This window comes from Streptomyces sp. NBC_00258, from assembly GCF_036182465.1.
In the GTDB taxonomy this organism is placed as follows: domain Bacteria; phylum Actinomycetota; class Actinomycetes; order Streptomycetales; family Streptomycetaceae; genus Streptomyces.
The window spans coordinates 10500070-10615412 of sequence record NZ_CP108081.1 but is presented as its reverse complement, the minus strand read 5'-3'; the positions used below and the strand labels follow the sequence as shown (position 1 = coordinate 10615412).

Annotated in this window: 100 protein-coding genes and 2 pseudogenes (2 of these 102 only partly in view); 54 read left to right on the top strand and 48 right to left on the bottom strand. The window is 70.7% G+C overall.

Annotation, left to right across the window (positions count from 1 at the left end):
* Window positions 1–758, top strand: the 3' portion of a protein-coding gene (locus OG718_RS47155) for a DUF2254 domain-containing protein (protein WP_328847069.1). The gene continues 475 nt to the left of window position 1, outside the view; the window shows 758 of its 1233 coding nt (coding positions 476–1233); its start codon lies off the left edge, out of view; its stop codon occupies window positions 756–758.
* A 35-nt stretch (window positions 759–793) separates the two neighbouring features.
* On the opposite strand, the gene OG718_RS47150 is transcribed toward OG718_RS47155, so the two are convergent.
* Together OG718_RS47150 and OG718_RS47145 are read right to left on the bottom strand one after the other, a co-directional pair.
* The gene (locus OG718_RS47150; protein ID WP_143633693.1) at window positions 794–2197 is read right to left on the bottom strand and encodes a chloride channel protein; all 1404 of its coding nucleotides are present in this window, start codon (window positions 2195–2197) and stop codon (window positions 794–796) included.
* 1226 nt (window positions 2198–3423) lie between these two features.
* On the bottom strand, window positions 3424–3837 hold the full coding sequence (locus OG718_RS47145) for a hypothetical protein (RefSeq protein ID WP_328847068.1): 414 nt from the start codon (window positions 3835–3837) through the stop codon (window positions 3424–3426).
* Between the two features lie 224 nt (window positions 3838–4061).
* Here OG718_RS47145 and OG718_RS47140 point away from each other — a divergent pair, with 224 nt between their 5' ends.
* Together OG718_RS47140 and OG718_RS47135 are read left to right on the top strand one after the other, a co-directional pair.
* A complete protein-coding gene (locus OG718_RS47140) occupies window positions 4062–4754 on the top strand; it encodes a response regulator transcription factor (RefSeq protein WP_143633690.1) in 693 nt (230 codons plus the stop codon).
* Window positions 4751–6202: a HAMP domain-containing sensor histidine kinase gene (locus OG718_RS47135; protein ID WP_143633688.1), complete on the top strand. Its 1452-nt coding sequence runs from the start codon at window positions 4751–4753 to the stop codon at window positions 6200–6202. The genes OG718_RS47140 and OG718_RS47135 overlap by 4 nt, the downstream gene beginning before the upstream one ends.
* 211 nt (window positions 6203–6413) lie before the next feature.
* On the opposite strand, the gene OG718_RS47130 is transcribed toward OG718_RS47135, so the two are convergent.
* Together OG718_RS47130 and OG718_RS47125 are read right to left on the bottom strand one after the other, a co-directional pair.
* Window positions 6414–8564 carry an MMPL family transporter gene (locus OG718_RS47130; protein WP_328847067.1) on the bottom strand — a complete coding sequence of 717 codons (2151 nt, stop codon included), beginning with the start codon at window positions 8562–8564 and terminating at the stop codon, window positions 6414–6416.
* Between the two features lie 86 nt (window positions 8565–8650).
* A complete protein-coding gene (locus tag OG718_RS47125; protein ID WP_328847066.1) occupies window positions 8651–8884 on the bottom strand; it encodes an aromatic-ring hydroxylase C-terminal domain-containing protein in 234 nt (77 codons plus the stop codon).
* Between the two features lie 429 nt (window positions 8885–9313).
* Between OG718_RS47125 and OG718_RS47120 the strand changes: the two genes are divergently transcribed.
* Both OG718_RS47120 and OG718_RS47115 read left to right on the top strand, forming a co-directional pair.
* Entirely contained in the window at window positions 9314–9700 is a 387-nt protein-coding gene (locus OG718_RS47120) for a YrdB family protein (protein ID WP_186001045.1), read from the top strand.
* 34 nt (window positions 9701–9734) lie between these two features.
* Window positions 9735–10121 (top strand): hypothetical protein, encoded by a 387-nt coding sequence (locus tag OG718_RS47115; RefSeq protein ID WP_328847065.1) that lies wholly within the window; start codon window positions 9735–9737, stop codon window positions 10119–10121.
* Between the two features lie 72 nt (window positions 10122–10193).
* On the opposite strand, the gene OG718_RS47110 is transcribed toward OG718_RS47115, so the two are convergent.
* Together OG718_RS47110 and OG718_RS47105 are read right to left on the bottom strand one after the other, a co-directional pair.
* On the bottom strand, window positions 10194–10475 hold the full coding sequence (locus OG718_RS47110) for a KUP/HAK/KT family potassium transporter (RefSeq protein ID WP_328847064.1): 282 nt from the start codon (window positions 10473–10475) through the stop codon (window positions 10194–10196).
* Window positions 10476–10502: 27 nt separating this feature from the next.
* Window positions 10503–11141, bottom strand: a complete 639-nt coding sequence (locus OG718_RS47105; protein WP_223064902.1) for a TetR/AcrR family transcriptional regulator — start codon at window positions 11139–11141, stop codon at window positions 10503–10505.
* Window positions 11142–11287: 146 nt separating this feature from the next.
* Here OG718_RS47105 and OG718_RS47100 point away from each other — a divergent pair, with 146 nt between their 5' ends.
* From OG718_RS47100 to OG718_RS47085, 4 genes and pseudogenes are all read left to right on the top strand, one after another.
* A complete protein-coding gene (locus tag OG718_RS47100; protein WP_328847063.1) occupies window positions 11288–12217 on the top strand; it encodes an MBL fold metallo-hydrolase in 930 nt (309 codons plus the stop codon).
* 129 nt (window positions 12218–12346) lie between these two features.
* Window positions 12347–13951, top strand: coding sequence for an MFS transporter (locus OG718_RS47095; protein ID WP_328847062.1), 1605 nt, complete (start codon window positions 12347–12349; stop codon window positions 13949–13951).
* A complete protein-coding gene (locus OG718_RS47090) occupies window positions 13948–14892 on the top strand; it encodes a fumarylacetoacetate hydrolase family protein (protein WP_328847061.1) in 945 nt (314 codons plus the stop codon). Before OG718_RS47095 ends, OG718_RS47090 begins: the two co-directional genes overlap by 4 nt.
* 134 nt (window positions 14893–15026) lie before the next feature.
* A pseudogene (locus OG718_RS47085) lies at window positions 15027–15140 on the top strand (CoA-transferase); the annotation flags it as partial.
* 358 nt (window positions 15141–15498) lie between these two features.
* Here the strand turns inward: OG718_RS47085 and OG718_RS47080 are convergent.
* A complete protein-coding gene (locus OG718_RS47080; RefSeq protein WP_143633675.1) occupies window positions 15499–16077 on the bottom strand; it encodes a TetR/AcrR family transcriptional regulator in 579 nt (192 codons plus the stop codon).
* 619 nt (window positions 16078–16696) lie between these two features.
* Here OG718_RS47080 and OG718_RS47075 point away from each other — a divergent pair.
* The 6 genes from OG718_RS47075 to OG718_RS47050 all read left to right on the top strand — a co-directional run bounded on the left by OG718_RS47075 (window position 16697) and on the right by OG718_RS47050 (window position 23685).
* A complete protein-coding gene (locus OG718_RS47075; RefSeq protein WP_143633673.1) occupies window positions 16697–17950 on the top strand; it encodes an MFS transporter in 1254 nt (417 codons plus the stop codon).
* Window positions 17947–18915 carry an LLM class flavin-dependent oxidoreductase gene (locus OG718_RS47070; protein ID WP_328847059.1) on the top strand — a complete coding sequence of 323 codons (969 nt, stop codon included), beginning with the start codon at window positions 17947–17949 and terminating at the stop codon, window positions 18913–18915. The genes OG718_RS47075 and OG718_RS47070 overlap by 4 nt, the downstream gene beginning before the upstream one ends.
* Window positions 18916–19702: 787 nt before the next feature.
* Complete coding sequence (locus tag OG718_RS47065) at window positions 19703–20521, top strand: oxidoreductase (RefSeq protein WP_143633669.1); 819 nt, start codon at window positions 19703–19705, stop codon at window positions 20519–20521.
* Between the two features lie 49 nt (window positions 20522–20570).
* Window positions 20571–21422 (top strand): alpha/beta fold hydrolase, encoded by an 852-nt coding sequence (locus OG718_RS47060; RefSeq protein WP_328847058.1) that lies wholly within the window; start codon window positions 20571–20573, stop codon window positions 21420–21422.
* A gap of 202 nt (window positions 21423–21624) precedes the next feature.
* Window positions 21625–21816 carry a hypothetical protein gene (locus OG718_RS47055; protein WP_328847057.1) on the top strand — a complete coding sequence of 64 codons (192 nt, stop codon included), beginning with the start codon at window positions 21625–21627 and terminating at the stop codon, window positions 21814–21816.
* A 105-nt stretch (window positions 21817–21921) separates the two neighbouring features.
* Entirely contained in the window at window positions 21922–23685 is a 1764-nt protein-coding gene (locus OG718_RS47050; RefSeq protein ID WP_143633666.1) for a hydroxysqualene dehydroxylase, read from the top strand.
* Between the two features lie 123 nt (window positions 23686–23808).
* On the opposite strand, the gene OG718_RS47045 is transcribed toward OG718_RS47050, so the two are convergent.
* Window positions 23809–24735, bottom strand: a complete 927-nt coding sequence (locus OG718_RS47045) for a LacI family DNA-binding transcriptional regulator (protein ID WP_306941525.1) — start codon at window positions 24733–24735, stop codon at window positions 23809–23811.
* 165 nt (window positions 24736–24900) lie between these two features.
* Here OG718_RS47045 and OG718_RS47040 point away from each other — a divergent pair, with 165 nt between their 5' ends.
* Both OG718_RS47040 and OG718_RS47035 read left to right on the top strand, forming a co-directional pair.
* A complete protein-coding gene (locus OG718_RS47040; protein WP_143633663.1) occupies window positions 24901–25857 on the top strand; it encodes an alpha/beta hydrolase in 957 nt (318 codons plus the stop codon).
* A 61-nt stretch (window positions 25858–25918) separates the two neighbouring features.
* Window positions 25919–28411, top strand: a complete 2493-nt coding sequence (locus OG718_RS47035; protein ID WP_328847056.1) for a glycoside hydrolase family 2 TIM barrel-domain containing protein — start codon at window positions 25919–25921, stop codon at window positions 28409–28411.
* 264 nt (window positions 28412–28675) lie between these two features.
* Here the strand turns inward: OG718_RS47035 and OG718_RS47030 are convergent, their stop codons facing one another.
* Complete coding sequence (locus OG718_RS47030) at window positions 28676–29701, bottom strand: LacI family DNA-binding transcriptional regulator (RefSeq protein WP_328847055.1); 1026 nt, start codon at window positions 29699–29701, stop codon at window positions 28676–28678.
* A 216-nt stretch (window positions 29702–29917) separates the two neighbouring features.
* Between OG718_RS47030 and OG718_RS47025 the strand changes: the two genes are divergently transcribed.
* Window positions 29918–30937: a Gfo/Idh/MocA family oxidoreductase gene (locus OG718_RS47025; protein WP_328847054.1), complete on the top strand. Its 1020-nt coding sequence runs from the start codon at window positions 29918–29920 to the stop codon at window positions 30935–30937.
* On the top strand, window positions 30934–31803 hold the full coding sequence (locus OG718_RS47020; protein WP_328847053.1) for a sugar phosphate isomerase/epimerase family protein: 870 nt from the start codon (window positions 30934–30936) through the stop codon (window positions 31801–31803). The genes OG718_RS47025 and OG718_RS47020 overlap by 4 nt, the downstream gene beginning before the upstream one ends.
* A gap of 140 nt (window positions 31804–31943) precedes the next feature.
* Here the strand turns inward: OG718_RS47020 and OG718_RS47015 are convergent, their stop codons facing one another.
* From OG718_RS47015 to OG718_RS46990, 6 genes are all read right to left on the bottom strand, one after another.
* Window positions 31944–32726, bottom strand: a complete 783-nt coding sequence (locus OG718_RS47015) for a pectate lyase (RefSeq protein ID WP_328847052.1) — start codon at window positions 32724–32726, stop codon at window positions 31944–31946.
* A 33-nt stretch (window positions 32727–32759) separates the two neighbouring features.
* Window positions 32760–33740: a pectate lyase family protein gene (locus tag OG718_RS47010; RefSeq protein ID WP_143633654.1), complete on the bottom strand. Its 981-nt coding sequence runs from the start codon at window positions 33738–33740 to the stop codon at window positions 32760–32762.
* 555 nt (window positions 33741–34295) lie between these two features.
* Window positions 34296–34817, bottom strand: coding sequence for a hypothetical protein (locus tag OG718_RS47005; protein ID WP_373466301.1), 522 nt, complete (start codon window positions 34815–34817; stop codon window positions 34296–34298).
* Between the two features lie 217 nt (window positions 34818–35034).
* The gene (locus tag OG718_RS47000) at window positions 35035–35676 is read right to left on the bottom strand and encodes a DUF305 domain-containing protein (protein WP_328847051.1); all 642 of its coding nucleotides are present in this window, start codon (window positions 35674–35676) and stop codon (window positions 35035–35037) included.
* A gap of 86 nt (window positions 35677–35762) precedes the next feature.
* Window positions 35763–36191, bottom strand: coding sequence for a DUF6153 family protein (locus OG718_RS46995; RefSeq protein WP_328847050.1), 429 nt, complete (start codon window positions 36189–36191; stop codon window positions 35763–35765).
* 206 nt (window positions 36192–36397) lie between these two features.
* Window positions 36398–37609: a DUF418 domain-containing protein gene (locus OG718_RS46990; RefSeq protein ID WP_260694906.1), complete on the bottom strand. Its 1212-nt coding sequence runs from the start codon at window positions 37607–37609 to the stop codon at window positions 36398–36400.
* A 207-nt stretch (window positions 37610–37816) separates the two neighbouring features.
* Here OG718_RS46990 and OG718_RS46985 point away from each other — a divergent pair, with 207 nt between their 5' ends.
* Both OG718_RS46985 and OG718_RS46980 read left to right on the top strand, forming a co-directional pair.
* Window positions 37817–38482 carry a response regulator transcription factor gene (locus tag OG718_RS46985; RefSeq protein ID WP_328847049.1) on the top strand — a complete coding sequence of 222 codons (666 nt, stop codon included), beginning with the start codon at window positions 37817–37819 and terminating at the stop codon, window positions 38480–38482.
* 35 nt (window positions 38483–38517) lie between these two features.
* On the top strand, window positions 38518–39630 hold the full coding sequence (locus OG718_RS46980) for a sensor histidine kinase (protein WP_306941507.1): 1113 nt from the start codon (window positions 38518–38520) through the stop codon (window positions 39628–39630).
* 15 nt (window positions 39631–39645) lie between these two features.
* Here the strand turns inward: OG718_RS46980 and OG718_RS46975 are convergent, their stop codons facing one another.
* Window positions 39646–40365 carry a DUF5134 domain-containing protein gene (locus OG718_RS46975; protein ID WP_143633648.1) on the bottom strand — a complete coding sequence of 240 codons (720 nt, stop codon included), beginning with the start codon at window positions 40363–40365 and terminating at the stop codon, window positions 39646–39648.
* Window positions 40366–40478: 113 nt separating this feature from the next.
* Window positions 40479–41465, bottom strand: coding sequence for a hypothetical protein (locus OG718_RS46970; RefSeq protein WP_328847048.1), 987 nt, complete (start codon window positions 41463–41465; stop codon window positions 40479–40481).
* A 195-nt stretch (window positions 41466–41660) separates the two neighbouring features.
* Between OG718_RS46970 and OG718_RS46965 the strand changes: the two genes are divergently transcribed.
* The 10 genes from OG718_RS46965 (at window position 41661) to OG718_RS46920 (ending at window position 52592) form a co-directional block, all read left to right on the top strand.
* A complete protein-coding gene (locus OG718_RS46965) occupies window positions 41661–41951 on the top strand; it encodes a heavy-metal-associated domain-containing protein (RefSeq protein WP_143633645.1) in 291 nt (96 codons plus the stop codon).
* A 77-nt stretch (window positions 41952–42028) separates the two neighbouring features.
* Window positions 42029–44287 (top strand): heavy metal translocating P-type ATPase, encoded by a 2259-nt coding sequence (locus OG718_RS46960; RefSeq protein WP_143633644.1) that lies wholly within the window; start codon window positions 42029–42031, stop codon window positions 44285–44287.
* Window positions 44288–44383: 96 nt separating this feature from the next.
* Entirely contained in the window at window positions 44384–44740 is a 357-nt protein-coding gene (locus tag OG718_RS46955) for an NADH-quinone oxidoreductase subunit A (RefSeq protein ID WP_328847047.1), read from the top strand.
* Window positions 44731–45987: a hypothetical protein gene (locus tag OG718_RS46950; protein ID WP_328847046.1), complete on the top strand. Its 1257-nt coding sequence runs from the start codon at window positions 44731–44733 to the stop codon at window positions 45985–45987. Before OG718_RS46955 ends, OG718_RS46950 begins: the two co-directional genes overlap by 10 nt.
* Window positions 45980–46924 (top strand): NADH-quinone oxidoreductase subunit H, encoded by a 945-nt coding sequence (locus OG718_RS46945; protein WP_328847045.1) that lies wholly within the window; start codon window positions 45980–45982, stop codon window positions 46922–46924. Before OG718_RS46950 ends, OG718_RS46945 begins: the two co-directional genes overlap by 8 nt.
* Before the next feature lie 32 nt (window positions 46925–46956).
* Window positions 46957–47517 carry an NADH-quinone oxidoreductase subunit J gene (locus OG718_RS46940; RefSeq protein ID WP_306941494.1) on the top strand — a complete coding sequence of 187 codons (561 nt, stop codon included), beginning with the start codon at window positions 46957–46959 and terminating at the stop codon, window positions 47515–47517.
* On the top strand, window positions 47514–47819 hold the full coding sequence (locus OG718_RS46935; RefSeq protein ID WP_328847044.1) for an NADH-quinone oxidoreductase subunit K: 306 nt from the start codon (window positions 47514–47516) through the stop codon (window positions 47817–47819). Before OG718_RS46940 ends, OG718_RS46935 begins: the two co-directional genes overlap by 4 nt.
* Window positions 47816–49666 (top strand): NADH-quinone oxidoreductase subunit 5 family protein, encoded by a 1851-nt coding sequence (locus OG718_RS46930; protein ID WP_328847043.1) that lies wholly within the window; start codon window positions 47816–47818, stop codon window positions 49664–49666. Before OG718_RS46935 ends, OG718_RS46930 begins: the two co-directional genes overlap by 4 nt.
* A gap of 5 nt (window positions 49667–49671) precedes the next feature.
* Window positions 49672–51177 carry a complex I subunit 4 family protein gene (locus OG718_RS46925; protein ID WP_186001043.1) on the top strand — a complete coding sequence of 502 codons (1506 nt, stop codon included), beginning with the start codon at window positions 49672–49674 and terminating at the stop codon, window positions 51175–51177.
* On the top strand, window positions 51174–52592 hold the full coding sequence (locus tag OG718_RS46920; protein ID WP_143633629.1) for an NADH-quinone oxidoreductase subunit N: 1419 nt from the start codon (window positions 51174–51176) through the stop codon (window positions 52590–52592). The genes OG718_RS46925 and OG718_RS46920 overlap by 4 nt, the downstream gene beginning before the upstream one ends.
* A 180-nt stretch (window positions 52593–52772) precedes the next feature.
* Here OG718_RS46920 and OG718_RS46915 read toward each other — a convergent pair whose 3' ends face one another.
* The 4 genes from OG718_RS46915 to OG718_RS46900 form a co-directional block, all read right to left on the bottom strand.
* Entirely contained in the window at window positions 52773–55988 is a 3216-nt protein-coding gene (locus OG718_RS46915) for a glycosyl hydrolase family 95 catalytic domain-containing protein (protein ID WP_328847042.1), read from the bottom strand.
* 238 nt (window positions 55989–56226) lie between these two features.
* Entirely contained in the window at window positions 56227–57123 is an 897-nt protein-coding gene (locus OG718_RS46910) for a S1 family peptidase (RefSeq protein WP_143633625.1), read from the bottom strand.
* A gap of 373 nt (window positions 57124–57496) precedes the next feature.
* Window positions 57497–59725: a M4 family metallopeptidase gene (locus OG718_RS46905; RefSeq protein ID WP_328847041.1), complete on the bottom strand. Its 2229-nt coding sequence runs from the start codon at window positions 59723–59725 to the stop codon at window positions 57497–57499.
* Window positions 59726–60170: 445 nt separating this feature from the next.
* A complete protein-coding gene (locus tag OG718_RS46900; RefSeq protein ID WP_306941480.1) occupies window positions 60171–60707 on the bottom strand; it encodes an adenylate kinase in 537 nt (178 codons plus the stop codon).
* Between the two features lie 189 nt (window positions 60708–60896).
* Here OG718_RS46900 and OG718_RS46895 point away from each other — a divergent pair, with 189 nt between their 5' ends.
* Window positions 60897–61334 (top strand): ester cyclase, encoded by a 438-nt coding sequence (locus OG718_RS46895; protein ID WP_328847040.1) that lies wholly within the window; start codon window positions 60897–60899, stop codon window positions 61332–61334.
* An 18-nt stretch (window positions 61335–61352) separates the two neighbouring features.
* Here OG718_RS46895 and OG718_RS46890 read toward each other — a convergent pair whose 3' ends face one another.
* Window positions 61353–62933 carry an MFS transporter gene (locus tag OG718_RS46890; protein WP_328847957.1) on the bottom strand — a complete coding sequence of 527 codons (1581 nt, stop codon included), beginning with the start codon at window positions 62931–62933 and terminating at the stop codon, window positions 61353–61355.
* 640 nt (window positions 62934–63573) lie between these two features.
* On the opposite strand from OG718_RS46890, the gene OG718_RS46885 reads away from it, so the two are divergent.
* From OG718_RS46885 to OG718_RS46870, 4 genes are all read left to right on the top strand, one after another.
* Entirely contained in the window at window positions 63574–63765 is a 192-nt protein-coding gene (locus OG718_RS46885) for a hypothetical protein (RefSeq protein ID WP_143633617.1), read from the top strand.
* Between the two features lie 279 nt (window positions 63766–64044).
* Window positions 64045–65037, top strand: coding sequence for a dihydroxyacetone kinase subunit DhaK (gene dhaK, locus OG718_RS46880; RefSeq protein ID WP_143633615.1), 993 nt, complete (start codon window positions 64045–64047; stop codon window positions 65035–65037).
* 81 nt (window positions 65038–65118) lie between these two features.
* A complete protein-coding gene (gene dhaL / locus OG718_RS46875; RefSeq protein ID WP_143633614.1) occupies window positions 65119–65718 on the top strand; it encodes a dihydroxyacetone kinase subunit DhaL in 600 nt (199 codons plus the stop codon).
* A 1-nt stretch (window position 65719) separates the two neighbouring features.
* Window positions 65720–66145, top strand: coding sequence for a PTS-dependent dihydroxyacetone kinase phosphotransferase subunit DhaM (locus tag OG718_RS46870; RefSeq protein ID WP_328847956.1), 426 nt, complete (start codon window positions 65720–65722; stop codon window positions 66143–66145).
* 11 nt (window positions 66146–66156) lie between these two features.
* Here the strand turns inward: OG718_RS46870 and OG718_RS46865 are convergent, their stop codons facing one another.
* Window positions 66157–66891, bottom strand: coding sequence for a glycoside hydrolase family 75 protein (locus OG718_RS46865; RefSeq protein WP_143633612.1), 735 nt, complete (start codon window positions 66889–66891; stop codon window positions 66157–66159).
* A 360-nt stretch (window positions 66892–67251) separates the two neighbouring features.
* Between OG718_RS46865 and OG718_RS46860 the strand changes: the two genes are divergently transcribed.
* The 3 genes from OG718_RS46860 to OG718_RS46850 all read left to right on the top strand — a co-directional run bounded on the left by OG718_RS46860 (window position 67252) and on the right by OG718_RS46850 (window position 70080).
* Window positions 67252–68271, top strand: coding sequence for a fibronectin type III domain-containing protein (locus OG718_RS46860; RefSeq protein ID WP_443055280.1), 1020 nt, complete (start codon window positions 67252–67254; stop codon window positions 68269–68271).
* A gap of 105 nt (window positions 68272–68376) precedes the next feature.
* The gene (locus OG718_RS46855; RefSeq protein ID WP_306941475.1) at window positions 68377–69318 is read left to right on the top strand and encodes a LysR family transcriptional regulator; all 942 of its coding nucleotides are present in this window, start codon (window positions 68377–68379) and stop codon (window positions 69316–69318) included.
* 201 nt (window positions 69319–69519) lie between these two features.
* The gene (locus OG718_RS46850) at window positions 69520–70080 is read left to right on the top strand and encodes a hypothetical protein (RefSeq protein ID WP_306941474.1); all 561 of its coding nucleotides are present in this window, start codon (window positions 69520–69522) and stop codon (window positions 70078–70080) included.
* Between the two features lie 120 nt (window positions 70081–70200).
* Here the strand turns inward: OG718_RS46850 and OG718_RS46845 are convergent, their stop codons facing one another.
* The 3 genes from OG718_RS46845 to OG718_RS46835 all read right to left on the bottom strand — a co-directional run bounded on the left by OG718_RS46845 (window position 70201) and on the right by OG718_RS46835 (window position 73744).
* Window positions 70201–70755 (bottom strand): PadR family transcriptional regulator, encoded by a 555-nt coding sequence (locus tag OG718_RS46845; RefSeq protein WP_328847039.1) that lies wholly within the window; start codon window positions 70753–70755, stop codon window positions 70201–70203.
* A gap of 31 nt (window positions 70756–70786) precedes the next feature.
* On the bottom strand, window positions 70787–72802 hold the full coding sequence (locus OG718_RS46840) for an NADPH-dependent 2,4-dienoyl-CoA reductase (RefSeq protein WP_328847038.1): 2016 nt from the start codon (window positions 72800–72802) through the stop codon (window positions 70787–70789).
* Window positions 72803–72970: 168 nt separating this feature from the next.
* Window positions 72971–73744: a putative protein N(5)-glutamine methyltransferase gene (locus OG718_RS46835; protein ID WP_328847037.1), complete on the bottom strand. Its 774-nt coding sequence runs from the start codon at window positions 73742–73744 to the stop codon at window positions 72971–72973.
* A gap of 283 nt (window positions 73745–74027) precedes the next feature.
* On the opposite strand from OG718_RS46835, the gene OG718_RS46830 reads away from it, so the two are divergent.
* Entirely contained in the window at window positions 74028–74486 is a 459-nt protein-coding gene (locus OG718_RS46830) for a MarR family winged helix-turn-helix transcriptional regulator (RefSeq protein WP_328847036.1), read from the top strand.
* Between the two features lie 106 nt (window positions 74487–74592).
* Here the strand turns inward: OG718_RS46830 and OG718_RS46825 are convergent, their stop codons facing one another.
* Window positions 74593–75312, bottom strand: coding sequence for a GNAT family N-acetyltransferase (locus OG718_RS46825; RefSeq protein WP_328847035.1), 720 nt, complete (start codon window positions 75310–75312; stop codon window positions 74593–74595).
* A complete protein-coding gene (locus tag OG718_RS46820; protein ID WP_306941468.1) occupies window positions 75309–76229 on the bottom strand; it encodes an NADP-dependent oxidoreductase in 921 nt (306 codons plus the stop codon). The genes OG718_RS46825 and OG718_RS46820 overlap by 4 nt, the downstream gene beginning before the upstream one ends.
* 206 nt (window positions 76230–76435) lie before the next feature.
* Here OG718_RS46820 and OG718_RS46815 point away from each other — a divergent pair, with 206 nt between their 5' ends.
* Window positions 76436–77041: a sulfite oxidase-like oxidoreductase gene (locus OG718_RS46815; protein WP_328847034.1), complete on the top strand. Its 606-nt coding sequence runs from the start codon at window positions 76436–76438 to the stop codon at window positions 77039–77041.
* A 22-nt stretch (window positions 77042–77063) separates the two neighbouring features.
* Window positions 77064–77840, top strand: a complete 777-nt coding sequence (locus tag OG718_RS46810; RefSeq protein ID WP_143634150.1) for a ferredoxin reductase — start codon at window positions 77064–77066, stop codon at window positions 77838–77840.
* Window positions 77841–77889: 49 nt separating this feature from the next.
* Here OG718_RS46810 and OG718_RS46805 read toward each other — a convergent pair whose 3' ends face one another.
* Window positions 77890–78777, bottom strand: coding sequence for a universal stress protein (locus OG718_RS46805; protein WP_143633594.1), 888 nt, complete (start codon window positions 78775–78777; stop codon window positions 77890–77892).
* Window positions 78778–79091: 314 nt separating this feature from the next.
* Between OG718_RS46805 and OG718_RS46800 the strand changes: the two genes are divergently transcribed.
* Window positions 79092–79676 carry an Rv1733c family protein gene (locus OG718_RS46800; RefSeq protein WP_143633592.1) on the top strand — a complete coding sequence of 195 codons (585 nt, stop codon included), beginning with the start codon at window positions 79092–79094 and terminating at the stop codon, window positions 79674–79676.
* 80 nt (window positions 79677–79756) lie between these two features.
* Here the strand turns inward: OG718_RS46800 and OG718_RS46795 are convergent, their stop codons facing one another.
* Complete coding sequence (locus OG718_RS46795; protein ID WP_143633581.1) at window positions 79757–81115, bottom strand: 8-oxoguanine deaminase; 1359 nt, start codon at window positions 81113–81115, stop codon at window positions 79757–79759.
* Window positions 81116–81227: 112 nt separating this feature from the next.
* Between OG718_RS46795 and OG718_RS46790 the strand changes: the two genes are divergently transcribed.
* From OG718_RS46790 to OG718_RS46780, 3 genes are all read left to right on the top strand, one after another.
* Entirely contained in the window at window positions 81228–82196 is a 969-nt protein-coding gene (locus tag OG718_RS46790; RefSeq protein ID WP_143633579.1) for an acetylxylan esterase, read from the top strand.
* 10 nt (window positions 82197–82206) lie between these two features.
* On the top strand, window positions 82207–82611 hold the full coding sequence (locus tag OG718_RS46785) for a YybH family protein (RefSeq protein WP_143633577.1): 405 nt from the start codon (window positions 82207–82209) through the stop codon (window positions 82609–82611).
* Between the two features lie 231 nt (window positions 82612–82842).
* On the top strand, window positions 82843–83997 hold the full coding sequence (locus OG718_RS46780) for a serine hydrolase domain-containing protein (RefSeq protein WP_328847033.1): 1155 nt from the start codon (window positions 82843–82845) through the stop codon (window positions 83995–83997).
* 108 nt (window positions 83998–84105) lie between these two features.
* Here the strand turns inward: OG718_RS46780 and OG718_RS46775 are convergent, their stop codons facing one another.
* Entirely contained in the window at window positions 84106–86373 is a 2268-nt protein-coding gene (locus tag OG718_RS46775; RefSeq protein ID WP_328847032.1) for an MMPL family transporter, read from the bottom strand.
* Between the two features lie 115 nt (window positions 86374–86488).
* Between OG718_RS46775 and OG718_RS46770 the strand changes: the two genes are divergently transcribed.
* Complete coding sequence (locus tag OG718_RS46770; protein ID WP_143633571.1) at window positions 86489–87067, top strand: TetR/AcrR family transcriptional regulator; 579 nt, start codon at window positions 86489–86491, stop codon at window positions 87065–87067.
* A gap of 42 nt (window positions 87068–87109) precedes the next feature.
* On the opposite strand, the gene OG718_RS46765 is transcribed toward OG718_RS46770, so the two are convergent.
* Both OG718_RS46765 and OG718_RS46760 read right to left on the bottom strand, forming a co-directional pair.
* The gene (locus OG718_RS46765) at window positions 87110–88078 is read right to left on the bottom strand and encodes a sensor histidine kinase (RefSeq protein WP_328847031.1); all 969 of its coding nucleotides are present in this window, start codon (window positions 88076–88078) and stop codon (window positions 87110–87112) included.
* A 26-nt stretch (window positions 88079–88104) separates the two neighbouring features.
* Entirely contained in the window at window positions 88105–88992 is an 888-nt protein-coding gene (locus OG718_RS46760; protein ID WP_186001041.1) for an MEDS domain-containing protein, read from the bottom strand.
* A 168-nt stretch (window positions 88993–89160) separates the two neighbouring features.
* Between OG718_RS46760 and OG718_RS46755 the strand changes: the two genes are divergently transcribed.
* Window positions 89161–91233 (top strand): ATP-binding protein, encoded by a 2073-nt coding sequence (locus OG718_RS46755; protein ID WP_328847030.1) that lies wholly within the window; start codon window positions 89161–89163, stop codon window positions 91231–91233.
* Window positions 91234–91568: 335 nt separating this feature from the next.
* Window positions 91569–92390 carry an alpha/beta fold hydrolase gene (locus OG718_RS46750; protein WP_143633564.1) on the top strand — a complete coding sequence of 274 codons (822 nt, stop codon included), beginning with the start codon at window positions 91569–91571 and terminating at the stop codon, window positions 92388–92390.
* 51 nt (window positions 92391–92441) lie between these two features.
* Here OG718_RS46750 and OG718_RS46745 read toward each other — a convergent pair whose 3' ends face one another.
* The 4 genes from OG718_RS46745 to OG718_RS46730 all read right to left on the bottom strand — a co-directional run bounded on the left by OG718_RS46745 (window position 92442) and on the right by OG718_RS46730 (window position 96182).
* Window positions 92442–93524 carry a magnesium and cobalt transport protein CorA gene (locus OG718_RS46745; RefSeq protein WP_328847029.1) on the bottom strand — a complete coding sequence of 361 codons (1083 nt, stop codon included), beginning with the start codon at window positions 93522–93524 and terminating at the stop codon, window positions 92442–92444.
* Window positions 93525–93666: 142 nt separating this feature from the next.
* A complete protein-coding gene (lysA, locus tag OG718_RS46740; protein ID WP_328847028.1) occupies window positions 93667–95001 on the bottom strand; it encodes a diaminopimelate decarboxylase in 1335 nt (444 codons plus the stop codon).
* Window positions 95002–95021: 20 nt separating this feature from the next.
* Window positions 95022–95405 carry an SAV_915 family protein gene (locus OG718_RS46735; protein ID WP_143633558.1) on the bottom strand — a complete coding sequence of 128 codons (384 nt, stop codon included), beginning with the start codon at window positions 95403–95405 and terminating at the stop codon, window positions 95022–95024.
* Window positions 95406–95768: 363 nt separating this feature from the next.
* Window positions 95769–96182 carry a VOC family protein gene (locus tag OG718_RS46730; RefSeq protein WP_328847027.1) on the bottom strand — a complete coding sequence of 138 codons (414 nt, stop codon included), beginning with the start codon at window positions 96180–96182 and terminating at the stop codon, window positions 95769–95771.
* A 296-nt stretch (window positions 96183–96478) separates the two neighbouring features.
* Here OG718_RS46730 and OG718_RS46725 point away from each other — a divergent pair, with 296 nt between their 5' ends.
* Complete coding sequence (locus OG718_RS46725; protein ID WP_328847026.1) at window positions 96479–98518, top strand: amino acid permease; 2040 nt, start codon at window positions 96479–96481, stop codon at window positions 98516–98518.
* Window positions 98519–98677: 159 nt separating this feature from the next.
* Window positions 98678–99238 carry a hypothetical protein gene (locus OG718_RS46720; protein ID WP_143633554.1) on the top strand — a complete coding sequence of 187 codons (561 nt, stop codon included), beginning with the start codon at window positions 98678–98680 and terminating at the stop codon, window positions 99236–99238.
* Between the two features lie 23 nt (window positions 99239–99261).
* Here OG718_RS46720 and OG718_RS46715 read toward each other — a convergent pair whose 3' ends face one another.
* The gene (locus OG718_RS46715) at window positions 99262–99999 is read right to left on the bottom strand and encodes a class I SAM-dependent methyltransferase (protein ID WP_328847025.1); all 738 of its coding nucleotides are present in this window, start codon (window positions 99997–99999) and stop codon (window positions 99262–99264) included.
* Between the two features lie 137 nt (window positions 100000–100136).
* Here OG718_RS46715 and OG718_RS46710 point away from each other — a divergent pair, with 137 nt between their 5' ends.
* Window positions 100137–101720 (top strand): alpha-amylase family glycosyl hydrolase, encoded by a 1584-nt coding sequence (locus tag OG718_RS46710; protein ID WP_328847024.1) that lies wholly within the window; start codon window positions 100137–100139, stop codon window positions 101718–101720.
* A 32-nt stretch (window positions 101721–101752) separates the two neighbouring features.
* Here the strand turns inward: OG718_RS46710 and OG718_RS46705 are convergent, their stop codons facing one another.
* From OG718_RS46705 to OG718_RS46685, 5 genes are all read right to left on the bottom strand, one after another.
* Entirely contained in the window at window positions 101753–101941 is a 189-nt protein-coding gene (locus tag OG718_RS46705; RefSeq protein ID WP_328847023.1) for a hypothetical protein, read from the bottom strand.
* Window positions 101942–101990: 49 nt separating this feature from the next.
* Window positions 101991–103265 carry an RNA polymerase sigma factor gene (locus OG718_RS46700; RefSeq protein WP_328847022.1) on the bottom strand — a complete coding sequence of 425 codons (1275 nt, stop codon included), beginning with the start codon at window positions 103263–103265 and terminating at the stop codon, window positions 101991–101993.
* Window positions 103262–103603, bottom strand: coding sequence for a YciI family protein (locus OG718_RS46695; protein ID WP_055616712.1), 342 nt, complete (start codon window positions 103601–103603; stop codon window positions 103262–103264). Before OG718_RS46695 ends, OG718_RS46700 begins: the two co-directional genes overlap by 4 nt.
* A gap of 114 nt (window positions 103604–103717) precedes the next feature.
* Entirely contained in the window at window positions 103718–104968 is a 1251-nt protein-coding gene (locus OG718_RS46690; protein WP_328847021.1) for a cytochrome P450 family protein, read from the bottom strand.
* A gap of 83 nt (window positions 104969–105051) precedes the next feature.
* Window positions 105052–106239 (bottom strand): flavin-dependent monooxygenase, encoded by a 1188-nt coding sequence (locus tag OG718_RS46685; protein ID WP_328847020.1) that lies wholly within the window; start codon window positions 106237–106239, stop codon window positions 105052–105054.
* A 392-nt stretch (window positions 106240–106631) separates the two neighbouring features.
* Between OG718_RS46685 and rho the strand changes: the two genes are divergently transcribed.
* Window positions 106632–107774, top strand: coding sequence for a transcription termination factor Rho (rho, locus tag OG718_RS46680; RefSeq protein WP_143633543.1), 1143 nt, complete (start codon window positions 106632–106634; stop codon window positions 107772–107774).
* A gap of 125 nt (window positions 107775–107899) precedes the next feature.
* A pseudogene (locus OG718_RS46675) lies at window positions 107900–108742 on the top strand (D-alanyl-D-alanine carboxypeptidase family protein); the annotation flags it as partial.
* Between the two features lie 59 nt (window positions 108743–108801).
* On the opposite strand, the gene OG718_RS46670 reads toward OG718_RS46675, so the two are convergent.
* The 5 genes from OG718_RS46670 to OG718_RS46650 all read right to left on the bottom strand — a co-directional run.
* Entirely contained in the window at window positions 108802–110202 is a 1401-nt protein-coding gene (locus OG718_RS46670) for a glycosyltransferase 87 family protein (RefSeq protein WP_260694902.1), read from the bottom strand.
* Window positions 110199–111605 carry a polyprenol phosphomannose-dependent alpha 1,6 mannosyltransferase MptB gene (gene mptB / locus OG718_RS46665; RefSeq protein ID WP_328847019.1) on the bottom strand — a complete coding sequence of 469 codons (1407 nt, stop codon included), beginning with the start codon at window positions 111603–111605 and terminating at the stop codon, window positions 110199–110201. Before mptB ends, OG718_RS46670 begins: the two co-directional genes overlap by 4 nt.
* A 131-nt stretch (window positions 111606–111736) precedes the next feature.
* Complete coding sequence (locus tag OG718_RS46660; protein ID WP_328847018.1) at window positions 111737–112669, bottom strand: glutaminase; 933 nt, start codon at window positions 112667–112669, stop codon at window positions 111737–111739.
* A gap of 439 nt (window positions 112670–113108) precedes the next feature.
* The gene (gene aspA, locus OG718_RS46655) at window positions 113109–114506 is read right to left on the bottom strand and encodes an aspartate ammonia-lyase (protein WP_328847017.1); all 1398 of its coding nucleotides are present in this window, start codon (window positions 114504–114506) and stop codon (window positions 113109–113111) included.
* A gap of 70 nt (window positions 114507–114576) precedes the next feature.
* Window positions 114577–115343, bottom strand: the 3' portion of a protein-coding gene (locus tag OG718_RS46650) for an asparaginase (RefSeq protein WP_143633532.1). The gene runs 271 nt beyond the window's last position; 767 of the gene's 1038 nt are visible here — the last part of the coding sequence; its start codon lies off the right edge, out of view; it ends in the stop codon at window positions 114577–114579.

Here is a 115343-nt window from a genome sequence, read left to right as displayed (position 1 = left end):
TCGCCCGCGGGGCCATGGAAGTCAGCGCATCCGCACCCAATGACGGTGAGTCCGTGACGGGGCGCGACCCGGTGTCGTTCGTCCGCTCGCCCCGCGGCGGAGCCATCCAGGCATTCGACGTGGCCGGCCTGGTGGCCGCCGGGGTGCGCCACGACTGCACGTTCGTCGTGCCCCACCTCATCGGAGACTACGTCCCTCCCGGCGCCGTCCTCGTCGAGGTCCACGGCGGTACGTCCGCACCAGATCCCCGGCACATGACCGGTCTCATCGCCCTGGGTGCCGAACGCACCATCGAACAGGATCCCGCCTTCGCCCTTCGGATTCTCGTGGACATCGCCATCCGGGCCCTCTCCCCAGCTGTCAACGACCCCACGACAGCTATTCAGGTACTCAATCACATCGAGTCGTTCCTCACCGTGGTCGGCAACGCGCGACTTCGGGACCACTACGTGATGGCGGACGACCGTGGCCGGCCTCGTCTCGTCCTGCACGGACGTGACTGGGAGGACTACCTTCAGCTCGCCGTCTCCGAGATCCGTGACTACGGGGCAACGTCCATGCAGGTCTGCCGACGACTGCGCGCCCTGCTCGACGGCCTTCTCGAAAACCTTCCGGCAGCGCAACATCCGGCGGTAGAAACGCAGTTGGAGCTCCTGCGCCAGTCGGTGGACGGGGCGTTCCCTGACGCGGCCCGCCGAGCCGTCGCACAGTGGCCCGACCGTCAGGGTATCGGCGGCCGATCCCGGCCTCACCGGTAGAGGACCTCGTCATCCGCGCGGACGCCGCCGCGATCTCAACCGGCGTCGGAGTCGGCCTTGCCGACGGCCGGGGACTGCGCGGTCGACGGTTCCGCGGGCTTACCCACTGCCGGAACGGCACGGCCGGGCGGAAGCAGCTGGGTGGTCACGAAGGCCACTACGGACGCCAGAATGATCACGGGCACCATGGCGACGCTGTCGAGCAGCAGGACGACGAGCACCACACTGCTGACCGGCAGGCGAAGGGCACTGGTCACCGCCGCCGCCATGCCCACGGCCAGTCCCGGCACGACTCCCAGGCCCGGCAGAGGTGCGAGCAGTACGCCCACCGCACCCCCCAGGAACAGCGTGGGAAAGACCGGGCCTCCGCGCAGACTGCCCAGGCACAAGGTGTACGCGACGCCGGTGCAGAGCAGAACGGCGATCAGAGCGCCGACTCCCCAGGCATGGGGATCGGCGGCCAAGCGGCTCAGTGTGGCCTGGCCCGACGAGGCCACGTCCGCAGGTGACCGGCCGGTGGTGAGCGCATACACGGCGGCGCAGGCACCGGCGGCCAGCGCACACGCGGTTGTATGTGCCAGGGGACGTCTCGAGACGAACAGCGCGGTGAAGCGCCCGCCAGCCAGGATCAGGTGCACAGCAACAGCGATCGCCGCTGCCATGAGTACCGACCACACCACGTCCCCCGTGTCGAGACGCGGGAGGGGCACGCCCAGCTTCATGGACAGGCTGTCGCCTTTCAGGCCGGTCCAGCGGCCGAACCCAGTGAACACGAGGGCGCCGACCCCGCTCGACAACAGCGCGGGCAGCATGACGACGAAGAGCCGTGAGCCGCCCACTCCCGCCACTTCCATCACCATCACGGCCGCGATCAGCGGGCTTCCGAAGATCACCGAAACGGCCGCCGCGGCCCCGGCCGTGCCCAGCAGAACGGTGCTCTGCGCGGTAACGGGGACTCGGGCCAGTTCGCTGAGAAGCAGCGCCAGGCCACCGCCGAGAGCGATCAACGGGGCCTCGGGGCCGAGGGTCGCGCCAAGCGGAAGACTGGCCAGAGCGGCGAGCATCACACCGGGCAGGGCTCGCGCCGTGCCCCCGCCCGCGTGCAGTCCCCCCGCAGGGATGTGGCCCCCGCCGCCGGGCAGGTGGGTGACCACAAGACCGACGGCAATGCCTGCGGCGAGCAGCAGTGGCAGAGGCCACCACCACGGCGGCGCCTCCCAGCCCAGAGCCTCCGGCAGATCCGCCCACATGAGGTGGTTCAGCTGATGGAGCGCGACGAGGAAGAAAAAGGCCACCAGCGACACCGGAACACCGATGAGGGCACAGAACACGAGCGCCTTGAGGTAGCCGGGACTGCGCAACAACTCACGCAGCCGGTCCGCCTCCTCGGGTTGTGTCTTCCCGGCCGGCGCGTCGGGCTGCGAATCCGGGTCCCTCATAGGCTCCCTTTCCGGTCGTCACACAGGCCCGAAGCTGGAGATTCTGGCCTTCGACGCCGCGCTTGGGCTCAGCTCGCCCAGCTGTTTGAGCTGCTCGATCCTGCTGCCCATGTCGTCACGGAGGCGGAGGACGGTGAGAGTGTCGGCGCGGGCGCCATGGCTGACTTGCTGCTGGTGGGTCCGCTGTTCGTCCTGCCACGCTCAGCGGCCCGTCTGCTGCCACGGCACTCGATTGGATACCGCGGTGGCGGTTGTCGACGAGATCGACGAGCAGGGAGAGTCCATCGCTCGTGGTCCGAGTGGATCGCAGTCCCGGCCTCGCCATCCGCTCGCCGCGGCATACGGTTACAGGCTGCCGCTGAATCCATTGCAGCACTGGGCTGGGGGCTTCGCATGTCCGAACCGCGCGCTCGGGCCCGCCACGGCGGCCACCGAAAGCTACCGGGATCTTGGCGCCCTGGCATGTTGCACAGTGCCCCGATATCTGGGCCGCGCTCACCGACTACGTCAACGCCGGCCGCGAACTATTCGGCGACGACGGTGATGCCTACATGTTCTGCCCTAAGAACTGCGTCCAAGACGTTCGCAAGGGAGTCCAGACTCCAGCCGTCTGCCACCACGCCTCGCCGCCCCCTGCCTACCGCTGAGCAGCGCCGACAAGTGGACTACGAGGCAGCCATTCCGTTTCCCTGCGTCCTGCGAGCGTCCCGAATACGGTGTCCAGCCAGTCGCACAGGCCGCGCACACCAGGTTCAACGCCTGCGAACCGCTACATCTGTGCAGGTCAGAGGCATGCGCAGGTGAGGTGGGTGGGACTCGAACCCACGGCCGACGGATTACGAGTCCTTTGAGGAACTTGGGGACCTTGCCGATCAATGCTCATCTATGAAGTTTTTGCAGGTCCGATGGGTTATGCCGCGTCGGCATCCCTTCGCCTTTGTCGGTCTGTTCCTATCCTTGCGTCCCGAACGCGTCCCGGCTGGACAGGCTTGGCCGACGCAGGGCCGGTTGTGCCAGCCCAGAAAGGGGTCCCGAACCCGCGCGCAGCAACCCGCGCGCAGCGGATCCCCCTTCCAACGCACGATGGCTCCACCCCAGCAGTCGGGGCAGAGCCTTCTACGACCGATGTCGTTGGCCAAGATGCCTTCAGAGGGCGGTGTGAGACCTGATGCCCGACTCTTCGTTTCGTGCGGGACGAGCGGGCAGGTCGTGGCGACGTCGGTCGGCTACGGCCGAGGCTGGGTGAACAGGCCTGGCTCGGTCTCGATCATGATCCCGCAGCCGGCCGGCCGCTTGAGGTTGAGGCGGACGTTGTTGATGTTGTCGGGCGCGACCGCCAGGTCCACGGCCTCGCACATCTGCCGGGCCCGCAGCGGGTGGCCGGCCGCGGTGAACACCGCCATGATCTGCTGGTAGGCCGGAAGCTTCGGTGCCGGCGGCGCGGGCGGCCCGGGGTCGGGCAGCCCCAGCAGTGTCTTGCGTGTGAGCCGGACTTCCTCGGCGGCCCGGCCGGGTTCGTCGAGCTGTGCGGTCAGCTGCGCGACCTGTTCCCGCATCGTCTCGGCCTGTGCGGTGATCTCGCGTTCCCGCTCCTCCAGCCGCGCTGGCACCGCGCCGAGCGTCGGCTCCCCGCCGGTCATGCGGTGCGCCAGGCCGATGTGGTCGCCCCGGTCAGCCGACGCGGTATCACCGCGGTCATCGCCCAGTACACCCGCGACTCCGAACTGCGGGGCAGATGCTCGTAGTAGGTTCCATTTCTTAGGTGTCCGTAAGAGCGCGATCCCCAGCGACGCTCTAATCCTGTCCTCAGGTTGATCGGAGACAATGAGCGGCAAAAACATCGACTGGAAGGGGGCGGGCCGGCGTGCGGATCATGATCGCGGATGATGAAGCGGCCATCCGGGATTCGCTGGAGCGGGTGCTCCAGGTCGAGGGTTACGACACCAGCACCGTCGCCAACGGTCTCGCCGTGCTCGACGGGGTCGGTGGGGCCGGCGGTGACACGCTGGACCTGCTGATCCTCGACGTGATGATGCCCCGCCTCGGCGGGTTGGAGACCTGCCGGCGGTTGCGGGCCGCGGGTCGGGATCTGCCGGTGCTGATGCTGACCGCCCGTGACCAGGTCTCCGACCGGGTCGCGGGGCTGGACGCGGGCGCCGACGACTACCTGCCCAAGCCGTTCGCCACCGAGGAGTTACTGGCCCGGGTGCGGGCCCTGCTGCGCCGGCGCACGCCGACCGACGAGGAGTCGCACATCCTGTCGTTCGCCGACGTCCGGCTCGATCCCGACAGGTTCGAGGCGTGGCGGGGCGCGCGGCCGCTGCGCCTGACCCGGACCGAGTTCTCCCTCTTGCAGGTCCTCGTGCGCAACGCGACCCGGGTCGTGACGCGCAACGCGCTGTTCGAGGCGATCTGGGGCTTCGGCATGAGCTCCACCGCCAACAACCTCCAGGTATACGTGAGCTACCTGCGCCGCAAGATGGAGGCCGAGGGTGAGCCGCGATTGATCTACACGCTGCGCGGCCTGGGATACACGTTGCGGGAGACTCCTCCGTGAGCAGGCACGCCGGCCGGGAACCGCGCCGGCTGACCCGATGGTGGCGCCGGCGGTCCCTGCGGGCCAGGCTGACGGTGATCGCGGCGACGGCCATCGCGGTCAGCGTGTTCGCGGCCTTCCAGGTGGCCAGCGAGCTACTGGACTGGGAGCTGCGGGACACCGCCGATAACCAGCTACGCGCCGACTCCCGCGTCCTGGCGACGAACGCGGAGCGCGCAGGTCTGGCGCAGGTCCAGCTACCGCCGTATCCGGGATCCGGGCGGCTGGTGCGGGTCATCCTGCCCGACGGCTCGGTCCGGACGCCGGCCGGCCAACCCGCGCTGCCCCCGGTCAGCGAGCAGGCCGGGCGTGTGGCGCAGGGCGCGTCGGCCGACCTGCTGGAGTCGAACGGCAGCGACGAGGAGGGCTACGTCATCTACACGCTGCGGGCGGGCGACGGCGCGGTCCAGGTGGCCCGCGTCGTCGACGACAGCCCGATCAACCAGTTCGGGTTCGGCATGCTGCTGATCGGGCTGCTCTGCGTGGTCGGCGGTGCCCTTGTCGGGCGGACCGTGGCGCGGACCGGGCTGGCACCGATCGACCGGCTGACCGCCGCCGCGGTACGTGTCGCGCACACCCGGGATCTCGACGCCGACATCCCGGACGAGGGCGGTGGGGAGATCCGGCGGCTGATCCAGTCGATCAACGACATGCTCGCCGCGCTCCGGGACTCCCGGCGGGCCCAGCGGCTGCTCGCCGAGGACGCCGCCCACGAGCTCAAGACCCCGCTCACCAGCCTGCGCCTCAACGCCGAGCTGCTGATCCGGCTCGATCGGCGCGGCACCCTGGACAGCGCACTGCCGGCGGAGAGCCGGACCCGGCTGCTCAACGATCTCGGCGCCCAGGTGGCCGAGTTGAGCACCCTTGCCGCCGAGCTGACCGACCTGGCGCGCGGTGACGTCAGCGACGAGAACACCGAGGTGCTCGACCTCGCCGACGTGGTGGTGGCCGCCGCGACCCGGGCGCGTTCCCGCGTGCCCGACATCGAGGTCGCGCTCGACGTGACCTCTGTGTGGGTGAGCGGGCGTCCCGCTGCGCTCGAGCGGGCGGTGCTCAACCTCATCGACAACGCCGGCAAGTGGTCCCCCGCGGACCAGCCGGTCCAGGTCCGGCTCCGTGCCGAGGGCGCGTCGGCGGTGCTCGAGGTCGACGACGCCGGGCCGGGCATCGACGCCGCCGACGTACCGCGGGTGTTCGACCGGTTCTACCGTGCCGACAGCGCGCGGGCGTTGCCGGGATCCGGTCTGGGGCTGTCGATCGTGCAGCGGGTCGTCGACGCCCACGGCGGCCGGGCCACCGTCGCCCGCTCCGCACGCGGTGGCGCGCTGCTTCGGGTCGGCCTTCCGGCCGCGGCCCCGCCCGCCCCGATCGCGCGGCTCACCGCCGGGGAGGACACCGCGGCGCGCTGACCCGCCCCGGCGGCGCGGCGCAGGACAAGGGACGGCGGCCCTCGGGCATGGCCCCGCGCGGCTCACCGTCCGGGGCAGGACACCACGATGCGCCGACCCCAGCCCCGGCGGCGCGGCGCAGCACCAAAGGGCGGCGGCCGTCGGGCCCATGAAAAATCCGGGACGGGCCTGGGGCCCCGTCCCGGATCTCGTCCGTGCCGCCGCGCTCACCTCACCGTTGCAGCGCGGGCTCCTTGTCGTCGGCGAGCGGCTGTTGACCGTCCGGCAGCTCCGCCGCTGGATGGGACAGCCGGCTCGGCCACCACATCCGCCGGCCGATCAGCAAGGTGAGGGCGGGCACCAGGACCGACCGCACCAGCAGGGCATCGAGCAGCACGCCGAAGGCGACCAGGAACCCGACCTCGACCAGCATCACCAGCGGAAGTGTGGCGAGGACCGCGAACGTGGCCGCCAGGACCAGGCCTGCCGAGGTGATGACGCCACCGGTGGCCGAAAGGGCTTTGAGCATGCCCTCTCTGGTGCCGAGACGCAGGGTCTCCTCCCGGGCCCGGCTGGCCAGGAAGATGTTGTAGTCGACGCCGAGCGCCACCAGGAACAGGAATGCCAGCAGCGGCACCGAAGAGTCGATGCCCTTGAACCCGAGAACCGTGTCGAAGAAGAACACGCTGCCGCCGAAGGCCGCGGCGAATGAGATGACCACGGTGGTCATCATGACCAGCGGGGCCAGGATCGCGCGCAGCAGCAGCCCGAGGATGATCAGGACGACGATGAGCACCAGCGGGATCACCAGCTTCTCGTCGCGCACGGTGGTCACCTCGGTGTCGAGGTTCTCCGCACTCGGCCCGCCGACGATCGCCTCAGCCCCGCTCACCGCGTGCACGGCGGTGCGTACCCGCTTGATCGTGTCGTACTCCGCGGTGGTGTCCGGCGCGTCCTTCGGGGTCACGGAGATGGTGGCCCAGCCACCGCTGGTCTGCTCCGGGACGGCCTCGGCCACACCGCGAGTGTCCTTGACGACGTCGAGCACCCGCTCCTGGTGCGCCGGCCGCGTGAAGATCGTCATCGGCTGGCCGCCGAACTCCGGGAAGTGCTCGCGGAGAACGGTGAAGCCGTTGACCGACTCCGGCGTGTTCAGGAACTGGTCCTGCTCCCGCAGGGCGCCGGTGTTGCCCGCCAGCCCGAGGGCGAGCACGCCGAGGACTCCGAGCGAGCCGAGCGTCGCCATCCACCGGCGGCGGTTGATGGCGGTGCCGAGCCGTCCCCACAGCCCCGGCTTCTCCTGCACGGCCGTGCTGAACCGCGGGATGGCCGGCCAGAAGACCCGCCTGCCGAGCACCACGAGCACCGCCGGGAACAGCGTCAGCATGGCCACCAGCGCGCACAGGATGCCGGCCGCACCGATCGGGCCCAGCCCGCTGGTGCTGTTCAGGTCCGCGACGAGCAGGCAGAGCAGGCCGGCGACCACGGTGGCCGCGGACGCGATGATGGCCGGCGCCGCGCCGCGTAGCGCGTGGACCATCGCGACCCGGACGTTCTCATGGTGGTGCAGTGCCTCCCGGTATCGAGCGATGAGCAACAGCGCGTAGTCCGTGCCGACGCCGAACACCAGGATCGTCAGCAGCGCCGAGTTCTGGTCGTTGACCACGATGTTGAAGCCCTTGACGAGCAGGTAGACGGTGCCCATCGAGGTCAGTGCGGCCGCACCGACAGCCAGCAGCGGGATGATCCACAACACCGGGCTGCGGTAGGTGATGATGAGCAGGAGCGTGACGACGATCATGGTGGTGAGGAGGACCTGCGTGTCGATGCCGTCGAAGACGGCATCCATGTCGCCGTCGATCGCGCCCGGGCCGGTCACGTCGAGTTCCAGGCCGGAGGGGCGGTCCTTCGCGGCGTCACGTACCGGGCCGACGAGGTCCTCCGGTGGGCCGTAGGACATGTTCACATCGAGGGTGAACACCATCGCCTCGCGGTCGGCGGAGCGGCTCATCGGTGAGCCCTCGTCGTCCTCGCCGGCCGCCGCTGTCCCCTTCGGCGGGTACTTCTTGGTAAGGGTGTCGTAGTGGCGCTCGACCGTCGCGCGGTCGGCGTCGGTCATGCCGCCGGCGCGGTGGTACACGAAGACGAACGTGTTGTCCTCACCACCGGGGAGCTTGTCGTCCAGCGCCGCCACCTTGGTGGACTCGGCACTGGCCGGCAGGGTGTCCACGGCACTGTCGGTGGTGACCGAGCTCAACTTTCCGCTCAGCGGCACCATGCCCACCGCCAGCACCAGCCACAAGCCAATCACCAACCATGGCACCCACCGGCCTGCCAACCGACCGGCCGGCGCTTCCCCGGACGGCGCTGCGTTGACTGCCATCACTAGCCTCCTACATACGGGTTGCTATTGCTTATCTGGACGCCTACTTCCTACCGAGCGAACCTGAGACGACTGTTAGACGGTGCTCAGGCCGGTTGGCCGAACCATGTGCCCAGCGCACGCACCAGCGTGGCGGCGTCGAGGTCCTGCCCGGTGGGCAAGGCCCGGGCGACACAGCCGTCGGGCCGGATGAGCAACGCGTCGACGTCCACCCGGTCCGTGCGGGCGGTGACGGTGTCGACCCGTCCAATCCACGCGGCCACGGCGTCGCGGACCTCCGCGCGGTCGACGAGGTCGAGCAGGAGCCCAACGCCCCTCACGCAGCAGGTCCGCCGACCGGGTCACCGCGGTGACGACGTCCGGGTCGGACCGCTCCAGCGTCACCTTCATGTCCGGGCACAGGGTGCCGACGAACCGGTGGTCGTCGCCCCGGTCGTACCGGACGTCCATGCCGGCGAGCATGTCGGCGACGTACCGGCGGGCGTCGTCGAGGTCCATCAGGTCGGAGAACATGCACCAGCGCAGGAACCGTCCCCACGAGTCGCGGCAGTGGAGGCTCTGGTACGGCGGATCGCTGTGGCCGACCACAGTCCCCGCCTCGTTCAGGTCGTCGGCTCTTGTCGGGGCCTCCCGGTTGCGGAAGGATGCTTCAGCCCACCCGACGTGACCTGATCCACGGCTGTCAGCACGCGCGAGTCGGCACCAACGGGGGACGATGACATGCTGGTTGAGGCACATGCGGAGGCCTGGTGAACGTCACGCTGGCGCTCGCCAACAACGACGCCATGCTCGCGATCCGCTTCCTGCTCGAGTTGGTCTCGCTGCTCTGCCTGGCCGTCTGGTCCTGGCGCAAGGTCCCCTCTCCGTGGCGCTGGCTGCTGGTCGTCGCACTGCCCGTGGCTGTGGGCTGGGCGTGGGGTTCCTTCGCCGTGCCGGATGACCCGTCCCGTTCTGGCGAGAGTGATTTCCACACCCCCGGACCAGTGCGCCTGCTCCTCGAACTCACTGTGTTCTTCGGCGCGGTGGCCGCGCTGCACTTCGCCGGCCTGCGCCGCGCGGCCCGCCGGCTCCTTGTGATCATGGTCGGCTACCAGGTCCTCGCCTACGACCGAATCGGCTGGCTGCTCAGCCACTGATCCGCCTCCGATACGTTCGCGCCGTTGGCCGGATGTGCACCGGCGGAGCCATCCCTCCCACAGAGCCACACCCAACTTCGACTTCCTCAACCGCGCCCGGGAGGCTGACAAGCGGAGGGAGGTCATCGCCCGCACGATCACCGACCTGGCGACGGTCGGTGCCCCCACCACCTGGGCCCTCTCCCACCACGACGAAACCTGCCACGCCACCCACTACGGCCGCACCCACCCCGGCATCACGACCCCGCTGCGCGATCAGGGCCACCCCGCCGACCTCACCCTCGGCACCCGCCCAACCCGAGAAGCGGCCCTGATGATGCCGGCCCTGGAGGCCCGCCACGAGAACGCCTGCCCCGTAGCGGACCATCGCCTCGTAGTACCTCGCGGCCACGACTCGCAGCCTCGTGATGCGACTCCTTGAGAAGTTCGGCCGTCTTCGGTACGGGCCGTTGAGCCGACACCCAAAAAAGGAACGTATCCGAAGGTCAGAAGCCTACGTAGGTGGGGCGGGTGGGACTCGAACCGGCGCCGGACGGTCACCCCGGCCCGGAGAGGGGTCTCGAACTCGCGCGCAGCGGATTGACCTGCCGACGCTCAGCGCCACGAAGGCAACGGCACCTCCCCGGGAGCCGAAGTGCCTCATGTCGGTGTAGAGCGCCTCGGCGCCGGCCACCGCGAGACGATGGCGGCCAAGGGCGAAGAAGGCCGTGCCCCAGCGGCCCACCAGTAGGCCCAGGGCGTAGGACGGCTGAAGGGTGGGTTCACCTCTGTGCAAGCGGCTGGATGAAGGTGACGTGCCGCGTCAGGCCGCTTCGCCGACGAGGAGCCCCGGCAGGATGATGTCGAGCGCCCCTGTGAGTCGCTCGTGGAGGTCGAAGGGGGCCGGCTCTTCTCGGATCCAGCGCAGGATTGTCGTGAAGTAGCAGGCGGCCAGCAGTTGTCCGGCCTGGTCGCAGCCGACGTCCGCCCTGATCTCCCTGCGCTGCTGACCCTGTTCGACGATCCTGGCGAGTTCGATCTCCAGAGACGGATCCTGAAGGAGGCTGCCATACCGCGCGGAGGCGTCCATCAGGACGGTGGTCTCGGCGCGGGAGGCGACGTTGAGGTCGGCCATCTCCTTCAGGTAACGGCGCAGCCGGTCTCCGACCGGCAGGTCCTCGGCGCGCTGGGAGCCGAGGATCTCGTTGACGCGAGCGCGGCGACGGACTCCCCATTCCTCGAGGAACCCGACCTTCTGTGAGAAGTAGTTGAAGACGGTGGCCCGGGCGACGTCGGCGGTTTCGGCGATCTGGTCCATGGTCGTCGCCTCGTACCCCTGGGTGACGAACAAGTGCAGCGCCGCGGCGTAGAGCTGGTCGCGCGCCTGCTGTCGCTTGCGTTCCCGGCGTCCGACGGGCGGCGCTGCGGGCACGACTTCGACTCCTGCCTCCGGGATCTTCATGGCCTCCAGTACAGCACAGGGCTACACGGGTATTGACGCCGCCATACCGCCTTCTTAGATTGTCCTCCATTGATGGACTCCAGTCCAAAAATACACTGAGGTCTCGCTATCTGATGCGGGACGAGACAGGAGGCAACGTGGCTTCCGTGGCATCCCGAACAGGCTGTGTCGAACTCGGACACGGCTGTTACGCCTGGATCGCGGGCGATGCCGGATGGGGCATGAGCAACGCCGGACTGATCACCGGCCGGGGCGAGTCACTGCTCGTCGACACCCTCTACGACCTGCGGCTGACCGAGACCATGCTCGACGCGCTGACGCCGCTGACCGCCACCGCGCCGATCGCCACCGTGGTCAACACCCATGGCAACGGCGACCACTGGTTCGGCAACCAGCTCGTGGCCCACGCCGAGATCATCGCGGCCCGCGGGTCCGTGGCGGACATGCGCCAGGTGGGTCCGGCCGAGATGCTGGCGCTGACCGGCATGGACAGTCCCGCCGGACACTTCGCGCGACGGATCTTCGGCAGCTTCGACTACACGGGCATCGAACCCGCACTGCCGAACCGGATCTTCGACGGCGAGAGCGTCCTGGACATCGGCGGCGCCGAGGTCCGCCTCATCGACGTGGGCCCCGCGCACAGCGCCGGGGACACGATCGTGCACGTGCCGCAGGCCCGGACGGTCTACACCGGCGACATCGTCTTCGCCGGGGCGGCGCCGGTCGTCTGGCACGGCCCCTTCACCCGCTGGCTCGCCGCCTGCGACCTGTTGCTCGGCCTCGACGCGGACATCGTCGTACCCGGCCACGGCCCTGTCACCACCAAACAGACGGTCCGTGAGATCCGCGACTACCTCGAATACGTCCATGAGCAGGCCACCGCCCGGTTCACCACCGGCATGCCGGTCATGGACGCGGCACGCGACATCCGCCTCGGCCGCTTCGCCGACCTGCACGAGAGCGAACGCCTCGCCGTCAACGTGCATACCGTCTACCGGGAGCTCGACCCCGCGCTGCCCCCACTCGACGGCCCCGGGCTGTTCGGCTGCATGGCCGAGCTCTGCCCCCGCGTCTGACGACGCTCCCCCGCTCGCCCTGCCGAGGCCCCGCCCTCCGCAACCGGCGCACCGCCCCCTCCGGTGCGCCCAACTCCCCGCATTCCCCCTTCGGGCCGCACGTCCCGCCAACCCTGCCAAGGAGGAGACATGGTCTCCGTCCCCGCCTACGACCCATCCGCCGCCCCGTCGTCGTCCGACACCCCACCGGCCGCCACGGCACGCCACACCCGCACGATCATCGCCGGCTGTCTGGCCGTCTGCCTGGCCCAGATCGGACTGGTCCTGCCCGCCGCGATCAACGGCGTCATGCAGCGCACCCTCCATGCGTCCGGCGGAGAACTGACCTGGATCAGTGACGCCTTCCTGGTGCCCGCCGCCGTCCTCGCGCTGACCTTCGGCGTCGTGGGCGACCTGTACGGCCGTAAGAAACTGGTGGTGGGCGCGGCACTGGTGTCCGCCGTCGGCTACCTGGTGTCCGCCACCTCGGACTCGGCAGCCCAGCTGATCACCGGGCAGGCGATCTCCGGCATCGGAGCCGCCGCGCTCTTCCCCGCCTCCTTGTCCATGATCACCGCGGTCACGACCACCCCGGCCGCACGGGCCAAGGGGCTGGCCTCCTGGACCACGGCCCTGTCGCTCGGCGCCTTCCTCGCCCCGCTGATGTCCGGCGGGATCGTCGAACACGCCTCCTTCCAGTGGGCGTTCGGCGTGACCGGCGTGCTCGCCGTGATCACCGCAGTGGGTGCCTGGCTGCTGGCCACCGAGTCCAGCGCCCCCGAGGGCCGCTCGCTCGACTGGCCGGGCCAGATCGCCATCGCCGTGGCCATGCTCACCCTGCTGTACGGCATCATCCAGGGCCCCTCCGACGGCTGGAGCTCGACACCCGTCGTCGCGTCCTTCGTCGCCTTCGCCGTGTTCATCGTCGCGTTCGTGCTGGTGGAGAGCCGCAGCGCGGCCCCGATGCTGCGCCTGGAGCTGTTCCGTATCCCGGCCTTCGCCGCGTCGGCCGCGATGGCGGTGATCGGCATGTTCGGCTTCCTCGGCGGCGCGTACGACCTGAGCATCCGACTCGGCGTCATCCAACACCAGGGCCCCTTCCAGGCCGCAGTGCCCTTCCTGATCATCCAAGGCGTCACCCCGCTCATCTGGCCGCTGCTGGTCCGGATGCTGCACCGGGTGGGCCCAGGCCCCATGCTCGTCACCGGGTTCGTCTCGCTGGCCGGAGCCCAACTGTGGCTGCGGGCGGTGCCGATCCACGAAAGCGGCCTGATCCCCCTGCTCGGGCCGCTGGTGCTCAACGGTGTCGGCTTCGGTCTGGTCGTCGCCGCCCTCACCGCCGCCGCCGTGAACGTCGTACCGCCCAAGCTGACCGGCATGGCGGGCGCCACCACCAGCCTGGTCCGCGACCTCGGCCAGACCCTCGGCCCCGCCATCATCGGCGCCGTCGCCCTCGGCATGGCCGCACGTCAGATCACCGGCAGCCTCGCCGACGCGGGCCTGACCCCCAAGGAGCACGGCATCGCCTCCGCCGTCCTGCACGAGGGCGGCCCGCTCGCGCTGCACACCGCCGACCTCGGTCCGCTCAGCGCCAAGCTCGCCCCGTACACCACGGAGGCACTTGCCCGCGGCTACAACAACGGACTGATCCTCACCGCCGTCGCCTGTCTGGCCGCCGCTGCGATCGCCGCCGTCTTCGTCGGCTTCGGGCGCAGCGGCACGATGTCGGCCGAGACCGAGGGGAGCGCGGCATGAGGTTCGCGACCTTCGTGCACGACGGGAAACGGCAGCCGGGAGTTGTCGCCGGCGACCAGGTCCACCCGCTCGAACACCCCGTCGAACTACTGGATCTGGTCATGGAGGGCGAGCAGCCCCTGCGCGGGGCGGGCGAACGCGCCCTGACCGGCTCCCTGCCGCTGCCCCTGGCCGACGTACGGCTGCTGCCACCGCTGCCACCGCCGACCGTACGTGACTACATGACCTTCGAAGGCCATGTCGCGGGCATCGCCCAGGGATACGGCGACACCGTGCCCGACGAGTGGTACGAAGCCCCCGCGTTCTACTTCACCAACCCGTACTCGGTGATCGGCGCCCACGACGACGTGCCGGTGCCGCCGGGTTGCGCACGCTTCGACTTCGAACTCGAAGTGGCCGCCGTCATCGGCAAGCCCGGCCGGGACCTGACCCTCGACCAGGCACGCGAGCACATCCTCGGCTACACGATCCTCAACGACTGGTCCGCCCGCGACCTGCAAGGCCGCGAGATGAGGGTCAAACTCGGCCCGGCCAAGGCCAAGGACACGGCAACCACCCTCGGCCCCTGGCTCGTCACCGCCGACGAACTCGAACCCCACCGCAACCCGGAGGGGTTCCTCGACCTCGCCCTGACCGTCCAGGTCAACGGCGAGACCGTCGGCCAGGACCGACTGGCCAACATGGCCTGGACGTTCGAGGAGATGGCGGCGTACGCCTCCCGCGGCACCTGGATCCGCCCCGGCGACGTCCTGGGCTCCGGCACCTGCGGCAACGGCGGCTGCCTGGCCGAACTCTGGGGCCGCGGCGGCACCTTCGAACCCCCGCCGCTCGTCCCCGGCGACATCGTCACCATGACGGTCGAGGGCATCGGCACCATCAGCAACACCGTCGTCGAGGGCGTCGCCCCGGTGCCCGTGCCATCCGCCCGCCGCAGGCAGTGACCCCGCACCGGCTGGAATCGACCCGGAGCGACGGCTCTCCCGAGCCCGAAGGCTCCGCTCCCTGAACAACCCGCCTCCGGCAGACCCCGGTGCCCGATACAGCGTCCGGCACCGGGAGAAAGGCATGAAACAACGTGGACAAGGTCATGGCCTCGGCCGCCGATGCGGTCGCCGACATACCGGAAGGGGCCTCGCCGGCGGTGGGCGGCTTCGGGCTGTGCGGTATCCCCACCGTGCTCATCGGCGCCCGCAAGGTCGTCGTCCTCATGGTGCACACCGCCAAGGACGGCTCTCTCGGACGTCCGCGAGCGTACGCGACCACCGATACTGGTGCCCGCCTGGGCCTGAGTCCCTCGACCGCGTAAGCGGAGGCCGCCACCCCGTCAGGGGTCGGCTCCCAGGCAGCTGCGGGCGCCTGCGGCCGTTGCCGCAGGTGGCCCTGCCGTGCGCGGGGCCCACCCCCGAGTGCGGGGCGCAGCGACCGAGGTGCTCCCACAGTGCGTCCGCCCGGCTGTCAAGGCCGAGCACGCCACCAGGCGCGAGTGCCACTGTCATGCTTCGGCGTCGACGGCCACCCGGAGTCCGGCGCCCTGTCGAGCATTGCGCTCAGGCGCGTGGTCCCGCGCCGTGCAGGAGTGTGTCGATGATGAGTGTGGCCAGTGCGTCCGGGTCCTGTGCGGCAGGGTCCTGGCCCGCGCCGGGCCTGTTGAGGGCCTCGCTGAGGAGGGCGTAGTACACCTGCCGCGTCCACTCCAGGTCCGCGTCATGGGCGAGCAGTCCCTCATCCTGTGCCCGGTTCAGGAGTTCGACGGTGTGGGCGTTGATCTCCTCCCAGAGGGCGGCTGCTGCGCTGGTGTGGGCCGTGGCGTGGCTGAGGGTGTAGCGCCAGGTGCTCTTGACCCGCATCACGTTCGCGGTCACCCGGTACAGCGCCACGAGCGCGGGAGCGGAGTCGGGCCGGGCTTCCTCGATGGCGTCGATGAGCTGCTGCTTCGCGGAGACGGCGAGCGCCTCCAACAGCGCTTGCCGGTTCGCGAACCGACGGTGCACCGTGATCCTCGTCAGCCCCGCCGCCTCGGCGATCTGCTCCATGGAGGCGCCGGCGTCCTCGGCGAGGACCCGCTCAGCCGCCTCCAGAATCGCGCGCACACTGCGCTCGGCATCTGCCCGCAGTGCTCGGCCCATGTCTGTCTCCTGCCTCGTTCGCTACCCCGATCCCCCCATAGAGGATACGTGAACGCTACGGGTATCCCGATAACTGATGCTCAAGCGTTGCTCATAATGCTCTATCTGATACGTTAATGACACGGATCAAAGGTCGCGCCACGTCGGTGCGACGACTGGTGACGAGAGCTAGACGGCGTCGCCGGGCCCGGACACGCCTGCGTCGCTCACGCAGAGCACCCGGCGAGACGGAGCGCCGGCGTTTGACGCTCGACTCGACAGGTGCGCCCGAACGGTACCGGTAGTCAGGGCGGCATCGGCTCACACGGCCCCAGGACGGTCCGTTACAACGGCGTACGCCAGACTGCCGCCAGGGGCTCAGTAGCCCGATGGCTTCCGAGGGGGAACGACTTGCCGCCTCTTCCATGGCTACGGCGGTGCGCGGAATCCGGCTCTGCATCGCGGACAGCAGCCTGGGCCGGATGCCGCCTGACGTGGCTTCTGCGTCCTGTTCCATGACACGGCTCCCTGATCCGTCGCCGTCTGCCTTCTCTTGCCGACCGCTTGCCGAGTGTGCAGATACTCGGCAAACGATCCGACGTATCGCCCATCGAAGCATCCGAACCCAGCGGAGTTCCCCTTGATAGACCGCGCCGTGCGCCGACGCCGTCAATCTTTGTTCCTCCTGTTCCTTCTTCCAGGCATCGCCATGTCGTCCTGGGTCACACGCACCCCGGATGTCCGCGACCAACTGGGCTTGTCCACCGGGCAGATGGGCCTGACCCTGTTCGGTCTGTCCGTCGGTTCCATGATCGGCATTCTGTGTTCCGGCCGCTTCGTGTCCCGGTTCGGTACCCGGCCGGTCATCGCCCTCGGCACTGCCCTGATCATCGCGGGCACCGTCGTCATCGGTGCGGGCAGCGCCGTGCCGTCCGCGCCCCTGGTAACCGCGGGACTGTGCCTGTTCGGCGCGGGCATGGGCGGGGGCGAAGTGGCGATCAACGTGGACGGCGCCGACGTGGAGCGCATCACCGGCACCACAGTGCTGCCCACGCTGCACGGCTGCTTCAGCCTGGGCACGGTCGTCGGGGGTTCGGCCGGAATGGCGGCCACCGCCGCCGCGTTTCCCGTCCACTGGCATCTGGCCGTGGTCGCCCTGGTCGCCACAGGAATTCTGGTCTACGCCCTGCGTGCCGTTCCCGCCGGTGTCGGCATCAGCGCCGCGCAATCGACGCCGGGTCCGGCACAACAGTCCAAGCCTCAGGTGTGGAAGGACCGGAAGCTGCTGCTGATCGGCGCCATCGTGCTGGCCATGGCGCTGGCCGAGGGCGCCGCCAACGACTGGCTTCCGCTGCTCATGGTCGACGGCCACGGCCTTGACGCCGCGATGGGCTCGCTCGTCTTTGTGGGGTTCGCGGCGGCGATGACCCTGGGGCGCTTCAGCGGCAGCTTCTTCCTCAGTCGTTTCGGGCGGGCCACTGTCGTGCGCGCGAGCGCCGTCTCCGGTGCCGTCGGACTCATCCTGGTCATCTTCTCCGACAACGCCGTCGTAGCGGCAACAGCCGTACTTTTCTGGGGACTCGGGGCCTCCCTCGGTTTCCCTGTGGCCCTCTCGGCGGCGGGCGACTCGGGCCCCGACCAGACCGCCCGCGTCTCGCTGGTCGCCATCATCGGCTACGTGGCCTTCCTCGTGGGGCCGCCCGCCCTCGGGTTCCTGGGCGACCACTACGGGCTGCGCTCGGCAATGGTGGTTGTTCTGGTGTTCGTGGCCGCCGCCATCCTCATCGCTCCCGCCGCCGATACACGTGACCGCACCACCGTCGCGGTGGACCCGTCCCTGCGCACGCAACCCGGCACGCATCCCGCAGGACAACACCAAGGAGACCGCTCATGAGCCCGAAGGAAGCGTCCGGCACGATCGGCGTCCTCCTCCCCCGCGACATCCCCCAGGCCGACGTCATCGCCTTCGCGCAGGAAGCAGACGACTACGGCTTCGACGACCTGTGGGTCGTCGAAGACCTCGGTTATCGCGGCGGGCTCGTCCAGGCCGCCACTGTGCTGGCCCGCACCCGCCGGATCCGCGTCGGCGTCGGGCTTCTGCCCGCCGCGGCCCGCAATGTCGCCTTCGCGGCGATGGAAGTGGCCACTCTCGCCCAGCTCCATCCCGGCCGCGTCGACATCGCGGTCGGTCACGGCATGCCCGACTGGATGCGCAGCGTCGGAGCCTGGCCCGCCAGCCCTCTGACGCTGCTGGGCGAGTACATCCACACGCTCAAGACGCTGCTGGCAGGCCGGCCGACCGACACGGACGGCCGCTACATCCAGCTCGACGGACTGCGCCTGGACCCGTCGGTGCTGCCCGAGCGCGCCCCCGACATCTTCGCCGGAGTTCGCGGCCCCAAGTCGCTCGCCCTCTCCGGCGAAGTGGCCGACGGAACCCTGCTCGCCGAGCCGGTGTCACCCGAGTACGTCCGCCAAGCCCTCAGCAGCATCAACCCGCGGCGCCCGCACCGGCTCGCCGCCTACAACATCACCGTCGTCGACGACGACCCGCGCGCCGCCCTCTCCGCGGCACGGCCCGCCCTGCAACCCCTGGGCGATCCCGACTGGGCACCCCACATCGTCCCCCTCGGCTTCCATGACGAGCTCGCCGCGCTGCGCCGCACCAGCAAGAGCGCGCAGGAGTTCGCTCAGGCGATACCCGAGGAGTGGGCGCACCGGCTGGCCCTGACGGGCACCGCCGACCAGGTTCGTGCCCGCGTACAAGACCTCTTCGAGTCAGGTGTCACGACCGCCGTCCTCAGTCCGGTCGGCCCCGACTACCGGTCCGCGCTCGCCAACCTGGCCAAGGTCCTCTGACATCTGCGGGGGGGGTACGACACCAGCGGGCCCATTGAGCGCAGTGCACCATGAACGGGTGCCGGCGACGAGCTGGGTCTTCGGATGACGTGCGCTGCAACTGGAACCTCTGAGCGTGATGATGCCTAGCCAGCCGACCGGGCTGGCTGCACGAGCGACCCGACGGGCGGTTCACCGCGCACCCGTAGCGGCGGCGGAGACGGGCATCGGCACCGGGACTCCTCCGTGCGCCCAGAATTCCGGATCACCGACGGCAAACGTGCCCAATTCCTCCGGTTGACCCCGCGCAGCTTCTCGCAGTCCTGCTCGACCTCGACAAGCCCCGGTCTTCCGGCATCCCCTCCGAGCCGTCAACCGGCAGACCACTGCGCCCACTGCGGCTGAGCCACCGCGGAGCGTTCTGGGCCCAGTAGGCCGCTGAAGCGGCCCAATGCTCGGCGGTGCGGCCCGCCCCCTGGCAGCTCCGTCGCGTCGCCCTGGTAGCCACGACGACGGCCTGGATGTCCGCCCCCCACAGTCACGGCAGCTCATTCGTGCCGTCGACCCCGCTGTCGGGCGGTCTGCTTCATCGAGTCGTCAGTGCGTCGACGAGACCCCGCCCGGCTGCGTCCAGCCGCCTCTTGACCTCACCTAGAGGATACGTTGGCGATACAGATAGATGAGCATTAGATGCTCAGATGTTTCCACTATGCAGATACCTGATACATTGATGAAACCGATAGAGGGACACCGGTAGCGGTCCCCTCCGCGGAAAAGCACACGCGATCCCATGAGTCAGGAGTTCGAAATGGCGACGACAACACGACCGGTAGCCCTCGTTACGGGCGCGTCCTCCGGCATCGGAAAGGCAGCCGCGCTCGCGCTGGCCGCAGCGGGTTACGACGTGGTCGGCACCAGCCGCAACACCGCGCACATCACCCCTGTGAAGGGCGTGACCTTCCTCGACCTCGACGTGACCAGCGACGATTCGGTGACGGCTGCGGTCGCAGAGGTGATCGACAGGTTCGGGCGGATCGACGTCCTGGTCAACAACGCCGGCATCGGCTCGGCGGGCGCCGCCGAGGAGAGCTCGGCCGCGCAGGCGCAGGGCCTCTTCGACATCAACGTCTTCGGCGTCATCCGCATGACGAACGCCGTCCTGCCGCACATGCGCGCCCAGCGCAGCGGACGGATCATCAACATCTCGTCCATCGTCGGGTTCATGCCGCAGCCCTACATGGCGGTCTACGCCGCCTCCAAGCACGCCGTAGAGGGCTACTCGGAGTCCGTCGATCACGAGGTCCGCGAGTACGGCGTACGGTCCCTGCTCGTCGAACCCGCCTGGACCAACACCGCGTTCGACGCGGCCAGCGTGCGGCCAGACCGGCCCCTGGACGTCTACGCCAAGCAGCGTCTCGTCTTCGAGGAGTACATGGCCGGCGCGGTCAAGGACGGCGATGACCCCGCCGTCGTCGCCAAGGAGATCGTCGCGGCGGCGACCGACGCCAAGCCCAAGGTGCGCTACACCGCCGGCGCGATGACCGGGCGTGTCCGCACCATGCGCCGCATGGTTCCCTCCCGCGTGTTCGACCAGCAGCTGCGCAAGCTCAACCACCTGCCCGCCTGACCACTCCCACAAGCCCCCACGACACATCGACAGGAAAGCGAAGCCCGCCATGAGCACCTATCTGGCAGACGCGGCCGAGGACCTCACCGTGGACGGCCCCTCCGCGACGTTCACCTACCGGCGCATCGGCCCGCGCGGCGGTGTCCCACTGGTTCTGCTGGGCCGGGTCCGCGGAACCCTCGACTGGTGGGACCCGGAGTTCCTGGACCACCTCGCCGCCGGCCATGACGTGATCGTGTTCGACAACGTCGGCACCGGCTACACCACCGGCACCCCTCGCGACTCGGTCGAGGGACTCGCGGACGGCACCGTCGAGTTCATCGAGGCCCTCGGGCTGCCGCAGGTGGACCTGCTCGGCTGGACCCTGGGCGGCACCGTCGCGCAGGACATCACCCGTCGGCGGCCCGATCTCGTGCGCAGGCTGGTCGTGGCGGCCGCCAACCCGGGAGGCACGGTGCCCGGCGCTCCCGACCCGGACCCCAAGGTGCGGGCCACCATGACCAAGCCCGAAGTCACCGGGGACGACCTGGTGTTCCTGTTCTTCCCCGAGACGGACACCGGGCGTGCCGCTGGGTACGCGCACCTCGCCAGGGTGGCCACACGGCTGGCCACCGGGCTCGCCGACGTGTCCGAGGCGGCGGCCATGGGCCAGATCGCCGCGATAGCGAAGGACGCGGCGATTCCCTTCGAGCAGGTGCGAGCGGACCTGGAGAGCATCAAGCAGCCTGTCCTGTACGCGACCGGCATGCAGGACTCGATGATCCCCGCGCTGGCCTCGTACACCGCCGTCCAGCACCTCCCCGACGCCACGCTCGTCGCGTACAGCGACGCCGGCCATGCCTTCCTCTTCCAGCACGCCAAGGACTTCGCCGCCCAGGTGACAGCCTTCCTCGCCGGCTGAGCAACGCCGTGAAACCGTCCAACCAGGAGATACGTCGTGGAGTTGACCAGCGTTCCGGGGCGCCGGGAGGTCACCCCACTCGCGGCGCGCATCGCTTCCTTCGACAAGGCGTCAGTCCTGGGCGCCAAGGCGCAGATCAACCGGTCCACCCTGCCGCCGGTGGCCGGGCTGCCGGCCCACGACCGTCGGCACCACCGCCGTGGTGATCGCCGCACAGTTGGTCGCCGGCCTCGGCGGCGCGCTGATCCTGCCCAACAGCCTGGCCATCCTCGGTGCGGCCTTCACCTATCCACACCGGTCAGCCACCACAGCACGCCCCCGCCTTTCGCCATGCGGCCGGCCGTCGCTGGGCCGTGAATGCCTGCGCCGCACACCATCGGTGCCGCCGGCGTGATGCGGCATCAAGCCAAAGTGATCCAGGCTTCGTCGGTCGCCTTCCGAGATCGGTGTGGCGCTCGTATCCTCGTGCGCCAACAGTTACCGACGGTAAGGGGGAGCGATGGGCGGCACCACGCGCAGAGGGTTCCTGGGCACAGCCGCGGCCGCCGGCGGAGGGGTCGCTCTGGCGACTCCCCAGCGGGCCGCGGCCCAGAACAGCGCCGCCCCACAGAGCGTGGCCGTACTGGGCGGGGGCGTCGCCGGGCTCACGGCCGCGCACGAACTCGCCGAGCGTGGCTTCCGGGTGACGGTCTACGAGCGCAAGGCACTGGGCGGCAAGGCCCGCAGCATGGACGTACCGGACAGCGCCACGGGCGGCCGCGAACCCCTGCCCGGGGAGCACGGCTTCCGCTTCATCCCCGGCATTTACCACAACCTGCCCGACACCATGCGGCGCATCCCTTTCCCCGGCAACCCGGGCGGCGTCCACGACAACCTCGTCGCCCCCAAGGAGATGCTGTTCGCCCGGTCGGGCGGCCGCGAGGACATCCGGATCCCGCTTCCCTGGCCCGGCAACACCCCGGCCGAACTCACCCCCGACGAGATCCGCCGCGCCCTCACCTCGGTCCTGGACACCGCTTTCAACCTCCCCCTCCACGAGGCCCTCTACTTCGCCAACCGCTTCCTCGTCTTCCTCACCAGCTGCGATGAACGCCGCGACGACGTCTGGGAGCAGATGCCGTGGTGGGAGTTCGTACGGGCCGGACGGATGTCGTACGACTACCAGCGGATCCTCGCCATCGGCATCACCCGCAACATCGTGGCCACCAAGGCGGAGGAGGCCAGTACCCGTACGGTCGCCACCCTGCTGGAGGCCTTCGCCTTCAACATCCTCGGGCGGGGCGCGGACGGACCACTGGACCGGATCCTCAACGCGCCCACCAACGAGGCCTGGATCGACCCCTGGGTGACGTATCTGAAGTCGCTGGGGGTCGAGTTCCACGTCGGCTGGACCGTACGGGACCTGACCCTGGACGCGGGCCGGATAGCCGGGGCCGTCATGGAGGACCCGGGCGGTGTCCGCAGGACCGTCACCGCCGACCACTACATCTCGGCCATGCCGGTCGAGCACGCCCGCCGCACCTGGAACTCCGCCGTACGCGCCGCCGATCCCCAACTCGCCGAGTGCGACCGGCTGGAGACGGACTGGATGACCGGCATCCAGTTCTATCTGACCGAACGTACGCCGATCCTGCACGGCCACCTCGACCTCATCGACTCCCCCTGGTCGCTCACCGCGATCGCCCAGGCCCAGCACTGGCCGGGCCACGACTTTCCCAAGGACTTCGGTGACGGCACGGTCGCGGACTGTCTGTCCGTGGACGTCTCCGAGTGGGACCAGCCGGGCATCCTGTACGGCAAGACGGCCAAGCAGTGCACCCGCGCCGAAGTCGCCCGCGAGGTGTGGGCGCAGTTGAAGGCGGCGCTCAACGACACCGGCCGTACGGTCCTCAAGGACTCCGTGCTGCACTCCTGGTTCCTCGATCCGGCCGTGGACGGACTCGGCACCCCGAACCCGGTCAACGAGGAACAGCTGCTCATCCATCCGACGGGGACCTTCCACCACCGTCCGCAGTCGGCCACGAAGATCCCCAACCTCTTCCTGTCCGGCGACTATGTGGCCGTGCCCATCGATCTGGCCACCATGGAAGGCGCCAACACCTCGGCCCGGCAGGCCGTCAACGCCCTGCTGGACACGGTCGGTTCGGCCGCCGAACGATGCACCGTCACCCCGCTGTACCGGGCCCCGGAACTCGAGGCGCTCAAACGCCACGACCGCACGCGGTACCGTCTGCGACTGCCGAATCTCTTCGACGTCGGCTGACGGTCCCGTGAAGTCGCTGAACAGCCGGAACCCGGTCGCGGCCCGGCACCGGGCCCGGACCGGGCCCGGTGTTCGCCGGCAGTCACCACCCACGAGCCGCCCGAAGACACACGAAGTGGTCGGCTACGCCGACTGCCGAACGATCACTCGGGCCGGTTCCGGAGTGGTGTCCGGCGCCGGCAGACCAAGTGCGCTGCGTGCGGCGATTCGGCCGATGGCTTCCGCGTCGATGTGCACGGTGGTCAGAGCGGGTGAGAACAGCGCTCCGTGCGGGGTGTCGTCGAATCCGACGACGGCCAGGTCCTCCGGTGCCCGCAGGCCCAAGTTCCGCATCGCGGCGAGCGTCACGAGTGCGAGGTCGTCGTTGTAGGCGAGGACGGCGGTCACTTCCGGATGTTCGGCACGGAAGGCTCTTAGCCGGTCCTCGGCCGCGCCGAGGCTGGCGGGCAGGACCAGTGCCGGGCAGTCGGCCAGGCCCGCGGTGCGAGTGGCTTGCCGGATGAGGCGCTCGCGCAGACCGGCGAGAGCCTGGAGTTCCGGGGTGTCCGGCATGGCGTTCGCGATGTGTCGGTGGCCTCGGTCGACGAGGTACCGGACCGGGACATCGGCCTGCGCGGAAAAGACGTCGAGGGATGCGCCGGTGGCGATCACGTCCGCACGCCCGGCGTCGCCCAGGTCGATCACGGCCCGTGCGGAGACGGCCTGGGCCACGTCGGAGAGTGCCTGCGAGGAGAGGTGGCCGTGCAGCACCAGGAGCACGTGCTGGTGCGCCGCGAGCTCGGCGTCGAGGCCCCGGATGTAGCTGCCGAGGCTGCTGCCGGTGGGGATTCCCTCGATGTTGAGCAGGACGATGCGGGACGCCCCCTTGCGCAGCGCCTGCGCCGAGCCGTTGGGGACGTAGCCGAGTTCGCGAGCGGCCTGCCGCACCCGTTCCCGCGTCTCCTGGGAGACGTGCCCGGCCGCTCCGTTGAGGACGAAACTCACCGTGGTCTGTGAGACGCCACTGGCCCGGGCGACGTCCTTGGCCGTCGCGCGCGCGGGTCTGCTCACTCACTCGCTCCTCGGGACGGAGGCCGGCGGCGGGCCTCCTGCATGCGGTCTGGTCTGGGGCTTGTGCGGTGCGGGATGCGCTGGATACCGTACCGCAGGCGGCTGGTAATACGATTTACCATACGCGCGATGCGTGCCCCGGACCGGATTCGAGGAGATACGCCCATGAAGCTCGACCTGGTCGACCCGGAGCTGCGTCGCAGCGTGGCGCGGATGCCGCGGCTGCCCATCCGGTGGAGGTGGGGGCGTCACGTCGTGCGGGCCCTGGTCCGTCGGCGCGGGCTCGGCGAGCCGGTCGAGGGCGTCGACGTCAGAGACGTCAAAGACATCGGCCAGGGGCAGGACATACGCGTGTACTCGCCCGCCGGCGGTGGTTCGGGGGCGGCGCTGCTGTGGGTGCACGGTGGTGGGTACGTCATCGGCGACGTCGTCCAGGACGACGCGTTCTGTTCCGCGACGGCCCACGAACTCGGCATCGTCGTCGTCTCGACGAACTACCGCCTCGCCCCCGAGCACCCCTTCCCGGCCGCCCTCGACGACACCTTCGCCGCGTGGCAGTGGTTGCAGCAGGCCGCCGGGGACCTCGGGGTCGACCAGGAGCTCATCGTCGTCGGGGGTGCCAGCGCCGGCGCGGGGCTGGCGGCCTGCCTGGCGCAGCGGCTGCACGATGCAGGAGGGGCCCAGCCGGTCGGGCAGTGGCTGTTCTCCCCGATGCTCGACGACCGCACCGCCGCACGCCGCGAACTCGACCGCGTACGGCACCGGGTGTGGAACAACGCCGCCAACCGGACCGGTTGGGGCGCCTACCTCGGCGCCGGGCCAGGCGGCCCGCGCACCCCCGACTACGCGGTCGCGGCCCGACGCACCGACCTGAGCGGGCTGCCGCCGGCCTGGATCGGCGTGGGCGACATCGACCTGTTCACCGACGAATGCCGCACCTACGCGGAACGGCTGCGCGCCGCGGGCGTCGACTGCGCCTTCGACCTCGTTCCCGGCGCACCCCACGGCTTCGAGGTCTGGGCTCCCGGTACGCGCGTCGCCCGGGAGTTGCTGGAGCGCAGCCGCGCCTGGCTGGGTGCACGGCCGGCCGGAGCGGCCTCGACGGTCCTGGACGAGACGTAAGCCTTCGCGGGCAGGCATCGGCCCCGGAGCGCTGCCCGGCCCCACAACTCACGGAGAACACATGATTCGTACGTCCTTCAACGACGGCTGGCAGACCCGCGCCAAGGTCAATCCCTTCGCCGAACTGTCCGGCACGCGGGTTCCCTTCAGGCCTGTGACGCTGCCGCACGACGCGATGGTCGAGCGGGAGCGCGCGGCCCCCGGTGGCGAGGTCACGATGGAGGGCGGTGCCGGTGCGTACTTCCCCGGCGGGACGTACGAGTACCGCAAGACCTTCTCCGTTCCCGAGGAGCAGCGGGGCAAGCGGATCCTCTTCGAGTTCGAGGGCGTCTACCGCGATGCCGTCGTGTTCATCAACGGCGACTACGCCGGGCAACGGCCCTTCGGGTACTCGCACTTCTTCATCGACGCCGACCGATTCCTGCGCTTCGGCCAGGACAACGAGATCCGCGTCGAGGCCCGCGCCCATCGCGACTCGCGCTGGTACACCGGCGCGGGCATCTACCGCGACACGTGGATGCTCGTCGGCGAGGTGGTCCGGATCCCGCCCGACGGGGTCCGCGTCACCACCCCGGACATCGACGACGAGCGGGCGGTGGTCGAAGTCGCGACGCGGGTCGAGAACGACTCGATCGCGATCCGTACGGTCGACGTGGTCACGGAGATCCGCGATGCCGACGGGAACATCGTCGCGAGCGACGTCTCGAAGGCCACGGTCCTGCCGGGCGAGCCCGCTGTTGTACGCCAACGCCTCTACGTACGCGGCCCGTTGCTGTGGGGCCCGGACTCCCCCGCCCTGTACGCCGCCGATGTGGCCCTGCGGGACGGGGACGAAGACGTGGATGCCGAGGCTGTCACCTTCGGTATCCGTTCCCTGCGGCTCGACCCCGAGCGGGGGCTGCGGATCAACGGCGAGACGGTCAAGCTGCGCGGTGCCTGTATCCACCACGACAACGGGGTGCTGGGCGCGGCGACCTTCGCCCGCGCCGAGGAACGCCGGGTCCAGCTCCTCAAGGAGGCCGGGTTCAACGCGATCCGGATGTCCCACAACCCCATGAGCAAGGCGATGCTGGACGCGTGCGACCGCCTGGGCGTGCTGGTGGTGGACGAGGCCTTCGACGTGTGGACGTCCGGCAAGAGCGAGTTCGACTACAGCCTGAGTTTCCCCGAGTGGTGGGAGCGCGACATCGAGGCGATGGTCGCCAAGGACTTCAACCACCCCAGCGTCATCATGTACTCGATCGGCAACGAGATCCCCGAGACCGGCTCGCCCGTCGGAGCCACATGGGGGCGCAAACTCGCGGAGAAGGTCCGCGAGTCGGACCACTCCCGCTACGTCACCAACGCGGTGAACGGCATGCTGGCCGTCATGTCCGAACTGGGCGCGCTGGCCCGGCAGTCGCAGGAGAAGAAGGCGGAGGAGGCGGAGAAGACGGCCGACGCTGGTGCGGGCGAGGCCGAGGACAAGGGCATCAACACCCTCATGGCCGACGCGGGCGACATGATGAACGCGATCAGTGCCTCCGGCCTCGTGACGGAGAAGACGGCCGAGTCCTTCGCCGTACTCGACGTCGCCGGCATGAACTACGCAGAGGCCCGCTACGCCCTGGACCGCGACCTGTTCCCCCACCGCATCATCCTCGGCACCGAGACCTTCCCCACCCGCATCGACGGCAACTGGCGCCTGGTCGAGCGACACGGCCATGTCATAGGCGACTTCACCTGGACCGGCTGGGACTACCTCGGGGAGGTCGGCATCGGGCGCCCCCAGTACCTCACCCCCGGCACACCCCGCCCCTCCCACACCGCCCCCTATCCCTACCTGGTCGCGGGCTGCGGCGACCTCGACATCACCGGCCACCGACGCCCCGCGTCCTACTACCGCGAGATCGTCTTCGGCCTGCGCGCACAGCCGTACCTGGCCGTCCGGCGGCCGGAGCACCACGGCGAGACGTACGCGGGAACGCCCTGGGCATGGAGCGACACCGTCGCCACCTGGACCTGGCCCGGCTTCGAGGGCGAACCGGTCACGGTCGAGGTCTACGGCGACGCCGACGAGGTCGAACTCATCGTCAACGGAAGCTCGTTGGGGCGGCGAGCAGTGGGCGAGGACCACCGTTTCCGCACCGAGTTCGACACGACGTACGAGCCCGGTGAGCTACTCGCCGTCACCTACCGCGACGGTGCCGAAACAGGCCGCCACACCCTGCGGTCCACGACAGGCCCGGTGGGACTGCGCGCCGAGGCCGACCGCTCGGTCATCACCGCGAACGGCGGCGACCTCGCGTACATCACCCTCACCCTGACGGACGCCGACGGCACCCTCCACACCGCGGCGGACCGCCCGGTGCGCCTCGAAGTCTCCGGTGCGGGCGTCCTGTTGGGCTTCGGCAGTGCGGACCCGTCCACAGAGGAACGCTTCGACGCCGCCGAACGCCATACCTACGAAGGCCGCGCCCTGGCCGTCCTCCGTCCGACCGGCCCCGGCAAGATCCGCCTCCTCGCCTCCGCACCCGAGTGCGACCCGGTCGAGGTCGTGGTCACCGTCGATTGATTCGCTCCTCGGGCCGCCGAGGATTCAGGCCTTCGCTCACGTCGCTGGGCGGTCACGCGGTTCGGGCTTCGGGCTTCGGGCTTCGGGCTTCGGGGCGGACCCAGGCGTCCGGGGCGGTGAGTTCCCGGTAGGCGGTCTCCTCCGCGCCGCTCGAAGCCACACCGCCCACAAGGTCGATCGCCCCACGCAACAGGCTGTCGCGCCCCGGATCTTCAACCGTGAGAACGGCTGCCACTCCCTGACGCGTGGGTTCAAGTACGCGGGTCACCCGCCCGGCGGCTGCCCACCGGTCGTGCCCTTCTCCGGCGGAGGCCCGCTACTCCCCCGCACCACGAGTTTCGGGTCCAACACCGCTTCCCGCGGCTCCAGTTCCGGGTTCTCCAGGCGTTCCACGGCGAACCGCACCGCGTGTTCCGCCATGAGGACCGCGTCCTGGCGCACGGTGGTCAGGCCGATCGGCATCAGGTGGGAGAGGTGGCTGTCGTCGTATCCGACGACGGACAGGTCGTGGGGAACGTCGATGCCGGCCCGCGTCAGGGACATCAACAGGCCCATCGCACTGCGGTCGTTGCCCGCGAGTACGGCCGTCGGCAGGGGCAGTCCCCGGTCGCGCTCGGCCAGGAGCAGGCGGCCGGTGTCGATACCCGACTGTTCCGTGTGGTCGCCGGGGATCACCCGCACCTCGGATTCCAGCCCATGGCGGCGCATCGCGGCCCGGTAGGCACGCCGGCGTTCGACCGAACCGGGGCCACGGCCTCCGTCGATGTGCACGATCCGGCGATGGCCCAGCTCGACGAGGTGGTCCATGGCCTGTCGTGCACCCTTGGCCTCTGCCGAGTGCACGAAGTCCACTCGGGCGCGGGGGACGCGTCGGCTGACCGAGACGGTCACCGCATGCTGTCCGAGTGCGTCGAGGTAGGGGGCCTCCGCGTCGGGTCCCAGCAGGATCAGCGCCTCGCAGCGGTGGCTGAGCAGGGCCTCGACCGCCTTCGCCTCGCTGCGGCCCTGCGCTGACGCGGAGAGCAGGACGTCGTAGCCGAGGCGTTCGGCCTCGGGGTAAATCGCCTCGATGAGGTCCGTGTGGAAGGCCTGGTGCACGGTGAACATCACGCCGAGTGTGCGGCTGCGGCCGCGGGCCAGCAGTCGGGCCGCGCTGTCGGGGCGGTAGCCGATCTCGTCGGCGACGCGCAGGACCCGGTCGCGTGTCTCCTGGCTCGCCCCCGGCCGGCCGCGGAAGACGATCGAGACGAGCGCCCTGGACACGCCCGCCTTCGCGGCGACGTCCGCCATCGTGGGCCGCTGCCTGCCCGCCGCATCCACCTGTGAACCACCCTCCGGAGCCGCTCGCCTCGGCGGCGCTCGCGAAATCTCCCAGCAACAAGCCATTGACATGACATTTGGACAGCAGTCATCGTACTCGGACTAGAGCGCGCTAGTAGAGCGCGACAGTGGCTCTTCCCGCAAGACATCGCACCGCCCTCAGACGACCCCTCGAAGGAAACGACCATGACCGTACGCGTAGGTGTCATCGGCGCCGGAATGATCGGCCAGGACCACATACGACGACTCACCGAGGTCGTCACCGGGGCCGCCGTCACCGCCGTGACCGACATCGACGCGGAGCGCGCCGCCGAGGTGGCCGCCCGCGTCGGTGCCACCGCGCTCCCCACGGGTACCGACCTGATCGGCTCCCCCGAGGTGGACGCCGTCCTCGTCACCTCGTGGGGTCCCACCCACGCCGAGCACGTCCTGAACGCCGTCGCCGCCGGCAAGCCCGTCTTCTGCGAGAAGCCCCTGGCCACCACCGCCGAGGACTGCCTGCGCGTCGTCGAGGCCGAGCGCGCCCACGGCCGTCGCCTGGTCCAGGTCGGCTTCATGCGCCGCTTCGACGCGGGCTACCGCCAGATGAAGGAGGTGATCGCCGCCGGCGGCATCGGCACTCCGCTTATCGTGCACTGCGCCCACCGCAACCCCACTGTCCCGGAGGCGTACACCTCCCGCATGGCCGCGCAGGACACCGCCGTGCACGAGATCGACGTACTGCGCTGGCTCCTGAAGGACGAGATCGTCTCCGCCCAGGTCATCACCCCGCGCGCCACGAGCAAGCGGTTCGCGCACCTCAAGGATCCGCAGATCATGTACTTCGAGACCGCCGGCGGCGTCCGCGTCGACCTTGAGGTCTTCGTCAACTGCCAGTACGGCTACGACATCCAGTGCGAGACCGTCGGCGAGGACGGCCTCGTACGGCTGCCCGACCCGGCGGCCGTCGGGGTCCGTGCCGCCGGGCGCCACGGCACCGCCGTCCAGCAGGACTGGAAGGGCCGCTTCGTGGACGCCTTCGACACCGAGTTCCGCGAGTGGATCGCCTCAGTCGAGGCAGCCGTCGAGCCCACCGGGCCGTCCGCCTGGGACGGCTATGCCGCCACCGTCATCACCGACGCCGCCGTGAAATCCCTGGACTCCGGCGGCGCGGTCGTCACCGTCGACATGAAGCCCCGCCCGGCCCTTTACGGAGGCACCGCATGAAGATCGCCCTCGACCCGTACATGCTGCGCGCCCTGCCGATGGACGACATGGTACGTACGGTCGCCGAACTCGGCTATGAGCACATCGAGTTGTCACCCCGCGACGACTTCATGCCCTTCTTCCTGCACCCGCGGGCCGACGACGAACGCATCGCCTCGCTGAAGCACTCCCTGCGCACGCACGGCGTCAGGCTGTCCTCCGTGCTGCCGCTGTACAAGTGGTCGTCGCCGGACGAGGCCGAGCGACAGGCCGCCGTCCGCTACTGGAAGCGCATGATCGAGATCACCGCGGACCTCGGATGCTCCCTGATGAACTCGGAGTTCAACGGCCGCCCCGAGCAGGCCGCCGCGAGCGAGGCCGCCTTCTGGCACTCGATGGACGAACTGCTGCCCATCTTCGAGCGCGAGGGCATCGCCCTCAACCTGGAGGCCCACCCGGACGACTTCTGCGAGGAGAACACCCCCGCGGTCGACCTCGTACGGGCGATCAACAAGCCCTGGGTGAACTACCTCTACTGCGCCCCGCACTCCTTCCACCTCTCCGGGGCCACCGAAGTCGGGGCGGACATCGCGAAGATGATGCGCTACGCCGGGGACAAGCTGCAGCACGTGCACATCGCCGACTCCTTCAACCACAAGGGCTCCTCAGGTCTGCGCTACATCCTCAACCCGCCCGGCACGACCGCCCGTATCCACCAGCACCTCGACATCGGCCAGGGCGAGGTCGACTGGGACGCCTTCTTCCGCACCCTGCGCGAACTGGACTTCGACGGGGTGGCCACCGCCTGCGTCTTCGCCTGGGAGGAACGGGCCCACGAGTCCTCGGCGTTCATGCTGGACCGCATCACCAAGGAGTTCGCGGCGTAGTGGCAGTCCGCCGGTCGGTGACGTGCACGCGCCCGACGGCCGAGCGAACCTCCGTGGGGGGGGAAGGGAAGTTCGTCCGGCCGCCGGGCCCTGGTTCACCGGTGTCGGATCACCCGTTGTGTCGGCTCACCCGTGTCGGCCTACCTGTAGGTGATGTCCGAGGCGGCGTACAGGCAGTTGGTGCTGTCGGGGCCCGTGCCGACCGCGCTGTTGTTGTTGTACTTCTGGCAGGGGATGACCTTCCGGCTGGAGTCGTTCAGGATCGTGATGCCCCGCAGGGTCGCCACGTCGTTGCGGTTGACGTTGATGCCGACGAGCCGCGCGGTGGATCCCGTGCCGGTCACCTCGATGTTGCTGAGGTTCACCTTGCGCGTGTACTGCGTGGAGCAGTCGCCGCATGACCGGTACAGCGTCTTGAACTCGCTGACGGCGAAGTTGGAGATGTTCAGGGTGCCGGGCCCGTTGTGCTGGAAGACCTTGTCGGCCGCCTTCTTGGCGCCACCGCCGGTCACGGTGTACGTCGAGCCGCCGCGGAAGGTGGCGGCGTCCTCGCCGACGTCCTCCCACCACACGTTCTGCAGGGTGCAGTTGCCCTCGCAGTGGATGCCGTCGGCGCCGGGCGCGCCGATGATGACGTTCTTGAGGGTGGCGCCGGCCGCGAGCTTGAAGATCGGGTCCTGGCCCTCCTCCTGGCCGTCACCGGCCAGGTCGCCGCTGCCGTAGTACCGCACCATGCCGCCGTCCCTGACACCCGAGACGGAGATGGTCGAACTCACGGGCTGACTGCTGGACGGCGTCGGCCAGGTGGCGGCACTCGCCGGCGGCGCTCCGACTGTCGTGATCATGACAGACGAAAGGCCGAGTGCGGTCAGGGTGCCGGTCAGCGCGCGCCGACGGGCGCGCGGGGTCGCTGGAGAAGTCATGTCCCTGTGCCTTCTTCCGGTTGTGGGGGTCGGTCAGAGCTTTCCGGCGCCCGCGCCGCTCGTCACCGAGGCGACTACGGAGGAGGCGGGCTCGGCGCTGTAGCTGTACGGCGGACTGGTGAAGGTGCCTGTGCGGGAGATCTCGGTGGCGGCTCCCCCGAGGTCGTTGCCGCGCAGGTTGGCGTAGCCGTCCACGTCGCTGCTGCGGTTCGTCGTGACCGCGATCTTCGTCGTACGGAAGACGTTGTTCTCGACGAGCATCTGCGCGCCCATGCGCGAGTGCACGGCGGTGTCCGCACCCTCGACGTAGTTGTCGTAGAAGTGGCCGGTACCGAAGCGCAGGCTGGGGATGCGCGAGTAGACGTTACTGAAGTGGTTGTGGTGGTACGTGATCTTCAGGTGACCGGTGTCCTCGCTCGCGTTGTTGTCGCTGTGACCGGCGAGCGAACCCTTGAAGTGGTCCTTGAAGGTGTTCCAGGACACGGTGACGTTGTCGGAGCCGTGATTGATGTCGAGCAGCCCGTCGTAGTAGTCCTTGTCGTGGCTGCGGTCCGCCGAGAAGGAGTTGTGGTCGATCCAGACCTTCGTGGACTTCTGCACGGTGACGCCGTCGGAGGGCGCGAGCGGCTTGCTGATGTTGAGGTTGCGGATGACGACGTTCGTCACTTCTTTCAGCCGCAGCCCGCCGCCGGTGAAGCCGGACGACGAACCGACGCCCAGAACCGTGGTGTTGGACCCGATGTCGACCTGACCGGTGAGCGAGATCAGCCCACTGACTCGGACGACCTTGGCGGTGTTGCCGGTGACGGCCGTCTTGAACGCGGCGAGCGTGGAGACGGTGACGGCACTCGCACCGCCGCCGCCCGTGGTGCCGGCGCCGAAGCCGATGGGGGAGGTTTCGGCGGCACCAGCGGACTGCGGCAGAGCGACGGCGGCGGTGACGGCGAGAGTGGCTGCCGCGACCGTGGAGACGACGAGTCTCCTCGGGCGCGAACGTGGGGGGAGAGTACGCATGCGGGTGCGTCCCTTCGAGAGCGTCCATTTTTCAGATACGTGAACGACGTTCATCATTTGGATCGCCTTGCGAACGCAGCGTCCCCGCATGAGCCTCGCGGCAACGTCCTGGAGAGTGCACGTCCCCAGGCCATAACACCTCCGGCATCTGGCATCTCATATACGAGATGCCAGCGGCGGGTCACGCTACTGAACGGGAAACGTAAGGGGCAAGCGCTTTCTAGTCAACGCTTCGCGCAGAACGCATCCGGCCAACTCCCGTACCGGGCAAGGGTGAGGGCCGCAGCGTCAGCGGATTTCGCCGCGTACCCGTGCGCGGATCGTCCGGAACCACCAGGAGGAATGCCCGGCCCAGGGGCGGGCGGGTGGTGTGCTCATGGGGATGCATGGGCCTCACCTGGAGCGGGTCGGCGAGCTGGAACCCGACACGCCCGACACGCTGTTCGCGTTCTCTACCTGCCGGACACAGCCGTGAGCCCAGGCACCACCGAACGCCCCCTCACGGCCGCGGCCGTGAGGGGGCGTTCGGTGACGGGACCGGGTGCGGGACCGCCGCTATGACGAGCTCGGAGCCGGTCCGTACTTCGACGAACTCGGGGAGGGCTGCGTCGCGTGCATGGCCTCCAGGTCCTGGATGGTGCCGCCGACCTTCTTGCGCAGCGGTCCGAGCATCTTCGGCTTCGCGCTGATGGCCCAGCGCGGACCGACAAGGTACTTGCCTCCGTAGATGGCGGCGCTGTCCAGCCAGGTCAGCTTGTACTTCTCCTCGGGAAAGGTCGTGATGAGGTAGTCACCCTCGGGGGTGTGGCAGACCCCTTCGCGGAGTTCGTCCGCGTCGGTCCGGATCTTGACCTTGCAGCCGGTGAGGTTGGCTATCACCTCGACCTTCGCCGGTGCCACGACCGCGGCCATGGCAGCGGTCGACGGCTTGCCGTCCCCATCGGCCTTGTCGTCGCCACCGCCGCTGCAGGCCGTGGCCAGGGGAAGAAGGGCCAGGCTGCCGATCAGGGCGGCGCGGCGCACCCCGCGGGCGGTGAAAGTGCGGCCGGTCCGTCCTCGCTGTGGCTGCTGTGACACGTACCTCTCCGAATCCGGGCTGTTCCCGTCCGCACGAGCGGCCAGGCGTACGACAAGGGGTACGGGTGAACGCAGGCGGCCGTTCACCCGTACACGACCGAAGGTTGCGTTCCGAACGGCGAGATCACCAAAGGATCGGGCGGGGCGCGGGAGGCCTGCCGCCCGAGTGGGCCGGCGAGGCCCACGCCCCGTCGGCCCACCGCATTCTGACGAGGCGTCAGCTCTTGCCGAGCGTCTTGTTCATCTGCTTGATCTCGGCGGTCTGGGCCGTCACGACGTCGTCCGCGAGCTTCTTGGCGGGACCGTACTCGCCGTCGGCCTTCTCGGTCTCGGCCATCTCGACGGCGCCCTCGTGGTGCTCGACCATCATGGTCAGGAACATCGTGTCGAACTCGGCGCCGGACGCATTCTCCAGCTTGTCCATGTCCTTGCCGCTCATCATGCCGGGCATGGCGGACGACATGTCGTGGTCCATGTCTGCGGACATCTCCTCGGGAACGTCCTCGCCCCACGAGGTGAGCCAGCCGGACATGGTCTTGATCTCCGGGTCCTGGGCTTCCTTGACCTTCGTGGCCAGGTCCTTGACCTCCTGCGAGGAGGCGCGGTCCGCGGCCAGTTCGGCCATGTCGACGGCCTGACGGTGGTGCTGGATCATCTCCTTGGAGAAGTCGACGTCCGTGCCGTTGTGGCCGCCGGCCTTGGACGAGGCGGTCGCGGTGGGGCTGGAGTCGGACTCCATGGACCCCATGTCATGTCCTCCACTGCCGCTGTCGCTGCCACACGCGGCGAGGACGAGTGCGGCCGCTCCCGCGGTGACGGCGAGTGCGGTACGGCGGACGAGTGCGCGATGCGCTGTCATGGTGGAACTCCTGCGATGGGAGGGATGAAGGGCGTGCCGGAGCGCGGCGTCGCGCCGGGTGGCGTGCGACGCCCTCGCGGGCCGCTCTAGATCCGCAGGAGTTGGAGCTCGGAGAGTGAGGGCGGCGCCCGGCCGCCGTCGGGACCGCTGCCGGTCGGAGCGGAACCGGTCCGTGGCACTCCGGCGAAGGCCGCCACGTCGGGCAGCAGCACCGGCACCATCGCGGGCGAACCGGCGACCGCCGCGGACGCGCACGTCGGATCCGCGTGCTGGGCGTGGCCCGTGCAGCCGCCTTCACCGTGGTCGCAGGCGTCCGGCATCGACGCCACTACGCTCATGGGTGCGGCCATTGGCATCGGGTCGTGACCGGGGCCCGCGGGAACCGGCCCGAGACCGTGCATGCCGACCAGACCGAACAGCAGCGCGCACACGAGCAGCCCGACGAACCGCGACGTCGATCGCGGTCGGACGAGCCGTCCGAGGCGGTTCACCGCCTCGCCGCAGGCACTGGCCATGGGTCCCTTGCGTCTCAGGTGCCACCGGAGTGGATACGAGGGGATCATACCTACCCGGGGTATCACCCCGTGTCGAGGGGGCCCGATGTCCGGCCAACTCACCGGACAAGCGCCCTCCTCCGCTTCTGAACACCCATGCCTCTGCCGCCCGGACGGGCCGGGCGGCAGGGTGGCAGGGCGGCAGGGCGTCCCTGCTGATCTGCACGTCACTTGATGTGGCGGGTGACGCGCGTGGTGGAGTGGAGCAGGTATTCCAGAGGGCCGCGGCGGAACCGTCGTGTCCAGGCGGTCGCCAGCAGCATGGCGGTCGCGATGAAGACGAACAGTGCGGCCAGGGCCGGGACGGTCTCCTCCTCCATGCCGACCACGTGGATGGCGAGGATGTGCAGGACGTAGGCGGTCAGGGAGATCATGCCGACCGCGGCGACGGGCGTGGCCAGCCGCGTGAGTCGGGGCATCCGGGCCGTGACGGTGACGCACCCGGCCACCACGAGGAGCGCGACGCCCGTGTTGCCGAGAATGGAGAAGGTCGTCTGGCTGTGCGGCGCGGCCACCAACAGCCAGGCGGCCGGGGAGCCGTCCGTGAGGTAGCCGACGGTGTCGGACCACCAGGCCGAGGCGGCCGAGTCTCCGTCCGTGGCCGCGGCGATGGAGGCGTGCGCGTGCGGGACGAGGCGCAGGGCGAGCCAGGAGCCGCCGTAACCGAGCACGGCCAACCCGCCGCCGGCCAGGGCGAGTCGGGTACGGACCTCGGCCCGGCCCAGGTCGAGCCGGGCCACCACCATGCCGACGATCATGAACGGCATCCAGGTGAGCACCGGGTACTCGCCGGTGAACAGCAGCTCGACGAGACCGTCCGTGTCGCTGATCCGCGCCAGCGGATCCCAGCGGATGACGGAGTCGGCCCAGTCCCCGTTGTCGATCGACTGGCGGACCACGTACAGCACTTGGGGCATGACCAACGCGCACGCGGCGCCGATGACCGCGAGCGTCCGGACCCGCAGCCGGTACAGCGGGAGCACGGCGAGGAAGGTCAGCCCGTAGAACGCGAGGATCACGTCGACGTCGGTGTCCAGCGCGGTCAGGGCGAAGCCCAGCACGACCAGGACCACACAGCGGATGAGGATCCTGCCCACGGCCTGCCGTCCTGCCCGACCCGTCCGGGGGTGCGGGCGGCCGGTGATGAGGACGAGCGAGAAACCGGCGAGCAGGGCGAACAGCGCGGAGGAACGCCCGCGTGCCAGCTCCAGGACGAAGCCCAGCGGCCCGCCCACCGACGGGTCCGGGCCGACATGGGCCGCGTACATGCCGAAGACCGCGAGCCCGCGGGCCAGATCGATGCCTGTCAGCCGTCCCGTCGACGGCGCGGGAGCGGTGGTGGGAGTGCTGCCTTGTTCCGAGGCAGGCGCCGGGGACATAGCCGTTGAGACCGATGGCGCGTCGTGTGTCATGTGCTTCAGGATCGGGCGCGTGCGGGCTCCGACCCATCCGGCAGGTGGCCGGAGTTGCCCCGCCGACCGGCCGGAGCCGCCCCCGTCGCCCGGCGAGCGCCGACGCGAAGGAACCGCAGGAGGCTCCTGGGCGTCGTAGGAGTCCAGCGGCGGCCCCTGGGCGAGGGAGCGCAGGTGATCCGGGTACTGGTGGTCGACGACGAGGCTCTGATCCGTACGGGTTTCCGGCACATCCTCGACTCCGCTGACGGCATCGAGGTCGTGGCGGCGGTGCCCGGCGGCCAGGCGGTCCACTCGGCGCGGGAGTTGCGTCCCGACGTCGTGCTGCTGGACATCCGGATGCCGGACGTGGACGGGCTCACGGTACTGGCCGACCTGCGCCGGTTTCCGCAGCCGCCCACGGTGGCCATGCTCACGACGTTCGACATGGACGAGTACGTGGCGACGGCACTGCGCTCCGGGGCGGCCGGGTTCCTGCTCAAGGACACCGATCCCGTGCAACTGCCGCTGCTGGTACGCAGCTTGGCCGACGGCGGTGTCGTCCTGTCGTCCCGGGTCACCCGGACCGTGGTCGACGGGTATCTGGACAACGGCCCCCACGAGGCGGCCGCCCGTTGTGTGGCCCGGCTGACCGAACGCGAGCGTGCCGTTCTCGTCCTCATCGCCGAGGGACTGTCCAACACCGGTATCGGGACACGGATGCATCTGAGCATCGGCACGGTCAAGGACCATGTGAGCGCCGTCCTCGCCAAGTTGGAGGTGGGCAGCCGCGTCCAGGCGGCTCTGCTCGCCGAACGCGCTGGTCTGCTCAGGGCGCCGCGGGACCCGGAGGACGGATGAAGCCCCTCGCGGGACTCGCGGGACCGGAAACGCGGATGAGACGCCGCCGCGTGCCCGCCCCGCTCATGGACGCCATGCTCGTCGCGGTCTGCCTGCTGGACGTCTGGATCCACTACGCCGGCGAAGAGCCGCTGCGCATGGCCTGCGCGCTGCTCGCCGCCTTCTCGCTCCTGCTCCGTCGCCGTCTGCCGCTGTCGACCTTTCTGCTCGCCCTGCCGGCAGCCCTGGTCAGCGATGCCGTACTCGCCACCCTGATCGCGCTGTACACCCTCGCCTCCCTCAGCCGTCGTCGCGTGCCGCTGGCCCTCTGCGCGCTGGCGTGCGCGGCCTGCGACCTCACCTGGTGGTCGTGGCCGTCACCCGAGTTCTCCGACGTGTCGGACTCCTCCGACCTGGTCACCGTCACCTACAGCCTGGCGACGGCAGCCGCTCCCGTCTTCCTCGGCCAGCTCGTCCAGACCGGACGCGAACTGTCCCTGCGGCTGTCCGAGATATCCGAAGCACGGGAGCACGAACGCCGGTTGCTGGCCCAGAGCGTGCTGGCGAAGGAACGCGCGCAGCTCGCCCGGGAGATGCACGACGTGGTCTCCCATCAGGTCAGCCTGATCGCCGTACGGGCGGGAGCGCTCCAGGTGGGCACCCGGGACCCGGAGGCGAGGGAGGCGGCGGCCACGATCCGGCGGCTCAGCGTGCAGACACTGGACGAGCTGCGGCACATGGTCGGCGTATTGCGCGCCTCCGGAAGCCGTCCCACGGAGCTCACTCCCCAGCCTTCCCTGGCGGACCTCCAGCGGCTGGTCGACACCAGCGGCATCGAGGCCGCACTGCTCACGGACCTGCCCGACGACCTGCCGGCGACCGTTCAGCGCGCCGTCTACCGCACGGTCCAGGAAGCGCTGACCAACGTACGCAAGCACGCTCCCGGGGCGACCGCCGCCATCCACGTCCATCACGCGGACGACACCGTCCACGCCACCGTCACCAACGCCTCCCCCACCCGTCCCGCGCTTCCCCTGCCGGGCGCCCACCACGGCCTCGTCGGCCTGCGCCAGCGGGCCGAACTCCTCGGCGGCACCGTCACGTCCGGCCCCACTGCGGACGGCGGATACGAACTCCGGTTGCGCCTCCCGGTCCAGGAGACGCCATGACGTCAGGGGCCGTCCTCAGGCGGCCATCATCAGAAGCATCGTCGCCATCGATCCGCCCATACCGACATGACCGGCCAGGCGCGCGTTCGGCACGGAGAGCACCGAGGGATTCCGTCGGGCGTGACGGTGGCGGACCCGCGTGCCGTCGGCCACGGCCGGCAGCTCCCCGCCCCTGCCCCGCAGGCGGGCGCGCACGGCCAGAGCCATGAAGATCACGAAGTACGCGGCCAACGCCCAGAAGGCCACACGCCAGGCGAGCGCGCCTCCCGCGGAGCCGGCCAACTCGGCCACACCCCCGTGACCGTGGGCACCCACGCTCTCCATACCCGGCATACCTGCCATCCCTCCGTGCCCGGAGGAACCGGCCAGCGCGAGAGCGGGTGAGGACGTGGTGCCCGACATGGCCAGCGTCATGAGCACCATGGCGGCACTGCCGATCACGACGTGCCCACCGTGACGCAGGTACCGCAGACCGCCCCGGGCAGCATGCCGTACGGACAGTGCCACGCCTCCGAGACAGAAGGCGCCGAACACCGCGGCCCACCAGGTGCTGTGCGTGCCGTAGTGGCCCGCTGTCGGCGGCGCGGCCATCACGGCCATCCCGCCGCCCATCACGGCCTCGGCGGCCGCTTCGAACCGGGCCCAGCCTCTGACGAGAACCATACGAAGCAGGTTGCCGCCGGCCACGCCGACGCCAAGCACCACCAACGTCCAGCCCAGAAGCGGTCCCGTCATGACGCCACCCTTCAGGGGAGCCGGGCCCGTTCTCCGGCTCACCGATCGCCGAGCCCTACGTACCCGCTAAGTACGTAGGGCTCGGCGATCCGACTCAGAGCGGACGGTCCCCTTCAGTGCCCGTGGCCGTCCGAAGTCTCCTCGGCGGCCTCGCTGTGATCGCCGTCGCCACCCGACGCCTCACCCGCCTGAACAGTGAACGCGGCCGTCCTGACCACGCCTTGGTGCTTGAAGTCGAGGAACAGGCGGTACGAGCCCGGGCTCGGCGCGGTGGCCGTGAACGAGATGCCGGGGCCGGACTTGGTCTTTCCGTCGCCGGGTTCGCCGTTGGGGTGGACGTGGAGGTACGCGAGGTCGCCGGAGCGCAGGGCGACCAGGTGGCCGTAGGCGCCGAGATAGGGCTGGAGGTCGGTGACGGGCTTTCCGCCGCGGGAGACGTTCAGCTCCAGCTCGCCGGCCGCGCCCGGTCGCAGGCCGCCCGCCAGCTTGACCTCGTATCCGTCGACCTTGGCCGTCGTGCTCGCCGCCGGCAGCACCTTCGGCTCGTACGGGCCCGAGGCCGCGAGGTCGGCGCCGAGGGTGAGGTTCTCGGCCCCCTTCTTCGCCGGGGTGAAGTCGGCGAAGACCCGGTAGCCGCCCGCCCGGGGCAGCTCGACGGGGATGCTCCAGGTGCCGTCGGCGGCGCGCGCGGGGTGCAGGTGGCGATAGGTGACCAAGTCACGCGAGGCGACGATGAGATGGAGTTCCTTCTCGTGTTCGCGCTTGTACGAGGTCACCGCGCGGCCCTTCCCGTCCTGGATGGTGAAGCGCAGGTCGGCGCTCTGCCCGGCTTGGACTCGGGGGGTCTTCAGGTCGAGGGTGTAGCCGTTCTCGGAGATCTGCAGTCCGCCGGCCGGGAGCGACTGGCCCTCCTGCGCGGACTCGTGCTCCGAGTGGCCCCCGCCTCCTTCCGGCTCCGGTGACGCTTCGGCGTGGGTGTCGTGGCTCGCGGGCTCGCGGTCCGCGACGACGGGATCGATGCCCTGCCCCACGCCGTAGGCGGTGCCGAAGGTCGCGGCGAGTGCGGCGGCGAACGCGGTGATCTTCACTCCGGTATGCATGGCCATCTCCTGAGGGACTGGGGCCGATGACGGGGGCGAGGCCCCTCCATGCACTTCAACATACCCCCAGGGGGTATAAAGTCAAGGCGGCTTCGCGGCTTGCGTCAGATACCCTACAGGGGTATACAGGATTTCGACACGGATACCCCCACCCCGTATCTGTGACCGACCGACTGTACTCATCAGGAGGAACCCATGTCCTCGTCCTGCTGCTCCACCGACGGCTCCTGCTCGACCGCCACCACCGACCGCGCGACGGTCACCGAGGGCGTCGCCGTCACCACGACGTACGCCGTGTCCGGCATGACGTGCGGCCGCTGCAAGGCCACGCTCACCGAGGTCATCGGCGAGCTGGACGGCGTGACCGGGGTCGACGTCGACCTCGCCACCGGGCGGGTCACCGTCGTCGCCACCGCCGAGCCGGACGACACGCTGATCGCCGAGGTCGTCGACGACGCCGGCTATGAGCTGACCGGCCGGGCCTGAGCCCAGGCACTCCCCCGCACCGGCCCGGGCCCGCACACCGCAGGCTCCCGGCCACCCATCCCGTACGAGGAGCAGCCATGACCACCACGACGACCGGCGCCGAGGTCGAGCTCGCCATCGGCGGCATGACCTGCGCCTCGTGCGCGGCGCGTATCGAGAAGAAGCTCAACCGCATGGACGGGGTCACCGCCACCGTCAACTACGCCACCGAGAAGGCCAAGGTCGCCTACGACGGCGACGTCTCCGTCCAGGATCTGATAGCCACCGTCGAGAAGACCGGGTACACCGCGCACGAGCCTGCGCCCGTACGCACCCGGCCCGAGAGCGATGAAGAATCTGCGGGCACGGACGACGAACTGCGGCCGCTGCGCGAGCGGTTGATCACCGCGGTGGTGCTGGCCGTTCCCGTCGTCGCGATGGCCATGGTCCCGGCCCTGCAGTTCGAGTACTGGCAGTGGCTGTCCCTGACACTTGCGGCGCCGGTCGTGACGTACGCCGCCTGGCCGTTCCACAAGGCCGCGTTCACCAACGCGCGGCACGGCGCGGCCACCATGGACACGCTGATCTCCGTGGGCACCTCGGCCGCGTTCCTGTGGTCGCTGTGGGCCCTGTTCTTCGGCACCGCGGGCACGCCCGGCATGACGCATCCCTTCGAGCTGACGATCGCCCGGGGCGACGGCGCCGGGAACATCTATCTGGAGGCAGCCGCCGGCGTGACCGCTTTCATCCTGGCCGGCCGGTACTTCGAGGCCCGCTCCAAGCGGAAGGCGGGCGCTGCGCTCAAGGCGCTGCTGGAACTGGGCACGAAGGACGTCACCCTGCTGAGCCCCGACGGCCGCGAACAGACCGTCCCGACCGTCGAGTTGAAGGTCGGCGACCGCTTCCTCGTGCGCCCGGGCGAGAAGATCGCCACGGACGGGACGGTCGTCGAGGGCTCGTCGGCGGTGGACGCCTCGATGCTCACCGGTGAGTCCGTGCCGGTGGAGGTCTCCACGGGCGACTCCGTCACCGGCGCCACGATCAACGCCGGGGGCCGGCTGGTCGTCGAGGCCACCCGGGTCGGCGCCGACACCCAACTCGCCCGGATGGCCAGGCTGGTGGAGGACGCGCAGAACGGGAAGGCCGCCGCGCAGCGCCTCGCGGACCGCATCTCCGCCGTGTTCGTGCCGGTCGTGATCGCGCTGGCGCTGGGCACCCTCGGCTTCTGGCTGGGCAACGGGTCAGGCCTGACGGCCGCCTTCACCGCCGCGGTCGCCGTACTGATCATCGCCTGCCCGTGCGCCCTCGGTCTGGCCACCCCGACCGCGCTCATGGTCGGCACCGGCCGCGGCGCCCAGCTCGGCATCCTCATCAAGGGCCCCGAGGTCCTGGAGTCCACCCGCCAGGTGGACACCATCGTGCTCGACAAGACCGGCACCGTGACCACCGGCCGTATGACCCTGCTGGCCGTGCACACCGACGACACCACCGACGAGGCCGAAGTCCTGCTCCTGGCAGGCGCGTTGGAGCACTCCTCCGAGCACCCGATCGCCCGCGCCGTCGCCGACGGGGCCCTTGAGAAGCTGGGTTCGCTGCCCACCCCCGAGGACTTCGCGAACGTACCCGGTCTCGGTGTGCAGGGCGTCGTCGACGGTCACGCGGTTCTCGTGGGCCGTGAGCGGCTGCTCGCCGAGTGGGCCATGGAACTGCCCGAGGAACTGACCCGGGCGAAGGCCGAGGCCGAAGCAGCAGGACGCACCGCCGTCGCCGTCGCCTGGGACGGCGAGGCACGGGCCGTCCTCGAAATCGCCGACGCGGTGAAGGAGACCAGTGCGGAGGCGATCACGCGGCTGCGTGCGCTCGGCCTGACACCGATCCTGCTGACCGGCGACAACCGGGCCGTGGCCGAGTCGGTCGCCCGCGAGGTCGGCATCTCACCCGAGGACGTCATCGCCGAGGTGCTGCCGCAGGACAAGGTCGACGTCGTCAGGCGGCTCCAGGACGAAGGCCGTTCCGTCGCGATGGTCGGCGACGGCGTCAACGACGCGGCCGCCCTCGCCCAGGCCGATCTGGGCCTGGCCATGGGCACCGGTACGGACGCCGCGATCGAGGCCGGCGACCTGACGCTCGTACGGGGCGATCTGCGCGCCGCGGCCGACGCGATCCGCCTCGCCCGTCGCACCCTCGGCACCATCCGGTCCAACCTCTTCTGGGCCTTCGCCTACAACGTGGGCGCCCTGCCGCTCGCCGCAGCGGGTCTGCTCAACCCGATGATCGCCGGAGCGGCCATGGCCTTCTCCTCGGTGTTCGTCGTCGGCAACTCCCTGCGCCTGCGCTCGTTCCGCGCGGCGAACTGACCGGAGGCAGGTGTCGTGCGTTCCTTACACCCCGGGCTGCTGACATGCTGCCTGCCGTGGTGACCGTCCGAGAGCGATCGTCGGGAAGGGGCCCTTGTGTCGACAACGGGCTGGCAACCGGTACTCGTACTCCTCGTATTGATCGTCGCGGCCGTCGTACTCCTCCATGCCCTGTCCGTCGCCCTGCGGGCGGTCCGCGAGCCCGTGCACACCGGCCCGTTCAGCGGCGGTCTCGAACCTCGGGAACACCCGCTCTCCCGGTTCCACGTGCGCTGGTACCCCGTCACGATGGTCTTCCTCGCCTTCGACATGGAGATGCTCTTCATGTACCCGTGGACGAAGGTCGTCTCGGCCGTCGGCACCAGCGCGGTCGTCGAGATGTTCCTCTTCCTGGGCATCCTGCTCGCGGGCGTCGCGTACGCCTGGCGCGAGGGGGCGTTCCGGTGGAGCTGAGGCGCGCACTCGTGCGGGCGGCCGTGTCGCGGCCGGGCGTCCTTCTCGCGGTCTCCCCCGGCGCCACGCGGCAAAGGCTCGCGGTGGAAGCGGAGTTGGCGCGTCGCGGCTGGCCGTGTGTGAGCGGGCCGGTGGAGGCGGATCTATTGGTCATCGTCGGCGATCGTGACGGCGAGGGCGACGAGGGTGACGGGGTCGCGGGGCTGTGGCACGGCATTCCGGCGCCCAAGGCTCGCGTGCGGATCACGGATCCCGAGCGGGTCGCCGACGCTCTGGAGCGCGGGCTGGCGGACCTTTCGCGCGGGGAACACGAGGCCCATCACACCCACTGCGAGCAGCACGAGCAACACGAGCAGCAACAGGACAGTGGCACCGATCCGCATTCGGACCACAGCGGTCATGACATGCACGGTGGGCATCACGGTCATGCTGGGCACGACATGGGCCTCGTCGAGGGACTGCCCATGGCGGACCGGGCGGATGACCGCGACGGTTTGCGGCTCGACGTCCTGCACGTGCCGTTGGGTCCCGTACTCGCCGACTGGCCCGCGGGGCTCGTCCTGCATCTGGCTCTCCAGGGAGACATCGTTCAGGAAGCCACCGTCGGACCGGTGACCGCTTCCCGGGCCCCGCATCCACCCTTCTGGGACGAACCATGGCTGCGCGCCTCCCGTGGCGAGCACGTTTCGCAGGGCGACGCGGCCCGACGGCTGTGCGCGGCCCACCTCGACAGCCTGGGCAGGTTCTTCGCCGTGGCCGGCTGGGACGACATGGCCGCACGCACCCGATTCGTACGGGATCGCGCCCTCGCCGGAGCCGCTGCCGCCGAACTCACCTCCCTCGTACGCCCGTTGATCCGTCGGGCCCAGCGCTCGCGGACGCTGCGGTGGCTCACGACAAGGCTCGGGGTGCTGCCCGCCGAGGACGCGCGTCTCCGTGGGGTGACAGGACCGGCTCTGGTCGCCGACGGGGACGCGTACAGCCGCATGCTCGTGTGGCTCGACGCGGTGGGTCGGAGTGCGGCGGCCTGCGATGTCACCGAAACGCTGGACGCCGCCGAGGTCGTCGGGCCTCGCGGGAGACTCGACACACCGGTGCCTCCGTCGAGGGCGCTGCTGGACAGTCTGCCCCGGCTGCTCGACGGGACCGAGTTCGCCTGCGCGCGGATCATCGTCGCGAGCCTGGATCCGGATCTCGACGAGCCGACTCACGTACCCGCGCCCGGGACGGTCCACCGCCATGGGTGAGCGCACTCCGCTGTGGGCGGTCCTCGTGCTGCCCGCACTGCTGGTCGGGGCGGCCCTGGTGACGGCCGGGTTCGACGCCGTGCTCGCGGCCGGGGCCCGGCGCGGGCGGCCCGGATCGCTGCGGGAGACGATGGTCCGCGCGGCGGAACCCGGCCGCCAGGTCCTCCGGCATCTTGTCCAGCAGCCCCGGCGGACCCGGGCGTCGGACCTGCCGCTGGCCCGGATCGGAGCCGGTCTCCTTCCCGTCGCCGCCGTCCTTGCCGCGGTCGTAGTTCCGCTCGGCTTCCGGCCGGTGAGTGATCTGCCGGAAGGGATCGTCTGGTTCAACGCGATGGAGGCGTTGGCATGGGCGGCGGTCTGGCTGGCGGGCTGGGGGCCGAACTCGACGCTCTCGCTCATGGGCGGCTACCGCTTCCTCGCGCAGGGGCTGGCGTACGAGCTGCCCCACATGCTGGCCATCACCACGGCGGCGCTGGGTGCCGAGTCGCTTCGGGTCGGTGAAGTCGTGGGCGCCCAGGCCGGGTTGTGGTTCGTGGTGTGGATGCCGGTGGCCTTCGGGATCTATCTGCTGAGTGCCATGGCGATGGCGTTCTGGGGGCCGTTCGACCAGCCCGCCGGGCGTGACGTGGCGGGCGGTGCGGGCGGCGAGTTGTCGGGCGCGGACCGGGTGCTCTTCCTCGGTGGCCGGTGGCTGCTGCTGGTCGTGGCCGCCGCGTTCAGTGTGCCGCTCTTCCTGGGCGGCGGTCACGGGCCGCTGCTGCCGGGCTGGGCCTGGACGGTACTCAAGACGGCCGCTGTCCTGGGCTTCCTGGTAGGGGTCCGGCGCGCGATTCCGACCGTACGTATGGAGCGCTATCTGGAGCTGGCCTGGGTCGTGCTGACCCCGCTGGCGATCGTGCAGGCGCTGGTCGTGGCCGTGGTGGTGCTGAACCGGTGAGTTCCCTGACGGAAGCGAGGTGACGTACGGCGATGGATGTCGCGGTCTTCTGGGTGCCGGCCGTCCTTGCGGTGGTCGGCGCGGTGATGGTGTTCCGTTTCGACTCCATGGCACGGGCGACGTTCTCCCTGCTGGCCTCGCTGCTGTGCGTGGGCGGCCTGGTCGTCCTGCTGGGACTGGACTACCTGGGCATCGTCATCGTGCTGATGATGACGATCGAGATGGCCATCATGGCGGTCTTCATGGTGATGTACATGATGAACCCGGCCGGGCTCATGCCGATGACGATGATCCACAACAAGAAGGGCGCGGCCGTCGTCTGCGTCCTGGTGTTCGCGCTGCTGGCCGCCGGGATCCTGCTCGCGCCCTGGCCGGCCCGCCGGGGGAAGGCACCCGCCGATCCGACCATGGAACTCGGCATGTCACTCATGGGCCCGCAGATGCTCACCATGATGACCCTGGGCATGGCCCTGTTCGCGACGATCGTCGCCACCGTGGTGCTGGCCACCCGCCGGGGACGGTACGACCGGTTCGGCGACGACCTGCGGGCGGGGCACGCGGACGATCCCGTACGGGGTGGTGTCGGCCGGTGAGTCTGGAACTGTTTCTGCTGTTGGCCTCCGCGCTGTTCTGCGTCGGTCTGTTCGGCGCCCTGACCCAGCAGTCCATCGTGATGCTGATGATGGGCCTTGAACTGATGCTCGGCGGGGTCATCCTGGCCGCCGCGGCGGCGTGGCACTACATCGCTCCGGCGGCGGCCGAGGGGCAGGTCCTGATCGTGGTGGCGGTCACGGCGATGGCCCTGGAGATGGCCATCGGGTTCGCCGTCGTCACCGCCCTGTTCCGGTCGCGGGAGATCGACATGACCGACATGGCAGCGGAGTTGAAGGAGTGAGCGCTCTGCTGTGGGCGCTGGTCGCCCTGCCCCTCGGCGCCGGTGTGCTGCTCCTGGTGGTGGGGCGACGGGCCGATCGTTCGGCACCGGGCGTGGCCCTCGCCGTCGCGGCCGCCGCGCTGGGGCTCGCCGTCGCCACGGCGTTCCGGCACCCGAGTGCGCAGGCCCCGTTCCTCGACGGTCTGCCGATGCGACTCGCGGTGGACGGCCTGTCGGGGCTGCTGGCGGTCACGGTCACCGCGGTCACTCTCGTCGTACTCCTCTTCAGCGCGGCGGAGTTCGGCACGGGCGAGGCACGGGCTCGGTTCTTCGGGCTCATGCTGCTGTTCGCCGGGAGCATGCTCCTCACGGTCACCGCCGCCACTCTCCCCGTCCTGCTGATGGGCTGGGAGGTCATGGGTGCCTCCTCATGGGCGCTGATCGGCTACTGGTGGCGGGACCCGGAGCGTACGCGTGCGGCCGACACCGCGTTCCTCACGACCCGCACCGCGGACCTCGGTCTCTATCTGGCGGCGGGCGCGGCCCTGGCGAGCGGCGGTCGGGACGCGTCGCTCTCTCTCGACGGCCTCGCACGGGCGGAGGAGCCGTGGCTGTCGTTCATCACCGCGGGCGTGGTCGTCGCCGCACTCGGCAAGTCGGCCCAACTCCCCTTCAGTTTCTGGTTGTCGAAGGCGATGCGGGGTCCGAGTCCGGTCTCCGCCCTGCTGCACTCGGCGACCATGGTCGTCGCGGGCGCGTACCTGCTGCTGCGGACCGGACCTCTACTGGACGCCTCCGGCTGGGGCGACGACGCGGTTGCCTGGACGGGTGCGGCCACGGCCGTCCTCCTCGGGTTCGTCGCGGTCGCGCAGACCGACCTCAAACAGCTGCTGGCCGCGTCGAGTTGTGCGCAGATCGGCTTCATGGTCCTCGCAGCGGGGGCGGGTGCCACGACCGGCGGCACGCTGCAGCTCATCGCTCACGCGGCGGCGAAGAGTCTGCTGTTTCTCGCGGCGGGCGCCTGGCTGACCGCGCTGGGCACCCAGCAACTGCCCGCGCTGCTCGGCGCGGCGCGCCATGACCGTACGGTCGGCACGGCCTTCACCGTGGCCGCGCTCTCCCTGGCCGGGCTTCCGCCGCTCTCGCTCTGGGCCGCCAAGGACGTACTGCTGGCCGGTGCCTCGGAGCGCAGTCCGTGGCTGTACGCGGCCGGCCTCGCCGCTGCCGTCCTGTCCGCGGTCTACAGCGCCAAGGCGTTGTGGTTCGTGTGGCGTCCGGCGGTGGCACGCCCCGATGCCCGGCTCATCCCGGCCGGTGCCGTGTGGTCTCTCGTCCTGCCGGCCTTCGCATGCGTGGCGCTGGTGACGCTTGCCTTCCCTCCGGTGCGCGACAGCGTGAGCCGTGTCCTTGCCGCTTCGGGTCAACCCGCCCCACATGTCTGGGAGTTCGTTCTCTCCGCCGGTCTGGCTCTCGTGGCCGGCGCGGCCGCCTGGGGCTGGGGTGCGCGCCCACTGCCCTTGGCGGCGCGGGCGAAGTCGGGGTTCGCCGACTGGCTGGGCCTCGAACGCGCGGCTCATGTCCTGCTGGTCGCACCCACGATGCGGCTGGCGCACGCCGCTGCGGCGTTCGACGACCGGGTGCTGGACCGAGCCGTCGACGGGTCGGCCTCCGCCACCCTCCGGCTCGCCCGCTGGACGAACGACGTCGTGGAACGAGCCGTCGACGGGACGGTCGGCGCTGTCGCCGCCGGAACCCGCGCCCTCGGCCGCTGGGCCCGCCGCCCACAGAGCGGACAGCTTCACCAGTACCTCGCCCAGGCCGTCGCCGCCTTCACTGTCCTCGCCGTCGTCCTCGTCCTCGTGAGGTGATCCGCTTGCTGACCGCCCTCGTCTTCGCGCCCACGGCCGTCGCACTGTTGTTGTTCGCCCTGCCCCGCCGTACGGCACCGGCCGTGTTCCGCTCGGTCTGGGTGACGGCGTCGGCCGTCGAACTGGCCCTGGTCATCACGGTGTGGGCAGGCTACGAGCCGGGCGGGGGTATGCAGTTCGAGGAGCGCGCCCGCTGGATTCCGGGCGCGGGTGTCAGTTACCACGTCGGCGTCGACGGCCTGTCGCTTCCGCTGCTCGCCCTGACCTGTCTGCTGTTTCTCGCCTGCGCGCTCTACTCGCTGCGCGAGAAGCGCCGGATCCGCGAGTTCGCGGCGCTGTTCCTCTTCCTTCAGACCACCTGCCTCGGGCTCTTCGTCGCCCTCGACCTGATCCTCTTCTTCGTCTTCTTCGACCTGTCCATCGTGGCGATGTACTTCGTCATCGCCGGATGGGGCCACCGGCAGGCCGCCCGTGCCGCGCTGAAGTTCTTCCTCTACACGTTCATCGGTTCGCTCGCCCTGCTGCTCGGCTTCATCGGCCTGTACCTCGCCGCATCGCCGCACACCTTCGACATGGTCGAGCTGACCGAGCAGAACCCGCTCGCCGGGCGGTCCGTCCACGGGGCCCTGGTGCTGCTGGCCGTCGTGGTCGGTCTGGCGGTGAAGACCCCGACCGTGCCCTTCCACACATGGCTGCCGCCGGCCCATGTCGAGGCGCCCGCGGCCGGCTCGGCGATCCTGGCCGGGGTGCTGCTGAAGATGGGCACGTACGGATTCGTACGCATCGCCATGCCGATCCTCCCGGAGGCCTGGCGCGAGTACGCCCTCGTGCTGGTCGTCGTCGGCGTGGTCTCGGTCCTCCACGGGGCGCTGGTCGCGCTGGCGCAGACCGACTTCAAGCGGATGGTCGCGTACACGTCCGTGAACCACATGGGATACATCGTGCTGGCCCTCGGTGCGGCCGCCGCGACGGCGGACAGCTCCGAGCAGGCACGCTCCCTCGCCGTCACCGGAGCCGTGACCCAGATGGTGAGCCACGGGCTGCTGACCGGCGCGCTGTTCCTCCTCGCGGGGGTGCTCCACGAACGTGGGCGCACCTATGACATGGGCGCCTACTCCGGACTCGCCGCCGTGGCGCCCGCGTTCGCCGCCATGACGGGCGTCGCGGCCTTCGCCTCGCTCGGGCTTCCGGGCTTCTCCGGCTTCATCGCCGAGTTCCAGATCTTCACGGGCAGTCTCGGGCCACAGCCGCTGGCCACAGCTCTCTCCGTACTCGGCATCCTCCTCACGGCGGGGCTGTTCCTGCGGGCTCTGCGCCAGGTGTTCACGGGGCCGTTGCGGCTGCCCGACGCGCCGGGCACACCGCGGGCGTTCGCCGACATGCGGGGGCACGAGAGCCTCGCCGTCGTTCCGCTGCTCGCCCTGGCCGTCGTCCTCGGTGTGGCACCGCGCTTCCTGCTGGATGTCGTCGAACCGGCCTCCCGCTCGGTCCTGGAGTTGCTCGCCCGATGACCGAGATGAACGAGAACCCGCTCGACCTGCTGCCCGAAGTGCTGCTGGCGGCCTCGGCGGTACTCGGGCTGCTGCTCGGCTCCTGGCTGCCGCGCGCCCGGCAGTGGGCCGTCGGACTGCTGGCGGCCGTCGCGTGCGTGGCGGGGATCGTCGCGGCGTCGGTGGCGGCCGCCGAGCCCGGCACCACGGCCTTCGGCGAGGCCTTCGCCGTCGATCCCGTGACCGGCGCGTCCCGGATCGTCGTACTCGCCGGCACGCTCCTCGTCCTCGGTGTCTCCTTCCGCCCGCTGCGAGGCGATCCCCGGGAGAGCGAGTTCTACGTCCTGGTTCAACTGGCCGCCCTGGGCGCGCTGATGATGGCCGGAACCCAGGACCTGCTGCTTTTCGCCGCCGCGTATCTCCTGGCGAGCATCCCCGCGTACACGCTCGCCGGGTTCCGCAAGGACGGTCCGGGCACCGAGGCCGCCCTCAAGTACTACGTGGTCGGCGCCCTGCTCGGCGTACTCCTGCTGGCCGGTGTCACCGTCCTCTACGCCGCCGGGCGCGCAACCCTGTATCCGGTGCTGGGTGACGCGCTGCGCGACGCCCCGGAGCCGCTGGTCGCCGTCGGTGCGATCGGGCTGCTGGCGGGTGTGCTGTTCAAGGCGGGTGGCGTCCCTGCTCACTTCTGGGTGCCGGACGCCGTGCAGGGCAGCAGCGCGCCGGTCGCCGCGCTGCTCACCACGCTGCCCAAGATCGGGGCGCTCGCCGCGCTCTTCCGTGTCGGTGACGATGTCTTCGCGGGCAGCCCGTTGCCGTGGCCGGCGCTGATCGCCGTGCTCGCCGCCGCGTCGATGACGCTGGGCAACCTCGGCGCGTTCTTCCAGCAGGACGTGAAGCGTCTGCTCGCCTACTCGACGATCAGTCAGGTCGGATACCTGCTCATGCCGGTGGCCGTGGTGGACCGCTCGGACCTCGCGCAGCAGGCGTTCCTGTACTACCTCGCGGCCTACACGGTCACCAACCTCGGGGCGTTCGCGGTCGTCTGTGCCCTCCCCCGTGCCCACACGCTGGACGACTACCGGGGGCTCGCCAAGAACCGCCCGCTCCTCGCGGTGAGCCTGGTCATCTGTCTGCTGGGCCTCGTCGGCACCCCGCCCACCGCGGTCTTCCTCGGCAAACTGCAGGCGTTCAGCGCCGTGTTCGACGGTGGTTACGCATGGCTCGCCGTCCTCGCCGCCGTCAACACCGTGGCGTCCCTCTTCTATTACCTGCGCTGGATCGTGCCCGCGGTCTCGCGCGGCGCTTCCCCGGGCCTCGCCGAGGGGGACCGCACGGCACGCGTCGTCGCGTACGCGGCCACAGCGGTCTCCGTCGGACTCGGGCTGGCGGGAGGGCCGGTCCTCGACGCGCTGGCCGGACCTATGAGCCCCTGACCTGGCGGCGCGCGGCATACGACGCCGGGCACTCATTGGTGGCGGGGACGAGTCCGCGATAGCCGGCCGGCCACACCATCATGCGCTCGGAGAGCGGCCAGGCCGACGACCCGGGCCGCTCCTCCTAGGGCGGCGGACGGCCGTCGGCCTGGCTGCTGCGGCAACGATCCGGTGCAGTCGTCAGTGCTTGGCCGGCTTCACCTTCTTGTCGACGCCGTTCATCCGCACCGTGACATTCCCCCGGGTCCGCGCCCGGTCGGCCACGATGCTGTACGACGTGACCTTCCCGTTCCGCCACTCACAGCTGACCTCGTAGCCACCGCGCGCGCGGAGCCCGGTGAAGGACCCCTTGGCCTTCCAGCCGTCCGGCAGGGCGGGCAGCAGGTGGATCACGCCGTCGTGGCTCTGCAGGAGCATCTCCGCCACGGCGCCCGTGATGCCGAAGTTGCCGTCCATCTGGAAGGGCGGGTGGTTGCCGAACATGTTGGGCAACGTGTTGTACGTCAACAGTCCGCGCAGCATGATCTGGGCGCGGTGCCCGTCACCGAGACGCGCGAAGAGGGCCGCCCGCCAGGGCCAGGTCCACGAGCGGCGGCTGTCGCCCGACACCGTCCCGGCCGTGAACGGGACGCCTTCCTTCTCGCCGCACCGCGCCTTGAGCGAGACCAGGGCGGCTGCCGCGAAGTCCGGTGTCCTCGGGGTGATCTGGCGGCCCGGATAGACCGCGAAGAGGTGCGAGGTGTGGCGGTGGATGTCGGTGGGGCTGTCGATGTCCTCCTGCCACTCCTGCAGTTGACCCCACTTGCCGATCTTGTTCGGCGCGAGGCGTGCCTGCATGTCCGTGACCTTGGCCCGGTAGGCGGGATCCGCCTTGAGCACCGCCTCGCAGTCGAGGTAGTTCTGGAACAGGTCCCAGATGATCTGCTGGTCGTACATGACGCCGTCCTCGCGCGGCCCGTGCTCGGGGGACCAGCCGTTCGGCGCGACGAGGAGTCCGTCCTCGCGCTCCTTGAGGTGGTCCTCCCAGAACTCGCAGATCTCCTTGATCATGGGGTAGGCGACGGTGCGGAGGTGGTTCAGGTCCTGGGTGAACGCCCAGTGTTCGTACAGGTGTTGGGCGTACCAGGCACTCGCGACGGTGTTCCACTCCCACGAGTTGCCGCCGAAGATGCTCTGGCTGGTGCGGGCGGTCCAGCCGCGTGTGTCCTTGCCGAAGGCGTTGCGGGTCGCCACGCGGCTGGGTACCGCCACCTGCTCGATGAACCGGACGAGCGCCTCATGGCTCTCCGGAAGGTTCGTCGTCTCGGCTCCCCAGTAGTTCATCTGGATGTTGATGTTGGTGTGGTAGTCCGAGGCCCATGCCGGCTGGTTGCTGTCGTTCCAGAGGCCCTGGAGGTTGGCGGGCAGGCCGTTCGGGCGGGAGGAACTGATCAGCAGGTACCGGCCGTAGTCGAACATGGCCTGTTCGAGTGTCGGGTCCTCGCCGCCCGCCGCGTAGTGCGCGAGCCGGGCGTCGGTCGGCAGAGCCACGACGGCGGCGTCGGAGGTGCCCCAGGCGACCGAGACACGGTTCATGAGGGCGCGCGTCTCGGCGGTGTGCTCGTCGCGCAGCTTCTTGTAGGACCGGGCGGTCGCCTTGGCCAACGTCCTGGCGACGATCGGTGCCGGATCGGGTCCGCGCCAGCCGGCGGCGGCGTCGAGCTTGTAGTCGGTTCGGGCGTCGAGGAACAGGGTCAGGGTCGTGCAGCCGCTGAACCGGAGCACCGACCCGTCGGCGCGGAGGTCGCCGTCGGTGTGCACGGCCCGGACGGTGCACGTGTGCTTGAGTCCGTTGCCCATGACACCGCTGAAGGCGATCCGCCCGGCATCGGCGTCGACTGTCGTCGGGGCCTCGTCCTGTCCGGACGTCAGCGAGACCGCTCCGGAGAGCTGCCGGGCGCCGTCCGACGTGTACCGGAAGACCATGACGTCCGCGGACCGGCCGGCGAAGGCCTCTCGCAGAACGCGCTGTCCGGGCGCGCCGAAGCGGGTGACGTGGACGCCGTTCACGAAGTCGAGGCTGCGCTGGTAGTCGACGACCGACCGCTGCGTGCGCGTGTCGAAGCCCGCGCCTTCCAGCGCGATCTCCGCGATCTGGAAGCCGTTGGAGGACGCGCCGGGGGTCAGGGTGAGCCGGTAGGCGCGGTAGGCCGCGGTGTTGGTGATCCGGTAGGTCCGGGTCTTGCCGCGGTCGGCGAACGGCGCGCCGGGACTCTGCGTGTCGAGGGTCGTCCAGGCACGCCCGTCCTGCGACGCCTCCAGTACCCATCGCCGGGGGTCGTCCCGCGGCCGGTCCTGGGCGGCCGTCAGCGCGTACGAGGTGACGGCGGCCGCGCGGGGCAGGTCGGCCTGCCATACGACCGTCGGTGCGGTGGCGTCGGCCCGCCAGACCGTGGCCGGATCGCCGTCCACCGACCTGGAGATGTCCGTGGCCCGGGATCCCGCACTGGTACCGGCGCCGGATCCCTCGGAGTGCCCGCTCGGCGACGACAGGTAGATCGAACCGCCTCCGCCGAGGTCGACACCGGACAGGCCGATCTCGCTCAACTGGAAGTGGCTGACACCTGACTTGGGGACGAAGTCGAACCGGTGGAAGCGGTAGGCCCCGGTGTCGGCGCAGGTGAACTCCTTCGTCTGGAAACGGCTCTCGAAGGGCGCCTCCAGCGTGCGGCTGTCCAGCGTGGTCCAGGTGGTGCCGTCGGCCGAACCGGAGAACTTCCACTCCTGCGGATCACGCTCCGGCACGTCGTTGGCGCTCGTCAGACGGTAGGACGCGACCTCGACGGGTTCGGGGAGCTCGACCTGCCACTGCACCTTCGAACCAGGCCCATCGATGCACCACTTGGTGCTCGATTCACCGTCGTACGTCTTGTCGACGCCCTCCGACGAGGAGCTGTTGTACGGTCCGCCCGGAGCCGTGACCTTCGGTCTCGCGCGGGGAGCGAAGGTGACGACGACGTCGCCGAAGTTCCGGTACGAGCCGAAGCCGGTCATGCCGGTGTCGAAGTCACTGTCCGGCTTGCCGGCGAGAGCGTTGTCGTAGTTGTTGACCCCGCCCCACAGACTCTGCTCGTTGAACTGGATGCGCTCCTCGTAGGGATCGGCGAAGAGCATCGCGCCGAGTCGGCCGTTGCCGATCGGCAGGGCCTGCGACTGCCAGTCCGTGGCGGGTACGGAGTACTTCAGCGCCTTGCGCGACAGGGTCGGCCACTGGACGCCCGCCGGCGCGCCGGTCCCTGCGGCAACTGCCTGTCCCGCAGGGATTCCGCCGGCCAGCTGAGTGATCAGGGGTGCAAGGGCGAAGGCACCGCCGAACTTGAGGATGCTTCGTCGCTGCGGTTGGGATTCATTGATCACGGTGAGGTCTCCCGGCCCATTCATCGGCTCTATCGCAGAGGAGGTCGCAGCCACATCGACACCTGTCGAGGGCGCGATCATCGTCGCCGGGGAATAGATCGGATGTCTAGAGGTGTGCGGCAGTTGACGAAGCGGGTCGTGGAGAAACGGCCTCGGGCTGGTCTTCGCCCGCCCGAGGCCGCGTGACATACCTGGCACTCCACCTGCCACGGTGCCGCGGAGCCCGTCCGACGACTCGTCAGTAGACGGTCAGGCCGTAGGCGCTCAGCACTTCCTGGATCGGCTGGTAGAAGGTGGTCCCTCCCGAGGTGCAGTTGCCGGAGCCGCCGGAGAGGATGCCGATGACCTTGTCGCCTGCGTAGAGCGGGCCGCCGCTGTCGCCGGGCTCGGCGCAGATGTTGGTCTGGATCAGCCCGTAGACGATGTCTCCGCCTCCGTAGTTGACGGTCGCGTTGAGCGCGGTGACCCTGCCGCAGCGGACACCGGTGGTCGCTCCCCGACGGCAGACGCTCTGGCCGACGTAGGCGGTCGCGGTCCCGGTGACGTCGACGGTTCCGATGGTGCCCGGGTGCGGCACGGCCGGGTTGGTGTACCGGACGACGCCGAAGTCGTTGCCGGGGAAGCTCGTGCCGGTGGTGGGGCCGACCGCCGTGGTCAGGCCGGAACTGGTGTACCAGGTGGGCATGCCGTCGGTGCAGTGACCGGCGGTGACGAAGTAGTAGGTGGAGCCGCTCTGCACGTTGACCCCGGCAGAGCAGCGCCAGCTGGAGGCGTAGATGGCGTCGCCACCCGACAGGAGGGTGCGCAGCCGGCCGTCGACCCGTACGAGGGTCGTGGCACCGGCGAACTGCCCGGTGGCCCGGCGGAGCGTGGCCAGGTCCGCGTCCCCGACCGTGGAGTCGGCGAGAACCCGCAGCTTCCCGGTGCGCTCGTCCACGGCCCAGGTCGTCCCGGCGATCCCGAGCGATTCGACGGCCGAGGCCGCGCCGGACACCGAGGCGGCGGACGGTGCGGCGTCGGCCGTGGGCGCCGCGGTCGCGTTGGTGCCGGACACCGCCAGGGCGGCCACGACGAGCAGGCTCAACACCGAGGCGGCAAGCCTCGAACGTCTGATGGTGGTACCGCGTGCTCTCATCACCCGAATCTCCCCGAAGACGGTCGGTCAGGTTCAAGCGCGCCCGACCGGTCGCCGGGCGTGCCGTGCTTCCGTGCCGTGATGCTGGTGCGTGCGCGGTTACGAAGGGCGCGTCTGTCTCCCGACGTCCCGTCGGGGACACGTGATGGCTCGCGGCTGCGTCGGGACACGGCCACGGCGTGACCGACGAGGCCCGGTGGAAGCCGGCCAACGACTCATTGTCCCCGGCGGTGCCCGGCGGGGGTAGGCCGTCTCCGGCCGTAAAGCCCGCAACTGCCCGACCTGGTGGGCGGCTTCGCCCCAGGGGCCCCATCTCCGACGCCTGTTCCCGGGTCTGCGGTACCCGCCGGCACCACAGACCCGGGAGCGTGGATCAGAAGGTCAGCTTCCAGCTGTCGATGTAGCCGGTGTCGATCGAGTAGCGGTCCTGGACGCGGAGCTTCCATGTCCCGTCGGCCGGTTCGGCGGAGGCGTCGACGGTGTACGTCGTGCGCACGTCGTCGCCGTCGTCGTCGGAGACGTCCTTCAGCCGGTACGTGGTGCCGCCGGGGCCGACCAGATCGATCACCAGGTCGCCGCGGTAGGTGTGGACGATGTCCACCGAGACCTGGAGGGTGCTCGGGGCGTTGCCGGTGCGGCCGGTCACGATGAGCGGGGAATCGACCGGATCGCCGGCGTCGGGGATCCGCACATTGCCCGGGTTGACGAAGAAGTCGCCACCGGAAGCGATGACGCTCCAGGTGAAGCCTGCCTCGGCCCCGGATCCGTCCGCGGCGCTCACCGTCACGGTCGGGGTGAACTCCCCCGTCTCCGCCGGGATTCCGGAGATCAGACCGGTCTCGTGGTCGATGGCCAGGCCGTCGGGCAGGCCGGTGGCCTCGTAGGTGAGGCCACCCGGACGGCTGGTGTCCGCCGTGACCTTCAGCGTGGCAGGCTGGCCGACCGCGGATTCCTGGCCGGCGGGCGTCGTCAGCGCGACGTGGTTGACGAAGCGCGGGCCGACGTTCACCGCTGCCCAGGTGTTGCCGACGGCCTCGTATGCCTCGCTGGACCGGCCGAACAGGTCGGCGGCGGCCTGGAGGGTCGCGACTCGGGCTCCCGCGAAGTCGGTGGTGGACGTCATGTACGTGGTCAGCGCCCGGTACCAGACGTTCGTCGCGTTGTGCAGGCCGAGGCCGGGGACCGGCTCGCCGTCGTGGGTCGGGCTGTTGTAGCCGACGCCGTTGACGGTCTTCTCTCCGCTGCCCTCGGCGAGGAGGTAGAAGAAGTGGTTCGCCACGCCGGAGGAGAAGTGCGGGTCGAGCCCTTCGGTCTCGGTGGACCAGTAGTCCTGGGACAAACCGTCCTTGGAGGGCTGGTCCATGTAGCGCAGCGGGGTGCCGTCGCCGTTGATGTCGATCCGCTCGCCGACCTCGTAGTCGGGCACGTCGTTCGGGTTGTTCGTGAAGAACTCCACGGCGGCGGCCATGATGTCGCTGCTGCCCTCGTTCAGGCCGCCGGACTCGCCGTTGTAGTAGTACAGGTCCGCCGTGGCGCTGGTGACGCCGTGGGTCATCTCATGGGCGGCGACATCGAGCGCGGTCAGCGGGTTCTCGTTGTCCTTGCCGTCTCCGTAGAGCATGCAGAAGCAGTCGTCGTCCCAGTAGGCGTTGACAACGTTGTTCCCGTAGTGGACCCGGGAGGACGCGCCGACACCGTCGTTGGCTATGCCGTTGCGGCCGAACCGGTCGTGGTAGAAGTCCCAGGTCTTCTGGGCGCCGTACGCGGCGTCCGCGGCGGCGGTCTCACGGTTGGCCGGGTCGCCGTCGCCCCAGATGTCGTCGGCGCCGGTGAAGAGCGTGCCGGTGCCACTCGTGGCGCCGCCCAGGTCGTACGTCCTGTGGCCGCCGCGCTGTGTGTCGGTCAGTTCGAAGACGTCTCCGTCGCGTGTGCTGCCGAGGTTGACCTCGCCGTTGAACTGGCCCTTGCCCACGCCGGGGTGGACGGTCTCGAACTCCCGCAGCTTCTTGCCGCTCTTCGCGTCGGTGACGACATGCACCTTGCGCGGGGAGCCGTCGTCCTCGACGCCGGTGACCACGGACTCCCAGGCGAGGGCGGGCGCCCCGTCGGCCGCCCAGACGACCAGTCGCGGCGCACCGTCCGCCTGCACCTTCTCGGTGCCGTCGGCCTTGGTGGCGGCGAGCGCCGACTTCTTCGCCGTCGACGCCGCGACCGAGGCGTCGGTCGTCGGTACGGACACCGGAGCGTCGGTCGCCCGGGTGACTGTCCGGCCGGCCGCGCGCTGATGCACCACCAAGTCACCGCCGAGGACGGGGAGTCCGGCGAAGGTGCGCTCGTAACGGGTGTGGACGGTGCCGTCGGCGTCCTTGATGACGTCCTTCGGCAGCAGCTTCTCCTTGGCGCCCAGCTTCAGGGAACCGGCGGTGGCCTTGGCGGAGTTCGCGGCCGACTTCAGAAGGGCGGCACGCTGGGCGGGGGTGAGCTGGACGGGAGCCGCGCCCGCCCTGGGCTCCGCGGCGATCCGGGCCCGGTCCGGGGCCTGGTTCGGCTGGGCGGACGCTCCGGTCGCCGGAGCAACCGCGGCGGCGACAAGCGCGGTCACGACGACCAGCGCGCCTCCCGTGACGCGCCGGGAACTACGAGACAGCCTGGACCTGCGGGAACGTAAGGTTCTCGGCACTCCTGCTCCTTCCGGCCGCTCGATGGCAGCCGTGTGGGAAGACCGGATGGCGGTGTCGGCCGTCCGGGGAGAACATGCGATGAGTGCCGCGCGGCGTGAAGATCTTCACACCGAAAGGTCGCCAGTGTCATGGCCTGACCAAACAGTTGTCCGGAATGAGGTCTTGCCGTTCACGCCCCAACGGGCAGGGGACGAGGGCGACATGCGCCTTTACACGACGTAAACAATTGCCCCACAGGTACCTCCTCGGCCACATCAGTCACCGTGTCGGCCAGAGCGGAGGCAAATCGGCCACGCTCCGAGTCATCTCGCAGAGGGCTGTCCGGCCCGACTCCGGAGATGCGGGCGCATCACGAGGACCGCGAGGCTAACCAGAGGTGGGGTGAGGCCGACCGCGTAGCCACGCGGTCGCCTCTCGCGGGGAACGCAGGTGGATGACGTTCAGGGGCGCGAAGCGTGGGTCGGTCGTGCGGCGGTTGATCTCGGCGCGGCGGGCCGCGTGTTGGGTCCAGGACGACCACGCGGGGTGGTCACCGCCGAACCAGGAGGACAGGGTCTCCACATTGCCGCCGAAGACCCGCTCGCGCAGCAGGGTCCGTCGCAGGGATCTGCGCAGTACGCGCGGCATGACGACGGCTCTGGGGTAATCGAGCCAGATCACGGTGTCGGCGCTGGTCCACAACAGGTCGCGGACCTCGGGGTAACCGAAGGAGTCGAAAATCCAGGCGGGGGTGGCGGCGATCTTCGCGACCTGTTGGTGAAAGTCGGGGTCGACCGTCCAGTCGGGGCCGGTGAACATGAGCGAGTCCATCTCGTGGAACGGCAACTGGAGCCGGACGGAGAGGGCTTGCGCCATGGTGGTTTTTCCGGCCCCGGTGATGCCGGCGACGAGGATGCGTTGCACGCACGGATGCTACGGGCGTGGGTCGGCCTTCGGCGAAGCCGTTTTTCGTTTGCCGGATCGTGGGCCCTGCACGGGGGCCTCGGGGGCCTTTCTTGACCTTGACGCAGCGGCAGGGTTTCTACTCGGAGCCGTACGGACCGGAGCGATCGACGCGCTCGTCGGAGCGATCCCCTTGGAGAGGACACCGAGATGCCCGAGACGACCACCACCACCGAGAAGAACCTGGCCCTGCTGCACACGGCCTACGAGGCGCTGGAGCGCGGCGATCTGGACGCGTGTGCCGAGGTGCTGACGGAGAACTTCATCGCCAACGTCCCCGGGCTGCCCGACCCGTTGCACGGTTCGCAGATCTGGCGGCTGGGGGCTCAGGCCATGTGGGACGGCTTCCCGGACCTGCGGATCAAGGTCGAGGACATGTTCGGCGCCGACGACAAGGTGGCCGTACGGGTCCACTTCCGCGGAACGCACCGGGGCACCTTCCAAGGAATCCCGGCGACGGACCGGCCGGTCAGCTTCCGGAGCATCGAGCTCTACCGCGTCGAAGGCGACCGGATCGCCGAGGAGTGGGTCGCCCCGGACATGATCAGCCTCATGCAGCAGATCTCGCCCACGCCGACCGACCACTGAAGCCGACGGCAGTTGTGCTCAATGGCGTACGGGGGTCTGCGCGGGCGTCTCCTCCGCCGCGGCGGTCGCCTGGCCGCCCGGGTGGCGCAGTGCGCAGAGGAAGCCGATGCCGAGTGCGACGGCCATGCCGTAGAACACCCACTGGTTGGCCTCGGCGAAGTCCATGCGGATCGAGGACATCGCATCGCGCATGGTCGTCGCGGCCGCGCCGTCGCCGGTGGGGGTGCGGGCGTCCGCCTGGCCCGTGATCGACTGCGTCACGTCCCCGGCCACGGAGTCCACCTGGTCCGGCGGTATTCCGCGCTCCTGGAGGGTGTCCACGACGTTGTCGGTCATGGTGTGCGTCAGCATGGTGCCGAAGAGGGCAAGTCCGACGCTGGCCGCATAGTTGCGGACGGTCTGGGTGATGCCGGTGACTTCGCCGTAGGAGGCGTCGATCGCCCGGTTGACGGCGTCCGTCGAGGCAGGGGCGAGGATGAAACCGATGCCCGCGCCGGCGAGCGCGACGTACGGCCACTGGTCGTGCATGGACAGGTCGGTCAATTTGCCGGCCCACAGCGCGAACCCGACGGCGCCCACCACGCAGCCGGTCTTCAACGCGGGGCGGGCGCCCCGCTTGTCGAGGATGCGGCCGCCCCACTGGGAGGCGATGGCGAACCCCACGAAGAAGTACAGCAGGTACAGGGCGGCCTGGTTGGCCGAGGCGCTGAGAGAGACCTGGGCGTAGACCGAGGCGAAGAAGAACACGGGGACGAACGCCAGCATGGCGAAGAAGAGCACCAGCGAGTCCACTGTGAAGGCTCGGTCGCGGAAGACCGACAGGTTGATCAGGGGGTGGCGGGTGCGCAGTTCGTAGCGGCAGAAGGCGTACAGAACCGCGAGGCCCCCGACGATGCAGGCCCATGTGGCCACGCTGTCCCAGCCCCAGGCCGACGCCTGCTGGAAGCCGAGCACGCTCGTGCCCATGCCGACGGCGATCAGCAGAGCGCCCTTGACGTCCAGCGGTTCGTCGCGTCGCCGGTCGGAGATGTGGGCGAGCGCGGTGAGGATCAGGGCCACGACGGCGACGGGAACGTTGACCCAGAAGATGGCCCGCCACGTCCAGGTGGTCAGCCAGCCGCCGAGCAGCGGTCCCACTGCGGTGAGCGCACCGGTGAGGCCGAAGAACAGAGCCAGGGCGCGCCCCCGCCGCTCGATCGGGAACACCGCCACGACGACCGCGAGCGCGGCGGGGAAGAGCAGCGCCGCTCCGAGCCCCTGAGTTGCGCGGAAGGCGACAAGCCATGTCAGTGCGTAGTCTCCGTCGGGTACGCAGCCGCACAGCGCGGAGGAGATGACGAAGATCAGGGTGCCTGCCACGACGACTCGACGTGGTCCCCACAGGTCGGCGAGGCGCCCGCCGACGGCGAAGAACGCGGCCAGGGACAGCAGATAGGCGTTGACCACCCACTGCATTCCCGAGGCTGACAGGCCGAGTTCGGAGACGATGTCGGGCGCGGCGATAGACACGATCGTCTGGTCGATGAACGTCATCGCCACCGCGAACATCATCGCCGCGAGCGCCAGCGGCTGGGAGGCCGCGCGTCCGGCACCGGACATGCTCTCGTTGCGTTGTGCGTGCGTACGGCTCACCTGGCCAGTCTGCGTCCGAACCGGTGACGCCGCACCCGGAGCACATCGGAAACGGTGCGCATGCAAAGGACGCTTGTGGGGCAAGCGGGCAAGCGCCGGAAACGGGCGTCGATGCCATCCTTCGTCGGATCGAGCGAGTGGCCGGTGGCGTCGAAGCCCTTCTGGCCGGCACGGCGTGGTCGGCACGGCTGATCAGCAGGATGTGGCCGGGGACAGAGCACTGATTGTCCCGGCGCGGGAGCGGATCGGGGCCTGGCTTCGGCAGCGAGCGCCCGTCTCGCACGGGGCGCTACGGCCGGGCTTGCGGGAGAAGGACATCACCCAGCCCGACCCCTCCGACCAGGAACAGAACCCCTACCGCTACGCCGAAGGCGACCCCGTCAATCGCATCGACCCCACCGGGGGGTGGGCACGTTGGCCGACTTCGGCTGTGGGGCGATCATGACCAGCGCGGGCGTCACCGCTTCCGCGGCTCCCGCCGTGTGCGCGGGTGTCGGGTACTACGCGGGCGAACTGACCGCGGACACACTGGAATTGATGAGGCCGAACCATTGGGACCGGGGAGTTGCCACTCGGCTCCCCGGGCCTGCTTGAAGGGAATACGGGGATGAAGAGGTTCTCCGGCGACAACAACAGAATGCTGAGAATGTGGCTTGTCGCCTCTGTTCCGTTCGCGGTGTTCCTTGTCTTCCTCATGGTGTTCCAGGGGATGTACGGAGCATGGGTCGGGCTGGCGATCCTGGCGCTCTTCTGGGTCCTGGCCTTCTGGCTGACCTCTCCACCCTCGCGCCAGAAGTAGGACGACGGGGCAGCACGGGCGGCATCGTTTCAAGAACATCTTCCGAACCGGGGGTTCCCGCACAGCAGATCGCCAAGAGACACAGGCGTCCCCTTCCCTCGTTGTCGCTGGCCTCGCGGCGCAACCGGCGGAACAGTCCCAAGAACCCTGGCGCGCCCAGGAGCGTCCGCGCACGTGACCTTCGCTGCCACAAGGTCGATACTTCCGACAGAAGCGCTCACTCCGACCAGCAAGAACACAGGCAGTATGGTCGCCTGTTCGGCTCACCAGGAGGTACCCATGAAGATGCTCATCAACGTCGCGGAAACCGTTGTCGCGGACGCGCTGCGGGGCATGGCGGCCGCCCATCCCGAGCTGACCGTGGATGTCGAGAACCGGGTGATCGTACGGCGGGATGCTCCGGTGCCCGGGAAGGTGGGGCTTGTTTCGGGTGGTGGTTCGGGGCACGAGCCGCTGCACGGCGGGTTCGTGGGTCCCGGGATGCTTTCGGCGGCCTGTCCCGGCGAGGTGTTCACGAGTCCGGTGCCGGACCAGATGGTGCGGGCGGCGGCCGCCGTGGACAGCGGCGCCGGTGTGCTGTTCATCGTGAAGAACTACACGGGTGACGTGCTCAACTTCGACATGGCTGCGGAGCTGGCCGAGGACGAGGGCATCCAGATCGCCAAGGTCCTCGTCAACGACGACGTGGCGGTGACCGACAGCCTCTACACGGCCGGCCGCCGCGGCACCGGCGCGACGCTGTTCGTGGAGAAGATCGCGGGCGCGGCAGCCGAGGAGGGCCAGCCGCTGGAGCGGGTGGAGGCACTCGCCCGGCAGGTCAACGAGAACTCGCGCAGTTTCGGCGTCGCGCTCAGCGCCTGCACGACTCCGGCCAAGGGCAGCCCCACCTTCGATCTGCCGGCCGGGGAGCTGGAGTTGGGCGTCGGCATCCACGGCGAGCCCGGCCGGGAGCGGCGGGCCATGATGACCTCGCGGGAGATCGCCGACTTCTCGGTGAACGCGATCCTGGAGGACATGAGCCCCCGCAACCCCGTCCTGGTCCTGGTGAACGGCATGGGCGCCACACCGCTCCTGGAGCTGTACGGGTTCAACGCGGAGGTGCAGCGGGTGCTGACCGAGCGCGGGGTCCCGGTGGCGCGCACTCTCGTCGGCAACTACGTCACGTCGCTCGACATGGCCGGCGCCTCGGTGACCCTGTGCCAGGTCGACGAGGACCTGCTGCGGCTGTGGGACGCGCCGGTGCGTACGGCGGGCCTGCGCTGGGGCATGTGACGCTCCCCCGGCCAGTGCCGGTGCGATCCCCGGCCCGTGCCGGTGCGCCCGGTCAACACCTTTACCACGCAAGGAGATCCAGTGCTCGACGCCGACTTCTTCCGCCGTTGGATGACGGCGACCGCCGCGTCCGTGGACCGAGAGGCGGAACGGCTGACCGCCCTCGACTCGCCGATCGGCGACGCCGACCACGGCAGCAACCTTCAGCGCGGCTTCAGGGCCGTGTCGGCCACGTTGGAGAAGGAGGCGCCGGACACGCCCGGCGCCGTCCTGATGCTCGCCGGACGGCAGTTGATCTCGACGGTGGGCGGCGCGTCGGGGCCGCTGTACGGGACGCTGCTGCGCCGCACGGGCAAGGCGCTCGGTGACGCGTCCGAGGTCGACGAGCAGGAGCTCGCGCAGGCGCTGCGCACCGGTGTGGACGCGGTGATGCAGCTCGGCGGGGCCGCGCCCGGCGACAAGACCATGATCGACACACTGGTGCCCGCGGTCGACGCGCTCGGCGAGTCCTTCGCCGCGGCACGGGCGGCCGCCGAGGAGGGCGCCCTGTCGACCACGCCGTTGCAGGCCCGCAAGGGCCGGGCGAGTTACCTGGGCGAGCGCAGCATCGGACACCAGGATCCCGGTGCCACCTCCTCGGCCCTCCTGATCGCGGCGCTCGCGGAGGCGGCCGGTGAGTGACGTGCCGAGCGCGACGGGAAGCAACGGGAAACTGGTGGGCATCGTGCTCGTCTCGCACAGCGCGGCCGTGGCCGCCTCGGTCGCCGAACTGGCGACGGGGCTCGCCGGCGGCGGTACGACCGCTCCGGTGGCACCCGCGGGTGGCACCGAGGACGGCGGCTTCGGCACCAGCTCCGAGCTGATCTCGGCCGCCGCCGCAGCCGTGGACCGGGGCGCCGGTGTCGCCGTACTCACCGACCTCGGCAGCGCGGTCCTCACTGTGAAGGCACTGTTGGCCGAGGGCGACGAACTCCCGGCGGGCACCCGTCTGGTGGACGCCCCCTTCGTCGAGGGCGCGGTGGCGGCGGTCGTCACGGCGTCCACGGGAGCCGACCTGGCGGCGGTGGAGGCGGCCGCCGCGGACGCGTACAGCTATCGGAAGGTGTGAGACGGGCGCCCTCAGCGGTTCGCGTTCCGCCTGATGAACTCCCGGGCCAGTCGCTCGCCCTCGGCGACGGCCGCCCGGGGGTTCTCGATGGGAGACGCGCTCGAGCCCTCGAAGAAGATGTACGTGACCCCGGAAGCTGCCCCGCCGCCCTGCGGGTCGGGGCGGATGCCGAGGCCCCGGGCCGTGGCGTACGACGCCTCGCCGATGAGGCCCTCGGGGCCGAGGTCGCCGACGACCGCGTACTGCACACGGTCGCCGTGGATCACGGCGGCGACCGTACCGCTGCGGACTCCGTGCTCGTCGTGGTCCCAGATGTGGCTCGCGGCGGGCACGACGACGTACGGAAGGGTCGCGGCGTCGAGCTGGTTCCCGTCGGACTGCTGGAAGGCGGTGGTGTCGGCGAAGAGCGGGTCGGTGCTCTCGTTGCAGTACGGGCCGGGCCGGCCGTCGCAGTCGATGTCCAGGTCGGCCTTCCAGAAGACCGCGCCGCGCTTTCCGCAGACGGGGATGTCCGCGGGCGCACCGTTGTCGGTGCGGTAGAGGCCGCGGGAGACGGGCACACAGTCGCGCACCGCGGCCAGCAGGTCGGCGGCCCGGACACCCCCTGCGGATCCGGCATTCCCCGGAGGGCCCGCGTTCCCCGCGCGCTCGTGCACGGCATCGGGCAACGGGGCGACGTCGGAGATCGTGGTGGGGGCGAGCAGGGCAGCGCCGGCCGCGGCCAGCGTCAGCGACTGGGCACGCACGATAAGAGACCCTCTCCTGGGCGGGCACTGACGAACACTCAGCCCAATCTGGTGGGGGTTCGATCATGTGGCCACCGTTGGGGGGCCGTACGGAGCACGTCCGGTGACGTCTCGTCGGGGGCCGGGCGGCCGGAGCCGATGTCGGCTCCGGCCGCCCGGCCGCCCTCGCCGGCGCGGGATCAGCGACGACAGCGTTCCGCACCGTGGGCATGAACTTCCCTACGACAAGGGCGAGTTCAGCCGCGAAGAGCATCAGCATACGTAACGTCCGGTCGATATCGCGAACACGGCCCTCTTGATGTGGTCACGCCCACCAGGCCATATTGGTCCGGACCATTCCCGTCGAGGGAGGGCAGGGCTGTGCGACGCGTACTCCTGCGAGCCGCGGTGGTCTGCGGCGCGTTGCTCATGGTGGTGTCCTGCGGCTGGGGCGGCGAGGGCCCGGGCGGGGACGACCGGCCGCCCGCGGCCCCGGCGGGCGTCACCGCGGCGGCGGGCAGTTCCACCAGCGTGCACGTCATGTGGAACCGGGCCTCCGGGAAGCCCGAGGTCGCCCACTACGAGGTGTATCGCGGCACCACGATGGTGAAGGAAGTACCGGGTTCGGACCACATGGTCGACATCACCAGGCTCAAGCCGTCGACCATGTACGCCTTCTCCGTACGCGCGCGGGACGCCGACGGGCGGCTCGGACCGCCCAGCGAGCGGGTGCGGGCCACCACTCCGGCCGCGACCGCCGCCGACGGACGGGCCCCGAGCGCCCCGCAGCGTTCCCGCGGCAAGGCGGCCGGGAGCCGGGCCGCCCAGTTGTCCTGGGACAGGTCCACGGACAACCGGGGCGTGGCCTCGTACGACATCTATCAGGGAGACTCGAAGATCCACAGTGTGGGCGGCGCACAGACGGCGACCGTGGTCACGGGGCTGCGGCCGGGCACGCGGTACTCCTTCACGGTCCGGGCGCGGGACGCTGCGGACAACGTCTCGCCCGCGAGCTCGGCCGTACGGATCACGACGGCTGCCGGCTCCGACGACGGCAAGGGCACGGATGCGGACTCGGGCACCGGCCTGGCGCCGACCGGCTTCCGGGCCTCGACGCATCGCACCGACGGGGCGTACTACCTCGACCTCTCCTGGGTTCCGCCGAACGCCGAGACGATCGACGGGGTGATCACCGAGTACCAGATCCAGCTCGACCGGCAGCCCGCCACCTCGCTCGTCTGGGGCGGGACGGCGCCGCGCGACAAGGCGACGTACAGCTTCTACGTGGGGCGGGAGGCCGGGGTCACCCAGCGGGTGCGGATCAGGGCGAAGCTGCCCGACGGAACATGGAGCGGCTTCTCCGCGGAGCGGACGGTGACGACGGGAGCGGCACGGCCGTAGGGCGGGGCGGTGAGGTGGTACGGCGGGTGTGGCGGCGCCGTACCCGCGCAGGCGGCGGGTGCCCGAAGGCGGTTCCGGCCATAGACGGAGCCTAGGATTCTCCGTATGCCCCATAGGGAATCCAATGGCACCGCCGCGTCCGCCGCCCCGCTCGATCTCTCGCTGCTGCGGACCTTCCTGGCCGTGCACCGGGCGGGTTCGTTCACGGCGGCGGCGCGGCTGCTGGGGCTGTCGCAGCCGACAGTGACCACGCAGATCCGGTCCCTGGAGGACCAGCTGGGGCGTGAGCTGTTCGAGCGGCGGCCGCGCGGTGTGGTGTCGACCTCGGTCGCCGACGAGCTGGCCGCGCAGGTCGCGGCGCCACTGGACGCGCTCGCGACGGTCACGGACCGCGGCGGGTTCGGTGCGGACGTGGTGCCGGAGCCGGTCCATGTGGCGGGTCCCGCGGAACTGCTGTGCACACGGGTGCTGCCCGCGCTGGCCCCGCTGACCGGGCAGGGGGTGCGGCTGCGGGTCACCACCGGGCTGACCGACGGTCTGCTGGAGGGACTGCGCGGCGGCCGCTTCGACCTGGCGATCGCCACGTCACGGCCGCGCGGCCGCACACTGAGCGCGGTGCCGCTGGCCGACGAGGAGTTCGTCCTCGTGGCAGCGCCCGCCTGGGCCGAACGGATCGGCCAGGACCGGGTCGCCGCCGAGGGGCCCGCCGTGCTGCACGGGGCACCCCTGATCTCGTACGCCGAGGATCTGCCCATCGCGCGACGCTACTGGCGGCACGTCTTCGGCGTACGGCTGACAGGGCAGGCGGCGATCACGGTGCCGGATCTGCGCGGCGTCCTCGCGGCGGTGGTGGCGGGCGCCGGGATCTCGGTGCTCCCCCGCTATCTGTGCCTCGACGAGCTGGCCTCCGGCACGCTGATCACCCTGCTGGACCCGGAGGACCCGCCGATCAACACCGCGTATCTGGTGCGGCGCCCGGGGGTGTCGGACAACCCGCATGTCGCGCTCGTCGGGGAACGGATCCTGGCGGCCGGACGGACCTGGTGACGGCCCGCGGAAAGTAGCGGGCCGCTCCGGTGGTACGCCACCGGCGGTCGGCCGGACGAAGGAATTCGTCACCTGCCCGGTCCCGGCCCGCATGCGGAACCGGTGATCCTCGCATTGGCTCGGTCCGAAGGCGCACGGGCGTTCCCAATCCTCGGCGGCGCATGGGATGTACCGCCAACCGTGCTGTCGGAGGGCAGTTCTATGCGTATGACCCAGATGCTCGTCCGCTCCGGCCTGACCGTGGCGGCCGCCGCCGCGCTGCCGCTGACCCTCACCGCCACGGAGGCGGTCGCGGTGAACACGGCCATCAATGTGACCACCAGTGGCACGACGGTGCAGGTGACCACCACCGACTGTGCCACCAGGTCCAACGGCTCCATGGGGAATGCCTCACTGCTCTCCAGCGGTCAGGCCAACTTCGCGCAGGGGCGCCAGGCGACCTTGTCAGGGACCAGCACCAGCCAGGCCGCGGCCTGGTCCAACGTCACCACCGGCACCTACACCGTCATCGTGGTCTGCGCCGACGGCACGACGGCGGGCACCCAGTCCGTCACCGTCTCCCCCGTCTCCAGCCCCACAATCTCTGCGACTGCGACTGCGACATCGTCGGCATCACCGTCGCGCGGGGTCATGGGCGGGATGGGCGGCGGTACGAAGGACTACGGTGCCGCCACCTACGCGGCGGGCGGCGTCCTGGTGGCGGCGGGAGTCGGAGCCACGGTCTGGGTCCTGCGCCGGCGCGCCAAGCCGCACCGGCTGTGAGCACGGCGGCGGCCCGGTACCCCGGTCTCGACGGGCAGCCCGGGCCGCCGCCGACCACCTGAAGTGCCGACGACCTGAAGTGCCGATCACCCGAATCCGGACCATCCGAAATCCGGACCGTCAGGACGCCGGATCTTCCGCGGGCAGCCGTCCGAACTCCTCCAGCGCGTGCGTCAGCCAGCGCGTCCAGAAGGTCTCCAGGTCGATCCCGGCCCGCAGGACGAGGTGCTGAAGGCGGTCCTGCGGCGCGTCCCTGCCGGGCGGGAAGTCGCGCTCCTGGATCTCCTCGTACTCCGCCAACTGCCGCTGGTGCAGGTCGAGATGGCGCCGCAGGTCCGCCTCGATGCCCTCCGTGCCGACCACCGCCGCGGCCCGGAGCCGCAGCAGCATCGTGTCGCGCAGTGGCTTCGGGTCATGGGACGCGGCGGTCCACCTGGCCAGTTCGGCACGGCCCGCGGGCAGGACCTCGTACCGCTTCTTCTGTCCCCGGGCCGGCTGTTGCGTGGGGAGGGCCCTGATGTGTCCCTCGGCCTCCAGTTTTCCCAGCTCGCGATAGATCTGCTGATGCGTCGCCGACCAGAAGTAGCCGATCGACCTGTCGAAGCGACGGGTCAGCTCAAGCCCCGAGGACGGCTTCTCGAGCAGGGCGGTGAGGATCGCGTGCGGGAGTGACATGGAGTCATCCTAGGGACGGTCCGTACGGCCCCTACAGTGCCGCCGCCAGCTCCGTGCCCTGCTTGATGGCCCGCTTGGCGTCCAGCTCGGCCGCCACGTCGGCACCGCCGATGAGGTGCACGCTGCGGCCGTCGGCGCGCAGCGCCTCGTACAGGTCGCGGCGCGGTTCCTGCCCCGTGCAGAGCACGATCGTGTCGACCGGAAGGACTGAGGCCCGGCCGTCGACGGTGACATGCAGGCCGGCGTCGTCGATACGGTCGTACTGGACGCCCGGGACCATGGTGACTCCGCGGTGCTTGAGTTCGGTGCGGTGGATCCAGCCGGTGGTCTTGCCGAGACCCCCGCCGACCTTCGACGCCTTGCGCTGCAGGAGGTGGACGGTACGCGGCGGGGCGGGCCGATCCGGGGTGCCGAGGCCGCCGGGCGCCCGGTAGTCCATGTCGACGCCCCAGTGCCGGAAGTACGTGGCCGGGTCCTCGCTGGCCTTGTCACCGCCGTCGGTCAGGTACTCGGCGACGTCGAAGCCGATGCCGCCCGCGCCGAGGATCGCGACACGGTCGCCGACGGGCGCGCCGTCGCGCAGCACGTCGAGGTAGCCGACGACGCTGGGGTGGTCGACACCGGGAATCTCGGGGGTGCGCGGGCTGACCCCCGTGGCGACGACGACCTCGTCGTACCCGGAGACGTCCTCGGCAGTGACGGGGGTGTTCAACCGCACGTCCACGCCGTGCAGTTCGAGCTGCGTACGGAAGTAGCGGATCGTCTCGTCGAACTCCTGCTTGCCGGGGACCCGGCGGGCCACGTTGAGCTGGCCGCCGATTTCGTGCGCGGCGTCGTAGAGGGTGACGTCGTGGCCTCGCTCGGCGGCGCTGACCGCGCAGGCGAGTCCGGCCGGGCCCGCGCCGACCACGGCAACCTGCTTGCGCCGCCTGGTCGGTGAGAGGACGAGCTCGGTCTCGTGGCAGGCCCGCGGGTTCACCAGGCACGACGTGATCTTGCCGCTGAACGTGTGGTCGAGGCAGGCCTGGTTGCAGCCGATGCAGGTGTTGATGGCCTCGGGGCGCCCGGCTTCCGCCTTGGCCACGAAGTCCGGGTCGGCGAGCATCGGGCGGGCCAGCGACACCATGTCGGCGTACCCCTCGGCGAGCAACTGCTCTGCGAGATCAGGGGTGTTGATGCGGTTCGTCGTCACCAGCGGGATCGACACGGCACCCATGACTTTCTTGGTCACCCAGGCGTACGCGCCGCGCGGCACCGAGGTCGCGATGGTGGGGATCCGGGCCTCGTGCCAGCCGATACCGGTGTTGATGATGGTCGCCCCGGCCGCCTCGACGGCCTTGGCGAGCGTGATCACCTCGTCGAACGAGGATCCGCCCGGGACCAGATCCAGCATCGACAGCCGGTAGATGATGATGAAGTCCTCGCCGACCGCCTCCCGCACCCGGCGGACGATCTCGACGGGGAACCGCATGCGGTTCTCGTAGGAACCACCCCAGCGGTCTTCGCGTTTGTTGGTCTGGGCGGCGATGAACTCGTTGATGAGGTAGCCCTCGGAGCCCATGATCTCGACGCCGTCGTAGCCGGCCTGCCGCGCGAGACGGGCCGCCCTGGCGTAGTCGTCGATGGTCCGCTCGACCTCGTCGTCGGTGAGCGCGTGCGGCGGGTACGGGCTGATCGGCGCCTGGAGGGCGCTCGGGGCGACCAGGTCCTGATGGTAGGCGTACCGCCCGAAGTGGAGGATCTGCATCGCGATCTTCCCGCCCTCGCGGTGCACCGCGGTGGTGATCCCGGTGTGCTGCTCGGCCTCCGCCTCGGTGGTGAGCTTGGCCCCGCCCTCGTACGGGCGGCCCGCCTCGTTGGGGGCGATGCCGCCGGTGACGATGAGGCCGACGCCGCCGCGCGCCCGGGCGGCGTAGAACTCCGCCATGCGCTCGAAGCCGCGCTCGGCCTCTTCCAGGCCGACGTGCATGGAGCCCATGAGCACGCGGTTCGCCAACGTGGTGAAGCCCAGGTCGAGCGGGTTCAGCAGATGCGGGTAACGGCTCATGGGCCCCTCCGTACGCGGTGTCGTCATGTCTTTGTAGACGACGAGCCAATCCTTTTGCAACTAGTTGCAAAAGGATTGGGGGGTCAATGTGACGAGCACCTCGCCCGTCAGGGGCGCGGGGAACTGCGCGACCAGCCACGGACGACCCGCAGCCTCAGTCCCGCACCCTCAGCCACCCTTCACGCCGATCACGACGTTCGCGTAGAGCTCCTCCGAGACCTCCAGCCTCGGGATCAGTCCGGCACCGGCGAATATCTCGACGGCCAGGCCGGTCTGGCGCTCACTCGTCTCGACGAGGAGACTCCCGCCGGGCGCCAGCCACCGCGGCGCCTCCACGGCGACCCGACGCAGGACGTCGAGCCCGTCCCCACCCCCGTCGAGCGCCACGAGAGGTTCATGATCCCGGGCCTCCGGCGGCAGCAGCCCGACCTCACCGGTGGGAACGTACGGCACATTGGCAGCCAGAATGCCGATGCGGCCACGGAGGCCATGGGGCAACGCCTCGAAGAGATCACCCTCGTGGACATGAGCACCCCGGCCCACGTTCCGCCGAGCGCACCGCACCGCGGCGGGATCGACATCGGCGGCGTGCAGCTCAACGCCGGGAAGCGCGGCGGCGAGCGCCGCACCCACCGCACCGGAGCCACAGCACAGGTCCACGACGACGGGGGCCTCGGGGGCGAGCGCGACGGCCTGCTCGACCAGGAACTCCGTTCGGCGGCGGGGCACGAAGACGCCGGGTTCCACTGCTATGCGCAGACCTCTGAACTCGGCCCAGCCCAGGACGTGTTCGAGGGGCAGGCCCGCGACCCGGCCGTCCACCATCACGGTGAGTTCGGCGGGTGTGCGTGCGGTGGAGAGGATCAGTCGCGCCTCGTCCTCGGCGAAGACACAACCTGCGGAGCGGAGCGCGGTGACGACCTGTGCGTAAGAAGGTGGCATGGAAGCCGAGAGCCTTTCGGGAAGCCGAAGGGCGCCCTCCAGGTCACCTGATGCCGGTGAGGCCCTGAGGCGAGAGCACCCGAGCTGACACAGCGGTAATGGGGCTCACCTCCTCGGTCCGTTCGCGGCTGGGGCGGTCCGCAGCCGGACGGCAACATTACACGGCGCCACCCCCGGCCGGGACCCGGTCCCAGGCCCTCCGCGCATCACACCCGAGGCACCTCTAGTTGCATTAGGCAACCACTTAGTTGTATGGTGCAACCAGAAGAGAAAGGAAGAAACCGTGAACGCAGCCGACGTGTCCATCGAGACGATCCACCACGAGCTGACGGCCTTCGCCCGCCGCGCCCGGGCCTCGGCGGGACGTCTGCACCCCGAGCTGTCCCTGGTCTCGTACACGCTGCTCGGCCACCTGGAGGACGTCGGCGGCTGCCGGGCCACCGACCTGGCCGCGCACTACGCCCTGGACAAGTCCACGGTCAGCCGCCAGGTCTCCGCCCTCGAACGCGCAGGGCTGGTCGAACGCCGCGCCGATCCCCAGGACCAGCGCGTCCAGGTGCTCCACCTCACCCCCGCCGGCACGGAGATCCTCGCCCAGGTGACCGCGAGCCGCCGGGTGGCGTTCCGCGAGCGGCTCGCGGGCTGGCCGGAGGAGGACCTGGAGCGGTTCGCCGGGTATCTGCTGCGGTACAACGCGGCGGTGGGTGGCGTGACCTTCAAGGCCACGTCCGCGAGCGACTGAGGCACGGCGGAGGCGCGAGCGGGCAGGCGGCGCGACCCGTCACGTGTCAAGGCCCGCCGCACCACCATCCTTCAAGCCCGCCGCGGCCCCACGCCCTCCCCCGCCGCTAGGCGACCCCCAACGTCTGCCGGTCGCCGAGCGGTTCGGGCACCCGCGCCCCCACGAACCTCGTCCTGCGCCGCAGCCGGAAGCCCATCGCCTCATAGAGCCGGATGGCGGTGGTGTTGTCGGCGGCGGCGTGCAGGAACGGGGTCTCGCCCCGGGCGCGTATGCCGTGGGCGACCGCCAGGGTCAGCCGGGTCGCGAGGCCCTCACCGCGGAAGTCCGGATCGGTGCAGACCGCGCTGATCTCGGTCCAGCCCGGTGGATGCAGCCGCTCCCCCGCCATGGCGATCAGGGCCCCGTTCCGGCGAATCCCGAGATACGTGCCGAGTTCGACGGTCCGCGGCAGGAACGGGCCCGGTCTGGTGCGCTCGACCAGGTCCAGCATCTCCGGTACGTCGGCGGGACCGAGCCGTACGGCCTCCGGCTCCGGCGCGGTGGCCAGGCCGTCGTCCACGAGTTGTACGCCGTCCAGGCTGAACGTCACGTCCCAGCCGTCCGGGATGCCGCCGTCGAAGGCGGGGAGCCCTATCTCCTCGCCGGGGCCGACGAGTGCCGCGAGGTCGGCCCAGTCGTCGGCGTCCGGCTCGTCGGGCAGTGCCAGCCAGGGCGACACGTCGACGGGGTAGCGCAGCACGCGGCCGCGGTGCTCGGCGAAGTGGGCGTGCGGGCCGGTCAGCGAGCCCAGCGCCGGATTGTCCAGCGGGTGACGTGCCCCGCTCATATGGCGACCTCGATCACGACCTTGCCGCGCGTGTGGCCCTCCTCGACGGTACGCAGCGCCTCCCCGGCCCGTTCGAGCGGGAACGTCTGCGTCACGAAGGGGTCCAGTTTGCCGTCGGCCACGAGCTGAACCACCTGGTCGAGCACCGCGGCGGTACGGGCCCGCGCGACGGGCGAGCCGCCGAGCCGGGCCACGATGTCCTTGCCGCCCGCGGTGATCAGCTTCGTCCGGTCCGCGACCAGCTCGGACGCGGCTTCGAGGACCTCACCGCCGACCACGTCGTACACGGCGTCCACGCCGTCGGGCGCCACGGCCCGTACACCGCTGACGAAGTCCGGGCCCGAGGGCACATGGACGGCACCGAGCGACTCGACCAGGTCCTTCTTGCCCGCGCTCGCGACACCGATGACGTTCACGCCGTCGGCGCGGGCGATCTGGATCACCGAGACGCCCACACCGCCGCCCGCGCCCGTGACCAGCAGGGTCGAGCCGGCCGGCAGGTTCAGCTGGCGGACTCCGTCGTAGGCGGTCGCCGCCGCGACGGGCAGGGCCGCGGCGTCCGTGAACGAGACCCCGGCGGGCTTGTGCGCGGTGACCGCCACGGGGAGCAGCACGTACTCGGCGAACGCCCCGGCGACCGGGTTGCCGAAGACCTCGTCCCCGACCGCGAAGCCCGTGACGCCCTCGCCGACCTCCTCGACGACTCCGGCGGCCTCGTTGCCGAACACGGCGGGCACCGCGCGCGGCTGCTGGCCGGGGCGCTGGTAGCCGGTGCGCTGCTTGGAGTCGACGGGGTTCACGCCCGCCGCCCGGACGGCGACCAGCAGTTCGCCGGGTCCGGGGCTCGGGCGGTCCTGGTCGACGAGGGCTTCGGTCTCGGGGCCGCCGTACCGGGTGAAGACGTACGCCTTGGGCATTGCTCCGTCACTCTCCTTCGCGCAGGGGTGGGCAATAGCGGCAAGGAAGATCACGGGGCTGCTATTCCCCGGCCACCGGACTGTTCACGCGGCCGCAATGATCCGGGGGCGGTCCAGGGGCGGGGCTTCCCGGCGGGCCCGGTACCGTGGAGGGCGTACGCAACGATCAAGGGCCGCCGTTCGGCAGGCCTGGAGGCACCTCCCGTATGAACGTCACCCGAGGCTTCACCGGGCGCCCGCGCGTCCGCAACGACGGGCTGCCGCCCGGCCAGTACGACGCGGGCGACGACTGGCCCGTCCTGTCCGCGGAGGTCACGCCGGACCTGGCGCCCGAGGAGTGGACGTTCACCGTCGACGGTCTGGTCGCCGAACCGCGCACCTGGACCTGGGACGAGGCGCACGCGCTGCCGCCGTCCGCGTACGAGGGCGACATCCACTGCGTGACGAGCTGGTCGAAGTTCGGGGTGCGCTTCGGGGGCGTGTCACTCGACGCGTTTCTCGACGAGGTCCGTCCGGCGCCGGAGGCCACACACGTCGTCGCGTACTCGCACACCGGTTACACCACGAACCTCCCCCTCGCCGATCTCACCGGCGGGCGCGCCTGGATCGTGTGGGATTACGGGGACGGGCCGCTGCCCGCCGAGCACGGTGGTCCGGCGCGGCTGATCGTGCCGCATCTGTACTTCTGGAAGAGCGCCAAGTGGATCGCGGGCCTGCGGCTCCTGGACCACGACGAGCCGGGCTTCTGGGAGCAGAACGGCTACCACCACCGCGGCAACCCCTGGGAAGAGCAGCGCTACTCCGGTGACTGAGACCTCCATGTCCGCGACCTTCATGTCCGCCACGGGCTCCACGCCGTCGGCGGGCTTCACTCCGCCGACCCGCTTCGCCGTGCCGGGGCGGATCGCCGTGAGCAACCGCGCGGCGGCCACCTGGCAGCGCGCCACGCTCACCGAGGTCCGCCGGGAGACCCCGCACGCGGCGACCTTCCGGTTCGCCGTTCCCGACTGGGAGGGGCATCTGCCCGGCCAGCACCTGATGCTGCGGCTTCGGGCGGAGGACGGCTATCTCGCTCAGCGGCACTACTCGATCGCCTCGCCGCCCGACGACACCGGGCACATCGAACTCACCCTCGACCATGTCGACGGCGGTGAGGTGTCCGGCTGGTTCCACACGGTCGCCAAACCCGGTGACGAGGTGGAGGTGCGCGGCCCGCTCAGCGGCTTCTTCGCCTGGCCGGGCGACCGGCCCGCCCTGCTCGTCGGCGCGGGCTCAGGCGTCGTACCGCTGATGTCGATGGTCCGCCACCACCGCGCGCGGGGGCTGTCGGTGCCGCTGCGGCTGCTCGTGTCGGCTCGCAGCCCCGAGGAGCTGATCTACGCGTCGGAGTACGGCGCCGAGACCACCCCCGTGTTCACGCGCACCGGGCCGGAGGGTGTGCCCGTGGGACGTGTGTCGGCCGCACATGTGGCGGCGCTCCTGGCCGACCGACCCGAAGGTGGGTGGGAGGCCTATGTGTGCGGTTCGAACGGGTTCGCCGAACATGCCTCGCGGCTGCTGGTGGACGCCGGCCAGCCGGTGGACCGTATCCGGATCGAGCGCTTCGGCTGATCGCCCCCAGCCGCACGGTCGGCGTGATCTCTCTCAGGGATGATCCCTTTCAGGGATGGGGCACCACGGCGACCGGGCACGTGGAGTGGTGGACCAGGGAACGCGCCGCGCGGCCGAGGCCCGGGCCGGCCGAGGCCCGGCGGCCGATGACCAGCAGTCCCGCCCGGGCGGAAGCCTGCAGCAGATGGTGCCCGGCGTGCCCGTGGGCCACGCGCTCGGTGACCTCGGTCTCCGGGTACTTGTGGCGCCACGGCTGCAGAGTCACCGCCAGGGAACGGCACTTGGCGTCCTCCTGCTCGGCCGTGTCGCCGGGCGTCCGCCCGCCGTTGAGGTAGCCCCGCCGTGGGGACGGCGTCCAGGCGTGCACGACGTGCAGCGGCGCCGAGCGCACTGTGGCCGTGTCGAAGGCGTGGCCGATGAGGTCGTCCGCGGGGTGGGCGAGGTCGAGACCGAGGACCACCGGCAGATACGGGGCCCGGGCCGGCGGGGTGGTCCCTGCGACGGGCATCCGCTCGTCCTCGGGGAGTTCGCCCGCGCGCACCAGCACCACCGGGCGTTCGGCCCGCGCGGCCACGGCGAGCGCGACCGAGCCGACCAGGAATCCGGCGAAGCCACTGAAGCCCCGCGAGCCCAGGACCAGGGTCTCCGACTCCGCGGCGGCGGCGACCAGCGCCGGGACGGCAGGCGTCTCGGTGCGGCGGGCGATGATGTCCAACGCCGGGTGGCCGTAGGAGAGTTGGACGGCGGCCCGGTCGAGGGTGGTGCGGACGGGCGCACCACCCGGGGGCCGTGCGGGTGCGGCGGCTTCGACTCCGGCGTGCAGCAGCCGCAGGGCGACCCCGCGTCGCTCGGCCTCGCGGGCCGCCCAGTCGGCGGCGTCGAGACTCGCGCGGGAGCCGTCGATGCCGACGGTGACGGTCCGGGTGTCCTTGTTCATGGCTCGTACCTTTCGAAGCTCATGCCTCCTGCCTTTCGCCCGTGTGTTTCGCGGGTACCCCTCTCGCGCGCCTCGCGGATGCCCTCGCGGTGATCGCCGCCCGGTCGCACACACGACTTCCCGGCCACAGACACGACGCGGGTTCCACACCGGGCGCGGATCAGTCGTCGGCGGCTGGCGAAGACGCCCGACGGAGAGGACGGTGGAAAGGTGAGCGGCGTACGCCGGTGAGGGTGTGACGAGAGGCGGTAGCGGTCACGAGCAGTGCCGAGAGGCGAGAGGCGAGCGCGGTCGAGAGGTGAGGAGGCCGGGAGATGCGGACGCGGATGCGGGGCTGGCGGTGGCGGCGCAATCCGCTGCGGCGCCGCTCGGACGTGGTGGAGGCGTGGACCGCGCTGTGCGTCGCGGTCCTGCTGTGCGTCGGCGGCCCGCTGGCCGGGATCGCCGCGGGCTGGTGGGCGTACGACGGAGCGCGGGTCACGGCCGAGGAGCAGCGCGCCGAACGTCACCGGATCCCCGCCGAGGTCACCGAGCACGCGCCCGCCGCGGTGCCCACCTCCGAGGGCGAACGGCAGCCGACCTACCGGGTGACCGTCCGCTGGGCCGAGCCGGGCGAGCCGCCGCGTACGGACAAGGCCCGGGTGCCCGCCGGTACCCGGAGCGGCGACCGCGCGTACATCTGGCTGGACGACCGGGGCCGGGTAGTCCCCGCCCCCGCGGACGGCACCGCCGTGTGGCAGCACACGCTGTCGGTGGGCGCCTGCGCCGCGGGCCTGTTCGCGGGCGGCGTCGTGGCCGCTTACGCCGTCGTACGACGGGTCGCCACGCGCCATCGCCTCGCCGAGTGGGAACAGGAGTGGGCGTACACCGGGCCCGAGTGGCGGCGTCACTGCACCTGAGCGGATCCGCGCGCGCCGGTGCTCCGTGAGCCGTGGTCAGTGGCCGTGGTCAGTGGGTGGCGCCGGGTGGTCGGGAGGCGTCAGGCCAGTCGCTGCATGCTCCGCGCCATGCGCCCGTGCTCCCGCAGCGCGTCACGCAGCCCGGGCAGCACCGGCTCGCCCCGGTCGACGAGTACACGGCCGCCGACCACCGTGGTCCAGGCGCGGCCGGGCCCGCAGCGCAGCCAGGCCTCGACGGGGTCGCTCAGCGCGCCCGCGAGCGCGACCTCGTGCAGGTCCCAGACGACGAGGTCGGCGCAGGCGCCCGGCCTCAGATGCCCCAACTCGTCGGCTCGGCCCAGGCATTGGGCGGAGCCGCGGGTCGCGATGTCGAGGGCGTCACGGGCGGTCATCGCGCCGGGCCCGCCCCGATAGCGGCCGAGCAGGAGGGCGCCGCGGGTCTCCATCCACAGTGAGGCGTGGTCCGTGGAGGCGGAGCCGTCGCAGCCGATGCCGACCGGCAGACCCAGCTCGCGCATCTCCCGCACGCGGGCGGTGCCGCCGCCGATGAGCATGTTGGAGCTGGGGCAGTGCGCCACCCCGACCCCGGCCCCGGCGAGGCGCCGCAGTTCGGCGTCGTTCGGGTGGATGCAGTGCGCGACCCAGCTGCGGTCGCTCAGCCAGCCCGTGTCCTCGAAGTACTCGACGGGCCGGCAGCCGTACGTCTCCAGGCAGTACGTGTCCTCGTCGCGGTCCTCGGCGAGATGCGTGTGCAGTCGTACGTCGTACCGTTCGGCGAGTTCCGCGGTCGCAGTCATCAGTTCCTTGGTGACCGAGAACGGCGAGCAGGGGGCGAGCGCAACCCGGACGAGCGCGCCCGGTTGCGGATCGTGGTGGGCCTTGATCAGCCGCTCGCTGTCGGCGAGGACCTCGTCCTCGGTCTGTGTGACGCTCCTCGGCGGCAGTCCCCCGTCCTCCACGGACCGGGTCATCGAGCCGCGGGTGGCGTGGAAGCGGAACCCGATGTCCCGCGCGGCGCGGATCTCGGCGTCCACGAGGCGCGGGCGCGGATGGACGTAGAGGTGGTCGGACGAGGTCGTGCAGCCGCCCATCAGCAGTTCGGCCATGCCGACGTACGCCGACACGTAGACCGCCTCCTCGTCGAGCGCGGCCCACAGCGGGTACAGCGTGGTGAGCCAGTCGAAGAGGGAGCCGTTCACCGCGGGCGCGTAGGAGCGGGTGAGGTTCTGGTAGATGTGGTGGTGCGTGTTGATCAGTCCGGGGGTGACGATCCGGCCGGCCGCGGACAGCTCCGAGCGGGCCTCCGGTTCGGCCCCGGGACCGCCGACGGCGGCGACCCGGCCGTCCGCGACGGCCACCCAGCCGCCCGCGATCTCCCGTTCCCCGTCCACTACCAGCAGTTCGGCGTCCTTGACCAGCAGGTCCACGGCAGGCGGCATGGCGGCATCGTAGCCAGGACGGGCCGGCCCGCGGAGGAGGTCTGGCGGCCCTCCGGCCACCCCCGTACGGTGTGATCATCCGCACCCTTATTCGTAGCAAAGGCGGTCTTCCATGGCCTTGTTCGACCTTCCTCTCGATCAGCTCCGGAACTATCGCAGCGCGTCCGTCGAGCCCGAGGACTTCGACGCCTTCTGGGGCAAGACGCTGCAGGAGGCGCGCGAGCACGGTCTGGACGCCCGCTTCGAACCCGTCGAGGCCCATCTGAAGAACGTGAAGGTCTTCGACGTCACGTTCGCCGGGTTCGGCGGTCACCCGGTGAAGGGCTGGCTGACGCTTCCTGCCTGGGCGAACACGCCGTTGCCGACGGTCGTCGAGTACATCGGCTACGGCGGCGGACGCGGCCTTTCGCACACGCATCTGCTGTGGGCGTCGGCGGGCTTCGCGCACTTCGTGATGGACACGCGGGGGCAGGGCGGCGCGTGGGGCGGCGGCGGTGACACGCCGGACCCGGTGGGCAGCGCGCCCGCGTATCCCGGGTTCATGACGCGGGGCATCGACGCTCCCGAGAACTACTACTACCGACGGGTGTTCACCGACGGGGTACGGGCCGTGGAGGCCGCACGCTCGCACGAGTTCGTCGACTCCGAGCGCGTCGCGGTGGTCGGTTCGAGCCAGGGCGGCGGCATCTCCATCGCGGTGGGCGGACTGGTGCCGGACCTCTCGGCGGTCGCGCCGGACGTGCCGTTCCTGTGCGACTACCCGCGCGCGACGACGCTCACGGACCGCGACCCGTACCGGGAGGTCGGCAACTACCTCAAGACGCACCGCGGCCGCACCGAGCAGGTCCTGCGCACGCTCTCCTACTTCGACGGTGTCCACTTCGCCGCGCGCGGCCGGGCGCCCGCCCTGTTCTCGGCGGCGCTGGAGGACCAGACCTGCCCGCCGTCGACGGTCTTCGCGGCCTTCAACGCGTGGGGGCACGACGACAAGGCGATCGAGGTGTACGACTTCAACGACCACGAGGGCGGCGGCCCGTTCCAGGAGGCGGTCAAGCTGGCCTGGCTGCCCCAGCGCTTCTGAGGCGGGAGGAGTGGAGACGCGCGAGGCGGCCGAGCGGTTCGTCCGGGTGTGGGAGCGGGCCTGGGCGGAGCACGATGTGGACGCGCTGCTGGCCCTGTACGCCGAGGGGTGCGTCCACCGGTCGATGCCGTTCCGCGAGCCGCATCGCGGGCGGGACGAACTCGCCGCGTATCTTCGCTGGTCGTTCGCCGACGAGCGGGTTGTCGATGTGCGGTTCGGGGCGCCTGTGATCGGCGAACACGGTGTGGCTGTCGCCGAGTTCAGGGTCCTCGCCGAGGAGGGTGAGGGCGCCTCGACGCTGGCCGGGTGTGTCTTTGTGCGCTTCGACGCGGAGGGATTCGCCGTGGAGGCGCGGGACTACTGGCACTCCGTGCCGGGGCATCAGGAGCCGGCGGGGTCGCTGTTTCTCGGCTGAACGCCCCCGGCTCCCCTCGGGGAGGGGAAGAGGGGTGTCGGGCTGTTGGAGGGCTGCGGACCGGCTGTGGCTGGTCGCGCTCTCGCGGCGGAGCCGCACATCGAAACAGCCCCACGCTCCTGAAGGGCGCGAGTTGCCCAGACCCTTCCGGCCGGTCCGACCAGTCGGTATGTTCAGGTGGCCGGGGTGTACTCGTGCACCCCGGCGTTCCCGGCGGACGACGGAGGAGCCATGTCCCAGGTTCAGGGTCGGTGCGAGACGCGCTTCGAGGCGGTGCGGGCCGCGTTCGAGGAGAACTTCCGGGAGCGCGACGAACTGGGCGCGGCCGTGGCCGTCACGGTGGACGGCGAGACCATGGTCGACCTGTGGGGCGGCTGGGCGGACGCGGCCCGGACACGCGCGTGGGAGCGGGACACGCTGGTCAACGTGTGGTCGACCACGAAGGGACCGACAGCACTGTGCGCGCACATCCTGGCCGACCGCGGGCTGCTCGACCTGGACGCGCCTGTGGCCACGTACTGGCCGGAGTTCGCCGCGGCGGGCAAGGAGGCGGTGCTCGTACGGCATCTGCTGTCGCACCGGGCGGGGCTGGCCGGGCTGCGCGAACCGCACTCGCTGGAGCAGGCCTTCGACTGGGAGCTGACCACGAAGCGGCTCGCGGCGACGGAGCCCTGGTGGGAGCCGGGGACGGCCTCGGGCTACCACGCCTTCACGTATGGCTTCCTGGTCGGTGAAGTGGTGCGACGCGTCACGGGGTTGCTGCCGGGCGCCTTCCTGGAGCGGGAGGTGACCGGGCCGCTCGGCATCGACTTCACCATCGGGCTGCCGGAGAAGAAGGCCGGGCGCGCGGCCGAGCTGGTGCATCCTCCGGCCGCCTCCTCCAGTGAACAGGCCGCGATCTTCAGCCAGTTGACGCCGGTGGCACTGGCCGCCCTGGCCAATCCCCTGATGGGCGCCGCCGAGGCCAACACGGCGGCGTGGCGGGCTGCGGAGATCCCGGCCGCCAACGGACACGGCACGGCCCGCGCGGTTGCCGCGCTGTACGGGATCTTCGCCGGGCGGGGGTCGTACGGCTCACAGCACGTCCTCTCCGCGGAGGCCGCCGAGCGGGTCCGTGAGGGACAGGGCGCGTGCCGTGACCTGGTCCTCGGGGCCGGCTTCGAGAGCGAGACGGAGATCGGCCTGGGCCTCTGGCTCAGCGGCCCAGGCCGCTCGTACGGCCCGAATCCGAGGGCCTTCGGACATGACGGCTTCGGCGGTTCCTGCGGTCTCGCCGACCCGGAGACGGGCGTCTCGCTGGGCTATGTCATGAACCGCATGGGCCCGCACATCGCCGACGACCCACGGAAGATGGCACTCATCGACGCCCTCTACACCGCCCTTTGAAGGCAGGGCGAGACTGGGCTCTGCGGCGACGCGCCCGCCTCGGAGCCGGGCGTACATCACGCCTCGGCGCCTGGGCGGGCGCGGCCGATTGTCCCAACTGCCTTCGGCTCAGCGCACGGCGGCCTCGCGCTCCTCACGGTGTTCGCCGTCGGCCCCGCCCTCGCGGTCCTCGTGGCCTTCGCGATCCTGATGGGCTTCACCGTCCCGCGTCGGCGTAGCGCGCTGTGGGAGTTTGGCGCCCTCGATGTCGACGTCGGGGGTAATGCGGTCGAGCCAGCCGGGCAGGCCCCAGGCGCGGCGGCCGAGCAGGGCCATGGCGGCCGGGACGAGGGTCATACGGACCACGAAGGCGTCGATGAAGACACCGAACGCGAGCGCGAAGCCGATGGACTTGATGATCGGGTCGTGGTTGAAGACGAAGCCGCCGAACACCGCGACCATGATCAGCGCGGCGGCACTGACCACCCGGCCGCTGCGCGCCAATCCGTGGGTGATGGCCTCGGACGCACTGCCCGTGTGCTCGTAGTGCTCGCGCATGCGGCTGACGAGGAAGACCTCGTAGTCCATGGCCAGCCCGAAGAGGACACCGATCAGGAGCACGGGCAGGAAGCTGGTGACCGGTCCTGCCGACGGGATGTCGAGGACGCCGTTCAGATGGCCGTTCTGGAAGACCCACACGGTGGCGCCCAGGGCCGCGGCGACCGACAGCAGGAATCCGAGGGCGGCCTTGACCGGGACCAGCAGCGAACGGAAGGCGACGGTCAGCAGGATCAGCGCCAGGATCACGATGATGGCGATGAACAGGGGCAGGGCGTCGGAGAGTTTCCCCGCGACATCGATGGCCGCGGCGGTGGCGCCCGCTATGTAGAGGGTGCCGCCCGCCTGGGCGATGCCGGGCGCGTTGTCCCGCAGCCGGTGCACCAGATCGGTCGTCGCCTGGGCGTCCGGGCCGGTCCTGGGGACGACCGCGACGACGGCGAGGGTGGAGTCGGGGTTGGTCACGGGCGAGGCGACGGCGGCGACGCCGGGCTCGCGGGCCAGGGTCGTACGCAGGTCCGCCACCGTCGCCGTGCGCTCGGCGGCGGGTATGCCGCCGGTGTCGACAACGGCGGTGAGGGTGGCGTTGAAGCCGGGCCCGAAGCCCTCGCTCAGCAGGTCGTAGCTCTTGTGCTGGGTGCTGTCGGCCGGCTGTGAGGCGTAGCTGGGCAGCCCAAGGCGCAGATCGCGGGCGGGCAGGGCGAGTGCGAGCATCCCGATCACGCCCACGAGGAGCACGATCAGCGGCTTGCGGGTGACGACGCGGGCCCAGGCCAGACCCCAGGATCCGGGGGTCCGCTTGGTGCGCTCGGTGCGCTCCGTGCGGCGGGCACGCGGGCGCAGCCGCTCGCCGAACAGACCCAGTACGGCAGGGACCAGAGTGATGGCGATGAGCACGGCAAGCAGTACCGTCACGGCGGCGGCCAGCCCCATGATCGTGAGGAACGGGATGCCGGTGACCGCCAGCGCGGCCAGCGCGATGATCACGGTCGCTCCGGCGAAGACGACCGCGCTGCCCGCGGTGGCCACGGCCCGTGCGATCGAGTCCTCGACGTCCGTGTCCGGATCGGCGAGCTGCTCACGATGGCGGGAGAGGATGAACAGGGCGTAGTCGATGCCGACCGCGAGGCCGATCATGAGGGCGAGCACGGTGGCGGTGCTGGTCATCTCCACGAAGCTGGAGACGAACTGGACGCCGAGCACGCCGATCGCCACCCCCACGACGGCGGTCAGCAGCGGAAGTCCGGCCGCGACCAGTGAGCCGAGGGCGAGGGCCAGGACGGCGAAGGCGATCATCACGCCCACGATCTCCGCGGGCCCGCCGACCTCGGTCTTCGGCTGCATGGCCGATCCGCCGAACTCGACCTCGAGACCGGCGTCCCGGGCCTGGGCCATCGCCTCCGACAGGGCGTCCTTCGACGTCTCGGGCACTTCGTCGGCCGACTGACGGAACAGGACGTCCGCGTAGCCGATCCGCCGGTTCTCGGAGACGGTGCCGGACCCGGCCGGATCGGAGACGTTCACGACTCCCGGCACATCGGCGGCCTTCTTGAGGCTCGCGGCGACGGCCGACTCGGCCTTGGGCTCGGTGAGCTTGCCGTCCTCGGGAGCGGCGAACACCACGCGGGCCACCCCGCCCGCGGCTGTCGGGAACTTCTCCTCCAGCAGGTCCTGCGCCTTCTGGGACTCGATGCCCGGCACGGAGAACTCGTTGCTCACCTTGCCGTGCAGGGTGACCCCGAGGCCGCCGACCACGGCGAGCAGCAGCAGCCAGACGGCTATGACCCGGCCACGGCGGCGGACCGCCCATTGCCCCCAGGTGTACAGGCGTGACGCCATGCCGTGTTCCTTCCCTCGTCCGCGACGCAGGTCCCCGATCGGACCGCGGCATTGCTACACCCTAACGCATTTTTACAGTCAGCTGTAAATTAGCTATGGATGGTAAAGTGCGGTCATGATGAGTGAGGGTCTACGGGAACGCAGCAAGGCGCGGCGCAGGGAGGCGATCCTCCGGGCCGCCTACAAGCTGTTCGCCGACCGCGGGTTCGAGGCCACGACGATCGCCGACATCGCCGCGGCGGCGGAGGTGTCGCCCCGTACGGTCACGCTGTATTTCCCGTCCAAGCTGGAGCTGGCGCTGTCGGATTTCGACGCCTTCTCGGTCCGGCTCGGCAGCGCGCTGCGCAGGCGGGAGGAGGGCTGGACGATCCTGGACGCGCTGGAGCACTGGCTGCGCGAAGAGATCGCGAGCAGGGGCGAGCTGGACGATCTCGCCGACGACATGCTCGAACTCAATCCGCAGCTGCGCGCGGTCGCCGGGGCCCGTCTGGCGGAGGTCATCCAGGACGGCGCCCGAATCCTCGCCGAGGAACAGGGCACCGATCCCGACGACTTCGGCCCGCGCATGGCGGCGGCAGCGGCGGCAGCGGTGGTCGCCGAGGTGTGCCACCGGCCCCAGGAGACCGACATCAAGGCGGCGATGGCCTTCCTGCGCGCCGGCCTCGCGACACTGCCGGCGGCCCCACGACCCTGACGGCACCGACGAGCGTGCCCCAGGCCGGCGGTCCCGCGCCCGTCACAGGACGGCGCTCCTCCTGAAGTACAGGCGTACGACGGAGCCCGCGGGATCAAGCGTCTGAGTGGTCAGGTCGCTCAACTGCCTCACCACCCACATCCCGTGGCCGCTCGCGGCGCGCGGGTCGGGTGGCAGATGTCCCGGGAACTGCGGGGGCGGTGGCGCGGTCGGCGTGCCGGTGTCGGAGATCTCGCAGATCACGTAGGCGGAGTCGCTGCGCAGCCGCAGAACGCCCTGACCACCGCCGTGGCGCATGGAGTTGACGACCGCCTCGTGCACCGCGGTCACCATGTCGTGCGTCAGCTGCTCGGGCACCCCCAGACCACGGGCGTACGCGGAGAGTGCGCGCCGCACGTGCGCCGACCGGCCGCGCGCGAAGGGAACGTCCTCACTTCCCGCGGGGAGCGCCGGGAGCCGTGCCGTGTCGCACTCGGCGGAGAAGTCGACCGGGTCGACGTAGCGGCTGCAGTACGCCGACTCCCTTGGCCCGAGGGCGAGTTCGGGATGGGTGCGGACCGCCGAGCGGACGATAGCGGCAGGGAGGTCGCGGGTGTCGTACGGGCAGAGGATCCAGTGCCCGGTGCCCGCGAAGGCGGTGTTGAGCAGGGACTCGTAGCGCATCCACTCGCGGACCTCGAAGGCCGAACGGGCCGACCAGACGGGCTCGCCGATGACCCGGACCCTGCGCGGGCGGCCGGTCCCGTCCGTGTCGTGGGCGGCACAGTAGGCGTTGTAGCGGCCCAGGGTGGGGGACGGACTGCCGTACCAGTCGTCCGCGTCGACGAACTCGACCTCGTCGGAGCGATCGCCGAGCGCCTCGTCGAGGAGGGTGATGTTGTGGGACGCGACGACGGCGAGGACGGTGTCTCCGTCCGCCAGGCCGTCGCGGGCGAAGGTGAGCGTTCCTTCGAGGAACTCGTCGTCCGAGCCGTAACAAAGCGCCTGGTGGACGAATCCCGTACGACTCACGGCGCAGCTCCCTCCCCCGAGTCCGCTTACAAGTGCGCTTGCTCGACGAGCAGTCCGGGTACGCGGTCCCAGCCGGTGACCCGCATCAGCCGCTGGATGTGCGGGGCGACGCCGTACAGGACGAGGGTGCCGCCGGACGTGGACAGGGCGCCGCCCGCGAAGACCAGCAGGCGCAGCGCACCGACATCGATGAAGCGCAGGCCGCGCATGTCGAGGCGAGTGCGCAGCCCGTTCACCGGGCGGGCGCGGGCACGGGCCGTCTCGGCGTGCAGAGCGCGGGCCAGGGCGGTCACGTTCGTGTCGTCGACCTCTCCGGCGAGCGCGAGACCGGGCGGGGCGAAGGTGCGGGTGATGGACAGCAGTTCGTCGTGCCAGACGAGGTCGGCGGCGACCCGGCCGTTGTGCAGTCCGTCGAGAGGGGCCAGCTCGCCCTCGTCGAAGACACGGCGGTCGTACTGGCAGATGCCGAGCACCGGCAGGGACGCGAAGACGGGTTCGAGGAGGAGTTCGCTGTCGTGCAGCGTCTTGAGGCCCTTGCCCGCCTGGCCGCGCATGACCTCCATGCTGACGCGCAGGCCGAGATAGCCGTCACCGACCGCGCGGCGCGTCTCGCGGCGGATCACCTCGTCGAGATCCCACAGCCCGTCGGGGGTCGCGAGGTGCGGGTCCACGGTCAGCCGCCCGGCGGCGAGTTCGTCGTCGACGGCGCAGCCGCGGGACTCCAGGAACGTGAGGGCGAGGTCGGCAGGCAGATCGGCCGGGCCCAGCACCAGCCCCCGGTGGCCGCTGGCCAGCCCGTCCAGGAGGAACGCGGCAACAACGGTCTCGCGCTCGTCGTCCGCTTCGTAGCCCAGGAGCAGATGGTCCCCGGCACGCATCTCTCCGACTGCTCTGGGTGCGGGCACGGTGTCCATCCCGCACCTCCCAAGGTCGCCACTCGGCGTGCCAGGACGCATCCACGCTACGCCCAATACGGCCCCGGCGTGAGGGCGCGGGCCCTATTACCGGTCACCCGGACAGGGGTCGGACACGGGCGTTCCCGGGCGTTAGGGTGACCGCCATCGGTCGGGTGAGGGGGAGCGATGGTGGCCTCGGTGCGCAACGGCAGGACCGGCAATCTCCCCGCCGAGTCCAACGCCTTCATCGGCCGCAGATCCGAACTGGCCGAAATCTCCGCCCTGTTGGGGACCGCGCGGCTCGTCAGCCTCACCGGCCCCGGCGGGGTCGGCAAGTCACGGCTGGCGCTGCGGGCCGCACATACCGCGAGGGCCGCCTTCCCCGGCGGGGTGTGGCTGGTGGAACTGTCCGACCTCAAGAACCCCGCCCTCCTCACGAACGCCGTGGCCGAGGCGACCCGGTTGACCGAGCAGACTCTGCGCCCGCTCCTCGAGGCTGTCTACGAGCATCTCGACGACAGGCCACTGCTGCTCGTCCTGGACACCTGCGATCACGTACTGGACGAGTGCGCGCGTGTCGTCCAGGAACTCCTCGCGCATGTACCGGAGTTACGGGTTCTGGCCACCAGCCGGCAGCCACTGGGGGTGCCCGGCGAGCATCTGCTGTCCGTGACGCCGCTGCCGCTCGGCGAGCGCGACGACGCGGTGGCGCTGTTCGCGGCCCGCGCCGCGGCCGCCGTGCCGTCGTTCGCGCTGACCGACGCCAACCGGGCGAACGTGGCGGCGGTCTGTGCCCGCCTCGACGGGATCCCGCTGGCCCTGGAACTGGCCGCGGTGCGACTGCGCGGCTTCGCCCTCGACCGGCTCCTGGCGGGCCTCGACTCCCGGTTCGACCTGCTCGTCTCCCCCGCCCGGCCGCGGCTCGCCCGGCACCAGACGCTGCGTACGGCGATCGGCTGGAGCCACGAGCTGTGCACTCCGCTGGAGCGGCTGCTGTGGGCCCGCCTCTCCGTGTTCGCGGGCGGCTGGGACGTGGAGGCGGCCGAATTCGTCTGCCACGGCGGCCCGTTGGACGCCGAGGAGATCCTGGCGCTGCTCGCGTCGCTCACCGAGAAGTCGATCGTGACGCGCGAGGGCGACGGTGTGGCCGGTCGCTACCGCATGCTCGACACGGTCCGCACCTTCGGCGCCGAGTGGCTCGAAGGCCTCGGCGAGCAGAACACCGTACGCGGCCGTCACCGCGACTACTTCCGCTGGATCGCGCGCCAGGGCCAGGCCGAGTGGCTCGGCCCGGGCCAGCGGATGTGGGCCGAGCGGCTGAGTGTGGAGCACGCCAACCTGCGGGTCGCGCTGGAGGAGTGCCTGACGGCGCCGGAGCCCGAGACGGCACTCGAACTCGCGGGCACACTCTGGTACTTCTGGTTCGCCTGCGGCTTCGCCGAGGAGGGACGCGGCCATCTGGAGCGCGCGCTGCGCCGGGCGCACGACGGCGGCCCCGAGCACACCCTGGCGACCTGGGCACACCGCCTGGTCACCGTGGTGCCGGACGACCTGGACGCCGCCGAGTCGGTGAGCGCGGCGTACGTGTGGCTCGCCGAAGAGCGTCAACTGCCCGTTCCCGCACTGCCGTTGACCGGGGCGAGTCTCGCGGTGCGCGGCGAGTCGGCACGGTCCGCGCTGCTGTACGGCAGCAGCACCCAGGGGCCTGGCGTCGGCGGCGGAGCGGAGTTCTTCCAGCTCCTCACGCTGGCGCTGCAGGCGTATCTCCTGGCAGGCCAGGGCGCGTTCGAGCGCTGCGCGGCAGTGGCCGAACGGCTGCGCGCCGACTGCGCGAAGCGCGGTGAACTGTGGATGCGGGCCTGGGGCGACTTCTTCGTCGCCCTCGCCGGGATCGGGCTCGGACGGCCGGACGACGCGCTGATCTCCGCCCGCGAGGCCCTGGCCGCCAAGTGGCGCGTCCACGACCGGCTCGGCGCCGCGGCCGTGGCCGACCTCCTGGTCGCCGCGGAGGCCTCCCGCGGCGAGCCCGAACGCGCCGCCCGCCTCCTGGGCGTGGGCACGCGCCTCTGGCACGCGGCCGGACTCCCCCAGCTCGGCGACGCCGGAACGACCGTCTTCCGCCGGGAGTACGCACGCCACCTCCGCAAGGCCCTCGGCGACAGCGCCTTCGCCGAAGCGGTGCGCGAGGGACGGGAGTTGAGCCCGGAGGCCGCGATCCGGCTCGCACTGGACGGCGTACTCGACGAACCGGACCTCTGAACGACAACGGACCTCTGAACGACAACGGTCCGCGAACGCAGTCACGCGACAGATGGCAGGCATGCCGTGCGGGCCCAACGTCGACGTCGCCCCGTGGACCGAGGTGAAGGTCGCCTCCGAGAGCGCGGACCGCAACTGATCGTCTCGGGCTAGAGGGACCACACCGTGCCCTGAGCGATCGCCCACGCCTCATGCAAGAAGCAGCGGAATCCGGGCATCTCGGAGATTATCGAGATGCCGACACGGCACTCGCGTTCGTGCGGCGATTCGTCCGACCGCCCGGCGTACGGACCACCTGAAGAGATCCAGGAAGTTCGAAGAGAAAGGCACTCCCCGTGGGAACCTTCACCACCAGCGACGGCACCGAGATCTTCTACAAGGACTGGGGCACCGGACAGCCGGTCGTCTTCAGTCACGGCTGGCCCCTCAACGCGGACGCCTGGGACGGACAGGCCCGGCTGGTCGCCGACAACGGCTTCCGTGCCGTCGCCCACGACCGTCGCGGCCACGGCCGCTCCGGGCAGCCGTGGCAGGGCAACCACATGGACCAGTACGCGGACGACCTGGCCGAGCTCCTCGACGGACTCGAACTCACCGACGTGGTCCTGGTCGGCCACTCGACCGGCGGTGGCGAGGTGACCCGCTACATCGGGCGCCACGGCACCGCGCGGGTCGCCAAGGTCGTACTGCTGGGAGCGGTCCCACCACTGATGCTCAAGACGGACGCCAACCCCGAGGGCACCCCGCGGGAGGCCTTCGACGGCATCCGGGCCGGTGTCGAGGCCGACCGCTCGCAGTTCTACTGGGATCTCAGCGAGGCGTTCTTCGGCTTCAACCGGCCCGGTGCCACGGTCTCGGAAGGACTGCGCCGCTCGTTCTGGCTGTGGAGCATGCAGGTCGGGCTGAAGGCCGCGTACGACTGCGTCGAGCAGTTCTCCGAACAGGACTTCACCGAGGACCTGGGGCGCATCGACGTGCCCACGCTGATCGCACACGGCGACGACGACCAGATCGTGCCCATCGCGGCGGCCGCCCACAAGTCGGCGCAGCTCGTCAAGGACGCCACGCTCAAGGTGTACCCGGGCGCTCCGCACGGCCTGGTCGGTGAGTTCGAGAAGGCCTTCAACGCGGACCTGGTCGACTTCATCAGGAGCTGAGGCAGGTTCTTCGGGAGCCGGGGCCCGCCGTGACCGCTCAGCGGGCCCGGTTCAGAGCCAGCCGTTGCGCCTGAAGCCCCGGTGGATGACGAAGCAGAGGGTGGCGATGACGCCGAGGACCAGGGGGTAGCCGTACGTCCAGTGCAGTTCGGGCATGTGGTCGAAGTTCATGCCGTAGAGGCCGCAGATCATGGTGGGGACGGCGACGGTGGCGGCCCAGGCCGTGATTTTTCGCATGTCCTCGTTCTGGGCGACGGTGACCTGCGCGAGGTGGGCCTGGAGGATCGAGTCGAGCAGCCCGTCGAAGGCGTTGATCTGCTCGGTGGCGCGGGCGAGATGGTCGGCGACGTCGCGGAAGTACGGCTGGATGTCCGGGGAGAGGGCCGCCGGCGGCTCGTGGGCGAGGATCTGCAGGGGGCGGGCCAGCGGGACCACGGCCCGTTTGAGCTCCAGGAGTTCCCGCTTGAGCTGGTAGATCTGGCCGGCGTCGCCACGCGCGGTGTGCTCGGCGAAGACGGCGGTCTCGACTGCCTCTATGTCGTGCTGTACGGCGTCCGTGACCTCAAGATAGTCGTCGACCACATGGTCCGCGATGGCGTGCAGCACGGCGGAGGGCCCTTTCGCGAGCTGGTCCGGCAGGCTCTCCAGGGCTTCGCGGAGTGGGCCCAGGGAGCCGTGGTTGCCGTGCCGGATGGTGATCACGAAGTCGCGGCCGATGAAGACCATCAACTCGCCGGTGTCCACCACCTCACTGGTCGCGGTGAGCTGCTCGTGCTCGACGTAGCGCACGGTCTTGAAGACGGCGAACAGCGTGTCGTCGTACCGCTCCACCTTCGGCCGCTGATGGGCGTGCACGGCGTCCTCGACGGCCAGCGGGTGGAGACCGAAGAGCTTGGCGAGGCCCGCGAACTCCTCGTTCGTCGGTTCGTGCAGTCCGATCCAGACGAAGCCGCCCCTGCCCTTGCGGGCCCGTCGGATCGCCTCGTCCGGTTCCCAGTCGCCGGGCTGCCGTCCGCCCTCGCGGTAGACCACGCAGTTCACCACCGCGCTGCCGAGCGGGGAACGGGCGGGATGGCTGAGATCCACGGTGCGGCGGTAGGCGCGGCGCACCGCTCTGCTCAGGTTGCTGATCATGGGCACGGGTCGGGCTCCTTCGGTGACCGGGTCAGTGTGCCACCGAATTCCGTTCGCTCCGCGTATGGGCCCCCGGGCCGCTGACCGGGGCCGACACCTCCGGGCGGGGACGGGCCGTCACTCGCCCGAAGGTGGGTCCCGCCTACAGGCCGACGTCCCGGCTGCGGATGTCCTCCAGCGACTCCCGGCGGACGAGGAGCCGGGCGTGGCCGCGGTCGACGGCCACCACGGGCGGGCGTCCGACCAGGTTGTAGCCCGAGGCCATGGAGAGGTGGTACGCACCGGCCACCGGCACGGCCAGCAGGTCGCCCGGGTGCACGTCGCCGGGCAGTCGGACGTCCGAGGCGAGGATGTCGCCCGCCTCGCAGTGCCGGCCGACCACGGTCACCGGGGCCGGCTCCGCGGTGGAGCGGCGTGCGATCAGCCGGGGCGAGTACCGCACTCCGTACAGCGCGGGGCGCGGGTTGTCGCTCATCCCGCCGTCCACGGCCACGAAGGTGTGTTCGGCGGTCCGCTTCACCGCGAGCACGTGATAGAGCGCGAGACCGGCCGGTCCGGCGATGGCGCGCCCGGGCTCGATCAGCAGCCGCGGGACCGGCAGCCCTGCGGCGGCGCAGCTCTCGACGAGTTCGGCGCGCACCTTGCGGGCCAGTGTCGTGAGGTCGAGTGCCTCCTCCCCCGGCCGGTAGGCGATGCCGTGACCGCCGCCCAGGTCCAGCTCGGGCAGTACGACACCGTGGGCGTCGCGCAGGCGTGCCATCAGCCCCACCATGCGTCGTACGGCCGCGAGATACGGCTTGACGCTGGTGATCTGCGAGCCCAAGTGGCAGTGCAGGCCGGTGAGTTCCAGTTGGGGCTGGTCGAGGATGCGGGCGATGGTGTGCTGGGCGTGGCCGTCAGTGAGGGTCAGGCCGAACTTCTGGTCGTCCGTGCCCGTTCGGATCTTCTCGTGGCCGCCGGCGCTGATGCCGGGGACGACCCGCACCATCACCTTCTGGTGTCCGCCGGGGCCGACCGCCGCCGCGAGCCGCGCGATCTCCGACGGGCTGTCGATCACGATGCGTCCGATGCCCAGGCGCAGCGCGGTCTCCAGGTCGTGCGGCGACTTGGCGTTGCCGTGCAGCACGATCCGCTGGGGCGGGAAGCCGGTGGTGACGGCGAGTTCCAGCTCACCGGCGGAGCACACGTCCAGACCGAGGCCCTCCTCCTCGACCCAGTGGGCCATGGCACGGCACAGGAACGCCTTGGCCGCGTAGAGGACTTCGGCCTCGGGGAAGGCGTCCCGGTAGGTGCGGCAGCGTGCACGGACCTCGCCCTCGTCGAGTATGTAGACGGGAGTGCCGAAGCGGTCGGCGATCTCGGCGAGGGAAACGCCGCCGACGGCGAGGTCTCCCCGGTCGTGCCGGGCGGTGGAGGCGGGCCACACCGACAGGTCGTCGGCGCCGGAGGTGACGGCGGGCTCGTGCAGAGTGGTCATCGCGGATTCCCTTTCCGTCCTCAGACGGCCCGTACGGCCCGTACGGCGCGGGCGGTCGCCCCGCTCGCGCGCGGCACCTCGGCGACCCGCGGATCCCATGCGCGGGGCGCTGGTCCGGCCAGGGGTGCGGAGAGCTGGGGGTCCACGGTGACCGTGGTGACGCCTAGCGGTTCGGTGAGGGCGCGGAGCACGGGCTCGGCGAGCCGGATCCAGGCCTGTCCGTCGCCGAGGGTGGCGGTCAGCCGGTCACGGCTGGTGAAGCCGACGGCGGTCCGGACCCCGAGGGGTGTGCGGAACAGCCGGGTCGAGCATCCTGCTGGTCCCGGCCGGACGGGTACGTACAGGGGTCCGGCCGGGAACCGTTCTGAGGGCTCCGGGTCTTCGGCGCACGCGAGGTCTGTCATGGGATGCCTCCTGGAGGATCCGGGTGGTGGGGCGTGATGGTGCCCCGGCGCGGGGAGGCGAACCCGGGGCGTGCCATGAAGGTATGCCCTCTCCCCCCGGCTCCCTCGGCCGCTGACGCGCTTCATGACGGGATGCTGACGGAGAACCGCCGTCGGCTGACGGGACACTGACGCGAGGGGACACCGAGAGGGTGGGAAGACTCCGCGAGGGGATTCTGGTGGGTGAGAAGCCCTCATCCCTGCTCCACGAGCCGCCCGGCTCCGGTCACGGCCACGACGGCGGACACCGCGAGGTCCCGCCGACCGTCGGGTCGGCGGGACCTGGGATGGGCGTCAGGGCCCGTTTTCCTGCGGGTGGCCGGCTCAGCCCTGTGCCTCGCTGATGTTGACCATCCAGGGGATGCCGAACCGGTCCGTACACATGCCGAACACGTCGCCCCACATCTGCTTCTCGAGCGGGACGGCCACCGTGCCGCCGGCGGACAGCTTCTCCCAGTAGCCGCGCAGTTCGGCTTCGTCGTCGCCGCTGAGGCTCACCGAGAAGTTGCCGCCCGCGGTGTACCCCATGCCCGGCGGGGTGTCGGCTCCCATCAGCGTGAAACCGCTCGGCGTCTCCAGCATGCCGTGCATGATCTTGTCCGCTTCGGGGCTGTCCGTCATACCGGACTCCCCGAAGGTGTTCAGCGCCAAGGTGCCGCCGAGGACCTCCTTGTAGAACTCCAACGCCTGCCGGGCGTCACCGTCGAAGCTGATGTACGGATTGAGGCGCGAGGCCATGAAAACCTCCCAGATCGGGCCAAACAATCAGATCTGCGCAGACTAGCGCGGGCCACTGACAACGGCCCGTCGTGGCTGATGGGGAGCGTACGAAGGACAGGTGAACCGTGAGGGGGCTCGCAGCGCAGGGCACTTTCGGCCAGGAGGCCGCCGGGGCGATCAACAGAGACGGTCCGGCGGTCCCGGCCCTGCCTCTTACGCCATCCGTACGGATCTGGCCGAACCTGACGCCGTCCTGACGCCCTCCCGGGCAGGGCTCCCCGGATTCGGGCCGCTCCCGCGCTTACGCTCGCGCCGTGTTCAACGTGACCGGTCTGCTGAAACGCCTGGTGATCGGCCGGGCCAGGCGCAGCGAAGAGCTCCAGGGGACGCTGCTGCCCAAACGGCTCGCCCTGCCGATCTTCGCCTCCGACCCGCTGTCGTCGGTGGCGTACGCGACGCAGGAGATCCTGCTCGTGCTCACCCTCGGCGGGCTGGCGTATCTGCACTTCACGCCGTGGATCGCGGTGGCGGTCGTGTCGCTGATGACGGTGGTGGTGCTCTCGTACCGCCAGGTGGTGTACGCCTACCCGAGCGGCGGCGGCTCGTACGAGGTGGTCTCCACGAATCTCGGCCCGTCGGCCGGTCTGGTGGTGGCCGCCTCGCTGCTCGTCGACTACGTGATGACGGTGGCCGTCTCCGTCGCCTCGGGGGTCGACAACATCATCTCGGCGATCCCCCAACTGGCCGAGTACCGCGTCCCGTTGGCGCTGGGCTTCGTCGCGGTCCTGACCGCCATGAACCTGCGCGGCACCCGCGAGTCCGGGAACGCCTTCGCGGCGCCGACGTATCTGTTCATCGGCGGCGTACTGATCATGGTCGCGACCGGTCTGGTCCGCTATCTGCTCGGTGACGCGCCGGTCGCCGAGAGCGCGAAGTACGGCGTGACACCAGAACCCGGGGACGCGGATCTCGCCGGGCTGGCACTGCTGATGCTGGTGCTGCGGGCCTTCTCGTCCGGCTGTACGGCACTGACGGGTGTGGAGGCGATCTCCAACGGCGTACCGGCGTTCCGCAGACCCAAGTCGCAGAACGCGGCGGCCACGATGGTGGCGATGGGGGCCATCGCGATCGTCATGTTCGTCGGTGTCACGACGCTCGCGATCGTGTCCAAGGTACGCATCACCGATGACGCGTGCCGCCTCACCGGCCTGGACGGCAGCTGCGAGAGCCATACGCAGCGCACGGTCATCGCGCAGATCGCGGCGGCCGTGTTCGGCGGTGAGAACAGTGTCGGTTTCTACTTCATCCAGGCGGCCACCGCGCTGGTGCTGGTCCTCGCCGCGAACACCGCGTTCAACGGCTTCCCGCTGCTCTCCTCGATCCTCGCCCAGCATCGCTATCTGCCGCGTCAGCTGCACAACCGCGGCGACCGGCTCGCCTTCTCCAACGGCATCGTGGCCCTCGCGCTCGTCGCCGGTCTGCTGCTGTGGGGCTTCCGGGCGAACGTCACGAACCTCATCCACCTCTACATCCTGGGCGTGTTCACCTCGTTCACGCTGTCGCAGACGGGCATGGTCCGGCACTGGAACCGTGAGCTGCGCACCACGACCGACCCCGCGCTGCGGCGGCGCCGCCACTCGGCGCGCCTGATCAACGCGCTGGGCGCGGTGGTCACCGGCCTCGTCCTGGTGATCGTGCTCGCCACGAAGTTCCTCCAGGGCGCATGGCTGGCGGTGCTCGCCGCGATCGTGCTGTGGGTGATGATGCGGGGCATCCGCCGGCACTACGACGCCACCTCCGCGGAACTCGCCGTGACGGACCCCCGTGAGGAACTCGTCCCGCCCTCAAGAGTGTTGGGCATCGTGCTGGTCTCAACTCTGCACAAGCCGACCCTGCGGACACTGTCGTACGCGCGTGCCTTGCGGCCCGACCGGCTGGAGGCGCTGACGGTGTCGGTGGACCGCGACGAGGCCCTCGCGCTGCGGGAGCGCTGGGAGGAGTACGGCATCGACGTGCCCCTCAAGGTCATCGACTCGCCCTATCGCGAGGTGACCCGGCCGGTGGTCGAGTATGTGCGCTCACTGCGGAGAGAGAGCCCGCGGGACGTCGTGGCGGTGTTCATCCCCGAGTACGTCGTCGGCCACTGGTGGGAGAACCTGCTGCACAACCAGTCCGCCCTCTGGCTGAAGAGCCGTCTGCTGTTCACGCCCGGCGTGATGGTCACCAGCGTTCCCTGGCAGCTGAGCTCCTCGGCACACGCCGACCGCCCCACCGCCCGGGCACCGGGCTCGGTCCGCCGCGGCGAGCCGGCCGGCACGAGGACGCGGGAGGACAGCGACCTGAACCGGCGCTGACCGGCGTCCCCTGCGCCGGCGAATGGAGAACCACCAGCGGTGACGGGTGGTTGCATTCCGGACGGCGGCCGTACGACACGCGTCAATTTCGTCGGCCGGAAAGTCAGCGATGCATCAAGTCGCCCCCACCGCGTGACGCGCGTGCCTACCGTCGCCGCCATGTCTCGACGTATCGAGGGGCCCGCGTCCGGTCGATTCCCCGATGTGCCGTACGACGACGGCACGTGGGTGCACGACCGCGCGTGGGCGGGTGAGGCGCGCTCGGCCGTGGGCTGTGCCGTGCTGATGCTGGGGCTGTTGCTGGTGTTCGACGCGGGTTCGGGGCGCCTCACGCCTTTGCGGTTCCTGCTGTGGGCGGCGCTGGCCTTCGTCCTGTTCGCCGTGCTGCTGCCCGCTCGCGTGTCCGCGTGTGAGGGCGAGCTCGTGTGCCAGGGCCTGTTCGGGCACCGGTCCGTGTGCACGGACCGGCTCGTGGCGGTGTGCCGCTCGGACGGAGTGGCCCAACGCCTCGTCCTGCGCGACGAGTTCGGTGGCCGCGTCGAGTTCGATCCCCGGGTCCTGGCCGCCAACCCCGCGCTGTGGCGGCTCCTGGACGAGGGCGCGCGGGCCTCGGCGGCGGGCGGCTCGCTCGTCTGCGGTACGAGGGAGCTACGGCGACTGTCGGAACGGCTCGACCGGGAGACGGCACGGACGGTGTTCCGGGTTTCCGGGCTCGAATAGCCACTCCGGGTGCCCGGCCGTGGCTACTCCTCGCTCCCGCGCTTGGTCGCCACCACCATCCGGCAGCGGGGGCTGCCGTCACTCCTGCGCCCGAACTCGGGGAGGGCGTACAGCTCCACCGAGAAACCGGCGCGGGCGAGTTCCCGTCGTACGTCGTCGAGGCGGAACTCCCGGTAGTACATGACGAACGGGGGCCGCCACACGGCGTTCCGTACGCGCATCGCCGCGTCGAAGCCGAGCAGGGCCCAGTAGCCGCGCGAGCCGGGGCGGGCGGGGGCACCGATCGGGAAGGCGAATCGACCGCCGGGCCTGAGCACCGAGTGGACCTGCGCGAACAGCCCCGGCAGCTCCCTGGGCAGGAAGTGCCCGAACGCCCCGAAGCTCACCACCAGATCGAAGGCCGGCCCGAACGGCAGGGCCCGGGCGTCACCGCGTACCCAGACGGTCGGCGGCCCGCCGGGACGCGCCGCCCGCTCCCGGGCCACGGCGAGCATGCCGGTGCTGATGTCGACGCCGGTGACCTGCTCCCGGCACACCGTCCGCAACACGTCCATGCCCGCGCCGGTGCCGCAGCACAGGTCGAGTCCGCTCTCGAACGGACCGATCCTCCTGAGCGCCCGTGCGACGGACCGCAGTACCGATTCCGGCGTACGGAAGGGGGTGTGGTCGAACTTCGGTGCGAGCAGGTCGTAGCCGTGCTCGACGGACGACAGTGCCTGTACGGCGAGTTCGCGGAACGTGGGACCTTGCGGGGTGAACATGGCTGCTCAGCGTAGGCGTTCCACTGGGGTGCGGTTGGTCGTCTGCGGGTTCGTTGTGGCTTGTCGCGCAGTTCCCCGCGCCCCTTCGGGGCGCTGCCCACTTTCCCGTGCATCGGTCGCGCTGCCACCCTCCACCTATGAACTCCTTCCGTCCCGCACCCGCCTGGCTGGCCGACGCCGTGTTCTACCAGATCTATCCGCAGTCGTTCGCGGACTCGAACGGCGACGGGATCGGTGACTTCGACGGCATCGCCGAGCGTCTCGACCATCTGGCGTGGCTGGGGGTGAACACGGTCTGGCTGAACCCGTGCTTCGTCTCGCCGTTCGGGGACGCCGGGTACGACGTCGCCGACTATCTGAACGTGGCTCCGCGCTATGGGTCCAACGACGACCTGGCGAAGCTCGTCGACCGGGCGCGCCGCCGCGGCATCCGCGTGCTCCTCGACCTGGTCGCCGGGCACACCTCCGCCGAGCATCCGTGGTTCAGGGCCTCGGCGGACGATCCGGACGACCACCGCTACATCTGGGCTCCGGAGGGGCGGCCGGACGGCTTCGTGGCCTCGCCGGGCAGCCGGCCCGGCGCGTATCTGCCGAACTTCTTCGACTTCCAACCCGCTCTCAACTTCGGTTACGTGCGCGAGAGTTCGGCCGAGCCGTGGCGGCAGCCGGTGGACGCGGAGGGTCCGCGCGCCAACCGTGAGGCCCTGCGTACGGTCATGGACCACTGGCTGAGCCTCGGCCTCTCGGGCTTCCGCGTCGACATGGCCGCCTCGCTCGTCAAGGACGACCCGGACAAGGCCGGGACGAGCAGGATCTGGACGGAGTTGCGCCACTGGCTGGACCGTACACACCCGGACGCGGTACTGCTCTCGGAGTGGGGCGAGCCCGAGGTGTCGGTCCCGGCGGGGTTCCACACGGACTTCTTCCTCCACTTCGGCGGCCCCACCGACGGCCTGGCCCTGCGCTCGCTGTGGAGCAACGGCACCGGCACCGTCAATGACACCTGGGACCCGCTCGACTGCTTCTTCGACCCGAGTGGCAAGGGCACCCCCCGTCCCTTCGTCGAGGCCTGGCAGCGGGCTTCGTCCGCCCTGGGCGACAGCGGGTTCATCTCCCTGCCCACCGCCAACCACGACTTCTCCCGCCTCAACTGCGGCCCCCGCACAGCCGAACAGCTGCCCGCCGCCTTCGCCTTCCAGCTCACCTGGCCCACGCTCCCCGCCATCTACTACGGCGACGAGATCGGTATGCGCTACATCCCGGACCTCCCCGACACCGAGGGCAGCGTGCTCGGCCCGCGCTACAACCGGGCGGGTTCCCGCACCCCCATGCAGTGGGACGACGGACCCAACGCGGGCTTCTCGACGTCCGGCCACCCCTACCTCCCGGTCGACCCCGCCCCCGACCGCCCCACCGTCGCCGCCCAGCGCGCCGACGACACGTCCCTCCTCCATCTCGTACGCCGTCTCATCACCCTCCGCACGACAACCCCGGAACTCGGGGCGGGCGGCTCGGTGGAGATCCTTCACGCCGGATACCCGTTCGTGTACGTCCGCGGCGGACGGTATCTCGTGGTCGTCAACCCCCAGCAGGGGCAGGCGAGTTACCGCCTCGACGGCATCCGGCCCGGCCGAGCCCTGGAGGCATCCGGTGTCGCGACCGACGGTGACACCGTCACGGCTCGGGGCTTCGGGTTCGGGATCTTCGACGTGAGCGGGTAGTCCGGCCGTCAGAGCAAGGCGGCGGCCATGGCTCAGCTCCCGAGCCGGAGGCCCGCGAGCCAGACGGCCGGGCCGATGTCAGGGCCCTCGCCCGGGCCGCGATCGGCCGAGGGTTTCGCCGCGTGGGACATGGGCTGCCGACGGCGCGGCGACAGCAGGGCAAGGAGCTTGTCGGCGCGCCGGATGGGGGCGGCTGGGCCGGTGGGGACGGTGGCGGTCATCGGAGCCTCCGGTGTCGTCGGGTGCTTTCGCCCCACCGACGAACCGTTCCTACGCCGATCGACACTCCGCGAGCCGCTTCTCCAGAAACCGTCGCTCGGCGTCGTTCTCCACCAGCTCCAGTGCCTTCTCGTACGCCTCGGCCGCTTCCGCCATGCGTCCCGTGCGCCGCAGCAGGTCCGCTCGGGTGGCGGGCAGCAGGTGGTACCCCGCCAGATCGCCCGCCTCCTCCAGCTCCGCCACCAGGGCCAGACCGGCCTCGGGGCTCTCGGACATGCCGACGGCCACCGCGCGGTTCAGCAGGACGACGGCGGACGGCACGTGGCGCGCCAACTCCCCGTACAGCGCGGCGATGTCGGCCCAGTCCGTGTCCTCGGCGGTGGCGGCGGTGACATGGCAGGCCGCGATGGCGGCCTGGATCTGGTACGGCCCCGGCCGCCCGCGGCGCAGCGCCGTCTCCAGCAGGGCGGCGCCCTCCTCGGCCTCCGCCCGGTCCCAGGCCGTACGGTCCTGGTCGTCCAGGGTGACCAGGTCACCTGCCGCGTCCACGCGCGTGTTCCGCCGGGCGTCGTGCAGCAGGAGGAGCGCGAGCAGGCCGAGGACCTCGGGCTCGTCGGGCATGAGCCGGGCCAGCACCCTGGCGAGCCGGACGGCCTCCGCGCAGAGGTTCGTCCGCAGGAGATCGGCGCCGGACGTGGCCGCGTACCCCTCGTTGAACAGCAGGTACACCACGCCCAGCACTCCTGTCGTCCGCTCGGGCAGCAGATGCGCGGGCGGTACGCGGTACGGGATCCCGGCGTTGCGGATCTTCCGTTTGGCGCGCACGAGGCGTTGCGCCATCGTCGCCTCGGGGACGAGGAAGGCGCGGGCGATCTCGGGCGTGGTGAGCCCCGCGAGGGTGCGCAGGGTCAGGGCGACCCGGGCCTCGATGGGCAGCGCGGGATGGCAGCAGGTGAAAAGCAGCCGCAGCCGGTCGTCCGTCACCCCGCTGTCGTTGTCGAAGTCCGGGTCGTGCGGGTCGAACGCTTCCCCGTCCCGCGCCAGCACCGCCACCTCCCGCAGTTTCGCCGCACCCACCGCCTCGCGGCGCAGCACGTCCATGGCACGGTTGCGCGCGGTCGTGGTCAGCCAGGCGCCGGGGCGGCGCGGTACTCCGTCGCGCCGCCACCGGTCGAGGGCCTGGGCGAAGGCGTCCTGCGCGCACTCCTCGGCGAGGTCCCAGTCGCCGGTCACCCTGATCAGGGTGGCGACGACCTGGCCCCATTCCTCCCGGAAGGCGGCGGCGACGGCCTCCTCGACGCCGTCCGCCCGCTCGTTCCCGTTCACTCCCAGACCGGCCGCACCTCCACCGAACCGCCGCCGAGCGCGGCGGGATGCCTGGACGCCAGCGCGATGGCCTCGTCGAGGTCGGCGACCTCGATGATGTCGAAGCCGGCAACATACTCCTTGGACTCCACGAACGGCCCGTCGCTGAGCAGGACTTCGTCGCCCTGGACGCGCACGGTGGTGGCGTCGGTGGCCGGCCGCAGCCGCGCGCCGCCCTTCACCACGCCGCTGGTGCGCACCTCGTCGATGTACGAGGTGAAACGGGGGTCGTCGGCGATCTCCTCGGGGCTGAGCTCCTCGCCGCCGACGGGGGTGCAGATGAACATCACGTACTTCATGTCCGGTCCTCCTGAATTCCCGCAGTTCGTGCGATTTCGGTGTCCCTGCACCACACCGACGAACGGACCGGCGCCGGATCGACACATCCCCATGATTATTCGGGCGAGCGGACTTCACACCCTCGGTGACACCCGTACGGGAAGCGCCCGGACGCTGTTGCCCACGAAGCTGGAGTGGCGGGCGAGGTCCGCCTCGGGCAGGGCCAGGTCGAGGCCGGGGAAGCGCGCGAACAGCCGATCCAGGGCGATGGTGGACTCCAGACGGGCCAGCGGGGCGCCGAGGCAGTAGTGGGCACCGTGGCCGAGGGACAGATGCCGGGTGGTGCCGGGCCTGGCGGGCCTGGTGACGTCGAAGCGGTCGGCGTCGGGCCCGTGCGCGGCCCGGTCGCGCCCCGCCGCCGAGTAGCCGGAGAGGACGGGCGTGCCCTGCGGAATCACGGTTCCGTCGACCGTCAGGTCCCGCACGGGATAGCGGAAGGGGAAGTAGCTGACGGGCGCGTCCCAGCGCAGGGTCTCCTCGACCACGTCCGGCCAGCTCGCCTCACCCTTCGTGACCCGCTCCAGCTGGTCACGGTGGCCGCACAGGGCGCGTACGGCGTTGGTGATGAGGTTCAGCGTGGTCTCGTGCCCGGCGATGATCATCAGGACCAGGGTGCCGATGAGTTCCTCGTGGGTGAGCCGGTCGCCGCCCTCGTCACGGGCGGTGATCAGCGCGCTGGTGAGGTCGTCGCCGGGCCGCTCGGTACGGTCCGCGACCACCGCGCCCAGGACGGCAACCAGCTCCTTGTTCGCCGCGAGGGCCTTCTCGGGCCGGATGTCGGTGGCGACGACCTGGTTGGAGAGGTGGTGCAGCCGGTCGCGGTACTCGGCGTCGACCCCGAGCAGTTCCCCGATGACACCCATCGGCAGCGGCAGCGCGAAGTGCTCGCGCAGGTCGGCCACTCCCCCGCCCTGTTCAGCCGCACGGTGCAGGTCGTCGAGCAGTCCGTCCGTCAACTCCTCGATGCGGGGCCGCAGTTGTTCGACCCGCCGGGCGGTGAACGCCTTGCTCACCAACGAGCGCAGCCGCCGGTGGTCGTCGCCGTCCGCGGTCGTCATCCCTCGCACGGTCGCGAAGGTCGTCAAGGGCCATCCCTTGGCTATCCGTCCCTCCCGCAGCGCGGTGAAGTGGCCTGCGTCCTTGGCGACTTCGGGGTGGGCGAGGAACTCCTTGAGCGCCTCGTGCCCGAGAACCGCCATGCCCTCCACACCGCCGGGCAGGACGACCGACGCGACGGCGCCGTGTGCGAGGAGGCGCGCGTTGTCGGCGTGCGGGCAGCCGCCTGCGGGGTCCATCCGGTGCGGTGGCGTGACGGGGGTGCTCATGGCAGGGGTGCTGTCCAACCGAATCTCCCGATCGTCGTCGCTGCCGTCGCCCTCGCCGCCGTGCGTCCCCGCCACTGTCACCGTCACAAGAAGGGCGTTCCCGGGTCGACTCCCGACAGGACACGGCCGTAGATCTCCAGGTTGGTGGCCGGGTTGACGAAGGAGTGCAGGGACAGGGCGTTGATGTCGCGGGCGATGCGCTGCATGGGCACCTCCTGCTGGAGCGAGGAGGCACCGGCGGCGGAGGCGAGCAGGTCGACGGCCTCCTTGCAGAGGCGGGTCAGATAGCCGCTCTCGGCACGGATCCTGGCCCGCTCCGCCAAGGTGTACTCGGAACCGTCACGCGCCTTGGTCTCGATCTCGGCGGTCAGCCGGTCGGCCACCAGCTCGGCACCGGAGATCTTCATCTCCGCCTCGGCCGCCTGGAGATGGGTGACGGTGGCCTCGTTCTGCCGCTCGTGGAAGGTGTACGTGATGCCACGCCGGTGGATGCGCTCGCCGAACTCCGTCATCGCCGCCCGGGCCAGGCCCAGTGCCACCGGCGCGGCCCAGGCGCAGAACAGCAGAAGCACGGGCATGCGGTAGAAGGGGTCGTCCGCGTTGGCCTTGGACGGAATCTGCCCGGCCAGCATCGGGCCGACCGGAAGCACGCGATGAGCAGGGACGGGAATGTTCCGGGCCACCACGGTGTTGCTGCCAGTACCGGCGAGACCCGTGACATGCCAGTCGTCCAGGATCTCCAGCTCGGACATCGGCACCGCGGCCCACACCATCTCGGGCGGCCCTTCCGGCGGCGAACCGCCGGCGGGCGTGACCGCGGCCGTGAGCAGATGCCAGTCCGCGTGGTGACAGCCGGTCGCGAAGGCCGAGGCGCCGTCCACCCGATAGCCCCCGTCGTACGGCACCGCCGTGGCGCCGGGGACGAGCGTGCCGCCGATCCTCGCGTCGGGGCCGCTCGGACCCGTGAAGAAGTCGTCCTGCGCCTCGTCGGGGTAGAGCGCAGCGATGTACGAGACCCCCGCCTGACTCAGTGTCATCCACGCCGTGGAGCCGCACTCGACGGCGATCTCCGCGAAGGCGTCGACCTGTGTGCGCAGCGGAGTCTGGTAACCGCCGTAGCGTCGCGGGACGTTCATCCGGTGGATGCCGGTGCCGGTCAGCGCGGCGGCGACCTCGTCGGGCACGCGCCGTTCCCGCTCGGCCCGCAGCGCGTTCCGCCGGATCAACGGCCGCAGTTCACTTACGCGTTCGACGATCCCGGCATCGGCCATGCCGACCACCGTGACGCGGGGCCTCTCCCGTGTCAACGCCATGGGATCCGGCCATCCGGCCCTCGCCGGAGGGAGTAGTGCTAGAGTGCCATCAGCACTTGTGTACGCCCCTTTCTCGGGCGCCGGTGCTGAAGTACCTCTCATCCAGCTGATCAGCCCGTCCCTTCCGACCGGTGAAGCAGCTTCTGTGCACCACCTCTCCTCGTACAGCCACAACGCGTGCGAGTCGTGCGACTCATACGACGTGTCCGGCCAGGGGCTTCCCCTCCGCCGCACGCGGCACGGCACGAGAGGTGATGTCTCCGCCGCCGGGGTGTGTCCACACCGCCCCCGATCCGGCCTCTCCCCCATCCCTCATGACCACATGAACCGTCCGCGAAAGGACACCCACCATGACCACCACACTCGAACGCCCGCCCACTCCCGTCACACAGGAGCAGGCCACCGGCGTACTCGACATCACCTCGAACGGGCAGGGCCACCTGCGCGCCCAGAGCCTGCTTCCCGGGCCCTCCGACCTTCAGGTCTCCTCCGCGCTGATCCGCCGACACGGACTGCGCAAGGGCGACCTCGTCGAAGGCGTACGCGGCAAGCAGCGAGCCCTCACCGAGGTCCAGCGGGTCAACGGCCGACCAGCAGCCGAACTGCGTGGCCGCCCGCACTTCCATGACCTGACCCCGCTGCACCCGCGTGAGCGGCTGCGGCTCGAACACCCGGCGGGCGGTGCGACCACCCGCCTCATCGACCTGGTCTCGCCGATCGGCAAGGGCCAGCGCGGCCTGATCGTCGCCCCGCCCAAGACCGGCAAGACCGTGCTGCTCCAGCAGCTGGCCGCCGCCGTCGCCGGCAACCACCCCGAGGCCCATCTGATGGTGGTACTCCTCGACGAGCGGCCCGAGGAGGTCACCGACATGCGCCGTTCCGTACGGGGCGAGGTGCTCGCCTCCACCTTCGACCAGGCCCCGAAGCAGCACATCGCGCTCGCCGAGCTGGCCGTGGAGCGCGCCAAGCGGCTGGTCGAGGCCGGCCAGGACGTCGTGATCCTCCTCGACTCGCTCACCCGGCTGTGCCGGGCGCACAACAACGCTGCCGCCACCAGTGGCCGCACCCTCAGCGGCGGTGTCGACGCGGCCGCGCTGCACGGGCCCAAGCGGTTCTTCGGGGCCGCGCGTCTCACCGAGGAGGCCGGTTCGCTCACCATCATCGCCACCGCCCTCGTGGAGACCGGCTCCCGCGCCGACGACTACTACTTCGAGGAGCTCAAGAGCACCGGCAACATGGAACTCCGGCTGGACCGCGGCCTCGCGTCCCGACGGATCTTCCCCGCCGTCGACATCACCCCGTCCGGCACCCGCCGCGAGGAACTCCTCGTCCCGGCCGCCGAGTTGGGGACCGTACGGGGCCTGCGACGAGCCCTGCTCTCCCGTGGGGACGCACAGGCCGGACTGGAGACGCTCCTGGACAAGCTGCGCCGGACCCCGGACAACGCGACGTTCCTGAAGCAGGTCCAGCCGACCGTGCCCGCCGACCAGTAGACATGGATCTCGCGGGTCCGCCCCGGACCGGGCAGGTTCAGGGCCGCTGCGGCATCCGGGTGCTCGATGGCGCCGCCCGGCCCGGGCAGCCGGGTATGTGACCTGGGCGTTCCTAGGTTGGCGGTATGACAATCGGATTTCCTTCCCGTGCGGCCGTCTGCTGCTCCGCCGCCTGTGTGGTGGGCGCGCTGGCCTTCGCGCCGAAAACGGCCGCCGCCCACGACGGAGCCGCCCCGGCCACTCCCCATGTCTCCGCGTCGAAACCCGCCGCCGCGCGGCCCTCGACGCTGGACCGGCCCGGGACCCAGGTACGGCCCCGGGCCGGGGCGCCCAGAGTGCCTCAGGACGTCTCCGCGCGGTCGTGGTTGGTGGCCGACGCCGGCACCGGCGAGGTGCTCGCGGCACACAACGCCCATCTCAGGCTGCCGCCCGCCAGCACGTTGAAGACCCTCTTCGCGCTGACCGTGCTGCCGGTGCTGCCCCCGGCGGTCCGGCACACCGTCACGGGGGAGGAACTGGCGGGCGTCGGTCCCGGAAGCAGCCGGGTCGGAATCGCCGCCGGGCGTACCTACAGCGCCGCCGACCTGTGGCGGGGTGTCTTCCTGAACTCCGGCAACGACGCCGTGCACGTACTGGCCGAGATGAACGGCGGCTGGCGCAGCACGGCCGCCCAGATGCAGGCCAAGGCCCAGTCCCTGGGCGCCCGCGACACGCGTGTCGTCTCGCCCGACGGGTACGACACGCCGGGCCAGGTGTCGTCCGCGTACGACCTGGCCGTCTTCGGACGGGCCGGGCTGCGCAACGCGGACTTCGCGCGGTACGCCGCCACCGTCCGCGCCAAGTTCCCGGCCGGCGGCTGGTCGTTCGAGATCCAGAACACCAACCGGCTGCTCACCGGCGCCGACGGGGTCGCGCCCTACCGGGGGCTCGTCGGCGTCAAGAACGGCTACACGTCCCAGGCGGGCAACACGCTCGTCGCCGCCGCGCGCCGGGACGGGCGCACCCTCGTCGTCACCGTGATGGACCCTCAGGCGGGCGGCGGATTCGCCGTGTACGAAGAGGCGCGCTCACTGCTCGACTGGGGCTTCGGGGCCGCCGGGCGTGTCGAACCGGTGGGCTCGCTCCTGCCGCCGCGCCGCGTGTCCACGGCGGGCCCGGCGGCGGTGCCCGCGGCCATGGCGGGCGACGACGGCTCGGCCGACTGGCTGGCGGAGGCGGGGACCCTCGCGGGCGCCGCCGGACTGGGCGCGGGTGCCGTGTCGCTGGCCTTGCGCCTCCACGGCGGGCGGTTCACCCGTGCCTGACCGACAGGCAGCCCCAGGAGCAGGCCGAGGGTGATCCACACGTATGTGTTGCTGCCGACGAACCCGTCGATGCCGGACGCGTCGTCGAACCACAGCCACACCACACTGCTGCACAGCAGGACGTACAGGCCCCCGGCGATCCACAGCAGCCGTCTGCGTCTGAGCCCCTCCCCCAACAGGATCGCGAGCGACGGCAACAGCCAGACGAGGTGATGCACCCAGGTGATCGGGCTGAGGAGACAGGCGGCGAGCCCGGTGAGGGCGAAGGCGCCGAGGACGTCGTCCGCGGCCAGCGCCCGGCGCGCGCGCCACGCCCACACGCCGAGGACAGCCAGCGCCGCCAACGCCCAGGCGGCGCGGCTCGGTTCGGCGGGGTCGGCGAGCCGGGCCAGTACGCCTTGCAGCGACTGGTTGGAGACATAGTCGAGGCGGCCGATGCGGGTGGTGTCCCAGACCGCCTCGGTCCAGTAGAAGCGGGAGGCGCCCGGCATGACCCAGGCCGCGAGCGCGGTGGCGGCCGCGGCGACGCCCACCGCGGTCCCGGCGGCTCGCGGCCGTCTGGCGAGCAGCAGCAGGACGATGAAGATCGCGGGCGTCAGCTTGATCGCGGCGGCGAGACCGATCCCGACGCCGGCCCATCGCTCACGGCCGGTCGACAGCAGCCAGGCGTCGCCGAGCACGAGAGCCAGCAGCACGAGGTTGACCTGGCCGAAGCTGAAGGTGTCGCGGACCGGTTCGAGAAGGGCGAGCAGACAGACCGTGACGGCGAGCCCGAACCAGCCGTGCCGGCGCAGCCTCTCCCCCGCCAGGACGTGCAGGACGAAGGCCGTCGCGGCGAGGTTGAGCAGCAGCCCCGCGGCGATCGCGGCGTGCAGTCCGAGCAGCGCCATCGGCAGCATGCTGACCGCGGCGAACGGCGGATACGTGAAGCCGTACTCCGTCCCCGGCACCCGGTAGTCGTAGACGCTGCCGCCGTGATGGATCCAGGCGTCGACGGCCCCGTGGTAGACGCGCAGGTCGAACCAGTCCCGCAGGAGCGGCACGGTCGCGGTGAAGACGGCCACGGCGGTTGCCAGGGCGAGCACGAACAGCAGCCGCCCGCGATCTGTGCCGGTCAGCCTCATGCGGTCCGCCCCAGAACGGGTGCGGTCGTCGTCTGGTGGGCCTGCCAGAGCACGACCAGCGCGAGCATCCCGCCGGACACCGCCAGGGCCAGCTGCTCGGCATCCGGCGGACCGCCGCTGGGCAGGACCGCGAGCGCGAGTGCCCCGGTCACGGCTGCGACCCGGTGGCGTACGGATGTGCTGGGCGCTGCCGCGGCGATGAGGAACAGCCCCCACAGCGCGTACCAGGGGCGGATGGCCGGGCCGAGCACGGCCACCGTCGCCAGGCTGAGGCCCAGCGCGTAGACGGGGCTGAGGCGGGGGCGGCGCAGCCATATGACGAGTACGGCGACGGCGGTGGCCACGAGGCCGAGGGCGTGCCAGGCGGGCAGCGCGAAGGGAGCGAGATCGCTGCCCAAGCCTTGGAGAAGGGCACCGGTGGCACGGCCGAGGACGCTGGTGGGCGACAGGTTCTCCGGCGACACGGGTGTCTTCAGGGCACCGATCCAGCCGTATCCCGTACCGGCGGCGGCCGTCGCGGCGACGGTGGTGGCCGCTGCGGCGACCGTGGTCGTGGCGATGGCTCTCGCCATGCTCCGGCCGGCCCGCACCTGGAGGGCCACGACGGCCGCGAGGCCGAGCAGGGCAGGGACCTTGACGAGGGCGGCGAGTGTGACGAGCACGGCGCCCAGGACGGGCCACCGGCCGAGTGCCGCCACCAGTCCCGCGCCCAGCAGGCCGAGCATGATGGCGTCGTTGTGCGCTCCCGCGACGAGGTGCAGCAGCACGAGCGGGTTGAGCGCGCCGAGCCACAGCGCGGCGGCCGGATCGGCGCCGCTGTGCCTGGCCAGTCTCGGCAGCGCGGCCGCCATCAGCGCCACGCCGAGCAGCGCGACGACCCGCATGCCGAACAGCCCGGCGGGCACCTCGCCCCGGGTCAGTCCGGACAGCGCGGAGGAGACGGCGAGGAAGACGGGTCCGTACGGTGTCGCGGTCCGCTGCCACACGGGTGCGACCTCGTCCGCGAGCGGTCCGCCGAGTATGGCGGGGCCGTGTGTGTAGACGTCGATGTGCGCGTCGACCATCGCGCCCTGTGCGAGATAGCTGTAGACGTCACGGCTGAACAGGGGCGGCGCGAGGAGCAACGGCGTGGCCCACACGGCGAGTACGGCGAGCAGGGCTCGCGGACTCGGCGGCTCGGGGCCTCGGATCACCCGCCCCAGCAGACCCCAGGCCGCTATGAGCAGCACCACTCCGAAGTACACGCCGACCAGCCCGAGCGCCGCCCGTCCGGACGCCAGGGCAGGCAACTCCCTTACGGGCAGGGCTCCGGCCGTCTCGCCTCCCAGCGCGAGGACGACCGAGCCCGTGAGCCCGAGCAGCTGACAGCGACGCAGATCGACGGAGAAACCCTTGGCCAACACTCGGTCAGCGTGTCAACGCGGGGTGGCCGGAAAGCGACACGTCTCCCTCTGAGCGGCAGCCGCAGCATGTCCGCCGTCTTACCGGACGACGGCCGTCTCTTCGGCGCTGTCGGACGTTCCCGTCGAACCGGCTAGAACACGGACACGCCCGTGAGGGTCGTGAAGCGGTCCAGGGCCGTGACTCCCGCCACCGAGTTGCCCCGCTCGTCCAGGCCGGGGCTCCATACGCAGAGCGTGCAGCGACCGGGGACGACGGCGATGATGCCGCCGCCTACGCCGCTCTTGCCCGGCAGGCCCACGCGGTAGGCGAAGTCGCCGGCCGCGTCGTACGTGCCGCAGGTGAGCATGATCGCGTTGACCTGCTTGGCCTGGCTCTGGGTCAGCAGGCGCGTGCCGTCGGCGCGGATGCCGTGGCGGGCGAGGAAGCCGGTGGCGAGGGCGAGGTCGGCGCAGGAGGCCTCGATGGAACACTGGTGGAAGTACTGGTCCAGGAGGACCGGGACCGGGTTCTCGATGTTCCCGTACGACGCCATGAAGTGGCCCAGTGCGGCGTTGCGGTCGCCGCGGGTGGACTCGGAGGCGGCGACGTCCTTGTTGATGGCGAGCTGTTCGTTGCCGCTCTCCGCGCGCAGGAAGTCGAGGAGCGTGTTTGCCGCGTTGCCGGTCCGGGTGTGGAGGCGGTCGGTGACGACGAGGGCGCCCGCGTTGATGAACGGGTTGCGGGGGATGCCGTTCTCGTACTCCAGCTGTACGAGGGAGTTGAAGGGGTTGCCGGAGGGTTCGCGGCCGACGTGTTCCCAGAGTTCGTCGCCCTCCCTTGCCAGGTCCAGGGCGAGGGTGAAGACCTTGGTGATGGACTGCGCCGAGAACGGCTGCCGCCAGTCGCCGACGCCGTACACCGTGCCGTCCAGCTCCGCGACCGCCATGCCGAACCTGTGCGGGTCGCATGCCGCGAGCGCCGGGATGTAGTCGGCCGGGCGGCCGCGGTCGGGGGCGTCCGCGATCTCGGCGGCGATGCGCTGCAGGACCGGCTGGAAGGTCAGGGGCGAGCTCATGATCACCATTGTGACTCCGGTTCGCTTCGCGGGGGTGGAGTGGGGTGGTGGCTCTTCGTGGGCGGGTGCGGGTGGGTGGGGGCTTGTCGCGCAGTTCCTCGCGCCCCTAAAAGATGCGCCTGCCGTTCGTCGTCGGGTCGGGGCCGCGACGGGGCATCCGATCGCAGCTGTGTCATCCCCCTGTTCATTGGGCGCCCTCGGGAGGTCGTGCTGCGATCGGAAACCCCGACACGACCCCTTGCGCCGAAGGGCGGCTGCCGCCCGGTGGGGCCGCGCCCCGTCAGGGGCGCGGGGAACTGCGCGCCAAGCCCCCACCGGGCCGACAGCCGACGAACGGCCACACCCCCGCTCACCCAGGGGCGCGGGGAACTGCGCAATCTTTTAGGGGCGCGAGGAACTGCGCGACCAGCCGCGATTTACCCGGACCCGCCGACGAACCCCACGCTCCTCAGCCCGTCTGTGAGCCCGCCAAGACCTCGGGGCGGAGCAGCGCCGCCAGGCGGTCCGCCGGGAGGAGGCCCTTTTCCAGGACCAGCTCGGCGACGCCGCGGCCCGTCGCGAGGGCCTCCTTCGCGATGTCCGTTGCCGCCGAGTAGCCGATGTGGGGGTTCAGCGCGGTGACCAGGCCGATGGAGTTTTCCACTGTCATTCGCAATGCCTCCGTGTTCGCCGTGATCCCGGCGACGCACCGCTCGGCCAGCGTCATGCAGGCAGCCCGCAGATGCGTGAGGCTCTCGGACAGGGAGTGCAGAATGATCGGCTCGAACGCGTTCAGCTGCAGCTGCCCTGCCTCCGCCGCCATGGTGATCGTGACGTCGTTGCCGATCACCTCGAAGGCGACCTGGTTGACGACCTCGGGAATCACCGGATTCACCTTGCCGGGCATGATGCTCGAACCGGCCTGCACAGGCGGCAGGTTGATCTCGTTCAACCCGGCCCGCGGCCCCGACGACAGCAGCCGCAGGTCGTTGCAGCTCTTGGAGAGCTTGACCGCGATCCGCTTCAGCACCCCGGACATCTGGACGAACGCCCCGCAGTCCTGGGTCGCCTCGACCAGGTTCGCGGCCGTCACGAGCGGCAGTCCGGTGATGTCCGCGAGGTGTCGGCGGGCCGCCTCGGCGTAACCGGCGGGCGCGTTCAGACCGGTACCGATCGCCGTCGCACCCAGGTTGATCTCGTGGATCAGCTCGACGGCCTCGGCGAGCCGGAGCCGGTCCTCGTCCAGCATCACCGCGTACGCGGAGAACTCCTGCCCGAGCGTCATCGGCACGGCGTCCTGCAGCTGCGTACGCCCCATCTTCAAGACGTCGCGGAACTCCAACGCCTTGGCCGCGAAGGCGTCCTGCAGCACGGCCATCGCCTTGAGCAGCTCGCGCACCGCGAACACCGTGGCGACCTTGACGGCCGTCGGGTAGACGTCGTTGGTCGACTGCCCGAGGTTGACGTCCTCGTTCGGGTGCAGGAACTCGTACTCGCCCTTGGCGTGGCCGAGCAGCTCCAACGCCCGGTTGGCGACCACCTCGTTGGCGTTCATGTTGGTCGAGGTGCCGGCCCCGCCCTGGATGACGTCCACGACGAACTGGTCGTGCAGCTTGCCCTCCCGGATCTCCCGGCAGGCCTCCACGATCGCGGCCGCCTTCCGGGGCTCCAGCAGGCCGAGGTCCTCGTTGGCGCGGGCGGCGGCCTCCTTGACGGCGGCGAGCGCCTCGATCAGGTGCGGGTACGCGGAGATCGGCATCCCCGTGATGGGGAAGTTCTCCTTGGCGCGCAGGGAGTGGACCCCCCAGTACGCCTCGGCGGGGACGTCGCGGTCGCCGAGCAGGTCGTGCTCACTGCGGACGGTCATGTCGGTGCAGCTCTTCCTTCTGGAGAGGGTGGGGCAAGGCTGTGCACGTCCGGCGGATCCGTTGGATCCCTCAGGGCGCCGGAGGCCCCGCGAGCGGCTCGAGTGCCCGTGCCGGACGGATGCTTCCGACCACCGCGCCGCCGCCGAGGAGCGGCGCCCCGGCGAACTCGGTGAGGGCGGCCGGGTCGACACCGCAGCGGGCGAGTGCCGCGGCCGTGACCGGTACGCGGGCCCGGTCGGCGCCGTCCGCGATCTTCACGGCGACGGCCCGGCCGTCCGGCAACGCGGCGACCTGTACGCCCTCGAAGCCGTCCTTGGTGAGAAGGCCCGGTACGGCCCGCATCAGCGCGGCGACGTCGCGGCCGGTGCCGGACGCCATCTCGGCGTGCTCGCGCATCGCGTCGGCGACCCGTGCCTCGGGGGTGCCGGGCGGGGCCGTCGTGATCCGGGCGGCGGCGCGGGCGAGCCCGTGCAGCGAGACGGAGAACAGCGGGGCGCCGCAGCCGTCGACCGTGACCTGGGCGATGGACTGGCCGGTCAGGTCCTCGACGATCTCCGCGATCGCCTGCTGGAGCGGATGCGCGGGGTCGAGGTAGTCGTCGAGCGACCAGCCGTTCAGGTGTGCGGTGTAGAGCATCGCGGCGTGCTTGCCCGAGCAGTTCTGCGCGAGCCGGGACGGCAGTCGTCCGGCGCGGATCCAGTCCTCTCGGACGACCGGGTCGAAGGGCATGTCGGTGACGTTGCGCAGATGGTCCTCGGCGAGTCCGGCGAGCTCCAGGATCCGTCGGGTGCCGGCGAGATGACGTTCCTCACCGGAGTGGCTCGCGGCGGCCAGCG

Coding starts and splice junctions, on each gene's coding strand:
- OG718_RS47150 (WP_143633693.1), bottom strand. CDS start 2,197: ATGAGGGACCCGGATTCGCAGCCCGACGCGCCGGCCGGGAAGACACAA.
- OG718_RS47145 (WP_328847068.1), bottom strand. CDS start 3,837: ATGACCGGCGGGGAGCCGACGCTCGGCGCGGTGCCAGCGCGGCTGGAG.
- OG718_RS47130 (WP_328847067.1), bottom strand. CDS start 8,564: ATGGCAGTCAACGCAGCGCCGTCCGGGGAAGCGCCGGCCGGTCGGTTG.
- OG718_RS47105 (WP_223064902.1), bottom strand. CDS start 11,141: ATGAAGATCCCGGAGGCAGGAGTCGAAGTCGTGCCCGCAGCGCCGCCC.
- OG718_RS47095 (WP_328847062.1), top strand. CDS start 12,347: ATGGTCTCCGTCCCCGCCTACGACCCATCCGCCGCCCCGTCGTCGTCC.
- OG718_RS47090 (WP_328847061.1), top strand. CDS start 13,948: ATGAGGTTCGCGACCTTCGTGCACGACGGGAAACGGCAGCCGGGAGTT.
- OG718_RS47080 (WP_143633675.1), bottom strand. CDS start 16,077: ATGGGCCGAGCACTGCGGGCAGATGCCGAGCGCAGTGTGCGCGCGATT.
- OG718_RS47070 (WP_328847059.1), top strand. CDS start 17,947: ATGAGCCCGAAGGAAGCGTCCGGCACGATCGGCGTCCTCCTCCCCCGC.
- OG718_RS47065 (WP_143633669.1), top strand. CDS start 19,703: ATGGCGACGACAACACGACCGGTAGCCCTCGTTACGGGCGCGTCCTCC.
- OG718_RS47060 (WP_328847058.1), top strand. CDS start 20,571: ATGAGCACCTATCTGGCAGACGCGGCCGAGGACCTCACCGTGGACGGC.
- OG718_RS47050 (WP_143633666.1), top strand. CDS start 21,922: ATGGGCGGCACCACGCGCAGAGGGTTCCTGGGCACAGCCGCGGCCGCC.
- OG718_RS47040 (WP_143633663.1), top strand. CDS start 24,901: ATGAAGCTCGACCTGGTCGACCCGGAGCTGCGTCGCAGCGTGGCGCGG.
- OG718_RS47035 (WP_328847056.1), top strand. CDS start 25,919: ATGATTCGTACGTCCTTCAACGACGGCTGGCAGACCCGCGCCAAGGTC.
- OG718_RS47030 (WP_328847055.1), bottom strand. CDS start 29,701: ATGGCGGACGTCGCCGCGAAGGCGGGCGTGTCCAGGGCGCTCGTCTCG.
- OG718_RS47025 (WP_328847054.1), top strand. CDS start 29,918: ATGACCGTACGCGTAGGTGTCATCGGCGCCGGAATGATCGGCCAGGAC.
- OG718_RS47020 (WP_328847053.1), top strand. CDS start 30,934: ATGAAGATCGCCCTCGACCCGTACATGCTGCGCGCCCTGCCGATGGAC.
- OG718_RS47015 (WP_328847052.1), bottom strand. CDS start 32,726: ATGACTTCTCCAGCGACCCCGCGCGCCCGTCGGCGCGCGCTGACCGGC.
- OG718_RS47010 (WP_143633654.1), bottom strand. CDS start 33,740: ATGCGTACTCTCCCCCCACGTTCGCGCCCGAGGAGACTCGTCGTCTCC.
- OG718_RS47000 (WP_328847051.1), bottom strand. CDS start 35,676: ATGACAGCGCATCGCGCACTCGTCCGCCGTACCGCACTCGCCGTCACC.
- OG718_RS46995 (WP_328847050.1), bottom strand. CDS start 36,191: ATGGCCAGTGCCTGCGGCGAGGCGGTGAACCGCCTCGGACGGCTCGTC.
- OG718_RS46990 (WP_260694906.1), bottom strand. CDS start 37,609: ATGTCCCCGGCGCCTGCCTCGGAACAAGGCAGCACTCCCACCACCGCT.
- OG718_RS46980 (WP_306941507.1), top strand. CDS start 38,518: ATGAGACGCCGCCGCGTGCCCGCCCCGCTCATGGACGCCATGCTCGTC.
- OG718_RS46975 (WP_143633648.1), bottom strand. CDS start 40,365: ATGACGGGACCGCTTCTGGGCTGGACGTTGGTGGTGCTTGGCGTCGGC.
- OG718_RS46970 (WP_328847048.1), bottom strand. CDS start 41,465: ATGCATACCGGAGTGAAGATCACCGCGTTCGCCGCCGCACTCGCCGCG.
- OG718_RS46965 (WP_143633645.1), top strand. CDS start 41,661: ATGTCCTCGTCCTGCTGCTCCACCGACGGCTCCTGCTCGACCGCCACC.
- OG718_RS46960 (WP_143633644.1), top strand. CDS start 42,029: ATGACCACCACGACGACCGGCGCCGAGGTCGAGCTCGCCATCGGCGGC.
- OG718_RS46945 (WP_328847045.1), top strand. CDS start 45,980: ATGGGTGAGCGCACTCCGCTGTGGGCGGTCCTCGTGCTGCCCGCACTG.
- OG718_RS46940 (WP_306941494.1), top strand. CDS start 46,957: ATGGATGTCGCGGTCTTCTGGGTGCCGGCCGTCCTTGCGGTGGTCGGC.
- OG718_RS46920 (WP_143633629.1), top strand. CDS start 51,174: ATGACCGAGATGAACGAGAACCCGCTCGACCTGCTGCCCGAAGTGCTG.
- OG718_RS46910 (WP_143633625.1), bottom strand. CDS start 57,123: ATGAGAGCACGCGGTACCACCATCAGACGTTCGAGGCTTGCCGCCTCG.
- OG718_RS46895 (WP_328847040.1), top strand. CDS start 60,897: ATGCCCGAGACGACCACCACCACCGAGAAGAACCTGGCCCTGCTGCAC.
- OG718_RS46890 (WP_328847957.1), bottom strand. CDS start 62,933: ATGTCCGGTGCCGGACGCGCGGCCTCCCAGCCGCTGGCGCTCGCGGCG.
- OG718_RS46885 (WP_143633617.1), top strand. CDS start 63,574: ATGAAGAGGTTCTCCGGCGACAACAACAGAATGCTGAGAATGTGGCTT.
- dhaK (WP_143633615.1), top strand. CDS start 64,045: ATGAAGATGCTCATCAACGTCGCGGAAACCGTTGTCGCGGACGCGCTG.
- OG718_RS46855 (WP_306941475.1), top strand. CDS start 68,377: ATGCCCCATAGGGAATCCAATGGCACCGCCGCGTCCGCCGCCCCGCTC.
- OG718_RS46850 (WP_306941474.1), top strand. CDS start 69,520: ATGCGTATGACCCAGATGCTCGTCCGCTCCGGCCTGACCGTGGCGGCC.
- OG718_RS46845 (WP_328847039.1), bottom strand. CDS start 70,755: ATGTCACTCCCGCACGCGATCCTCACCGCCCTGCTCGAGAAGCCGTCC.
- OG718_RS46840 (WP_328847038.1), bottom strand. CDS start 72,802: ATGAGCCGTTACCCGCATCTGCTGAACCCGCTCGACCTGGGCTTCACC.
- OG718_RS46835 (WP_328847037.1), bottom strand. CDS start 73,744: ATGCCACCTTCTTACGCACAGGTCGTCACCGCGCTCCGCTCCGCAGGT.
- OG718_RS46825 (WP_328847035.1), bottom strand. CDS start 75,312: ATGAGCGGGGCACGTCACCCGCTGGACAATCCGGCGCTGGGCTCGCTG.
- OG718_RS46820 (WP_306941468.1), bottom strand. CDS start 76,229: ATGCCCAAGGCGTACGTCTTCACCCGGTACGGCGGCCCCGAGACCGAA.
- OG718_RS46815 (WP_328847034.1), top strand. CDS start 76,436: ATGAACGTCACCCGAGGCTTCACCGGGCGCCCGCGCGTCCGCAACGAC.
- OG718_RS46810 (WP_143634150.1), top strand. CDS start 77,064: ATGTCCGCCACGGGCTCCACGCCGTCGGCGGGCTTCACTCCGCCGACC.
- OG718_RS46805 (WP_143633594.1), bottom strand. CDS start 78,777: ATGAACAAGGACACCCGGACCGTCACCGTCGGCATCGACGGCTCCCGC.
- OG718_RS46800 (WP_143633592.1), top strand. CDS start 79,092: ATGCGGACGCGGATGCGGGGCTGGCGGTGGCGGCGCAATCCGCTGCGG.
- OG718_RS46795 (WP_143633581.1), bottom strand. CDS start 81,115: ATGCCGCCTGCCGTGGACCTGCTGGTCAAGGACGCCGAACTGCTGGTA.
- OG718_RS46790 (WP_143633579.1), top strand. CDS start 81,228: ATGGCCTTGTTCGACCTTCCTCTCGATCAGCTCCGGAACTATCGCAGC.
- OG718_RS46780 (WP_328847033.1), top strand. CDS start 82,843: ATGTCCCAGGTTCAGGGTCGGTGCGAGACGCGCTTCGAGGCGGTGCGG.
- OG718_RS46775 (WP_328847032.1), bottom strand. CDS start 86,373: ATGGCGTCACGCCTGTACACCTGGGGGCAATGGGCGGTCCGCCGCCGT.
- OG718_RS46770 (WP_143633571.1), top strand. CDS start 86,489: ATGATGAGTGAGGGTCTACGGGAACGCAGCAAGGCGCGGCGCAGGGAG.
- OG718_RS46760 (WP_186001041.1), bottom strand. CDS start 88,992: ATGGACACCGTGCCCGCACCCAGAGCAGTCGGAGAGATGCGTGCCGGG.
- OG718_RS46755 (WP_328847030.1), top strand. CDS start 89,161: ATGGTGGCCTCGGTGCGCAACGGCAGGACCGGCAATCTCCCCGCCGAG.
- OG718_RS46745 (WP_328847029.1), bottom strand. CDS start 93,524: ATGATCAGCAACCTGAGCAGAGCGGTGCGCCGCGCCTACCGCCGCACC.
- lysA (WP_328847028.1), bottom strand. CDS start 95,001: ATGACCACTCTGCACGAGCCCGCCGTCACCTCCGGCGCCGACGACCTG.
- OG718_RS46735 (WP_143633558.1), bottom strand. CDS start 95,405: ATGACAGACCTCGCGTGCGCCGAAGACCCGGAGCCCTCAGAACGGTTC.
- OG718_RS46730 (WP_328847027.1), bottom strand. CDS start 96,182: ATGGCCTCGCGCCTCAATCCGTACATCAGCTTCGACGGTGACGCCCGG.
- OG718_RS46720 (WP_143633554.1), top strand. CDS start 98,678: ATGTCTCGACGTATCGAGGGGCCCGCGTCCGGTCGATTCCCCGATGTG.
- OG718_RS46715 (WP_328847025.1), bottom strand. CDS start 99,999: ATGTTCACCCCGCAAGGTCCCACGTTCCGCGAACTCGCCGTACAGGCA.
- OG718_RS46710 (WP_328847024.1), top strand. CDS start 100,137: ATGAACTCCTTCCGTCCCGCACCCGCCTGGCTGGCCGACGCCGTGTTC.
- OG718_RS46705 (WP_328847023.1), bottom strand. CDS start 101,941: ATGACCGCCACCGTCCCCACCGGCCCAGCCGCCCCCATCCGGCGCGCC.
- OG718_RS46695 (WP_055616712.1), bottom strand. CDS start 103,603: ATGAAGTACGTGATGTTCATCTGCACCCCCGTCGGCGGCGAGGAGCTC.
- OG718_RS46690 (WP_328847021.1), bottom strand. CDS start 104,968: ATGAGCACCCCCGTCACGCCACCGCACCGGATGGACCCCGCAGGCGGC.
- OG718_RS46685 (WP_328847020.1), bottom strand. CDS start 106,239: ATGGCCGATGCCGGGATCGTCGAACGCGTAAGTGAACTGCGGCCGTTG.
- rho (WP_143633543.1), top strand. CDS start 106,632: ATGACCACCACACTCGAACGCCCGCCCACTCCCGTCACACAGGAGCAG.
- OG718_RS46670 (WP_260694902.1), bottom strand. CDS start 110,202: ATGAGGCTGACCGGCACAGATCGCGGGCGGCTGCTGTTCGTGCTCGCC.
- OG718_RS46660 (WP_328847018.1), bottom strand. CDS start 112,669: ATGGTGATCATGAGCTCGCCCCTGACCTTCCAGCCGGTCCTGCAGCGC.
- aspA (WP_328847017.1), bottom strand. CDS start 114,506: ATGACCGTCCGCAGTGAGCACGACCTGCTCGGCGACCGCGACGTCCCC.